The 113507-nt window shown below is 63.3% G+C and carries 104 protein-coding genes, 5 tRNA genes and 1 riboswitch (2 of these 110 only partly in view); of the genes, 66 read left to right on the plus strand and 43 right to left on the minus strand.

Annotated features, from left to right (window positions below):
• The 6 genes from VWZ85_RS17085 to VWZ85_RS17110 all read left to right on the plus strand — a co-directional run.
• A protein-coding gene (locus VWZ85_RS17085) for a sarcosine oxidase subunit alpha family protein (RefSeq protein WP_416589261.1) crosses the window boundary here: on the plus strand, window positions 1–1334 show its 3' portion. The gene continues 1588 nt to the left of window position 1, outside the view; the window shows 1334 of its 2922 coding nt (coding positions 1589–2922); its start codon lies beyond the left edge, outside the window; its stop codon occupies window positions 1332–1334.
• A complete protein-coding gene (locus tag VWZ85_RS17090) occupies window positions 1327–1872 on the plus strand; it encodes a sarcosine oxidase subunit gamma (RefSeq protein WP_416589262.1) in 546 nt (181 codons plus the stop codon). Before VWZ85_RS17085 ends, VWZ85_RS17090 begins: the two co-directional genes overlap by 8 nt.
• Window positions 1873–1909: 37 nt before the next feature.
• A complete protein-coding gene (locus VWZ85_RS17095) occupies window positions 1910–2248 on the plus strand; it encodes a hypothetical protein (RefSeq protein ID WP_416534801.1) in 339 nt (112 codons plus the stop codon).
• A gap of 1 nt (window position 2249) precedes the next feature.
• Window positions 2250–4475 (plus strand): DNA primase, encoded by a 2226-nt coding sequence (dnaG, locus tag VWZ85_RS17100; RefSeq protein ID WP_416539315.1) that lies wholly within the window; start codon window positions 2250–2252, stop codon window positions 4473–4475.
• Window positions 4476–4606: 131 nt separating this feature from the next.
• Window positions 4607–6595, plus strand: coding sequence for an RNA polymerase sigma factor RpoD (gene rpoD / locus VWZ85_RS17105; protein WP_340544973.1), 1989 nt, complete (start codon window positions 4607–4609; stop codon window positions 6593–6595).
• A gap of 227 nt (window positions 6596–6822) precedes the next feature.
• Entirely contained in the window at window positions 6823–7122 is a 300-nt protein-coding gene (locus VWZ85_RS17110) for a hypothetical protein (protein WP_416539316.1), read from the plus strand.
• Between the two features lie 115 nt (window positions 7123–7237).
• Here the strand turns inward: VWZ85_RS17110 and VWZ85_RS17115 are convergent, their stop codons facing one another.
• The gene (locus VWZ85_RS17115) at window positions 7238–7912 is read right to left on the minus strand and encodes an SDR family oxidoreductase (protein WP_416589264.1); all 675 of its coding nucleotides are present in this window, start codon (window positions 7910–7912) and stop codon (window positions 7238–7240) included.
• 246 nt (window positions 7913–8158) lie between these two features.
• Between VWZ85_RS17115 and VWZ85_RS17120 the strand changes: the two genes are divergently transcribed.
• From VWZ85_RS17120 to ribD, 5 genes are all read left to right on the plus strand, one after another.
• Window positions 8159–8569 carry a hypothetical protein gene (locus VWZ85_RS17120; protein WP_416539317.1) on the plus strand — a complete coding sequence of 137 codons (411 nt, stop codon included), beginning with the start codon at window positions 8159–8161 and terminating at the stop codon, window positions 8567–8569.
• Window positions 8570–8603: 34 nt separating this feature from the next.
• The gene (locus VWZ85_RS17125) at window positions 8604–9095 is read left to right on the plus strand and encodes a hypothetical protein (protein WP_416589265.1); all 492 of its coding nucleotides are present in this window, start codon (window positions 8604–8606) and stop codon (window positions 9093–9095) included.
• Window positions 9096–9129: 34 nt separating this feature from the next.
• Window positions 9130–9546 (plus strand): secondary thiamine-phosphate synthase enzyme YjbQ, encoded by a 417-nt coding sequence (locus VWZ85_RS17130; protein WP_416540467.1) that lies wholly within the window; start codon window positions 9130–9132, stop codon window positions 9544–9546.
• Between the two features lie 120 nt (window positions 9547–9666).
• Complete coding sequence (nrdR, locus tag VWZ85_RS17135; RefSeq protein ID WP_340544979.1) at window positions 9667–10134, plus strand: transcriptional regulator NrdR; 468 nt, start codon at window positions 9667–9669, stop codon at window positions 10132–10134.
• A 38-nt stretch (window positions 10135–10172) separates the two neighbouring features.
• Window positions 10173–11249, plus strand: coding sequence for a bifunctional diaminohydroxyphosphoribosylaminopyrimidine deaminase/5-amino-6-(5-phosphoribosylamino)uracil reductase RibD (gene ribD / locus VWZ85_RS17140; protein WP_416534818.1), 1077 nt, complete (start codon window positions 10173–10175; stop codon window positions 11247–11249).
• A 20-nt stretch (window positions 11250–11269) separates the two neighbouring features.
• Here the strand turns inward: ribD and VWZ85_RS17145 are convergent, their stop codons facing one another.
• The 3 genes from VWZ85_RS17145 to VWZ85_RS17155 form a co-directional block, all read right to left on the minus strand.
• Window positions 11270–13300: a capsular polysaccharide biosynthesis protein gene (locus tag VWZ85_RS17145; protein ID WP_416589267.1), complete on the minus strand. Its 2031-nt coding sequence runs from the start codon at window positions 13298–13300 to the stop codon at window positions 11270–11272.
• Between the two features lie 4 nt (window positions 13301–13304).
• Window positions 13305–14441: a polysaccharide biosynthesis/export family protein gene (locus VWZ85_RS17150; protein WP_340544981.1), complete on the minus strand. Its 1137-nt coding sequence runs from the start codon at window positions 14439–14441 to the stop codon at window positions 13305–13307.
• Window positions 14442–14537: 96 nt separating this feature from the next.
• Window positions 14538–15830: a capsule biosynthesis protein gene (locus tag VWZ85_RS17155; protein WP_416589268.1), complete on the minus strand. Its 1293-nt coding sequence runs from the start codon at window positions 15828–15830 to the stop codon at window positions 14538–14540.
• Window positions 15831–16084: 254 nt separating this feature from the next.
• Between VWZ85_RS17155 and VWZ85_RS17160 the strand changes: the two genes are divergently transcribed.
• From VWZ85_RS17160 to VWZ85_RS17185, 6 genes are all read left to right on the plus strand, one after another.
• Complete coding sequence (locus tag VWZ85_RS17160) at window positions 16085–16678, plus strand: riboflavin synthase (protein WP_340544983.1); 594 nt, start codon at window positions 16085–16087, stop codon at window positions 16676–16678.
• A gap of 427 nt (window positions 16679–17105) precedes the next feature.
• Window positions 17106–18227: a 3,4-dihydroxy-2-butanone-4-phosphate synthase gene (gene ribB / locus VWZ85_RS17165; protein ID WP_416534810.1), complete on the plus strand. Its 1122-nt coding sequence runs from the start codon at window positions 17106–17108 to the stop codon at window positions 18225–18227.
• Window position 18228: 1 nt separating this feature from the next.
• Entirely contained in the window at window positions 18229–18780 is a 552-nt protein-coding gene (locus VWZ85_RS17170) for a 6,7-dimethyl-8-ribityllumazine synthase (RefSeq protein WP_340544985.1), read from the plus strand.
• The gene (gene nusB, locus VWZ85_RS17175) at window positions 18777–19268 is read left to right on the plus strand and encodes a transcription antitermination factor NusB (RefSeq protein ID WP_416538353.1); all 492 of its coding nucleotides are present in this window, start codon (window positions 18777–18779) and stop codon (window positions 19266–19268) included. Before VWZ85_RS17170 ends, nusB begins: the two co-directional genes overlap by 4 nt.
• Before the next feature lie 237 nt (window positions 19269–19505).
• On the plus strand, window positions 19506–19835 hold the full coding sequence (locus tag VWZ85_RS17180) for a hypothetical protein (protein ID WP_416589386.1): 330 nt from the start codon (window positions 19506–19508) through the stop codon (window positions 19833–19835).
• A gap of 447 nt (window positions 19836–20282) precedes the next feature.
• Window positions 20283–20753 (plus strand): MmcB family DNA repair protein, encoded by a 471-nt coding sequence (locus tag VWZ85_RS17185; protein WP_416589269.1) that lies wholly within the window; start codon window positions 20283–20285, stop codon window positions 20751–20753.
• A 63-nt stretch (window positions 20754–20816) separates the two neighbouring features.
• On the opposite strand, the gene VWZ85_RS17190 is transcribed toward VWZ85_RS17185, so the two are convergent.
• Complete coding sequence (locus tag VWZ85_RS17190; RefSeq protein ID WP_340544989.1) at window positions 20817–21005, minus strand: DUF6324 family protein; 189 nt, start codon at window positions 21003–21005, stop codon at window positions 20817–20819.
• A gap of 204 nt (window positions 21006–21209) precedes the next feature.
• On the opposite strand from VWZ85_RS17190, the gene VWZ85_RS17195 reads away from it, so the two are divergent.
• Window positions 21210–21286, plus strand: a tRNA-His gene (locus tag VWZ85_RS17195).
• A gap of 116 nt (window positions 21287–21402) precedes the next feature.
• On the opposite strand, the gene VWZ85_RS17200 is transcribed toward VWZ85_RS17195, so the two are convergent.
• Entirely contained in the window at window positions 21403–21717 is a 315-nt protein-coding gene (locus VWZ85_RS17200) for a DUF6476 family protein (RefSeq protein WP_416538355.1), read from the minus strand.
• Between VWZ85_RS17200 and VWZ85_RS17205 the strand changes: the two genes are divergently transcribed.
• The 3 genes from VWZ85_RS17205 to VWZ85_RS17215 all read left to right on the plus strand — a co-directional run bounded on the left by VWZ85_RS17205 (window position 21716) and on the right by VWZ85_RS17215 (window position 26065).
• Entirely contained in the window at window positions 21716–22750 is a 1035-nt protein-coding gene (locus VWZ85_RS17205) for an RluA family pseudouridine synthase (protein WP_416538356.1), read from the plus strand. The two genes, VWZ85_RS17200 and VWZ85_RS17205, sit on opposite strands and share 2 nt — an antisense overlap.
• Window positions 22751–22970: 220 nt before the next feature.
• Window positions 22971–23867, plus strand: a complete 897-nt coding sequence (gene rpoH / locus VWZ85_RS17210) for an RNA polymerase sigma factor RpoH (protein WP_340544992.1) — start codon at window positions 22971–22973, stop codon at window positions 23865–23867.
• Between the two features lie 263 nt (window positions 23868–24130).
• Window positions 24131–26065 carry a methyl-accepting chemotaxis protein gene (locus VWZ85_RS17215; RefSeq protein ID WP_416556085.1) on the plus strand — a complete coding sequence of 645 codons (1935 nt, stop codon included), beginning with the start codon at window positions 24131–24133 and terminating at the stop codon, window positions 26063–26065.
• Between the two features lie 301 nt (window positions 26066–26366).
• On the opposite strand, the gene thiD is transcribed toward VWZ85_RS17215, so the two are convergent.
• The 7 genes from thiD to thiC are packed head-to-tail and all read right to left on the minus strand — an operon-like array spanning window position 26367 to window position 32470.
• On the minus strand, window positions 26367–27161 hold the full coding sequence (thiD, locus tag VWZ85_RS17220; protein WP_416589270.1) for a bifunctional hydroxymethylpyrimidine kinase/phosphomethylpyrimidine kinase: 795 nt from the start codon (window positions 27159–27161) through the stop codon (window positions 26367–26369).
• A complete protein-coding gene (locus VWZ85_RS17225; RefSeq protein ID WP_416589271.1) occupies window positions 27158–28147 on the minus strand; it encodes a ThiF family adenylyltransferase in 990 nt (329 codons plus the stop codon). The genes thiD and VWZ85_RS17225 overlap by 4 nt, the downstream gene beginning before the upstream one ends.
• Window positions 28123–28716, minus strand: coding sequence for a thiamine phosphate synthase (locus tag VWZ85_RS17230; RefSeq protein WP_416535514.1), 594 nt, complete (start codon window positions 28714–28716; stop codon window positions 28123–28125). Before VWZ85_RS17230 ends, VWZ85_RS17225 begins: the two co-directional genes overlap by 25 nt.
• Before the next feature lie 32 nt (window positions 28717–28748).
• Complete coding sequence (locus VWZ85_RS17235; protein WP_416535515.1) at window positions 28749–29516, minus strand: thiazole synthase; 768 nt, start codon at window positions 29514–29516, stop codon at window positions 28749–28751.
• Window positions 29517–29518: 2 nt separating this feature from the next.
• Window positions 29519–29716 carry a sulfur carrier protein ThiS gene (gene thiS, locus VWZ85_RS17240; protein WP_340544998.1) on the minus strand — a complete coding sequence of 66 codons (198 nt, stop codon included), beginning with the start codon at window positions 29714–29716 and terminating at the stop codon, window positions 29519–29521.
• Window positions 29685–30659, minus strand: coding sequence for an FAD-dependent oxidoreductase (locus tag VWZ85_RS17245; protein WP_416589272.1), 975 nt, complete (start codon window positions 30657–30659; stop codon window positions 29685–29687). The genes thiS and VWZ85_RS17245 overlap by 32 nt, the downstream gene beginning before the upstream one ends.
• Window positions 30656–32470: a phosphomethylpyrimidine synthase ThiC gene (gene thiC, locus VWZ85_RS17250; RefSeq protein WP_340545000.1), complete on the minus strand. Its 1815-nt coding sequence runs from the start codon at window positions 32468–32470 to the stop codon at window positions 30656–30658. The genes VWZ85_RS17245 and thiC overlap by 4 nt, the downstream gene beginning before the upstream one ends.
• Window positions 32471–32591: 121 nt before the next feature.
• Window positions 32592–32720, minus strand: a riboswitch (TPP riboswitch).
• A gap of 209 nt (window positions 32721–32929) precedes the next feature.
• Here thiC and bioB point away from each other — a divergent pair.
• The 7 genes from bioB (at window position 32930) to VWZ85_RS17285 (ending at window position 39090) form a co-directional block, all read left to right on the plus strand.
• Entirely contained in the window at window positions 32930–33907 is a 978-nt protein-coding gene (gene bioB / locus VWZ85_RS17255) for a biotin synthase BioB (protein WP_416589273.1), read from the plus strand.
• Window positions 33907–35046, plus strand: a complete 1140-nt coding sequence (locus VWZ85_RS17260; protein WP_416589274.1) for an 8-amino-7-oxononanoate synthase — start codon at window positions 33907–33909, stop codon at window positions 35044–35046. Before bioB ends, VWZ85_RS17260 begins: the two co-directional genes overlap by 1 nt.
• Window positions 35043–35762, plus strand: a complete 720-nt coding sequence (bioD, locus tag VWZ85_RS17265; protein ID WP_416589275.1) for a dethiobiotin synthase — start codon at window positions 35043–35045, stop codon at window positions 35760–35762. The genes VWZ85_RS17260 and bioD overlap by 4 nt, the downstream gene beginning before the upstream one ends.
• Entirely contained in the window at window positions 35759–37057 is a 1299-nt protein-coding gene (gene bioA / locus VWZ85_RS17270) for an adenosylmethionine--8-amino-7-oxononanoate transaminase (RefSeq protein WP_416589276.1), read from the plus strand. Before bioD ends, bioA begins: the two co-directional genes overlap by 4 nt.
• Before the next feature lie 3 nt (window positions 37058–37060).
• On the plus strand, window positions 37061–37681 hold the full coding sequence (locus VWZ85_RS17275) for a pimeloyl-ACP methyl esterase BioG family protein (protein WP_416589277.1): 621 nt from the start codon (window positions 37061–37063) through the stop codon (window positions 37679–37681).
• A complete protein-coding gene (locus tag VWZ85_RS17280; RefSeq protein ID WP_416589278.1) occupies window positions 37678–38466 on the plus strand; it encodes a methyltransferase in 789 nt (262 codons plus the stop codon). Before VWZ85_RS17275 ends, VWZ85_RS17280 begins: the two co-directional genes overlap by 4 nt.
• Window positions 38467–38562: 96 nt before the next feature.
• Window positions 38563–39090, plus strand: a complete 528-nt coding sequence (locus VWZ85_RS17285; protein ID WP_416538100.1) for a DUF2478 domain-containing protein — start codon at window positions 38563–38565, stop codon at window positions 39088–39090.
• 224 nt (window positions 39091–39314) lie between these two features.
• On the opposite strand, the gene VWZ85_RS17290 is transcribed toward VWZ85_RS17285, so the two are convergent.
• Window positions 39315–39398, minus strand: a tRNA-Tyr gene (locus VWZ85_RS17290).
• A 120-nt stretch (window positions 39399–39518) separates the two neighbouring features.
• Between VWZ85_RS17290 and rlmB the strand changes: the two genes are divergently transcribed.
• The 3 genes from rlmB to VWZ85_RS17305 all read left to right on the plus strand — a co-directional run bounded on the left by rlmB (window position 39519) and on the right by VWZ85_RS17305 (window position 41966).
• Entirely contained in the window at window positions 39519–40295 is a 777-nt protein-coding gene (rlmB, locus tag VWZ85_RS17295; RefSeq protein WP_416589279.1) for a 23S rRNA (guanosine(2251)-2'-O)-methyltransferase RlmB, read from the plus strand.
• Between the two features lie 218 nt (window positions 40296–40513).
• Entirely contained in the window at window positions 40514–41128 is a 615-nt protein-coding gene (locus VWZ85_RS17300) for a YHS domain-containing (seleno)protein (protein ID WP_416589280.1), read from the plus strand.
• 367 nt (window positions 41129–41495) lie between these two features.
• Window positions 41496–41966 (plus strand): CoA-binding protein, encoded by a 471-nt coding sequence (locus VWZ85_RS17305; protein WP_416535524.1) that lies wholly within the window; start codon window positions 41496–41498, stop codon window positions 41964–41966.
• A gap of 212 nt (window positions 41967–42178) precedes the next feature.
• Here the strand turns inward: VWZ85_RS17305 and VWZ85_RS17310 are convergent, their stop codons facing one another.
• From VWZ85_RS17310 to VWZ85_RS17320, 3 genes are read right to left on the minus strand one after another with little or no spacing between them, the layout of a single operon-like run.
• Complete coding sequence (locus VWZ85_RS17310; protein ID WP_416554641.1) at window positions 42179–42496, minus strand: phosphoribosyl-ATP diphosphatase; 318 nt, start codon at window positions 42494–42496, stop codon at window positions 42179–42181.
• Window positions 42493–43254 (minus strand): imidazole glycerol phosphate synthase subunit HisF, encoded by a 762-nt coding sequence (gene hisF, locus VWZ85_RS17315; RefSeq protein WP_340545012.1) that lies wholly within the window; start codon window positions 43252–43254, stop codon window positions 42493–42495. The genes VWZ85_RS17310 and hisF overlap by 4 nt, the downstream gene beginning before the upstream one ends.
• 35 nt (window positions 43255–43289) lie before the next feature.
• Window positions 43290–43772, minus strand: a complete 483-nt coding sequence (locus VWZ85_RS17320) for a DUF2867 domain-containing protein (RefSeq protein ID WP_416535526.1) — start codon at window positions 43770–43772, stop codon at window positions 43290–43292.
• Window positions 43773–44045: 273 nt separating this feature from the next.
• Between VWZ85_RS17320 and VWZ85_RS17325 the strand changes: the two genes are divergently transcribed.
• Window positions 44046–44492, plus strand: coding sequence for a DUF302 domain-containing protein (locus tag VWZ85_RS17325; RefSeq protein WP_416589281.1), 447 nt, complete (start codon window positions 44046–44048; stop codon window positions 44490–44492).
• Window positions 44493–44610: 118 nt separating this feature from the next.
• Here VWZ85_RS17325 and hisA read toward each other — a convergent pair whose 3' ends face one another.
• Window positions 44611–45333, minus strand: coding sequence for a 1-(5-phosphoribosyl)-5-[(5-phosphoribosylamino)methylideneamino]imidazole-4-carboxamide isomerase (hisA, locus tag VWZ85_RS17330; protein WP_340545015.1), 723 nt, complete (start codon window positions 45331–45333; stop codon window positions 44611–44613).
• 193 nt (window positions 45334–45526) lie between these two features.
• Between hisA and VWZ85_RS17335 the strand changes: the two genes are divergently transcribed.
• Window positions 45527–45913, plus strand: a complete 387-nt coding sequence (locus VWZ85_RS17335; protein WP_416589282.1) for a DUF2147 domain-containing protein — start codon at window positions 45527–45529, stop codon at window positions 45911–45913.
• Window positions 45914–45985: 72 nt separating this feature from the next.
• Here VWZ85_RS17335 and VWZ85_RS17340 read toward each other — a convergent pair whose 3' ends face one another.
• Window positions 45986–46237 (minus strand): WGR domain-containing protein, encoded by a 252-nt coding sequence (locus VWZ85_RS17340; protein WP_416536740.1) that lies wholly within the window; start codon window positions 46235–46237, stop codon window positions 45986–45988.
• Between the two features lie 171 nt (window positions 46238–46408).
• Window positions 46409–46945 (minus strand): peroxiredoxin-like family protein, encoded by a 537-nt coding sequence (locus VWZ85_RS17345; RefSeq protein WP_340545018.1) that lies wholly within the window; start codon window positions 46943–46945, stop codon window positions 46409–46411.
• A gap of 102 nt (window positions 46946–47047) precedes the next feature.
• On the opposite strand from VWZ85_RS17345, the gene VWZ85_RS17350 reads away from it, so the two are divergent.
• Window positions 47048–47779, plus strand: coding sequence for an AraC family transcriptional regulator (locus VWZ85_RS17350; protein WP_416536741.1), 732 nt, complete (start codon window positions 47048–47050; stop codon window positions 47777–47779).
• Between the two features lie 95 nt (window positions 47780–47874).
• Here the strand turns inward: VWZ85_RS17350 and hisH are convergent, their stop codons facing one another.
• Both hisH and hisB read right to left on the minus strand, forming a co-directional pair.
• Complete coding sequence (gene hisH, locus VWZ85_RS17355; protein WP_340545020.1) at window positions 47875–48513, minus strand: imidazole glycerol phosphate synthase subunit HisH; 639 nt, start codon at window positions 48511–48513, stop codon at window positions 47875–47877.
• The gene (hisB, locus tag VWZ85_RS17360) at window positions 48514–49101 is read right to left on the minus strand and encodes an imidazoleglycerol-phosphate dehydratase HisB (RefSeq protein ID WP_340545021.1); all 588 of its coding nucleotides are present in this window, start codon (window positions 49099–49101) and stop codon (window positions 48514–48516) included.
• A 203-nt stretch (window positions 49102–49304) separates the two neighbouring features.
• On the opposite strand from hisB, the gene VWZ85_RS17365 reads away from it, so the two are divergent.
• Window positions 49305–49544 (plus strand): Lrp/AsnC family transcriptional regulator, encoded by a 240-nt coding sequence (locus VWZ85_RS17365; protein WP_340545022.1) that lies wholly within the window; start codon window positions 49305–49307, stop codon window positions 49542–49544.
• Window positions 49545–50052: 508 nt separating this feature from the next.
• Here VWZ85_RS17365 and VWZ85_RS17370 read toward each other — a convergent pair.
• From VWZ85_RS17370 to VWZ85_RS17395, 6 genes are all read right to left on the minus strand, one after another.
• Window positions 50053–51405 carry an aminotransferase gene (locus tag VWZ85_RS17370; RefSeq protein WP_416543583.1) on the minus strand — a complete coding sequence of 451 codons (1353 nt, stop codon included), beginning with the start codon at window positions 51403–51405 and terminating at the stop codon, window positions 50053–50055.
• Window positions 51406–51606: 201 nt separating this feature from the next.
• A tRNA-Gly gene (locus tag VWZ85_RS17375) sits at window positions 51607–51681 on the minus strand.
• Between the two features lie 230 nt (window positions 51682–51911).
• Window positions 51912–51986, minus strand: a tRNA-Gly gene (locus tag VWZ85_RS17380).
• Window positions 51987–52053: 67 nt separating this feature from the next.
• Window positions 52054–52965: a NaeI family type II restriction endonuclease gene (locus tag VWZ85_RS17385; protein ID WP_416589283.1), complete on the minus strand. Its 912-nt coding sequence runs from the start codon at window positions 52963–52965 to the stop codon at window positions 52054–52056.
• Between the two features lie 102 nt (window positions 52966–53067).
• The gene (locus VWZ85_RS17390) at window positions 53068–54042 is read right to left on the minus strand and encodes a DNA cytosine methyltransferase (protein WP_416589284.1); all 975 of its coding nucleotides are present in this window, start codon (window positions 54040–54042) and stop codon (window positions 53068–53070) included.
• Between the two features lie 158 nt (window positions 54043–54200).
• Window positions 54201–54275, minus strand: a tRNA-Gly gene (locus tag VWZ85_RS17395).
• A gap of 233 nt (window positions 54276–54508) precedes the next feature.
• Between VWZ85_RS17395 and VWZ85_RS17400 the strand changes: the two genes are divergently transcribed.
• Complete coding sequence (locus VWZ85_RS17400; RefSeq protein WP_416536746.1) at window positions 54509–54715, plus strand: hypothetical protein; 207 nt, start codon at window positions 54509–54511, stop codon at window positions 54713–54715.
• A gap of 115 nt (window positions 54716–54830) precedes the next feature.
• Here VWZ85_RS17400 and VWZ85_RS17405 read toward each other — a convergent pair whose 3' ends face one another.
• The 3 genes from VWZ85_RS17405 to VWZ85_RS17415 all read right to left on the minus strand — a co-directional run bounded on the left by VWZ85_RS17405 (window position 54831) and on the right by VWZ85_RS17415 (window position 61986).
• Complete coding sequence (locus tag VWZ85_RS17405; RefSeq protein WP_416589285.1) at window positions 54831–58271, minus strand: pyruvate carboxylase; 3441 nt, start codon at window positions 58269–58271, stop codon at window positions 54831–54833.
• Window positions 58272–58397: 126 nt separating this feature from the next.
• Window positions 58398–59603 (minus strand): alpha-hydroxy acid oxidase, encoded by a 1206-nt coding sequence (locus VWZ85_RS17410; protein ID WP_416589286.1) that lies wholly within the window; start codon window positions 59601–59603, stop codon window positions 58398–58400.
• Window positions 59604–60189: 586 nt separating this feature from the next.
• On the minus strand, window positions 60190–61986 hold the full coding sequence (locus VWZ85_RS17415) for a diguanylate cyclase (protein ID WP_416589287.1): 1797 nt from the start codon (window positions 61984–61986) through the stop codon (window positions 60190–60192).
• A gap of 230 nt (window positions 61987–62216) precedes the next feature.
• On the opposite strand from VWZ85_RS17415, the gene VWZ85_RS17420 reads away from it, so the two are divergent.
• A complete protein-coding gene (locus VWZ85_RS17420) occupies window positions 62217–64577 on the plus strand; it encodes an ATP-dependent helicase (protein ID WP_340545030.1) in 2361 nt (786 codons plus the stop codon).
• A 335-nt stretch (window positions 64578–64912) separates the two neighbouring features.
• On the opposite strand, the gene VWZ85_RS17425 is transcribed toward VWZ85_RS17420, so the two are convergent.
• Window positions 64913–65131: a DUF1127 domain-containing protein gene (locus VWZ85_RS17425; protein ID WP_340545031.1), complete on the minus strand. Its 219-nt coding sequence runs from the start codon at window positions 65129–65131 to the stop codon at window positions 64913–64915.
• A gap of 328 nt (window positions 65132–65459) precedes the next feature.
• Here VWZ85_RS17425 and VWZ85_RS17430 point away from each other — a divergent pair, with 328 nt between their 5' ends.
• The 8 genes from VWZ85_RS17430 to mraY all read left to right on the plus strand — a co-directional run bounded on the left by VWZ85_RS17430 (window position 65460) and on the right by mraY (window position 74918).
• Window positions 65460–66530: an Mrp/NBP35 family ATP-binding protein gene (locus VWZ85_RS17430; RefSeq protein WP_416545350.1), complete on the plus strand. Its 1071-nt coding sequence runs from the start codon at window positions 65460–65462 to the stop codon at window positions 66528–66530.
• Window positions 66531–67229: 699 nt separating this feature from the next.
• Window positions 67230–67733, plus strand: a complete 504-nt coding sequence (gene mraZ / locus VWZ85_RS17435; protein WP_340545033.1) for a division/cell wall cluster transcriptional repressor MraZ — start codon at window positions 67230–67232, stop codon at window positions 67731–67733.
• Window positions 67734–67736: 3 nt separating this feature from the next.
• Window positions 67737–68741, plus strand: a complete 1005-nt coding sequence (gene rsmH / locus VWZ85_RS17440; RefSeq protein WP_416589288.1) for a 16S rRNA (cytosine(1402)-N(4))-methyltransferase RsmH — start codon at window positions 67737–67739, stop codon at window positions 68739–68741.
• On the plus strand, window positions 68741–69115 hold the full coding sequence (gene ftsL, locus VWZ85_RS17445) for a cell division protein FtsL (protein ID WP_014874069.1): 375 nt from the start codon (window positions 68741–68743) through the stop codon (window positions 69113–69115). The genes rsmH and ftsL overlap by 1 nt, the downstream gene beginning before the upstream one ends.
• A complete protein-coding gene (locus VWZ85_RS17450) occupies window positions 69112–70899 on the plus strand; it encodes a peptidoglycan D,D-transpeptidase FtsI family protein (RefSeq protein WP_416536753.1) in 1788 nt (595 codons plus the stop codon). Before ftsL ends, VWZ85_RS17450 begins: the two co-directional genes overlap by 4 nt.
• A 15-nt stretch (window positions 70900–70914) precedes the next feature.
• Window positions 70915–72399 carry a UDP-N-acetylmuramoyl-L-alanyl-D-glutamate--2,6-diaminopimelate ligase gene (locus VWZ85_RS17455; RefSeq protein WP_416536754.1) on the plus strand — a complete coding sequence of 495 codons (1485 nt, stop codon included), beginning with the start codon at window positions 70915–70917 and terminating at the stop codon, window positions 72397–72399.
• Complete coding sequence (locus VWZ85_RS17460; protein ID WP_416589289.1) at window positions 72396–73808, plus strand: UDP-N-acetylmuramoyl-tripeptide--D-alanyl-D-alanine ligase; 1413 nt, start codon at window positions 72396–72398, stop codon at window positions 73806–73808. The genes VWZ85_RS17455 and VWZ85_RS17460 overlap by 4 nt, the downstream gene beginning before the upstream one ends.
• Before the next feature lie 27 nt (window positions 73809–73835).
• Window positions 73836–74918 (plus strand): phospho-N-acetylmuramoyl-pentapeptide-transferase, encoded by a 1083-nt coding sequence (mraY, locus tag VWZ85_RS17465; protein ID WP_061048820.1) that lies wholly within the window; start codon window positions 73836–73838, stop codon window positions 74916–74918.
• Between the two features lie 331 nt (window positions 74919–75249).
• Here mraY and VWZ85_RS17470 read toward each other — a convergent pair whose 3' ends face one another.
• Window positions 75250–76164, minus strand: coding sequence for a glutaminase (locus VWZ85_RS17470; protein WP_416536756.1), 915 nt, complete (start codon window positions 76162–76164; stop codon window positions 75250–75252).
• A 129-nt stretch (window positions 76165–76293) separates the two neighbouring features.
• On the opposite strand from VWZ85_RS17470, the gene murD reads away from it, so the two are divergent.
• Window positions 76294–77724, plus strand: coding sequence for a UDP-N-acetylmuramoyl-L-alanine--D-glutamate ligase (gene murD, locus VWZ85_RS17475; protein WP_416589290.1), 1431 nt, complete (start codon window positions 76294–76296; stop codon window positions 77722–77724).
• Window positions 77724–78065: a thiamine-binding protein gene (locus tag VWZ85_RS17480; RefSeq protein ID WP_416589291.1), complete on the plus strand. Its 342-nt coding sequence runs from the start codon at window positions 77724–77726 to the stop codon at window positions 78063–78065. Before murD ends, VWZ85_RS17480 begins: the two co-directional genes overlap by 1 nt.
• A 56-nt stretch (window positions 78066–78121) precedes the next feature.
• Here VWZ85_RS17480 and VWZ85_RS17485 read toward each other — a convergent pair whose 3' ends face one another.
• Complete coding sequence (locus VWZ85_RS17485) at window positions 78122–79303, minus strand: NAD(P)/FAD-dependent oxidoreductase (RefSeq protein ID WP_416540437.1); 1182 nt, start codon at window positions 79301–79303, stop codon at window positions 78122–78124.
• A gap of 132 nt (window positions 79304–79435) precedes the next feature.
• On the opposite strand from VWZ85_RS17485, the gene ftsW reads away from it, so the two are divergent.
• The 16 genes from ftsW to VWZ85_RS17565 all read left to right on the plus strand — a co-directional run bounded on the left by ftsW (window position 79436) and on the right by VWZ85_RS17565 (window position 97319).
• On the plus strand, window positions 79436–80605 hold the full coding sequence (gene ftsW, locus VWZ85_RS17490; protein WP_416536759.1) for a putative lipid II flippase FtsW: 1170 nt from the start codon (window positions 79436–79438) through the stop codon (window positions 80603–80605).
• A gap of 84 nt (window positions 80606–80689) precedes the next feature.
• A complete protein-coding gene (locus VWZ85_RS17495; RefSeq protein ID WP_340545042.1) occupies window positions 80690–81787 on the plus strand; it encodes a UDP-N-acetylglucosamine--N-acetylmuramyl-(pentapeptide) pyrophosphoryl-undecaprenol N-acetylglucosamine transferase in 1098 nt (365 codons plus the stop codon).
• Window positions 81784–83181 (plus strand): UDP-N-acetylmuramate--L-alanine ligase, encoded by a 1398-nt coding sequence (murC, locus tag VWZ85_RS17500; protein ID WP_416589292.1) that lies wholly within the window; start codon window positions 81784–81786, stop codon window positions 83179–83181. The genes VWZ85_RS17495 and murC overlap by 4 nt, the downstream gene beginning before the upstream one ends.
• 58 nt (window positions 83182–83239) lie before the next feature.
• Entirely contained in the window at window positions 83240–83494 is a 255-nt protein-coding gene (locus tag VWZ85_RS17505) for a DUF2484 family protein (RefSeq protein ID WP_340545044.1), read from the plus strand.
• Window positions 83491–83742 carry a DUF2484 family protein gene (locus tag VWZ85_RS17510; RefSeq protein ID WP_340545045.1) on the plus strand — a complete coding sequence of 84 codons (252 nt, stop codon included), beginning with the start codon at window positions 83491–83493 and terminating at the stop codon, window positions 83740–83742. The genes VWZ85_RS17505 and VWZ85_RS17510 overlap by 4 nt, the downstream gene beginning before the upstream one ends.
• A 193-nt stretch (window positions 83743–83935) precedes the next feature.
• On the plus strand, window positions 83936–84859 hold the full coding sequence (gene murB, locus VWZ85_RS17515) for a UDP-N-acetylmuramate dehydrogenase (RefSeq protein ID WP_340545046.1): 924 nt from the start codon (window positions 83936–83938) through the stop codon (window positions 84857–84859).
• A 286-nt stretch (window positions 84860–85145) separates the two neighbouring features.
• A complete protein-coding gene (locus tag VWZ85_RS17520) occupies window positions 85146–86066 on the plus strand; it encodes a D-alanine--D-alanine ligase (protein WP_340545047.1) in 921 nt (306 codons plus the stop codon).
• A complete protein-coding gene (locus VWZ85_RS17525) occupies window positions 86054–86947 on the plus strand; it encodes a cell division protein FtsQ/DivIB (RefSeq protein ID WP_340545048.1) in 894 nt (297 codons plus the stop codon). Before VWZ85_RS17520 ends, VWZ85_RS17525 begins: the two co-directional genes overlap by 13 nt.
• Window position 86948: 1 nt before the next feature.
• Entirely contained in the window at window positions 86949–88283 is a 1335-nt protein-coding gene (ftsA, locus tag VWZ85_RS17530) for a cell division protein FtsA (RefSeq protein ID WP_014874087.1), read from the plus strand.
• A 438-nt stretch (window positions 88284–88721) separates the two neighbouring features.
• Window positions 88722–90479 (plus strand): cell division protein FtsZ, encoded by a 1758-nt coding sequence (gene ftsZ, locus VWZ85_RS17535; protein ID WP_416589293.1) that lies wholly within the window; start codon window positions 88722–88724, stop codon window positions 90477–90479.
• A 213-nt stretch (window positions 90480–90692) separates the two neighbouring features.
• Window positions 90693–91628, plus strand: a complete 936-nt coding sequence (gene lpxC / locus VWZ85_RS17540; protein WP_416536765.1) for a UDP-3-O-acyl-N-acetylglucosamine deacetylase — start codon at window positions 90693–90695, stop codon at window positions 91626–91628.
• A gap of 641 nt (window positions 91629–92269) precedes the next feature.
• A complete protein-coding gene (locus VWZ85_RS17545; RefSeq protein WP_340545051.1) occupies window positions 92270–93118 on the plus strand; it encodes an outer membrane protein assembly factor BamD in 849 nt (282 codons plus the stop codon).
• 28 nt (window positions 93119–93146) lie between these two features.
• Window positions 93147–94793, plus strand: coding sequence for a DNA repair protein RecN (recN, locus tag VWZ85_RS17550; protein WP_416589294.1), 1647 nt, complete (start codon window positions 93147–93149; stop codon window positions 94791–94793).
• 114 nt (window positions 94794–94907) lie between these two features.
• On the plus strand, window positions 94908–96599 hold the full coding sequence (locus tag VWZ85_RS17555) for a chloride channel protein (protein WP_340545053.1): 1692 nt from the start codon (window positions 94908–94910) through the stop codon (window positions 96597–96599).
• 216 nt (window positions 96600–96815) lie between these two features.
• Window positions 96816–97007, plus strand: coding sequence for a hypothetical protein (locus VWZ85_RS17560; RefSeq protein ID WP_340545054.1), 192 nt, complete (start codon window positions 96816–96818; stop codon window positions 97005–97007).
• A gap of 168 nt (window positions 97008–97175) precedes the next feature.
• Window positions 97176–97319: a hypothetical protein gene (locus VWZ85_RS17565; protein WP_416589295.1), complete on the plus strand. Its 144-nt coding sequence runs from the start codon at window positions 97176–97178 to the stop codon at window positions 97317–97319.
• Window positions 97320–97409: 90 nt separating this feature from the next.
• Here VWZ85_RS17565 and VWZ85_RS17570 read toward each other — a convergent pair whose 3' ends face one another.
• The 4 genes from VWZ85_RS17570 to cobS form a co-directional block, all read right to left on the minus strand.
• Window positions 97410–97751 (minus strand): DUF427 domain-containing protein, encoded by a 342-nt coding sequence (locus tag VWZ85_RS17570; protein WP_340545056.1) that lies wholly within the window; start codon window positions 97749–97751, stop codon window positions 97410–97412.
• Window positions 97752–97813: 62 nt separating this feature from the next.
• Complete coding sequence (locus tag VWZ85_RS17575; protein ID WP_416589296.1) at window positions 97814–99604, minus strand: aminopeptidase P family protein; 1791 nt, start codon at window positions 99602–99604, stop codon at window positions 97814–97816.
• A gap of 235 nt (window positions 99605–99839) precedes the next feature.
• On the minus strand, window positions 99840–101717 hold the full coding sequence (cobT, locus tag VWZ85_RS17580) for a cobaltochelatase subunit CobT (RefSeq protein WP_416589297.1): 1878 nt from the start codon (window positions 101715–101717) through the stop codon (window positions 99840–99842).
• Window positions 101718–101909: 192 nt separating this feature from the next.
• Window positions 101910–102896, minus strand: coding sequence for a cobaltochelatase subunit CobS (cobS, locus tag VWZ85_RS17585; protein ID WP_416536769.1), 987 nt, complete (start codon window positions 102894–102896; stop codon window positions 101910–101912).
• A gap of 428 nt (window positions 102897–103324) precedes the next feature.
• On the opposite strand from cobS, the gene VWZ85_RS17590 reads away from it, so the two are divergent.
• A complete protein-coding gene (locus VWZ85_RS17590; protein ID WP_416540430.1) occupies window positions 103325–105418 on the plus strand; it encodes a DEAD/DEAH box helicase in 2094 nt (697 codons plus the stop codon).
• Between the two features lie 224 nt (window positions 105419–105642).
• Here the strand turns inward: VWZ85_RS17590 and VWZ85_RS17595 are convergent, their stop codons facing one another.
• Window positions 105643–106266: a DnaJ domain-containing protein gene (locus VWZ85_RS17595; protein WP_340545061.1), complete on the minus strand. Its 624-nt coding sequence runs from the start codon at window positions 106264–106266 to the stop codon at window positions 105643–105645.
• 118 nt (window positions 106267–106384) lie between these two features.
• Between VWZ85_RS17595 and VWZ85_RS17600 the strand changes: the two genes are divergently transcribed.
• On the plus strand, window positions 106385–106639 hold the full coding sequence (locus VWZ85_RS17600) for a BolA family protein (protein ID WP_340545062.1): 255 nt from the start codon (window positions 106385–106387) through the stop codon (window positions 106637–106639).
• Window positions 106640–106712: 73 nt separating this feature from the next.
• On the opposite strand, the gene VWZ85_RS17605 is transcribed toward VWZ85_RS17600, so the two are convergent.
• Entirely contained in the window at window positions 106713–107384 is a 672-nt protein-coding gene (locus tag VWZ85_RS17605; RefSeq protein WP_416589298.1) for a DUF4177 domain-containing protein, read from the minus strand.
• Window positions 107385–107615: 231 nt separating this feature from the next.
• Complete coding sequence (gatB, locus tag VWZ85_RS17610; protein WP_416540427.1) at window positions 107616–109127, minus strand: Asp-tRNA(Asn)/Glu-tRNA(Gln) amidotransferase subunit GatB; 1512 nt, start codon at window positions 109125–109127, stop codon at window positions 107616–107618.
• Between the two features lie 287 nt (window positions 109128–109414).
• Between gatB and VWZ85_RS17615 the strand changes: the two genes are divergently transcribed.
• On the plus strand, window positions 109415–111808 hold the full coding sequence (locus tag VWZ85_RS17615) for a Tex family protein (RefSeq protein ID WP_416589299.1): 2394 nt from the start codon (window positions 109415–109417) through the stop codon (window positions 111806–111808).
• Between the two features lie 19 nt (window positions 111809–111827).
• Here VWZ85_RS17615 and VWZ85_RS17620 read toward each other — a convergent pair whose 3' ends face one another.
• On the minus strand, window positions 111828–113162 hold the full coding sequence (locus VWZ85_RS17620) for a hypothetical protein (protein ID WP_416589388.1): 1335 nt from the start codon (window positions 113160–113162) through the stop codon (window positions 111828–111830).
• A 177-nt stretch (window positions 113163–113339) separates the two neighbouring features.
• On the minus strand, window positions 113340–113507 hold the 3' end of the coding sequence (locus VWZ85_RS17625; RefSeq protein WP_416589300.1) for a hypothetical protein. It continues 309 nt past the right edge of the window; only the last 168 of its 477 coding nucleotides appear in the window; the start codon falls outside the window, past its right edge; its stop codon occupies window positions 113340–113342.

A 113507-nucleotide genomic window follows, 5' to 3' on the forward strand; every position in this document is an offset into this window, starting at 1 on the left:
CCGATCAGGGCAAGAGCTCCAATGTGGTGGCTCTGGCGGTGCTGGCCGAGGCCACGGGCCGCAGCATTCCCGAGACCGGCACCACCACCTTTCGCCCGCCTTATGTGCCGGTGCCGATCGGGGTGATGGGGGCAGGCGCGCAGGATCACGGCTTTGCGCCGCGTCGGCTGCTGACATCCCATGCGCTGGCCGAGGATATGGGCGCGCATATGATGGAGGTGGGGCTGTGGTATCGCGCCAGCTATTTTCCGAAACAGGGTGAAACCAGCTGGCGGCAATCCTGCGATCGCGAGGTCGGGTATGTGCGCAATGCGGTTGGGGTGGCGGATGTCTCCACCCTTGGCAAGATCGACATTCAGGGGCCGGATGCCGCCCGGTTGCTGGACTATGTCTATGCCAATGGGTTTGCCACGCTGCAACCCGGTCGGGTGCGCTATGGGCTGATGCTGCGCGAAGACGGGTTTGTCATGGATGACGGCACCACCGCCTGTCTGGCGCCAGACCACTATGTGATGACCACCACGACCGCAGCGGCCGGGCAGGTAATGGCGCATCTGGAATTCGTGAGCCAGGCGCTGCACCCGGAGTGGGACGTGCGGATTCATTCTGTGACCGAGCAGTGGGCGCAGTTTTCCATCGCAGGCCCGAAGGCGCGGAGGCTGTTGCAGGATCGCCTCGGCGCGGCATTTGTTAGCGAGGACTGGCCGTTCATGGCCTGTGGCGCAGTGGCGCTGGGAGAGGTCACGGCGCGGCTGTTCCGCATCTCTTTCTCGGGCGAGGAGGCCTATGAGCTGGCGGTTCCTGCGCGCTATGGCGAGAGCCTGTTTGGCGAATTGCTGCGCCGGGCCGAGGCGCTTGGCGGTGGGGCCTATGGGCTGGAGGCATTGAATGTGCTGCGCATTGAAAAAGGGTTTCTGACCCATGCCGAGATCAACGGCACCGCGACGCTGCATGATCTGGGGTTCGGTGGGATGCTCCGCTCCGGCAAACCCTGTGTCGGTCGCGCGATGGCCCTGCGCGAGGGGCTCGTCGACAAGGCGCGGATGCGGCTGGTCGGGATCAGACCGACCGGCGCGGTGCAGGAGCTGACCGCCGGGGCGCATCTGTTTGACCCGGAGGATCCGGTCGACCGGCCACATGATCAGGGTTATGTCACCTCGGTCTGCTATTCGCCGACCTTGGGGCATATGATTGGTCTGGCGCTGATAAAGGCCGGTCCAGACCGGATTGGCGATCCGATCCGCATGGTGGATCACACGGCAGGGCTGGACGTGCTCTGCGAGATTGTCGAGCCGGTGTTCTTTGATCCAGAGGGGGAGCGTGCGCGTGGTTAAGCTGATTGCAAAATCGCCCTGTGTGGGGCTGCTGCCTGTGCAGGTGGGGGATCTGTCGCTGAGGGAGGCGACGCTGGAGGAGATGACCACCCTTGCGCCCTATGCCGGTCAAGACGCCGCGCTCTCCGAAGTGCTGTCGGCCGCGCATGGGCTGCGCTGGCCGATGCCGAACCGAAGCAACAGCAAGGCCGGGGCGCGGATTATCTGGTTTGGCCGTGAGCTGGCGCTGCTGTCCGGCGTGCGGCCGGATCCTGCGCTGGCAGATCATGCCGCGCTGACCGATCAGAGCGATGGCTGGGCCGTGGTGCTACTGGAAGGTGCGCAGGGTGACGCGGTGCTGGCACGGCTCTGCCCGGTGGATTTGCGGCCCGCCGTGTTCAAACGCGGCCATACCGTCCGATGCGAGCTGAAGCACATGGCGGCCTCGGTCACCCGGCTCGGGCCAAAGAGCTTGCAGATCATGGTGTTCCGCTCCATGGCGGAGACACTTGTGGATGATCTGAAAACAGCGATGGAAGCTGTTGCGGCACGGGGGTAATCTCGGGGATCACCAACTGATTCCGGGAGCCAAGTGTATGATCCGTCTTGCCCTTGTCGCAGCTTTGCTGGCCGCACCAGCCTATGCTGCTGAAAAAAAAGAAGAAAGCTGCAAGTATCAAGGGCAGGTCATGGCGGCGGTGCAGCAGGCGCGGCTGGACCGTGTGAAACAGGCCGATGTTGCCCAGACGATTCTGGACAGTGATCCCGCCTGGCCCGAGCAGTACAGCAAAGCCATTCCGCAGCTGACCGCGCATATCTACAGTCTGCGCAAGCGCGATCTGCGCGACAATGACTTCGGCGCACTGCTGGAGCAGCAATGTCTGGCGAATTGGGATCAGATCCAGAAGATGCAGAAGCAGTTGCAGAGCAACTGAGATGTCGCTTCCCCCCGGTTTCCTTGATGAATTGCGCACTCGCGTCAGCCTCTCTCAGGTTGTCGGGCGCAAGGTCATGTGGGATCAGCGAAAATCGAATCAGGGCAAGGGCGACATGTGGGCGCCATGCCCCTTCCACCATGAAAAATCCGCCAGTTTCCATGTCGATGACCGCAAGGGGTTCTATTACTGCTTTGGCTGTCATGCCAAAGGGGATGCGCTGAAATTCGTGCAGGAGACCGAGAACGTCGGCTTCATGGAGGCGGTGCAGATCTTGGCGCAGGAGGCGGGGATGGAAATGCCCGCCCGCGACCCCAAGGCCCAGCAGAAGCAGGACCACCGGGCCCAGTTGGCCGAGGTGATGGAACAGGCGGTGCGGTTTTTCCGCCTTCAGCTCAACACGCGGTCGGGTGAGGCTGCGCGCAGCTATCTTGCGCGGCGCGGGCTGACGGGTCAGGCCCTGGAACGCTGGGAGATCGGTTTTGCCCCTGACGGCTGGCAGAACCTATGGGACGCGCTGCGCGGCAAGGGTGTGCCGGAAGAGCTGATCATGGGTGCGGGGCTGGCCAAACCCTCGAACAAAGGTGGCAAGCCCTATGACACCTTTCGCAACCGGATCATGTTTCCAATCCGCGATGCGCGCGGGCGGGCGATCGCCTTTGGCGGCCGAGCCATGGATCCGCGCGACAATGCAAAATATCTGAACTCGCCGGAGACCGCGCTGTTTGACAAGGGGCGCAGCCTTTACAATCACGGGCCTGCGCGCACCGCGTCGGGGAAATCCGGCCAGCTGCTGGTCGCCGAAGGCTACATGGATGTGATCGCCCTTGCAGAGGGCGGATTTGAGGCGGCGGTGGCGCCTCTGGGCACTGCGATCACCGAAAACCAGCTCCAGATGCTGTGGCGCATTGCGGATGAGCCGATCATCGCGCTGGACGGCGATACCGCTGGTCTGCGCGCGGCGATGCGGCTGATTGATCTGGCATTGCCCTTGCTTGAGGCGGGGAAATCCCTGCGGTTTGCGCTGATGCCCGAGGGCAAGGACCCCGATGACCTGATCCGAGCCGAAGGGCCGGAGGCGGTGCAGAGGGTGCTTGATCAGGCGATGCCGATGGTGCGGCTGCTGTGGCAGCGCGAAACGGAGGGCAAGGTTTTCGACAGTCCCGAGCGCAAGGCCGCGCTGGACAAGGCGCTGCGCGACAAGATCCGGCTGATCCGCGATCCCTCGATCCGCCGCCACTATGGCGAGGATCTGCAGGATCTGCGCTGGCAGCTGTTTCGCGGCGGCCGCCCGCGCGAAGCGACAGCGGCACCGGGGCTGGACGCCGGGTTCGATGCGCTGCCGGATCCGGGGTTTGATACCGGTTTTGATCCGGGGCCAAGCTTTGATCCGGGCTTTGGAGCTGCGGGCGATCCCGACTTTGGCGGCGATTATGGCGATTATGATAGCGGCTACGATCCGGGCTACGACAGTGGATTTGATCCCGGTTATGAGGCGCCGCCGCCGCCCGTCACCCCGGCTCAGGCGGGCAATCAGGGCAATTACAGCGCTGGAAAATTCCGCAAGGCTGGTGGTTTCCGCGATGGTGCCCGGATGCCCTGGCGCGGCAAGAACGCCCCACCACAGCCGCTGGAGACGACCCGTAATTCGCTGCTTGCTGGCGGCAGCGAGGAAGCGCTGGTGCGCGTCCGTGAGGCAGTGATACTGGCGACGGTGATCACCACACCGGCGGTGATTGCAAAATATGAGGTCAATCTGGAACGTATGGCCTGTGTCGGCTCGGATCACGCGCTGCTGCGCGATCTGGTGCTGCGTCATGGTGTCGATGCGCCTGAACGGCTGAAAGAGGAAATTGCACAGGCTGCCGGCAGCCATGCCCTTGAAAACCTCTTTGCGCTTCGCCATGTGGCAATCAGCCCCTGTCTGCGTCGTCCCGGCGATGTGGAAATCGCCAGCCTGACCCTGGCGGAGGAATTTGCCAAGCTTGAGGCAAGCCGGGGCCTGGATGCAGAGCTGGCCGAGGCGGAAGAGGATCTGGACGGGCTGGCTGATGAGGCTGTGACATGGCGGCTGGGACAGGCTGCCGAAGCGCGCAACAAAGCCGTGCGCAGTGAGAACGAAGACCGAGCGCAATATGATGTGGGGGAGAACGGAGCGCGTCTGAACCGTGAGGAACGCGACGCTTTCGGAGCCCTTTTGGAACGAATTGGCTACTCCAAGAAGTGACCGCTGCGCCGCAGTCAGGTCGTTTTGCTAAGGAAGAGCGAAAGAAAAACGGGTAAACCGGGTGACGAATCAGCGGATCGCGATAATGATTCGCGAAACCGAATCGCCCCAGCCCCGACGAGGAGCATTGAATGGCCGCCAAAGATACCGACGACCGCAAACCTGACGATCAGGAGCCCGAAATCTCTCTCGACATGAGCCAGGCTCAGGTCAAGAAGATGATCGCCGAAGCGCGCGAGAAGGGTTACATCACCTATGATCAGCTCAATCAGGTCCTGCCGCCGGATCAGGTAAGCTCGGAGCAGATCGAGGACGTGATGTCGATGCTCTCCGAAATGGGCATCAACATCATCGAAGATGAGGAAGCCGAAGAGGAAGAGCAGAAGGGCTCGACCGATCTGGTGACCACCGACAGCAACCGCGAAGTGGCGGTGGCTGGCGCGGCAGCTGAAAAGCTGGACCGCACCGACGATCCCGTCCGCATGTATCTGCGCGAAATGGGATCGGTCGAACTGCTGAGCCGCGAAGGCGAGATCGCCATCGCCAAGCGGATCGAAGCTGGCCGCAACACGATGATCGCCGGTCTCTGCGAGAGCCCGCTGACCTTTCAGGCGATCACCATCTGGCATGACGAACTTCTGTCCGAAGACATTCTGCTGCGCGATGTGATCGACCTTGAGGCGACGTTCGGCAACCAGCTGGACGAAGACGGTGAGGTTGGCGAGCCGGTGGTGGATACCTCTGTCGTTGCCGCGAGCAAACCTGTGGCGAAAGACACCGGTCCAGAGCTCGACGCTGACGGCAACCCGATTGCATCGGACGACGACGAGGACGAGGACGATCAGGCCAACATGTCCCTTGCCGCGATGGAAGCAGCGCTGAAGGACAAGGTGCTGACCACGCTGGAACAGATCTCCTCCGACTATGCACAGCTGAGCGAAATGCAGGACAGCCGAATTTCGGCCACCCTGAACGAAGATGGCTCTTTCAGCGCGCAGGATGAGCAGATCTATCAGTCTCTGCGGTCTGAAATTGTTCTGCTGGTCAACGAGTTGCACCTGCACAACAACCGGATCGAAGCGCTGATCGACCAGCTTTATGGCATCAACCGCCGTGTCATGCAGATCGACAGCTCGATGGTGAAACTGGCGGATCAGGCCCGTATCAACCGTCGCGAGTTCGTGGATGCCTACCGTGGCCGCGAGCTGGATCCGAACTGGCTGGCCGATATGGCGGAGAAGCCGGGACGGGGCTGGCAGATGTTTGTCGAACGTTCCACCGACAAGGTCGAAGAGCTGCGCGCCGATATGGCGCAGGTCGGTCAGTATGTCGGTCTCGACATCTCTGAATTCCGCCGCATCGTGCAGCAGGTCCAGAAGGGTGAGAAAGAAGCCCGTCAGGCGAAGAAGGAAATGGTTGAGGCCAACCTGCGTCTGGTGATCTCGATCGCCAAGAAATACACCAACCGCGGCCTGCAGTTCCTTGACCTCATTCAGGAAGGCAACATCGGCCTGATGAAGGCGGTGGATAAATTCGAATACCGCCGGGGTTACAAGTTCTCGACCTATGCGACCTGGTGGATCCGTCAGGCGATCACCCGCTCCATCGCGGATCAGGCCCGGACCATTCGTATTCCGGTCCATATGATCGAGACGATCAACAAGCTGGTCCGCACCGGCCGCCAGATGCTGCATGAAATCGGCCGCGAGCCGACGCCGGAAGAACTGGCCGAAAAGCTCCAGATGCCGCTGGAAAAGGTCCGCAAGGTGATGAAAATCGCCAAGGAGCCGATCTCTCTCGAAACCCCGATCGGGGACGAGGAAGACAGCCAGCTGGGCGATTTCATCGAGGACAAGAATGCCGTGCTGCCGCTCGACAGCGCCATTCAGGAAAACCTCAAGGAAACCACCACCCGCGTGCTGGCTTCGCTCACCCCGCGTGAGGAGCGGGTTCTGCGGATGCGTTTTGGCATCGGCATGAACACCGACCACACGCTGGAAGAGGTGGGCCAGCAGTTCAGCGTGACCCGCGAGCGGATCCGCCAGATCGAGGCCAAGGCGCTGCGCAAGCTCAAGCACCCGAGCCGGTCTCGCAAACTGCGCAGCTTCCTCGACCAGTAATGCGGCAGTTGATGTCCGAACAGAACAGGCGCCCCGGTGGGGCGCCTTTTTGCTGTGTGCCTTGCAGCAGGGGGCGGTTCGGCATGGATTTTGCGGGTCCAGCCCGTCGCAGCCCGGCCCGCCTGTCTGGGTGGCATTGTTAACCATTCCTAACAGTCAGCAATTGTTTTTGGGCCGCGAATACCTAAGTTACCAATATGTTAACTTTGCGAGATCGGAGGGGTCCAATGGCGCATCATTCGAATTTGAACGAGGCACTTAATGTGCTGGACGACAAGCTCCGCTCGCTCAGCGCGCTGACCAAGGCGAATGCCTTTCTTGTCGAAATCATGCGCAAAGATCGCGCCCTGCTTGAACAGATGGAAGCCCCTGCTGCCCGGGCGATGTTGATGGACCGCGCCTGCCAGTGCTTTGGTGAGGGCGCAGGAGATGCCGCAGATCCAGATGTTCTGGAGGTGCTGGCGACCGCCCTAACCGAAGGGCAAACAGCTGAAATCATTCCGTTTCCCACCGACCGACGTCATTGAGCGGGCCATAGGCACCGCCGCGTCACCGCGCCTGAGGTGACACATCCGGAAGGGGTGACCCTTCCGGATGTTTTTATGGGCGTTACTCCTCCGCAGTGCTGCGGCGCGTGCGGCCTCAGCCGGTCGGCATCAGGAAGACCTCCCGCACGGCATTGCGCGGGTCGGCCTCCAGCGCAAAGACAACGGCATCGGCCACGTCTTCGGGCTGGAGCTTGTCGGGCTTGGCTTCGTCGAAGAACGCGGTGTCCACCATCCCCGGCGCAACCACGGTACAGCGCCCGCCCCAGTCCTTCATCTCTTCGGCCAGATTGCCGCCATAGCCATGGACGAACCATTTTGAGGCGCCATAGATGGAGCCGGGGATATGCACCCGCCCTGCCGCCGAACCGGTCAGCACGATGTGTCCTTTCTGCGGTTTCAGATGCGGGATAGCGGCTTTTGCCGTGTAGAGCAGGGCCATGATGTTGATATGAACCATGTCATGCCATTCCGAGGGGTCGCCGTTTTCCGTCCCGTGATTGTTGAGACCGGTCCCGGCATTGGCAAAGGCTGCGTCGATCTGGCCGAAACTGTCGCGCAGATGCTGTAGGGCGGCGACCTGATCCTCGAATTTGGTGGCATCTCCCGGCAAGGCCAGGGCGCCGTCGCCCAGTTCCTCGGCGAGGCTGTTGAGCTTGTCTTCGGACCGGGCGAACAGGCCGACGTTCCAGCCTGCCTTATGGGCCGCACGCGCGGTTGCTGCGCCGATGCCGCTGGATGCGCCGGTGATGAACAGGGTTTTCTGAGCCATGGGAGGATCCTCTGTCTTGTGGTTGTTTGACCGCTCAACGCGGAGAGTGCCCGATTGGTTGCGCAGGTGATGGGCCCGTTTCGGCAGCGTTGAATGTGAACAGTTGTGACTGGCCGTGGTCGGCGGTATCTGGAATCCTGCCGGTGGCCCTCTATCTCTAACCTGTGGGCTTCGCGCAGATCGCAGGTCAGCTTGCGCGCGCATCCTCAGAGCCGCGGGCTGAATTACTCATCAAGGATAGGCATCATGCGACTATTTTCTGTGACTATTGCGGCGGCGCTTGCGCTGTCAGCCTGCGCCGAAGCAACCCCGACCGGCCATGTGACCGTCGATCAGGCGCGTGTCTTTGCTCTTCCTGACGGCAGTTTCGAAGTGGTCCCGCCGCAGGGCGCAGTGCGCTCGGCATTCTGGTGTGGCGCGGCGGACTACGCGCGCCGCGCGCTTGGTGCCGACTGGGGGCAGAGCATCTATGTCGTGCGCGGTATCGGCGAGGGCGTCGCCGTGAACCGTAAATCCACCGTGCATTTCAGCCTGAGCCCGGTTGCAAGTGATCGTCCCGACAGTTGGCTGAAACGGACAAATGCCTATCGCGTTGGTGACCGGCTCAGCGTTCAGGAGGCCGATCACCAGTGCACTACCGCCTTTGTTCGCTTTTGACCGGCGCCCTCATTCGCAATCGGCGAGGTTCATCATGACCGGCTTTCCCAGTTTCAAATCCCGCAGAGCGCGTCAGATCTCCAGGGGCCGTTGGGCTGGACCACGCCGGACGGCACTCGCCGTTTTGGGTGTTGGGCTTGGCCTTCTGGTCCTGGCGGTGCCGGCATCCGCCTTTCGTGCGATTAACCGGCTGGAGGTCGTGCCCGTGGGGGCGAGTCAGTTTGAGGTGATCGGACGGGCCGGGGCGCTGAAATCCGACTACTGGTGTGCCGCCGGAGACTATGTGCGCAAATCGCTCGGACTGCCCTGGCAGACAAAGATCTACGCCGTCGACGGCATCGGGGCCAGCAGCACCACCGGTGCACGTTCCGCCGTGCGGTTCACCTTGGATCCGGCCGCCGCCGGGGTGATGCCATTCACCGGCAACTGGACCGGTGATATCCTGACGCCCGGCTATGCGTTTCGTGCCAATGCGGCCTATGGCAAATGCGAAGACTGGATTTTCCCCTTTCGCAGCCGTAACTGATAGCCGGGCAGAAGTTTGGGCATCGAGGTGATCCATGCAGGCAGAGTTCACCGTCTCCACCCGCGGGCAGGGGCTGTATGAAATCACCGATCAGATCGTAGACTGGGTATCGCGCGCACACTGCGACGCCGGGCTGCTGACGCTTTTTGTGCGGCACACCTCCTGTTCGCTGCTGATCCAGGAAAACGCCGATCCGGAGGTGCAGGGCGATCTCCTCGCTTATCTGTCGCGTCTGGTGCCGCCCGCGTCCGATCCGTCGATGGCCTATCTGCGCCACACCTATGAGGGGCCAGACGATATGCCTGCCCATATCAAGGCGGCGATCCTGCCTGTCAGCCTGTCGATCCCGGTGACCGCCGGGCGGCCTGCCTTGGGCACCTGGCAGGGCATCTACCTGTTCGAGCATCGCGACGCAGCGCACAGCCGCAGGGTGATCGCGCATTTGGTTTAAGCCCCGGCATCTTGTGGTCTTAATTCACCTCTACCCAAACCCTAGAGGCTGCCATATAGTTGTGGATAAGGGCGCAGCGGCGTCCGGTTGACCGGCGGACTGGAACAGGGGGGACAGCTGATGCGCTGCCCGTTTTGCGGAAATATCGACACCCAAGTAAAGGACTCGCGCCCTGCTGAGGATCACGTTTCGATCCGGCGGCGGCGGTTCTGCCCGGCCTGTGGTGGCCGCTTCACCACCTATGAGCGGGTGCAGCTGCGTGACCTCGTGGTGATCAAGACCAATGGCAAACGTGAAGATTTCGACCGCGACAAGCTGGAGCGCTCGATCCGCATTTCCATGCAGAAACGCCCGATTGAACCGGAACGCATAGATCAGATGATCTCGGGCATCGTGCGGCGCTTGGAGAGCATGGGTGAGACCGATATCCCGTCCAAGAAGATCGGTGAAATCGTGATGGAGGCGCTGGCCCGTATAGATACCGTGGCCTACGTCCGCTTTGCCAGTGTTTACAAGAACTTTCAGGCGGCGGATGATTTTGAGGATTTCGTTCACGAGCTGCGCCCGCCGGAGGCGCCGGAAGAGTGAACGCCTCCGGACGGATGCGGGCTGGGGATACGCGCTATATGTTGCTGGCCCTGTCGCTGGGACGACGGGGGCAGGGGCAATGCTGGCCGAACCCGGCTGTCGGCTGTGTGATCGTGCGCAAAGGCCGCATTGTCGGCCGGGGCTGGACCCAGCCGGGGGGGCGCCCTCATGCGGAGACCGAGGCATTGCGCCAGGCCGGTGCACTGGCGCGCGGCGCTACCGCCTATGTCTCGCTGGAACCCTGTTCCCATACCGGTAAGACACCTCCCTGTGCTCAGGCCCTGATCGACGCTGGCGTGGCGCGGGTGGTGGCAGCCATGGAAGATAGTGATCCACGGGTTTCAGGCCACGGGTTTGCGATGCTGCGCGATGCCGGTATCGAGGTCACCACCGGGGTGTGCTCGGACGCGGCGGCGCGGGATCATGCCGGGTTTTTTCTGAAGACGGAACAAGGCCGCCCCTTTGTAACGCTGAAGCTTGCGAGCAGCTTTGATGGCCGTATTGCCACCGCTGCGGGCGAGAGCAAATGGATCACCGGACCCGAGGCCCGCCGTGCCGTCCACGCGATGCGGGCACGCCATGATGCGGTGATGGTGGGTGGTGGGACTGCCCGTGCGGATGACCCGTCACTGACCGTGCGGGATCTTGGGGTGAGCCGTCAGCCCGTGCGGGTGGTGATTTCGCGACATCTCGACCTGCCGCTGATGGGGCAGCTGGCACGCAGTGCACGCAATATCCCGGTCTGGATCTGCCATGGGACCGGCGCCGATGCTGAGCGCCTGCGCGCCTGGGAAGGGTTGGGCGCGCGGTTGCTGCCCTGCGCCGCAGAGGGTCAGCAGCTGGATGCGGCTGATGTCTTGCAGCAGCTGGGGCAGGCGGGTCTGACACGCGTCTTCTGCGAAGGCGGCAGCGCGCTTGCAGCCTCGCTTCTGGCGCAGGATTTGGTGGATGAGCTGATTGGCTTCACTGCCGGGCTGGCCATCGGGGGTGATGGTCTGTCCTCAATTGGCAGCATGGGCCTAAAGGGTTTGGCCGATGCGCCGCGCTTTGATCTGATCGACATGCGTCCCGTTGGGGCAGATATCCAGCACCGTTGGGCCCGTTCACTGGGCTAGGTCGCCCTAGTAGCGGCAGCCTAGCGCCAGAGATGCGCATAGGTGGAGAATAGCCCCTGAAGCTTTGCCAGGGTCCGGGTGGCGGTGCCCGGGGCAGGAATATCGCCCTTCGCCAGCCGCTCCACCACCAGTTCGACCTGACAGGGCAGGCCGCTGACCGGATCCACATAGCGCGGATAATCAATCAGGGCGGCATGGACCAACCCCATCAGGGAGGGGCGGGCCTGCCGTCGGGCAACGGGCACCGCGCCGAGATCCCGGGTCAGCCCCCAGCCCGCATAGAACGGCGCGCCAACCGTGGTCACCTTGACCCCACGCAGCAGCGCTTCAAAGCCCAGAAGCGAGGTCATCGTCCAGACCTCATGCACCATGTCAAGAAGCGCCATCGGGTCACTGTCGGGCACGACCACATCCGCCAGCCCCTCGGCGGCGATGCTGCCGTCGCGCAGCCCGGCCTCCACATCCGGGTGCGGCTTGTAGATCAGCACGGCGTCCGGGTTGGCCGCACGGGCCGCCCGCAGCAGGTCGGCATTGGTTGCGATTTTCTCACATCCCAGACGGACCGAGGCATCATCTGCCACCTGTCCGACCACGAGAATGCGGTGCCCCTCGGGCAGGTTTGGGACCGTTCCGCCGAGGTTGTATTTCGACAGGCTGTCCTGCACCAGCCGCCGGGTCAGGTTCTCGGCGCGCTGTTGCTGCTGGGCGGTCAGGGTCGCGCGGGCGGCGATCAGGTCTTCCAGGTCGCTGGGCTGATGCGGATCGTAGTAGATACCCTGCCGGTCGACGACCAGCGACAGTGGCGGCACCAGCGCCGCCCCCAGCCCGCGGGACCGCAGAAACCCGTCCTCGACACGATGGGCGCCCGGAGATTGCCCGGTCCCGGTGCGCCCGGCCCAGATCATCCAGTTGCGCCCGCTGGCGCGCGCGACCTTGGGGCTGTCGCTAAACCGCAGACGTCGGTAGCGGCCAAAGAACTGTTGCAGCGGCCGTCGTTTCCACAGCCGCATTCCTGAGGCGATCCAGCCTGCGCGATCCTGCTGCCAAGCGCTGGCTTCGGCCTCCAGCGCGTCGATCACCTCCTCCAGCTCGCAGAGCCGGTCGTGATAGGGGCTATACCAGGCCGGATAGAGGATCATCGCCGCCGCAAACAGCTGCGCGCGGGTCAGGCGGCGCTGGCGCCGGGTGATCGGGAATTCATCCTCGCTGAGGCCCCAGCCCGCGTAGAAGGGCTGACCAAAAACGCGGGGTTTGTGACCGCAGAGGATCGCCTCGAACCCCATCTGCGAAGACACGGTATAAACGGCGATGGCGCCCTCCAGCAGCGCCCAGGGCGAGACCGGCGCATCAAGGATCTCGACCCGTCTCTGCGCGTCTGCGGCGGTATAGTAACCGGGGCGATGGCCTGCGCGGTCCTCCGGATGGGATTTGATGATGATGCGGGCGCCGGGATGTTCGTCCTGCGCATAGTAAAGCATCTCCTGAAAGCGCGCGTGATCGGTTCCTTCATGAGGGGTGGATGCGCGGACGGAGGCGTCGCCGCGGGCCTGATCAATCACCAGAACATAACCCGGTTCCGGCACCGGCGCGTTTGGCGAATAGGCGTTGTATTTGCTCAGATGGGCGTCCTGTAGCCGGGCAATCGCGCGCCGGGCGCGGCGCATCAGCGCGCTGTCATCCAGCGGGTGCGTGGCCAGCAGCTGCTCCAGATCCGAGGGGGTGGCGGGATCGAAATGCAACCCTGACCGGTCGAGCAGCAAGCCCAGCGGCGGCTCTCCCTCACGGCCGGGATAGATCGAGCGCAGAAACGCGTCTTCGACCCGCAGCAGGCCACAGCCCTGTGCCGCCGCCACGGCCAGACCACGATGAGCGGTATCGGCATTGCCCCAGACCGCGACAAGATCCTCTGCCGTCGGCTTGCCCAGCCGCAGGTCATAGCCCGCCAGTGACAGGATGCGCCGCAGCCGCCGCTGGCGCAGGAAACCGGCGTTGAAATAGTAAAGCCGGGAGCGAATGCCCCCGGCCCTTGTCGTCGGGTCTGTTCCCGTCATGTCATCAGCCGCCGCTGGCCAAACTTTCGACGCTGGCGATTGGCGCCAGCGGGCTGGCCAGAAGCGAGATGGTCTTGGTCCACTGGGCGTAGGGTGCCTCGGTCACATAGAGCGTGTCGGCATCGCGGATCACGAAGTCGCGCGCCACGAACAACCCGTTGGGCTTGGTCAGGTTCAGCACGTAGACCAGCCGCTGCGCCCCGATCAGATCGTTGCGCCCGAGCACCTGATTGGCGATTTCCGCAGGCTCATTGCGCAAGACGAAGACGCCTGTCGGATCTGATGCGGTGGAGACCAGACCGCCGACCTGGGCGATGGCCTCAAGTGCGGACAGGTTCTGGCTTTCAAACGGGACACGCGCCTGCGCGCTGGTTGCGCCCAAAGCAGTAAAGGAGCGACTGTCCTCTTCCACCAGGATCTTGTCACCGCCGCGCAGGGCGATGTCCAGCTCGGGGTGTTTGAACAGATCCTGGAACCAGATGGTGCCGCGCTCCGCACCACGAATAACGGTGATCTGGGCGTTTTCCGGCTCAATCGCGACGCCGCCGGCGCGGGCCAGCATGGTGGCCAGCGTCCGTGTCGGACGTTCGATCGCGTAAACCCCCTGTCCTCCGACAGCCCCGGTCAGGCTGACAGTGGCGCCATCGCCTGCGAGGCGGCGGACCTGAACCTGCGGGTCGGGGGTCTGATCTTCGAGTTTCTTGGTGATGGTGCGGCGCAGCTGATCCGGCGTATTGCCTGAGGCGCGCAGCCGACCGGCATAGGGCACGAAGATAAAGCCGGCGCTGTCGACCTGCACCTCTTCCAGCACCGTGGCATTGGTGGCCTCTGCCGCCAAGAGCCCGTCATCGACGTTTTCCCAGACGGTGAGGCCCAGAACGTCACCGGGGCGGATCACGTCGGAGGTCAGCTGACCGGCGCTGCGGAAGCTTTCGGAAAAGCCAAGCGCCGGGACAACGGCGGTGGCGCGGGTCACGCGATCATTGACCGATACAATGAAGGCATCGCCTTCTTTTTGCACGGAACCGGCATAGATCTGACGCTTGTTCGGGCCGACCTGGGGCAGGCCGCAGGATGCTGCCAGCGTGACTGCGGCCAGAATCGCAACCGGGCGCGCCCATTGCAAGGGAACGGTTTTCACTGCTCGGTCTCCTCGACCTATTATTGTTCTGCCTCAAGTTTTAAGGCCAAGCTAGCGCAGTGTTTTGGAAAAATCCAGCCTTGGAGGTCTGGCTCGTCAGTTCACCACACGCAACTGTTGCCGCGGTGCCGCTGTCCCCTGGATCAGCGCCTGATAGGGGTCCTCCGGCGCCAGCATCATATCCACCACCTGCCGCAGCAGCTGGCGGCGGCCCTTGCGGGAATAGAAGCCACCGGGGAGCTGCGAGGTTTCCAGAAGATAGCGGCGATAATCCTTATAGGCGCGATTGTCCGGTCGTGCGGGCGCAGCAAAGAACTCCGGCAGGGGTTGGGTGGAGACAAATTCGGGCTTGTCGTAGACCGCCCTGCCAAACACCTTCAGCGGGATGCCGCGCCAGAGTACCTGCTGGCCGGCCGTTGAATTCACTGTGACCGCCGTGCGGGCCTCGTTCAGGAGGGCGGCGAGCTTGCCGCCACGCACGTAGTGGACGCGCTGTTCCAGCCCGTAGTGTTTTGCCAGCTGGCGCACTGCGCGCCGGATCGGAACACGGCCATCTTCCAGCGGATGCGCCTTGACCACCAGATGGTGATGGCGCGGCGCGCCCTCGGCAAAGCCCTGGAACACCTCGGTCAGGAAATCCGTGAGGCTGGCAAAGGGGGAATGCTCCTGAAAGGCGCTGTCATGTTCCAGTTGCAGCAGGGCCAGATGATAGGGAAAGCCGCCGTTGCGGATGCGCCGGGTCGCCAATCGGCGTTCCTGCGCCTGAATTGGCATCAGCAGCAGGCGGCGCAGATAGAGCTGAAATTCGCGGGTGACCGGCAGCGCCCGATGCGGGCGGAACTGGCGGTACCCCTGATTGAGCAGCATGACACAGCCGTGGTAAAGCGCGCCGTAGAAGACATGTTGCCGGGTATCGCCCCAATGTGAAGGGGGCAGCGGCGCCTCCATATCGGAGAGCGCAAGCGCTGCGGTCATTTGCTCCACGGGCATGTCCATCAGCCGCGAGTTGCCGTTGGAGCCGTCCCGCTCATAGGTGACCCAATAGGGGCGCAGATAGCCTTCCTCGAAGACATGTACGCGGATGCCGCGGCTCCGCGCGATGCTCACCGCTTTGGCGTGGATCGGGCGGGTATCGCCGTAGAGCACCAGATCGGTGATCTTCTTGTCGTCCAGCATCGTGTCCAGATGGGCGGGCCAATCCTGTGGGGCGCCGCGATAGGGCAGGTAGCTGGCCCGGTCGCGCCAGAACGCCTGATCGCCGGCGTTGAACCCCACCCGCCACACGTCTGAGCCCGCAGCCTGCAACATCTCTGCCAGGCTGGCAAAGAACGGGCCATGAGGCCCTTGCAGAAACAAAAAGCAGCGTTGTGGATGGTCGGTCTTGTGCATAATGGGCCGAATATATCCCGATTGTACAAACAATGGCTTAACCCCTAATCGGATTTAACCATCTTTCCGCGCAAGGGTAGGCTGGCGCGGCTGGGCGAGGCAAGCCCAGTGGCGGCCTGTTCTGCGCCACAGGGGGCCGGGCGCGCCTATCCGGCAACAGCGGGGCTTGCCGCGCGGCGGTCCAATGGCTACCAGAGAGGCGCCGGCCGACCAAGACGGCCATAACCGCATATGCAACCTGCAGGAGCCCGCCCATGTTCACAGGCATCGTCACCGATATCGGCATCATCACCGAGCTGGAGCAGCAGGGAGACCTGCGGGCGCGGATCAAGACCGGCTATGACACTGCAACCATCGACATCGGGGCCTCGATCGCCTCTGACGGTGTCTGCCTGACGGTGATCGCACTGGGGGAGGATTGGTATGATGTGCAGATCTCTGCCGAGACCGTGTCCAAGACCAATATCGGCGGCAACGGCTGGACTCTGGGCAAGCGCGTCAATCTGGAACGCGCGCTGAAGGTCGGTGATGAGCTGGGCGGCCATATCGTGTCGGGGCATGTCGATGGCGTGGCCGAGGTGGTGGATCTCCGCGATGAAGGGGACAGCACCCGCGTGACTCTGCGCGCGCCACAGGAGCTGGCGCGCTTTATCGCGCCAAAGGGATCGGTGGCGCTGAATGGCACCTCGCTGACTGTGAACGATGTCGACGGATGTGATTTCGGCATCAACTTCATCCCGCACACCAAGGAAGTGACGACCTGGGGAGATGTCGCGATTGGCGATGCGGTGAATCTTGAGATCGACACGCTGGCCCGTTACGTGGCCCGGCTGAACGAGCAGGGCTGAGCCTCTTTCACGCGCGCCCCCGTGCAATCTGGGGCTGTCTGCCTGGGGCGTCGCAAAAGGCTCCCGCCCCCGTTCCCCGGCATCGCGGATGCCGTCTCAGGCGTTGGGCGTGGCGCGCCGCAGGGGCGGCGCGCGTCAGCGATCTCCCGCGACGAGGGGAGCTGATCTTGCGGCGTAGTTTGACCTTTGTCGTGGCTGCGTCGTGCCTGTGCAAGGGGCCATCTGCCGCCGCAACCGCTGCCCCTGAAACAGCCTCTGACAGGGGAACGCGCCACCGCGACGCCGCGTCCGGAACATGGGCTGCCGCAAGCGGGGCTGGTATTTACGCTGCGGCTGGTCTATCCCGCTGGGGTATCCACGGCCTTGCTCGGGGTTGTGGAGGTCGCACTGACCATTGTCCACGACTGCCCACCGAAAGGTTGCCTGAATGAGCTTTGAAACACCGGGGCCGATTGAAGCCCAGTTGCGTGACGCAATCAGCCCTATTGAAGAGATCATCGAAGAGGCCCGTCAGGGGCGGATGTTCATCCTGGTCGATCACGAGGACCGCGAAAACGAGGGCGATCTGGTGATTGCCGCCGAATTTGCGGATGCTGCGGCGATCAACTTTATGGCGACTCACGGACGCGGTCTGATCTGTCTTCCGATGACGGCGGAGCGGGTCGATGCGCTGGGGCTGCCGATGATGGCGGTGAACAATTCTTCGCGCCATGAAACAGCTTTCACCGTGTCGATCGAAGCCCGCGAAGGTGTCTCGACCGGGATTTCCGCTGCCGACCGTGCACTGACCGTGGCGGCGGCCATTGACGAGAGCAACACGATGGCCGCGCTGGCGACACCGGGGCATGTGTTTCCGCTGCGGGCCAAACGCGGCGGTGTGCTGGTGCGCGCAGGCCATACCGAGGCGGCGGTTGATATCTCTCGTCTGGCTGGTCTGAACCCCTCGGGCGTGATCTGCGAGATCATGAATGAGGATGGCACCATGTCGCGGCTGCCGGAGCTGGTCGATTTTGCCCGGACGCACGGGCTTAAAATCGGCACCATCAGTGATCTGATTGCCTACCGCGCGCGCAACGACAATCTGGTGGTGGAGACCTCGCGCAAGACCGTCACGTCTGAAATCGGTGGCGATTGGGAACTGCGCCTGTTTACCGACCAGACCCACGGCATTGAACATGTGGTGATGACCAAGGGCGATATCACCACCCCTGAACCGGTCCTGACCCGCACCCATGCGCTGCATGAGGCAACGGATCTTCTGGGACTTGGTCCCAAACCGGGCCGGCAGCTGCCGCGCGCGATGGAACTGATCGCGGCCGAGGGGCGCGGCGTCGTCTGCCTGTTCCGCGAGCCGCGCAATTCGCTCTATGCGCAGGACGACGAAGGCCCGCGCACCATCAAGCAGACCGGGCTGGGCGCGCAGATCCTGTCCAAAATGGGTCTGCATGAGCTTGTATTGCTGACGGATTCGCCCTCGACCACCTATGTTGGACTAGACGCCTACGGCCTGAGCATCGTTGGCACCAAACCTCTTCTGAAGGACGCTTGATATGGCTGCACATGAAACTCACTATACGCTGGACCGTCCGACATTCGACAAACCGGTCAAGCTGCTGATCGTGGTCGCGCCTTATTACAAGGATATCGCCGACAATCTGGTGGCCGGCGCCCAGGCCGAGATCGAAGCCGTCGGCGGCACCTGCGAACTGATCGAAGTGCCGGGTGCGCTGGAGGTGCCGACCGCGATCGCGATTGCCGACCGCAGCTCTAACTTCGACGGCTACGTGGCTCTGGGCTGCGTGATCCGTGGCGAAACAACCCATTATGAAACCGTCTGCAACGACAGCAGCCGCGCGATTCAGTTGATGGGGCTACAGGGGCTGTGCATCGGCAATGGCATCCTGACGGTGGAAAACCGCAAGCAGGCGGAGGTCCGCGCCGATGTGAACGATCAGAACAAAGGTGGCGGTGCTGCGGCTGCGGCCTTGCATCTGATCGCGCTGACGCGTAAATGGGGCGCCCAAACCAAGGGAGTCGGCTTCAAAGCCCCTTCCGAGGCCATCAGACTGGCCGACTCAGACAATGGACCCACCACCGTATGACCACTTCGGAAAGCCAGGGCGCCGCTCGCAAGGGCAGCGACAAGCATAAAATGAAATCAGCGTCCCGGCTCTATGCCGTGCAGGCGCTGTTTCAGATGGAACATAGCAACCTGTCTTTCGACAAGGTCATCGTCGAATTTGAGGACCACCGTTTTGGGGCGGTCTACGAAGGCGATGAGATGGCAGAGGGCGATCCGAAAAGCTTTCGCAAGCTGATCGAGGGCGCAGTCAATAATCAGGCCAAGATCGACCAGATGACGGACCGCGCACTGGTGGCCAAATGGCCGATTGCACGGATCGACCCGACGCTGCGCGCCCTGTTCCGGGCCGCGGGTTCTGAGATGCTGGCAGGCAAGACACCGCCCAAGGTGGTGATCAATGAGTTCGTGGACATCGCGCGGGCCTTCTTTCCAGAGGGCAAGGAGCCGAAATTCGTGAATGCCGTTCTGGACCATATGGCGCGTGAGGCATGCCCCGAAGCCTTCTGACCAGGGCAATCTGACTGGGGCCTTCTGACCGGGGCTTGCGACAGGCGCCAGCTGCTGTGGCGCAATGAGGATCGAGAAGCGTGCCCGATGGGCGCGCTTTTTTCGTCTGCCGCCGGGCTGCCAGAACATTGCCGTAAAATGCTGGTCGACATGCGTCAAATCCCGCCGATCCGGCAATTGCCGCTGGACCATGTCGCAAAGAGTGCTACCGTTTTGGCCGAAGCAGGAGGGTATGCCATGCCAGAGCTGGTGAGTCTTTATATTCGCAACGTGGTGATCGGCTTTGCCATTGCCGCAGCCTTTGTCGGGCTGCTGTTGTGGTTCAACGTGATGAACCTCTGGCATCTGGTCAGCACATCGGACAGTGGCGTTCTGGCGGTTGCGATCCTGTGGTTCATGAACGGTATCGTTTTTGCCGGGGTGCAGTTCGGCTATGCGGTGATGTCGCTGGCGCAGAAAGAAGACACCCCGCGCGGCGGGATGCGGATCACCCCCGATATGCACTCTGAGATGGTCCCGGTGCGCGTTCCGGCCAAGAAAGCCTTTCGGCAGCTGCCGCGCCGCTGATCCGCAGATCTGGACGCAAAACGTCCAGATCAGCAAGCCCTCAGCCAGCCGTGCCCCTCAGGCGCGGCTTTTCTTTTGTCAGCCAGAACAGTGGTGGAATGCGGCGGGACCACCAGGCAACCGTGCGGTTATGATTCCCGAGGACCTGTATGTACAGGTGGGCGCCAGGTAAAAGGACCAGGGTCCAAACAGAGCCAGCTCCCTCGGAATTGCTTAAGGCCACTGGAATGCTACCTGTCACGAGAAGGGCAGAACCCGCCTCCGTTCTAACTAGGCGTCGGGGCAGGCAGAGACAAGGGGCGTCCGCCGTCTTTTCGACATGGCCCTCTCACCGTGGCGGATGTGGCATGGCCGCAGGCTGTCTTGATGCAATATCTGACCAGTGCGTTTGCAAGGTGCCTGCGCCATGGCCTTGTCATTTGTTCATGAATTGTTCACATTGACCCCATGATGCAAGATCTTGCCCCCGGTCAGCGCCTCGCGCGTGGTGTGGCCCGCCATATGGCGGCGCTTGGTTTTGTCACGGTCGAAGAATTCGTTCCCGCCCGTGGTCTGCGGGTCGATGTCATGGCGCTTGGCCCCAAGGGTGAGCTATGGGTGGTCGAGTGCAAATCCAGCCGCGCCGACTATCAGTCCGACAACAAATGGCGGGGCTATCTTGAATGGTGTGATCGCTATTTCTGGGCGGTGGATCTGGCGTTTCCGAATGAGCTGTTGCCTGACGACAGCGGTTTGATCATCGCCGATGACTATGACGCCGAGATCATCCGCATGGCGCCGGAACAGAAACTGCCCGCCGCCCGTCGCAAGAAACTGATTCAGAAATTCGCAATGGACGCCGCCAGCCGCCTGCATCGGCTGCGCGACCCGAGACCGGGCGCGGATGGGATATGGGACAGCGAGGCGCACGGCTCCTGATTGCTGGCGGCGCGTCGGTTGGCAGGGCGGGCGCGTCAGCCCGCCGCCGGGTGTTCGTGAGGCTCAGGTATCGAGGCTGCGCGCTGCCTGGGCTGCGGCCATGATTTCTTCGGCGATTTCATTGGCCTCATCCGGATCAAAATCCATCGGGATTTCGATCCCGTCGGCTTCGATGAAGATGCGGACCATGCCTGCGTCGGTGGGGCCGATCTGCATATTGGCTTCGATGTCGCGCTCGGTGTTGATGCTCATGCGGCACTCCTGTCATGGGGCTTGCGGTGACGGGTTCTGCTAGCCTGCTGCCACTGTAATGGCAAGCACTCGCGGCTTCCAGATGGACCTCGCGGGCGGGGCAGAAGATCGCAAGCGTGACGGCAAATCTCTTCACATTCGGGGTAAAAAACTTGCCGCTTGCCTCTTGCGCTCTCATCGCCCCTGTATTAAATCGCCCTCAGTGCCGCCTTAGCTCAGTTGGTTAGAGCGCCTGATTGTGGATCAGGAGGTCCCCCGTTCGAGCCGGGGAGGTGGTACCACCCTTCAGCTGATATTGATATGACCACATCGGACCGCCAGAGGCACGACGCCTGTTTTCATGTCGGTAATTCAGCGGCTTACCCTGTGTCAGCTTGCATGAACGAGCCGGTGAAGATCAGTCGCTGACCGGTTGGATCGCCACGCGTTGTTCGATTGCGCCGCTCAGATTGTTCAGGATCAGGATCTCATCCCCATCGGTGACCACAGCAATCCAGCCGTCGCCAAAGGTCACGGCGCGCGCGCTGACCCCCGCTGGCAGCGTCACCGTTTCGGGCAGCTTTGGACCTGACGCAGACAAACGGATGACAAGCAGGGTCAGAACCACTAAGAACCCGCAAATCATGATCACCGTCAATGTGGTCACCATCCGCCGCAGGAACACCAGCTGGGGCGGTTCACTTTGAATATCTGTCTCAGAAGGATGTGTCATGGCCCGCCGCCGGATCGAGTTTGTCATCGCGGAAAACCCGCCTAAACGGCTTGATAAAGCGGTTTCGCGTGATGTGCCAGAGGAAGCCACCCTGTCGCGCACCCGTCTGGCGCGGCTGATCGAGGCTGGGCAGCTGCAGGTCAATGGCACGGTCGTGACCGACCCCAAGGCCAAGATCGAGGAAGGTGCGCTGATCGAGATCACCGTGGAAGAGGCCGAGGACAGCCACATCGGCCCCGAGGATATCCCGCTTGAGGTGATCTATGAGGATGACGATCTGATCGTTGTCAACAAACCCGCAGGCATGGTTGTCCATCCCGCCCCCGGAACACCATCGGGCACGCTGGTCAACGCATTGCTGCACCATTGCGGCGATAACCTCTCCGGCGTTGGTGGCGTCAAACGCCCTGGCATCGTGCACCGCATCGACAAGGAGACCAGCGGGCTGCTGGTGGTCGCGAAATCCGATGTCGCCCATCAGGGTTTGGCCGCTCAATTCGAGAAACATACGGTCGAACGCTATTACCGCGCTATCTGTTATGGTGTGCCGGATGCCAATGATCCGCGCCTGCGCGGGGTAAAGGGGACGAGCTTTGAACCCGGCAATATCCTCAAACTGACCACACAGCTCGCGCGCCATAGAACCGACCGGCAGCGGCAGGCGGTGCTGTTCCAGGGCGGCCGCCATGCTGTCACCCGTGCCCGTATCGTCGACAGCTACGGCACGCCGCCGGTGGTGGCGCTGATCGAATGCTGGCTGGAAACCGGCCGTACCCATCAGATCCGGGTGCATATGGCCCATGCAGGCCATGGGCTGGTCGGCGATCCGGTCTATGGCGGCAAGCGCAAACTTGCCGCAAAATCGCTGCCCGAGGCCACTGCGGCGGCCATCCAGTCATTCCCGCGTCAGGCACTGCATGCTGCGGTTCTGGGCTTTGTCCATCCTGTCACCGGTGACGACATGCGATTTGAAGCGCCGGTACCAGAAGATATGACAGATCTGCTGCAAATGTTAGCAACGCCTGCGGAATAATCACGCCAGCGATCAGCGAGCTCCTGATTTATTGCAGAAAAACCAAGATCCCGCCGCGCGTTGCGGCGGGTCGATGGTCTGCAACTTGCTGTGAACTTCGTCACAGACCGCTTTTCTTATGATTCCTATAAGAGATAAACTTGGCAACTCTTGAACGGGGCTGTGCGTTAACCCATATGACGAGATGTTAAGTCCTTATACATTGGGAGGGACACAAAGAATGGCAAATTATGCAAATCTGCCCGCGCCGACACCCGAAGGCGGGCTGAACCGGTACCTTCAGGAAATCCGCAAGTTCCCGCTGTTGGAACCGGAAGAGGAATATATGCTGGCCAAGCGCTGGGTCGAAGAGCAGGATAGTGCCTCGGCCCATAAGATGGTGACATCGCACCTGCGTCTGGCGGCGAAAATTGCCATGGGCTATCGCGGCTATGGTCTGCCGCAGGCCGAGGTGATCTCCGAAGCCAATGTCGGTTTGATGCAGGCGGTCAAACGCTTTGATCCCGAAAAGGGCTTTCGCCTGGCGACCTATGCCATGTGGTGGATCCGCGCCTCGATCCAGGAATATATCCTGCGGTCCTGGTCGCTGGTGAAACTCGGCACCACCTCGGCGCAGAAGAAGCTGTTCTTCAATCTGCGCAAGGCCAAGGCCCGTATCGGCGCGCTGGAGGAGGGCGACCTGCACCCCGACACCGTCAAGAAGATAGCCACCGACCTCGGCGTGACCGAGACGGAGGTGATTTCGATGAACCGGCGGATGTCCGGCGGCGATGCCTCTCTCAATGCCACCGTCGGCAGCGAGGGCGAAGGCACGATGCAGTGGCAGGACTGGCTGGAGGATGAGGATGCTGATCAGGCCGGCGACTACGAGGCGCGCGATGAGCTTGAGGCCCGCCGCGAGCTGCTCGCCAATGCACTGGATGTGCTCAACGATCGCGAGAAGGATATTCTGACGCAGCGCCGGCTGGCCGATCAGGCGAAAACGCTGGAGGACCTCAGCACGCAATATGGCGTCAGCCGCGAGCGTATCCGCCAGATCGAGGTACGCGCCTTCGAGAAGCTTCAAAAGAAGATGCGCGAGCTGGCGTCCGAGAAGGGCATGTTGCCGGTGAGCTGACCCGTCCGGAGCGGCCCGCGAATCGCAGATTGAACGGCCCCCTTTGCGGGGCCGTTTTTCCTGTGCCGCGAGGGGCGCCACAGCGCCGCCGCGACCAGCTGCGGCCCGAGGCGGGCGAAGGTTTCCAAACTCCTAAGACAAGAGATTGAAATTCTATGCAATAATGGCGTGAAGCCTGCGATTTTGGGTCTTTGCCTAACGCTTTGTTAGGGGCGCCGGTCCTAGTGTTCGGGGATGTAATTCCTCAAAGGACCAAGTAACCGATGCCGTCCATATTCTTTCGTCTTCCCATCCGTATCTACGCTGTGGTGGCGATGGCACTCGCGCTCTCTGTGCTGCTGACCGTCCTGCTGCTGTCACGCGCAGTCGACAACGCCTATGCCATGCGCGACCGTGAGCTCAGCAATATCATCGATACCTCAATCAGCCTGCTTGCCGATCTTGAGGCGCGGGTACAGTCTGGTGAGCTGACAGCCGAGGAGGCGCGCGCTCAGGGCCGTGAGGTGATTGAGAAAATTCGCTTCGAAACCTCCGGCTACCTCTTTGCATTCGACAAGGAACTTATCGTGCGTGCGCACCCCATGGTGCCAGACTGGGTCGGCACTGACCGGTCCGGCTTCGAAGACGTGAAGGGTATCAAGGTGTTCCAGGAGCTGGGCAAGGTTGCCGCAGCTGATGGTGCCGGCTCGGTCCGCTATTGGTTCCAGAAACCGGGTCAGACCACTCCAGAGCAGAAAATCGGCTATGTGAAGGCCTTTGAACCCTGGGGCTGGGTCATTGGCACCGGCTCCTATGTCTCTGACATTCGGGCGGATCTTGCCCAGATGCGGACCGAAGCGATGGCCACCCTCGCGATCAGCCTGATTCTTCTGGTGATTGCCTCGACGGTCCTGCTGCGCAGTGTTACCGGCCCGATCAACGGTCTGAAGGCGCGGATGGCCACGATGGCCGACGGCGAGACGGCGACGGATGTACCCTATACTCGGGCGCGCAGCGAAATCGGCGAAATGGCCCGAACGCTGGAGGCATTCCGCGGGAAGCTGCAGGAGCAAGACGTGCTGAAAGGCCAGCAGCAGACCCGCGACGCCGAGCGGTCCGATGTTGTGTCGATCATCTCCAGCCGTCTCGCGGCACTGTCGCAGGGCGATCTGACCGTGCGTATCAACGAGACCCTGCCGGAGGATTACGCCCAGCTGCAGCGTGACTTCAACCGCACCGCGGAAACGCTGAGCGCCACTGTGACCCAGGTGATCGACACCGCCGAAAGCATCCGCAACGGCGCCAATGAGATCAGCCAGGCCTCCGACGACCTGTCCAACCGCACCGAAAGCCAGGCCGCCACGCTGGAGGAAACCGCCGCCGCCCTGGACGAGATGACGGCCAGCGTGAAATCCGCCGCCGAAGGTGCCCGCAGTGTCGAAAGCATCATGCAGGAAGCCAAACAGGAGGCCGAAACAAGTGGCACCGTGGTGCAGAGCGCCGTCTCCGCAATGACCGAGATCGAGCAGTCCTCGACCCATATTTCGCAGATCATCGGCGTGATTGACGACATCGCCTTCCAGACCAACCTTCTGGCGCTGAACGCCGGTGTCGAGGCCGCGCGGGCCGGCGAGGCGGGCAAGGGCTTTGCCGTGGTCGCCAGCGAGGTGCGCGCCCTGGCGCAGCGGTCCTCGGATGCGGCGATGGAGATCAAGACGCTGATCGGCGACAGCACCAAGCAGGTGGAGCGGGGCGTTGATCTGGTGGGCAAAACCGGCGACGCGCTGCAAAGCATCGTGGAGCGGGTCGGGCATATCTCGAAACTGGTTTCGGGCATCGCAACCGGTGCCAGCGAACAGTCGACCGGTCTGCATGAGATCAACACCGGCGTGACCCAGCTTGACCAGGTCACCCAGCAGAACGCCGCCATGGTCGAAGAGGCCACTGCCGCCGGGCATATGCTCAATGCCGATGCCACCAAGCTGGCCCAGCTGGTCGCCCATTTCCGGGTCGCGGCGGGGGGCAGACCGGCCTCGGAACCTGCCCGCAAGACCCCAGCAGCGGCCCCGGCGCCGCGGGTCACCAGAAATGACCCCAAACCGGCGGCGCCCAGTGCCCATGGCGATGACTGGGATCTGGAGGCGGTGAAACCGACCCCGGCCCCGGCGGTCGCCAGCACCAGTGGCAACGCGGCCAAGGATATCTGGCAGGATTTCTGACCCGGAAACGGGCCTTGAAAGCCAGAATTTCAACGACCGAGACAGAGACCGCGCCGGACCATCCCGGCGCGGTTTTTCCATGCCTGCGGTCTGGCTGACGCCTGCCGCGATGATGCCGCGATTCCCCAGTGCTCCAGTGCTCCAGTGCCATGATCCATCGGCCCTGGTGTCGCGCCGGATGCCGATCGTCGCGATCAACGGCCAATGTCAGTCTCAAAGCGCTCCAGAAATCTGCGGCTGGAAACCGACATCACAGCAGCGAGCACCGGGAAGAGGCGGCGGGGAACCGACCATGCGCCAATCAGGCTGGGATCTCTTTCAGCCATTCATGCACATAGTCGCCAGCCGCCCGGCAGGCTGTCTCGATCTGTTGCGCGGCCATCAGCTGGACTGCGATTGCGGTGGCCAGGGTGCAGCCGGTGCCGCGCTTGGTCTGTTTCAGTCTTGGCCGCGGGAAGGCGACATGGGTGGCGTCGCAGAAAAGATGGTCCACTGCCATCGCGTCGGTCCCATGTCCTCCTTTGATCAGAACCGCTCCGGCGCCCGCCTGGTGAAGCTGGCCCGCCTGCGCTGCCATGCCGAAGTGCTGCGGGTCAAAGCTGCTCCCGCCGCCCGGAACTGCGCCGTGCAAGCCTGGGCATAGCTGCGATGCTTCGTGCAAGTTGGGGGTGATCAGATCGGCGCGGGCCATTAACGGTGCCAGATCACCGGCGTGCATCAGCCGACCGCCTGAACTGCTGCGCAGAACCGGATCCAGCACAACCGGACAACTCGGCGGAAGCAACCGCGCCAGAGTTGCGGCAATTGCCTCGGCAGCTGCCGCGCTTCCGACCATGCCGATCTTTACCGCGCTGATCGGGCCGGTCTCAACAGCGGCCTGTATCTGACCCAGAATACCGTCAACCGGCGTCGGGTAGATCTCCTGCAAGGCCTGGTTGGTCTGCACGGTCACGGCTGTCACCACCGGTCGCAGGCTCAGCGATCGAGCCGCGAACTGCGGGATCATGCGGGCCATCGCCGTGGCGGCGGCGATATCACGGGTCAGCCCGGCGCCGCCGCTGCTGTCGGTGCCTGCGATGATCAGCAGCGCGCTCATTGCCGCCGCCCCGCTGCCAAGAGCGCCAGATCTCCGGCAAAGTCAGGCGCAAGCTCCGCCGCCTTGCGCCAGGCCCGCAGGCCACTATGACAGGCAAGCACAACCCGGCGGTCCGTCGGCAGATCGGCCGCCGTCAACCGATCCGGCAGGATGCGGACAGCGGTCGTCGTGGCCGGTTCAGCGGCCTCATCCTCCGGGCGCAATTCTATCACGTAATCGGCGGCGGTCACGCTGTTCATCCCGATAAAGGGCAGCGACCGCGCAGGCTCTGCAGCCGTGGCGAAATCAAACCCGCCCATCTGAAGCCCGGCAAAGTCGAGGCTGAACATCCGCCCCAGCGGGGTTGGCTGATGGCCCAGTAGCAACTTCAGGGCAAGCTGTGCCTGCAGGGCGCCAATCACCCCGACAACCGGCCCCATAATCCCGGCACTGGCGCAGGTGGCGCTCCTGTCGGGTGGGTCGGGGAAGACGGCGCGCAGCGAGGGGCCGCCCCCGCAAAAGACGCCGACATAACCCGATTGCGCCAGTGCCGACGCACTGATCAGCGGACGCCCCAGCGGCTGACAGCAATCCGAAAGCGTGTAGGACACCGCATAGCTGTCGGCAGCATCTATCACCAGATCGGCCGGGCCGACCGCAGCGGCGACATTGTCCGGTGTCAGGTCGCGTGCATGAGGGTGCAGTCGCAGCTCCGGCGCCATTGTGATCAGCCGCCTGCGCGCGGCCTCGACCTTGTAGCGGCCAACGTCTGCAAATGTATAGAGCGGCTGGCGTGGCAGGTTGGTTGCCTCAACCCGGTCCCCGTCCATCACCGTGATTTCGCCAATACCGGCACCGGCAAGATATTGCAGAACCGGACAGCCAAGCCCGCCGGCCCCGACAACAAGAATATGGGCGCTGGCCAGCCTCTGCTGTCCCTCGGCGCCCACCTCCGGCAAAGCGGTCTGGCGGTCAAAGCGGCTCATCTCGCGCAGGCCCGGATCCATTCCAGGGTCCGCGCCTCCGGGTTGGCGGCCTGCTGGATATCCGTCACCACGGCAGCGCTGTCTGCACCTGCGGCAAAGACCCCGGGCAGGCGTTCGGGCGTCAGCCCGCCAATGGCAACCAGCGGTGTGTCTCCCGCCATCGCTTTCCACCGGCGCACCCGGTCAAGCCCCTGTGGGGCCCATTTCATCTGTTTCAGCAGGGTTTCATAAACCGGACCAAGCGCCACATACTCAGGGCCATGGGCGAGGGCGCGCTCCAGCTCCGCTTCGTCATGGGTCGACAGGCCAAACCGCACGCCCTTGCGGCGCAGGGCCTCAAAATCGGCCGTGTCCATGTCTTCCTGCCCCAGGTGCACAAAGCTGCAGTTCAGATCCAGTGCGGCCTGCCAATAGTCATTGACCACCAGCTGCGCGCCATGCACGGCGCAGAAATCCCGCGCGCGGGCAATCTGGCGGCGGATCTCCGGCTCCGGCAGGTCCTTCAGCCGCAGCTGCACCAGTCGCACGCCATGCGGCACCAGCAGTTCCAATTGGCTGACATGACCAACGATCAGGTAAAAACGCTCCATTGTCGTCTCCGTGAATAAGGGGGGGGCGCAGCTCAGCTTAGCGCTGCGAGGCCAAGAACAGGGGTGGAGGGCACCGCCATATCGCGCCGCTCCATCGGGTCTGCGTGATATCCGGCGCGCCCGGCCTCAATCGCCAGCGCCATGGCGCGCGCCATTCCGGCAGGATCTCCGGCCTTGGCCACAGCGGTGTTCAGCAGCACGGCATCCATGCCCAGCTCCATCGCCTGCGTCGCATCCGACGGGCGGCCAATGCCCGCATCCACGATCAGCGGCACCTCAGGGAAATAGGCCCGCATCGCGCGCAGGCCATCCGGGTTGCGCAAGCCCTGACCGGATCCGATCGGCGCGCCCCAGGGCATCAGCACCTCACAGCCCGCCTCAAGGAGTTTCTCTCCGACCACCAGATCGTCGGTGGTGTAGGGAAAGACCTGAAACCCATCGTCGGACAGCGTACGCGCGGCCTCGACCAGCCCGAACACATCCGGTTGCAGCGTGTCGCAATGGCCGATCACTTCCAGCTTGATCCAGGGCGTGCCGAACAGTTCGCGCGCCATCTGGGCGGTGGTCACTGCTTCCTGCACGGAGTGGCAGCCTGCGGTGTTGGGCAGGATGCGGCAGCCGGTATCGCGCAGGCCGTCCCAGAATCCCGCGCCGGAGCCATCAGCGGTCTCGCGCCGCAGGGACACGGTGATGATTTCGCAGCCACTGGTTCTGATTGCCTCGCTCAGGACCACAGGCGAGGGGTATTGGGCGGTGCCCAGCAGCAGCCGCGAGGTGATCTCTTCTCCATAGATCTGCATCGTCATCCCCCCTGCATCGGGGCGAGCACTTCGATGCGGTCGCCCTCGTTCAGCTCGGTGTCAGCGCGTCGGGTGCGGGCCACAAAGGCGCCATTCAGCGCGGTGGCGACCGACGGGCTGATATAGCCCAGCTCACGCAGCGCAGCTTCCAGCGTCCGGGCGCTCACCTCATGCGCTTTGGCGTTCACGGTGATGTTCATCTGATGTCTCCGGTCTGAGGCGGTCCGCCACCTGCTGCGCCATCGCGGGCGCCAGCAGAAATCCGTGGCGGTACAGCCCGTTGAGGAATAGCGTCCCGCCGTCCTGATGAAGGCGGGGCAGATTGTCGGCAAAGGCGGGGCGCAGGCCTGCGCCGGTTTCCACCACGCTGGCCTCGGCAAATCCGGGATGCAGCGTGAAGGCAGCATTCAGCAGCTCGCTGAGCGAGCGCAGGGTGATCGCGCGCGCTGATGTGCTCTCGATCATCGTGCCGCCGATCATGAACAGCCCGTCGCCGCGTGGGACGAGGTACAGCGGTATTCTCGGGTGCAGCAGCCGCAGGGTGCGGGTGAACATGACCTCCGGGCAATGCAGTATCGCCATCTCTCCGCGCACTGGCCGCAGGCCCGTTAGCCGGTCGGCGGCGGCGATGCCCCGGCAGTCGATATCAACGCTTCCCGGCGCATCAGCCCCCAGACAGATCTCAACGCCAAGGGCAGAGACCGCAGCCGCCAGATCCCGGATCGCCTGTCGCGGGTCCAGATGTGCCTCCTGCTCAAAGAACAGCCCCTGCGCAAACCGCCCCGCCAGCGCCGGCTCCATCGTCGCGATCTCGGCCTCGTCCACGCCCCGATGCCCGGTGGTGCGGCGGGCAAAGCGGGTCAGCTCGGCCCGGTCGCGGGCAGGCGCTACCATCAGCGTGCCGCGCCTGTGGACGCTCGTGACCTTGGCCCACCAGTCGATGGCGCGGCCACCGAGGGTGATCACCGCCTCCTCGGCGCTTTCGCGTTCGCACCAGGGGGCGAGCATGCCGCCGGCATAGCGCGCGACACTGCCTGCACCGATCGCAGCCGCGCGTTCGTAGATCCGCACGGCGGCCCCGCGCTGCGCCAGCTCATAGGCGCAGGCGAGACCGGCGAGGCCTGCGCCTGCGATGGTGATCATTCCGCCGGTTCCGCAGCCTCAGGTGCAGGCACATATAGCTCGCCGCCCTCGCGGAACTTGGCCGCCATTGCCTCCATGCCTTCCTTCTGCGCTTCGGCGCGGATGTCGTGGCTGATCCGCATGGAGCAGAACTTCGGCCCGCACATGGAGCAGAAATGCGCCACCTTATGGGCCTGTTTCGGCAGAGTCTGGTCGTGGAATTCGCGCGCAGTATCCGGGTCCAGCGACAGGTTGAACTGATCCTCCCAGCGGAACTCAAACCGCGCGCGGGAGAGCGCATCATCGCGGCGCTGCGCCCCCGGCAGACCCTTGGCCAGATCGGCGGCATGGGCTGCGATCTTATAGGTGATCACGCCGGTTTTCACGTCGTCCCGGTCAGGCAGGCCCAGGTGCTCCTTCGGCGTCACGTAGCACAGCATCGCGCAGCCGAACCAGCCGATCATCGCCGCCCCGATGCCGCTGGTGATGTGGTCATAGCCCGGCGCGATGTCGGTCGTCAGCGGCCCAAGCGTATAGAACGGCGCCTCGTGGCAGCACTCCAGCTGCTTGTCCATGTTTTCCTTGATCTTGTGCATGGCGACATGGCCCGGACCCTCGATCATCACCTGGCAGTCCTTGGCCCAAGCGATCTTGGTGAGTTCCCCAAGGGTTTCCAGCTCGGCAAACTGCGCCTCGTCATTGGCATCGGCGATGGAGCCGGGGCGCAAGCCATCACCCAAGGAGAAGCTGACGTCATACTGGCGGCAGATGTCGCAGATCTCCTCGAAATGCTCATAGAGGAAGCTTTCCTTGTGGTGATGCAGGCACCACTTCGCCATGATTGAGCCGCCGCGCGAGACGATCCCCGTCACCCGGTTCACGGTCATCGGCACCATGTGCAGCCGCACGCCCGCATGAATGGTGAAGTAATCGACGCCCTGTTCCGCCTGCTCGATCAGCGTGTCGCGGAACACTTCCCAGGTCAGGTCCTCGGCGATGCCATTCACCTTCTCCAGCGCCTGGTAGATCGGCACGGTGCCGATCGGCACGGGGGAGTTACGCACGATCCATTCGCGGGTGTTGTGGATGTTGCGGCCCGTGGACAGGTCCATCACCGTGTCAGCACCCCAGCGGATCGCCCAGACCAGCTTGTCCACCTCTTCTTCCATCGAGGAGGTGACGGCAGAGGTGCCCATATTGGCGTTGATCTTCACCTTGAAATTGCGGCCGATGATCATCGGCTCGAGTTCGGGGTGGTTGATGTTGGCCGGGATGATGGCGCGACCGGCGGCGATTTCGGAGCGAACGAATTCCGGCGTCACGTAGTCGGGGATATTGGCGCCAAAGTCATTGCCGTCGCGTTTGCCATGGCAGGGCGACAGCTCGCGCAGCTGGTTTTCGCGGATCGCCACGAACTCCATCTCCGGCGTGATGATACCGGCGCGGGCATAGGCCAGCTGGGTCGGCGCGGCGCCGTCCTTGCCGCGCAGCGGGGCAGGCTTCACCGGGAACTCAGGCACCAGCCGGTCGCCCTCGACAAAACCGTTGTCCTCTGGCTTCACATCGCGGCCCTGATAGCTCTCGACGTCGCCGCGCGCGAGGGTCCACTGGCGGCGCAGGGCGGGCAGGCCCTGTCGGATATCGGTCAGCACGTCAGGGTCGGTGTAGGGGCCGGAGCTGTCATAGACCGGCAGCGGCGCCTCGCCCGCAGTTGGGTGGGTGGCGATCTCGCGCATCGGCACGCGGATGTCCTGATGGACCTCGCCTGCAACGTAGATCTTGCGCGATGCGGGCAGGCCACCTGTGGTGATCTTTGGGTTGGGGACGTTCATTATGGTGCTCCTCGAAGCCTAGACTCAGAAAAGACACCAGATGAGGCTTGGCTCGGGAAACAGAGGGCGCGCGGCCCTCTTGTTCGGTCAACGCAGGGTGGTCGGGGTGTATTTGTCCCGGCGCCGTGCATGCCTAGCTTCCTACGCCAGTATCAACTGGGTCAGGTTCAAAGGGTCGCGCCGCCGGTTTGGGTTGCCCCGCACCAAAACGCCTCTCAGTCCCCTTGGCGGGACTCCCCTGCGTGCCTTAGGGGTAGGTGAGATGCTGTCATCCCGTCAACCTGTAATTTTATAGATTATTTATATCTATAAATAACAATGCGCTAAATCCATGATGACTCCTCCGGTGGGGCAAATCGCTGCATCGCAGCTTTGCACTTGATCGTAACCCAGTAAGTTATCTATAAAACCGAAACGCCATCCGCGCATGGCCGACAGGTATAGAGAACAGGAGACAGCATGCTGGACGCTGCACCCATCCGCACCGACTGGACCCGCGAGGAAGCGGAAGCGATCTACAACAAGCCGTTCATGGATCTGCTGTTTGAGGCGCACAGCGTGCACCGGCAGTATTTCGACCCCAATCAGGTGCAGAAATCCAAGCTCCTGAGCATCAAGACCGGCGGCTGCGCCGAGGATTGTGCCTATTGCTCGCAGTCGGCGCGCAACGGCGCGCAGCTCTCGGCCTCCAAGCTGATCGAGGTGCAGCGAGTGATTGCCGAGGCCAGGAAAGCCAAGGAAGGCGGCGCGACGCGCTACTGCATGGGGGCCGCCTGGCGCTCGCCCAAGGACCGCGACATGGCCGCGCTTGAGGCGATGGTGCAGGGCGTCAAGGATCTGGGGATGGAAACCTGCATGACGCTCGGCATGCTGGACGAGGAGCAGGTGTTCCGCCTCAAGGACGCAGGTCTGGACTATTACAACCACAACATCGACACCTCGGAGCGGTATTACTCCGAGATCATCACCACCCGCACCTTTGCCGACCGGATCGACACCCTGAACCGGGTGCGCGAGGCGGGAATCAAGGTCTGCTCCGGCGGCATCGTCGGCATGGGCGAGCAGCAGCTGGACCGCATCGACATGATGCTGGCGCTGGCCACGCTCGAGGTGCATCCGGATTCAGTGCCGGTCAACATGCTGATCCCGATCGCCGACACGCCGCTCGCCAATGTCGAGAAGCTGGATCCGATCGAATTTGTCCGTTCCGTGGCGCTGGCCCGGATTTTGATGCCGAAATCCCATGTGCGCCTCTCCGCAGGCCGCACTGATATGTCGGACGAGATGCAGGCGATGTGCTTCTTTGCCGGGGCCAACTCGATCTTTGTGGGCGACACGCTGCTGACCGCGGACAACCCCGAAGAGGACAAGGACCAGCAGCTGTTCGATCGTCTGGGCATCACCGCCATGGCTGCGGGTTGCGACGGCAGCCGCTGATGGCGGGCGCCTTCCCGAGGCATGAGACATCGCTGGAAGCGCTGCGCACACGCGGACGCTACCGGCAACTGATGCCGCGGGACGGGCATGACTTTGCCTCCAACGACTACCTTGGGCTGGCAGGCAGCGATGTGCTGCGTGCCGCCGCCGCTGACGCACTGGCGCGCGGCGTGCCGGTGGGCGCGGGCGGTTCGCGCCTGTTGCGCGGCAATGACGCCGAACACCAGTTGCTGGAGACGGAGGCGGCCGCGTTTTTCGGAACCGAGGCCGCGCTGTTCATGGGCGGCGGCTTCAATGCCAATCAGGCGATCTTCTCCACGCTGCCGCAGCAGGGTGATCTGGTGCTTTATGACGCGCTGATCCATGCCAGCACCCACGACGGGATGCGGCTGGGCCGGGCAGAGACCCGCAGCTTTGCCCACAGCGATGCGGAGGACGCGGCACGGGTGCTGAAGGACTGGCGCGCTGAGGGCGGCACGGGGCAGGCCTGGATCGCGGTTGAGGCGGTCTATTCCATGGACGGCGACCTGGCGCCGCTCGGTGCGCTGATGGCGCTGGCGGATGCAGAGGGCGCCGTGCTGGTGGTGGATGAGGCGCATTCGACCGGCGTGTTCGGCGATCTGGGTCGCGGACTGGCACATGACATCGCCCACCGCTCCAACGTCCTTTCCTTGCACACCTGCGGGAAGGCGCTGGGCGCTTCCGGCGCGCTGATCTGCGGCCAGCGGGTTCTGATCGAAACGCTGATCAACAAAGCGCGCGGCTTCATCTTCGCAACCGCGCCGTCGCCCTTGAACGCGGCGCTGGTGCGGGCGGCCTTGCAGGAGCTTCAGCAGAACCCGGACCGCCGCGAACAGGCGTGGCAGGGGATTACTCATGCGCATGATGAGGCCAAACGCCAGTGCGGGCTGGAGGGTTTCCAGAGCCAAATTCTGCCGGTGGTGATTGGCGACGATAAGCGCACCATGGCGCTGGCCGCGAGGATGCAGGCCTGCGGCTATGACATCCGCGGCATCCGCCCGCCGACGGTGCCGCGCGGCACCTCGCGGCTGCGGCTGTCGATCACATTGAACACAGGGGCAGAGGTCATCACCCGGATGTTCGAAGACCTCGCCCGAGACATGGAGATTGCAGCATGAGCGCGCTGATCGTGACCGGAACCGATACCGGCATCGGCAAGACCATCTTTTCCGCCGGTCTGGTGCAGGCGCTCGGTGCCACCTACTGGAAACCGGTGCAATCCGGGCTGGAGGAGGAGACCGACAGCCAGATCGTCGCCCGCCTGTCGGGCCGCCCGGCGCTGCCGGAGGGATACCTGCTGCAACTGCCCGCCTCGCCGCATCTGTCGGCGGAGGCCGAGGGCGTGGAGATCGACCCGGATACGCTGCCGTTGCCCGAGGTGGATGGCGTGCTGGTGGCCGAGGGCGCGGGCGGGCTGATGGTGCCCTTGAACCGCAAGCTGCTGTACCTCGACCTGTTCGCCCGCTGGCACGCCCCGGTGATCCTCTGCGCCCGGACGCAGCTGGGGACCATCAACCACACGCTGCTGTCGCTGAGGGCGCTGCGCGATGCAGGCTGTCCGGTGGTCGGCGTGGCCTTCATAGGCGACGCGGAGCCGGCGGTGGAGGAAACCATCTGCCAGTTCGGCCAGGTGGCGCATTTGGGACGGCTGCCCTTCATGGAAGAGTTGAGGGCCACGCCCGAGCCTGGGCGGGTGCGAAGCGCCCTTCCGGGGGGAGGGTCGGGCGCGGCCCGGTCTATCGACCGGACAAGAACGGTGCTCGAAGATACCTTTGCCGAAAGCATCAACGTGGACCTGATCAAGGAGGCCTTGGACCAAGGAGAGATGGCATGAGTGCGGCAGACCTCACCCAGCTGGAATTCGACCAGCAGCACCTCTGGCACCCTTACACCAACGTGGCCAAGCCCGGCCCAACTTTTGTGGTGAAGGAAAGCGAGGGCATGTACATCACCCTGGACGACGGCACCCGGCTGATCGACGCCATGTCGTCCTGGTGGTGCATGATGCACGGCCACAGGAACCCGGCAATCACCAAGGCAATCCACGACCAGCTCGACACCCTGCCGCATGTGATGTTCGGCGGGCTGACCCATGACCCCGCCATCGACCTGGGCCGCAAGCTCTTGGAGATCGCGCCCGAAAGCCTGACGCGCATTTTTTACTGCGACAGCGGCTCGGTCTCGGTCGAGGTCGCGATGAAAATGGCGGTGCAGTACCAGCACGCCATCGGGCAGCCGGACCGCCAGCAGTTCGCCACCATCCGCTCCGGCTATCACGGCGATACCTGGAAGGCGATGAGCGTCTGCGACCCCGACACCGGGATGCACCACCTGTTCCAGGGCGCGCTGAGCGTGCAGCATTTCGTCTCACGCCCGCCGGTCCGCATCCATGAGGACTGGGTGGACGACCCGGCCCTAAACGGATTGGGTGAACTGCGCGATGTGCTGGAGGCCAACGCAGAAAGGATCGCCGCCTTCATCCTGGAACCTGTGGTGCAGGGTACTGGCGGTATGTATTTCTACCACCCGGAATATCTCAATCAGGCCCGTATCATCTGCGATGAGCTGGGTATCCTCCTGATCTTCGACGAAATCGCTACCGGCTTTGGTCGCACGGGGGAGCTGTTCGCTACCAATTTTTGCACAGTGGAGCCGGATATCATCTGCCTTGGCAAGGGGCTGACCGGCGGCCATATCTCCTTTGCCTGCACCATGACCAACGACCGTGTGGCGGAGGGCATCGGCGGCGGCAGTCCCGGTCTGTTCATGCACGGGCCGACCTACATGGGCAATCCGCTGGCTTGCGCCGCGGCTAAGGCCTCTCTGGATCTGCTGACCGGACAGGACTGGCGCGGCACCGTGGCGGCCATCGCTGAGCAGTTGCAGGCCGAACTGGCCCCGGCCCGCGATCTACCCAATGTGGCTGATGTGCGGGTCTTGGGCGCCATTGGTGTCATCGAGATGAAGCACCGCGTCTCGGCGGATGAGGCGCACGCGCGGGCGCATGAGATGGGCGTGTTCCTGCGCCCCTTCGGCACCAATATCTACACCATGCCGCCCTTCATCACTTCGGCAGATCAGCTGAGCGAAATCACCGCAGGCATGCTGCGGCTGGCGAGGGAACTCTAGGCGATGGAATTCCGCTGGCTCAAACAGAACGAGGCAGCCGAGGCCATTGTGGTCTTCGGCGGCTGGGCGATTGGGGCGGATGTTTTTGCGCATCTCACCGGCCCTGAGGATGTTCTGTTTGTCAGCGATTTCCGCAGCCTTGATGCCGATCTCCCCGATCTGTCTGGCTACGATCATGTCACGCTGCTGGCCTGGTCTTTCGGCGTTGCGGGTTATGCCCATTGGCAGCAGGGGCGCGGCGATCCCTTTGATCGCAAGGTCGCGGTCAACGGCACCCTTGCGCCTGTGGACGAGACGCGCGGCATCCCGCCGGAGGTGATGGCCAGGACCGCAGAGGGGCTGAGCGAGCAGAGCTTTGCCCAGTTCCTGCGCCGGACATTCAATGCGCCGCAGCCTCCCCATGAGATCGACATCGACGCCCGCCGGGCCGAGCTGCATGCGGTCGCGCAGCGCGGACCGGCGTCGGCTGTCGGCTTTGACCTGGTCTGGATCGCCGGGCGGGACCGGATCTTTCCGCCCGCAAATCAGCACCGGGCCTGGGCGGGCGTGGCGCTCAGGGAGCTGCCCACAGCCGCCCATGCGCCGTTTGATCACTTCGACAGCTGGCAGGCCCTGCTGTCATGAGGGATCTGGCCCCCCCAACCGTGGATGCCGCCCGCGTGGCCCGCGCCTTTCGCCGTGGGCTTGGGAGCTACCACGATGCTGCCAGCGCGCAGGCACAGATCGCGGCAGAGCTGTCGGCGCTCCTCGCTGCACATATCGGCACCTCCCCCGTCGCACATCTGTTTGAATTCGGGGCAGGGACCGGCCATCTGACCGATGCGCTGTTGCGGGATCTGTCGGTCCGCCATCTCACGCTCAACGACCTTGTGCCAGAGGCAGAGGCAGGCCTTCAGCCGGTTCTGGCAGCGCATGGGCAATCGGCGCTCTTCCTGCCGGGACGGATCGAAACCCTCGCGCTGCCCGAAAACCTGGACCTGATCGCGGCTGCCTCGGTTGTGCAGTGGATCGGCGACCTGCCTTCCCTCCTGCAAGGGTTTGAGACCGCGCTGCGCCCCGGTGGCTGGCTGGCGCTCTCTGGCTTTGGGCGCGCGCATTTCCACGAATTGGTCGCGCTGGGGTCCGGGGCGGCGGCGCCCAACTACATGGATCACCACGAATGGGCGCAGCATCTGCCGCCGGGGCTGCGACTGGTCGAGTTGCGGCAGGCTCCGATCACGCTCAGCTTTGAGACCCCGCGCGCCGTGCTGCGCCACCTGCGGGCAACGGGCGTGAATGGCCAGTCTCGGGGTGGCTGGACCCGCAGAAGGCTGCGCCAGTTCGAGGAGGACTATCGTCGCCGCTTTGGCCATCAGGGGGGCGTGCGGCTGACCTATGATCCGGTGCTGATGCTGGCACAGCGTGTCTGATGCCAAAGTCGTGTATCGCGCGGCAATCGGGCCTCTGGCTGTCATGTGCATTTGGGGTTAGCCTGCGGGCACGCAATTTCCTAGCAAGAGGCCACAATGCATCTGTCCTACGTGATGACCCAGGAACGCGGTGCCACCGATAAACTGCTCAGCGCCCTGGCGGAGCGGTTGCAGGCCGATGGGCTGCGGCTGGCTGGCATCGTCCAGACCAACACCGAATGCTACGACAGCCAGCTCTGTGACATGGATGTGCGCGTTCTGCCCGCGGGCGAAACCATCCGCATCTCGCAGTCTCTCGGCCCCGAGGCACGCGGCTGCCGCCTGAACCCCGAGGCGCTGGAGCGCGCGGTTGGACAGGTAACGGCAGCGCTGGGGCAGGACCCGGCGCCGCAGGTTCTGCTGGTCAATAAATTTGGCAAACACGAAGCTGACGGGCGCGGGATGCGCCCCGTTATCGGCGAAGCGCTGGCGCGCGGCGCGGTCGTGGTTTCAGGTGTGAACCGGATGAATGTGGAGGCGTTTCAGAGCTTTTCCGACGGGCTGGCACAGGAGGCCGAACCGGACCTTGAGGCGTTGGTAAGCTGGGTCCATTCCGCCGTCGCACAGGCCGAACAGGAGCGCTGAAGCCTTCGCGTCCAACCTCCAATTCGATGAGGCCGGCGCAGATTGCTGCGCCGGTTTTCTTCTGCCGCAGCCACGGATCATCAGCAGATGACATGGAAAGCGGCTCAGCGGCTGAGCGTCTTGATGTGCCGGAATAGTGATATGTATCAGAGGCTTGCGAGATGCGCCCATGGTCCGGGCGGCTGCCACCATCTTCTTGCTTACCGGTGCTGAAAGAGAGAAGATGGTGGGCGACCCTGGAATCGAACCAGGCGTGCGTCTCCGCGAGGGAGTTACAGTCCCCTGCCACACCTTGCGGCCTGTCGCCCACAATCAGTTGCGTGTTGCACCTGATGTGGAGGCGTGATTACAAGCAGGCCAAAGGGGCGTCAACAGGAAAATCGCCAGATTTTCACACGGGTCCGGATTTCTTTCTGCTGGAGAGCAAAATGTCTAAAAAACCCAAATGGGTCGTCGAAAAAGAGCAGTCCAAAAAGGCAGCCTCGGCGGAAACGGTATGGTTGTTTGGTCTGCATGCGGTGCGCGATGCGCTGCTCAATCCCAAGCGCGAAAAACTGCGTCTGATGGTGACCCAGAACGCCGAGGCGAAACTGGCCGATGCCATCGCCGAGTCGGGCATCGAAGCCGAGGTGATCGACCCGCGCAAGTTCAATCCGCCGATCGACAAACAATCCGTCCATCAGGGCGCGGCGATGGAGGTCAAGCCGTTGAACTGGGGCGGTCTGGCGGAAAACTGCATCGGTGCCGAACGCCCGCGTGTGGTGCTCCTGGACCGGGTCACTGATCCGCATAACGTCGGTGCCATCCTGCGCTCGGCCGAGGTGCTGGGCGCCAGCGCCGTGATCGGCACGCGGCATAACTCGGCACCGGAAACCGGCGCCCTTGCCAAAACCGCCAGCGGCGCGCTTGAGCGCCAGCCCTATCTGCGGATGCGCAATCTCGCCGATACCATCGTCGAGTTGCAGCGGATGGGGTTTCTGGTGCTCGGCCTTGATGGCGAGGCGGAAGAGACCATCGAAACCGTGCTTGAGGGGCGCAAGGGGGATCCGGTTGCCCTGGTGCTGGGGGCCGAAGGGCCGGGCCTGCGCCAGAAGACCAAGGAAACTGTGGATCATCTGGTGAAGATTGACGCGGCGGGCGGATTCGGATCGCTGAACGTCTCCAATGCCGCGGCGATTGCGCTTTATGCCTCCATTGCGCGCTAAGCCTTGCCTGCCTGTCGATGCCGCCAGCTGAACCGCTAGCGGCGGCCCAGCCCCGATCAGGGGTTGGGCGCATCTGTGCAAAGGTCACGGATCCATCACAAATGCGTATCCACCCTTTGCAGCGGCCTGCGCGCCGGGCAGACTTGGCCGGGTAAGAGCGACTGTTCTTGCTGCGCTTTAATTCCAACCCCAGTTTCCTGACAAGGACCTGCACGCCCGTGACGTTTTCGACTGCCATCATCTGCCGGAGCTGGCGCGCCTGCGCGCAGCCCGTGTTGGGTGCCTCGGCAGGACTGGTGGCTGGTTTGCTGGCCAGTTTGCTGGCCGGTCTGGTGGTCGGCGGGGCCGCGTCGCGAAGCGATGCCAAGGCGGGATCCAGGCTCGCCGCCCTGTGCCTGGGCGCGCTGATCACCCTGGCCGCAGCGACGCTGACAGCCGCGCCGGCACGGGCGGAGGTTGCACTGGTCTCCGCGCCGCGGGGGCTGGCGGTGGGCGGCCATGACGTGGTGGCGTTCTTTCAGGATGGCGCGGCAATCCCCGGTCAGCAAGACTATGCGATCCTGTGGCGCGGGGCGATCTGGCGCTTTGCCTCATCGCAGAATCAGGAAGAATTCGAACGCAATCCCAGAGCTTTTGCGCCACGATTTGGCGGCTATTGCGCCTATGCGCTGTCGCAGGGATATCTGGCGCCCGGCAATCCGACGCTCTGGGTGATTGCCGACGGGCGACTCTATCTCCTGAACAACCCCAGCGCATTGGCCGCCTGGGAGGCGGAGCGGCTGAGGTTGATCGCTGATGCCGAACAGCAGTGGCCAGCCGTCCTGCGCAAATGACCGCCCCGAACGCCTGCTTGTGCTATGGGCCTATGTGACTGGCCCCGCAGGAGAAATGTCACGAATTTGAGAGGATCCCTTTCAAAACGCGATGACCATCCCATATTATTAACAGACTGCGAATTGGAACCTTCGCAGATCTTTTTCACTGTCCCTCGTTCCATACCTCGCGCCCAGGTTTGTCCTGGGCGCTTTTTTATTGTCTGACCGGGCTTTATCTCTCGTTCTTGCACCAACAGGCTGGTCCGCCAGCGGGCGTCAGAGCCGTTGCAATTCATCTTGCACCTCGTGTCCCAGCCGATAGGCTCAGGCAGATCGAAGCGCGATGAGGGCGCTTTGATACAAGGCCAGAACAGCCGGGGGAGCGATGCCAGACTATTCCGATCGACATCTGAAGGACGTGCTCACACGGAGCAAGACCATTGCCGTGGTCGGGGTCTCCACGAACCCGGTGCGTCCCAGCTACTATGTGGCCCGCTATCTCGGGCTCAAGGGCTATCGCGTCCTGCCGGTGAATCCCGGTCATGCCGGCAAAACCCTGTTCGGCCAGACCATTCACGCCAGTCTACGGGACATCGACGAGCCGGTGCATATGGTCGACATCTTTCGCCGCTCAGAGGCGGTCCCACCCATTGTCGAGGAGGCGCTGGAGGTCTGCGAGGGGCTGCAGACGATCTGGATGCAGATCGGGGTCGAACATGCCGAAGCGGCTGAACGGGCAGAAGCGGCAGGCCTCACCGTGATCCAGAACCGATGTCCCAAGATCGAATATCAGCGCCTGTTTGGCGAGCTGCGCATGGGTGGGTTTGCCACCGGAATCATCTCGTCGAAACTGTGATGCCCGACCGCCGGGCAGGGCGCTCCCGCCCATTCCCGCCGCCCTGACGGGCGGCATACACGGTTGGGCCGGGCGCCGCTGCGCGGCGTAGACGATGTATTGGGATCCCTCGAAGGGCCTTAACGATTGTAAGGGGTCCTTGCGCGTCAAGGGCAAGCCGCGCGTGCCGCGCGGAGGCTGCGCCTCCCCTGATCCGCCGCATGGCCTGGATTTCAGCCCTTGGGGCGGGCGGCCTTCTCGGCGATGCCGCTCAGACCCTGACGCTCGGCCAGCACCTTTAGCACATCATCCAGCGCCACATCGCGGGCCGCCAGCATCACCAGAAAATGATACAGCACATCGGCGCCCTCGGAGGCAAGTCCGGCCGTGTTGTCCTTCACCGCCTCGATGATGGCCTCAATGGCTTCCTCGCCGAATTTCTCGGCGCATTTCTCTGGACCCTTGGCCAGCAGTTTGGCGGTCCAGCTGCTCTCCGGATCAGCCCCCTTGCGGGACAGAATGGTGGCTTCGAGATCGTGCAGCAGACTCATGTCAGCCTCATCGGGATACCGGCCTTGGCCATATGCTCTTTGGCCTCCTGGATGGTGTATTCGCCAAAGTGGAAGATCGACGCCGCCAGAACCGCGCTGGCGCCGCCTTCGGTGACGCCCTCGACCAGATGGTCGAGCGTGCCAACCCCGCCAGAGGCAATCACCGGCACGTCCACCGCATCCGAAATGGCGCGGGTGAGCGGCAGGTTGAAGCCGGATTTCGTGCCGTCGCGATCCATCGAGGTGAGCAGGATTTCCCCGGCGCCCTTGGCAACGACCAGCCGGGCAAAGTCCACCGCATCAATGCCGGTTTCGCGGCGCCCGCCATGGGTGAAGATCTCCCATTTGCCGGGGGCCACGGTCTTGGCGTCGATGGCGCAGACGATGCACTGGCTGCCAAACTGATCGGCCGCCTCGCGGATCACATCCGGGTTGGCCACGGCTGCGGAATTGAACGACACCTTATCGGCGCCTGCCAGCAGCAACGCGCGCACATCATCCTTTGTGCGCACCCCACCGCCCACGGTCAGCGGCACAAAACACTGCTCTGCGGTGCGTCGCACCATATCGAACATGGTGCCGCGATTTTCGTGGGTTGCATGAATGTCGAGAAAGCAGATTTCATCCGCGCCTGCCGCGTCATAGGCCTTGGCTGCCTCAACCGGGTCTCCGGCATCGCGCAGGCCGACAAAATTGACACCTTTGACCACGCGGCCGTCAGCCACGTCGAGACAGGGGATGATACGGGTCTTCAGCATGGCGATCCCTTTGCCGCTGGGGGTGCCTTGTGTCTTTACTGCGCGGGTGGTTGGGATGCAATCATCGGGCGGTGCCGCGCGATGCGGCGCATGCTGTCACGGATGATCAGGATGTGAAACGGCATCACCAGCGCCAGATAGATCCGTCCCAGCAGATTGTGACGATGCACCCAGGTGGCCATGTGAATCCGTCCTTCGTGCCGCAATACGGTGATACGGAAATCGAGATGAGCATCATCGGCGCCCAGGATCAGCTCGCGGCTGTCCTCGAATGTCACCGGAAAAATCGCGCCCTCGCCGCTGTCGCTCACCTCGGTCTTCAGTCCGAGCGGGCGGACCAAGGCATTGCGCAGCCGCAGGAGTGCGGCTGCCCAGCCCGGCATCGACAGGCCGATATCGGCGGCTTCACGCGGGGTGAGCGGACTGTCGACCGCATAGCCATCGACAAAATCACCGGGCGATACCATCTGCCACAAACGGGCGCTGTCTGGGAGGCGGGTCTTGCGGACGCGGGGCATGGGAGAACTTTCGTGTCTGTGATCGCAACCGGAGGCGCCGGTTGCGCTGTCGCCGCGCAATAGACGCCATTACGTGAGGAATGGAAAGCAGGCGCGGTGCCGCAGGCCGCGCGTGGCCCTGGGGTGTCGACCGCGGGTCTTGCCTGGCAGAGGGTGGGCCACAGAGGGGCGGTCAGGTCAGCGACACTCTGCCGATGCCTGAGATGTGAATTGCCTGTTTGCCCCGCTTGGCCTGTGCTGCTGGCATGTTGTCATTTTCTCGGAGCCATCGCCATGATCAAATCCCTCGCCCTTGCCGGAACTCTTGCTGCGCTCTCCGCGATCCCGGCCGCAGCCGAACTGATGACGGTTCCGAGCCCGAGTTCCGTGTCTGAGACCATGGATGCGCTACAGGCGGCGGTCGAAGGCGCCGGGGCCACGGTTTTTGCCCGGGTGGACCACGCTGCGGGTGCGGCAGCCGTGGATATGTCCCTCGCCGAGGCGCAACTCCTGATCTTTGGCAATCCCAAGCTGGGCACCCCCGCGATGCAGGCGGATATGCGGGCGGGGCTTTTCCTGCCGCTGAAGGTTCTGGTCCATGAGGATGCCGAGGGGCAGGTCTGGCTGACCTATGAAAACCCGGCAGAGATGCTGGCGGGTCTGGATATCGCGGCTGATGCCGATGTCATCGCCAAGATGCAGGGCGCGCTGGCAAAACTGACGGCGGCCGCCGCGCGCTGATCCGCTGCGGGGGCAGCTGGAGCCAACCGGGAGCGGGGGCCGGGGCGGGGGCGCTGCCCCCTCTGGGCCTTTGGCCCATTCACCCCCGAGATATTTTCGGCCAGAAGAAGACCAGGTCTCAGCCCTTCAGGATCTTCAGCGCCTGCGCGAGGTCGATGGCCCCATCGTAGAGGGCGCGGCCGGAAATCGCGCCATTGAGCGGCGCGCCGCAGGATTTCAGGGCCTGCAAATCGTCGAGCGAGGACACGCCGCCCGAGGCGATCACCGGGATGCTGACGGCATTGGCCAGATCTGCCGTTGCCTCGATATTCGGCCCCTTCATGGCGCCGTCGCGCAGAATATCGGTGTAGATGATCGCGGCAACACCTGCGTCTTCGAAGGATTTTGCCAGATCCGTAACCATCACATCGGTTTCCTCGGCCCAGCCTTTGGTCGCAACGCGGCCATTGCGCGCGTCAATGCCGACGGCAACCTTGCCCGGGAATGCACGTGCCGCCTCGCGGACCAGATCGGGATTTTCCACCGCCACGGTGCCAAGGATCACCCGCGCCAGCCCCTTGTCGATCCAGCGTTCGATGGTCGCCATATCGCGAATACCGCCGCCCAGCTGTGCGGGCACCTGGCACCGTTTCAGAATGTCCTCGACCGGGGCCGCATTGACCGGCTCGCCTGCAAAGGCACCGTTGAGATCGACCAGATGCAGCCATTCGCAGCCAGCGGCGACAAACTCCAGCGCCTGCGCTGCCGGATCGTCGTTGAAGACCGTTGTCTTGTCCATATCGCCATGCAGCAGGCGAACGGCTTGCCCGTCCTTGAGATCAATTGCGGGGTAGAGGATCATATCGCGTGCCCTTATCGGTACTGCCAGAACTGTCTGAGCCGGGGCCGCCGCCTCCGGTCGCCGGTGATCGGGGGCGGGCCTGCTCTGACGCCTCTTTTGCACAAGGCGGCCCGTGATTGCAACGCGACCCGAGGTCAAGCTTGCCTGAATTGCCTGTTGGCGGCCAGACTGGCTGCAAAAGGGAGGATGACACATGAAGAAACTGGCACTTGGCGTGACATTTGCACTGGGGCTGGCGGGCATGGCGGCGGCGGATCCGGTGCTGGGCACCTGGAAGACGCAGACGGATGACGGCTCTTTTGCGCATGTCACCATGGCGCCCTGCGGCGCGGCGGTCTGCGGCAAGATCAGCCGGACCTTCAATGCCGAGGGAGAGTATAAATCCCCCAATATCGGCAAGACATTGGTGATCGATATGGTGGCCAATGGCGACGGGTCTTATGCGGGCAAGGTCTGGCGGCCGTCGAACAACAAGATCTACATCGGCAAGATGAACCTATCGGGCGCATCGCTGGCTCTGCGGGGCTGTGTCGCGGGCGGGCTGATCTGCTCCAAACAGACCTGGAGCCGCGTGAAGTAAACAGCCGGATTGCTGTGAGTGATCGGACGGGCGGCGTGGACGGTATGTCTGCGCCGCCTTTTTTGTGCCCGTCTAGAACAGCCCCAGCTGAACCGGAATCGGGACAAAGCCGCGTTTGATCTGACGGTCGCGCTGCTGCGCCGCTGCGGCCAGCGCGATCTCCTGCGAGGCATAGTAGCTGCGCCGCTGCTGCCCTCCGGCCTCACCCAAGGGCCCGCTGGTCTGCTCGACACACCATTCGCCAAACAGGGTTCGGCTCAGATGCAGCACGCAATAGCGGTGCTGGCCTTCCTGGTGGTCGAATTTTTCAAGACGGATCTGCACCGGACGGTGACCTGCAAGCGACTGGGATATCTGGGTCTGCGGTGTATGCCCTTGTGCGGCACCGCTGTCCATCCATTCTTGCCCGGATTTCTGCCTGTCGACCTGAGGCAGGTGGCGATCCGGCCACAGCACGCCGTGGCCGACAGGCGCCGCGACCTGGCGCAGCCCGCGTCAGACGTCGCCGTCGTATTCGCCGCGCGCCGGATAGTCGTTGGCGATGGCGAAATCCAGCGCCGATACCAGCTCTGAAAAATGCGGCCGGACAAAGGGCATGGTCTGCACCGACCCATAGTAGAGCGTCTGCTCAGGGGTCACCATGAACAGGCCCGGTTCGGAGAACAGCGCCGGCTCCTCGATCCCGATTGATGTCTTCCCGCGTGAGGTCGACAGGTACAGGCCCCATTGGCGGGCGACATTCAAGGGCAGATCATAGCCAAACCGTAGGTTCTTCGCCTCGATCTTCTCGGCCATCGCGCGGGTGCGCTCTTCGCCGTCCGAACTGACCGCAATGCAGTTCACGCCACGGCTGGCGAAATCGGCCACCCGTTTTTCCAGTTCCTTGAGGTAGTTGGCACAGATCGGGCAGTGCAGTCCGCGATAAAAGCAGATCACGGTGCCGCGCTGGCTGTCTTCCCGCGACAGGTCAAACGGTCCATGGTCCAGCGTTGGCAGGGTCAGATCGGGCGTGGGTTGGCGTGGCATCAACATGTTGTCGCTCCTTGTTCGAAGTCAGCCCTGGGGGCTTGTCTCGAAGTATGACGCAGCATAGTGTCAGATAAATCCGAAAAACCTGACGGAAACACCGATACCATGGACCGCCTGACCACATTGATGGAGCGTTTCCAGCTCTCCGTTCGCGCTGCCGCACCGGGAGAGGCCAATCTTATAGCTCTGGCGGATGCGTCGGGGGAGCCGGTGCGGCTGCTCTACAGCAGTTGTGATGATGCCCCGGCGCAACCGCCCGACAGGGTGATGTGGGCGGCACGGGTGGATTGGTCAGGGCGCCGCAATCCGCTCATCGCCGCACTGCCAGGGCTGGTGGATTATGACATCGCCGACAAGCCGGAGGCCCGGGATCTGCTGCGGTTGATGCGGGACGAGGCTGATGCGCAGCGCTGCGGGGCGCAATCGGTGATCAACCGGCTGGGGGAGGTGCTGATGGTGCGGCTGCTGCGGCATCAGATCCGCGAGGGTGCTACGGAGCCGGGGCTGCTGGCAGGGCTGTCCGACCCGCGTCTCAGCCGGGCGATTGTGGCGATGCACGATCACCCCGGCCGCCTTTGGAGCAATGCCGATCTGGCCGAGGTCGCCGGCCTGTCGCTGTCCCGCTTTGCCGAGCTGTTCGGGGCCGCTGTCGGCGAAACCCCGATGGGGTACCTGCGCCGCTGGCGGTTGATTCTGGCGCATCAGGATCTCACGCGCGGCGACCGGGTGGAGGCGGTGGCCCGCCGCTATGCCTATGCCAGCCCCGAAGGCTTCAGCCGTGCCTTTCGCAAGGCCTATGGCGCGGCGCCGCTCTCGCTGCGCAGGGCAGCGGCCTGATCGCGCCCCGCCTGTCATCTTTCCATAAATACTCAAAAACAAAAGCCGCCTGTGCAGCAGGCGGCTTTTTCATATGCTGCGGGTCAACCGCAGCGTCACGGTCGCCAGGTCAGAAAATTCCCGATCATCCGCAGGCCGATATCCTGGCTTTTCTCCGGGTGAAACTGCATCCCCACCATGGTGTCGCGCCCGATGACGGCCGTGACATCGCCGCCATAGTCCACATGCGCCAGCCGTTCCGCCGGATCGGTGACGCGGAAATGATAGGAATGCACGAAATAGCAGTGATCGCCTGAGGAAATACCATCAAAAATCGCGTGGTCATGGTCGATCACCAGATTGTTCCAGCCCATATGCGGCACTTTCAGACTGTGGTCGCTGGGGGTGATCTTGACCACATCGCCCTCAACCCAGCCAAGGCCGGGCGTCTCGCGATACTCATGACCGGTGGTGGCCATCAGCTGCATGCCGACGCAGATGCCGAGGAAGGGGCGGCCGTTCTGCTCGACCGCCTCCACCATCGCTTCATAGATGCCGCGATGGCCGCGCAGTTCTTCTGCGCAGGCCGGAAAGGCGCCGTCGCCGGGCAGCACCAGCCGATCGGCCCGCGCCACCACATCCGCGTCAGAGGTCACGATCACCTCGCCGCCATTCACCTCCCGCGCCATGCGCTGAAAGGCTTTTTCGGCGGAGTGGAGATTGCCCGATTCATAGTCGATGATCGCGGTCAGCATTTACAGAGCGCCTTTGGTGGACGGGATCGCATCCGCCTTGCGCGGGTCGGTCTCAACGGCGGTGCGCAGCGCGCGCGCCACCGCCTTGAACGCGGCCTCGGCAATATGGTGGCTGTTGAACCCGTGCAGCTGGTCGATGTGCAGGGTGATGCCGCCATGGGTGCTCAAGGCTTGAAAGAACTCGCGCACCAGCTCGGTATCAAAGCTGCCGATCTTCTGGGTTGGCAGCTCAACGTTCCAGATCAGGAAGGGGCGTGCCGACAGATCCAGCGCACAGCGCACCTGGGCGTCATCCATCGGCAGGTGGCATTCGCCATAACGGTTGATGCCTTTCTTGTCGCCAAGTGCGGCAACCAGCGCCTGACCCAGTGCAATGCCGGTGTCCTCCACCGTGTGGTGGTCGTCGATGTGATAGTCACCCTTGGCGCGGATGGTCATGTCGATCAGCGAGTGGCGCGACAGCTGGTCCAGCATGTGATCAAAGAAACCGACGCCGGTCTGATTGTCATAGGCACCAGTGCCATCGAGGTTGATCTCGACACTGATCTCGGTTTCGGCGGTCTTGCGGGTGATCTGAGCGGTACGCATGGTCGGCATGTCCTTGATATCCTGCCGCTGCTTATAGGGGCAGGGCGGGGCCGCGCTCAAGCCTGCCGCGTCAATTGGCGCAAAACTGTTGCGCCAATTGTCTGCGGCCAGCCTCTCATGCCCGTCGCCGGGGATTGCCTCTGCTGCGCCCGCATGCCAGCTTGGCGCGCAAACCACGCATTCCCAAACAGTTGAGGGCCATTATGTCCACCTGCGTCTTTATCCAGATCCGCTGCAAACCCGGCACCACCTACAAAGTGGCCGAAGAGATTGCCCTGCGTGAAATCCACTCCGAGCTTTATTCCACCAGTGGCGATTATGATCTCCTGATGAAACTCTACATTCCCAGCGATCAGGATGTTGGCAAATACATCAACGATCAGCTGCTCGATATCGAGGGAATCGAACGCTCGCTGACAACGATGACGTTCAAGGTGTTCTGACCTGGGATCCGGCTCAAAGGCTCAGACAGGAAGCTCTGCGGCCCGCAGCCTGTCAGGCAGAACTTCACGCAGAGTTTCAGCCAGACTGTCCGGCGGCAGGGAGTGACGCGGTCCGTGCCGCCTCACGTCCCATGCCCCGGTTCCCCCGACCTACCGGATACAGTGGTCCCCGGACCCATTGGTCTCCGTATCCCACAGGTCCCTGACCATCAGGTTCCCCCCGAAACCATCCGACCACAGGGCCATGCGGGATCGCGAAATGCGCTGGTGCTGAAATGCAAGGTTTGGAACACCCTTGGGATAAGACAAACCTCGCAGTAATTTGTGATCCTTTCACGGGGAAAAACCGCAAGATTGTGACATTACCGGATATCGCACAGATCTCGCGGGTGTCGCTATCAGCCTGTTGTCTGGCGAGGCGGAGGTCTTGGGGGCGATAGAAAAGCAGCGCCTCAGCCGGGGCGCTGCTCTTGTCGGTCCGTCGTCGCACACTGGGGCGTCTGCGGCCTCAATGCGCCAGGTGACCGGCTGCTTTCAGCTCTTCGAAACTGGCGTCGATCGCGGTTTTCAGGCGTGCCAGCATGTCGTCCACCTCATCCTTCGTGATGATCAGCGGCGGGCAGAGCGCGACCGCATTCCCGGCCACGGCCCGCAGGATCAGACCATTGTCCTGACACAGCCTTTGCGCGGTGGCCCCGGCAAGACCCCTGTCAAAGCTTGCGCCGGTGGTCTTGTTCGACACCAGTTCCAGCGCCGCGATCAGCCCCTTGCCGCGCACTTCGCCCACCAGCGGATGATCGGTGAAGATCTCGCGCAGCTGCGCCTGCATGTAGCTGCCAACCTCGGCGGCGTGGTCGAACAGATTGTCGCGCTCGTAGATTTCGAGCGTCTTCAGCGCGGCGGCACAGGCGACCGGGTGCCCGGAGTAGGTATAGCCATGCCCAAACACGCCGACCTGATTGGTCTGATCCACCATCGCCTCATACATCCAGCCCGGAATGACCGAGGCCGAGATCGGGAAATAGGCCGAGGACAATTGCTTGGCAAAGGTCATCAGATCCGGCTTGATGCCCATGGTGGTGCAGCCGAAATCGGCGCCGGTGCGCCCAAAGCCACAGATCACCTCATCGGCCCAGACCAGAATGCCATATTTGCGCAGCAGCGCCTGTAGCCCCTCATAGTAGCCCTCCGGCGGCACGATCACGCCAGAGGCGCCGGTGATCGGCTCCACGATCATCGCCGCAATCGTGTCGGGATCTTCCGCCAGGATCTGGTCTTCGAGGTTCTGAAGGATGCGCTCGACAAACTGCGCCTCGGTCTCATTGCCCTTGCGGGCGGTGTAATAATGCGGCGAGTCGGCGCGCAGGATCGACAGCGCCTCCAGTGGGGCATCAAAATGCGCAAGATTCGCGGGCAGGGAGGTCAGCGAGCCGGCTGCAACCGTGACCCCGTGATAGCCGCGCTCGCGGGTGATGATCTTGCGCTTCTCCGGCTTGCCGATTGCGTTGAAGTAATAGCGCAGCATCTTGTAATGGGTGTCATTGGCGTCGGAGCCTGAGTTGCCAAAGAAGATATAGGCGTCCTCCACCGGCACCATCGCGGCCAGCTTCTTCGCCAGATCCTGGATCGGCTGATGGGTCTTGCCGCCAAAGGTGTGCGAAAATGGCAGCTTATGCAGCTGCTCGGTGATCGCATCCATCACTTCGGTATTGCTGTAGCCCAGCGATGTACACCAGAGCCCGGCCAGCCCTTCGATATATTTGTTGCCCTCGCTGTCGAACACATAGATGCCCTCGCCGCGCTCAAGGCAGAGCTGTTCGGTGGCGGTGAAATTGGTGGTGGGATAGATGACCGGGGCCATGGGCTGTTGTCCTCCTGAGCTGAAGCGCCAGACCTGCGGCGCATAGGCGATGGGGCTCTGGCCCCTTTGGCACAGCATTGGCGGGTTTTGAGAGTCGCGTCAAAGGAATTTGATCAAATGTTCGCGCAAGCGCATCGTGGCGCTGATCCGGGTGCGGAAACGCAAAAGGCCGCTCGCAAAGAGCGGCCTTTGCAGTCCAAATGGAGCGGGCGAGGCGATTCGAACGCCCGACCCTAACCTTGGCAAGGTTATGCTCTACCCCTGAGCTACGCCCGCGCTGCCATTTGGTGAGGCGGTGTTTAGGAAATTGCCGCAGCACCTGCAAGAGGAAAAATGACAGCTGCGTGAAGAAATTAATCGGACGCCCACCCGCACGTCAGCCCTGCGCGCAGATCCAGATCGCCGCAATCGTCATTGCCGTAAAGACACCTTAGATGGCCGGGTAACCCTGTGTTTTTGGTAGAAAAACAAAAAGCCGCTCAAAAGAGCGGCCTTTGTGATCCCGATGGAGCGGGCGAGGCGATTCGAACGCCCGACCCTAACCTTGGCAAGGTTATGCTCTACCCCTGAGCTACGCCCGCGCTGCCATCCGGTGAGGCGGTGAATAGGCAATTGCGCGCAGGGCTGCAACCGAAAAACAGCGGGTTTTCACCTCGGATCGAAAAAATCTTCGCGGATCGTGTGACCAGCGCTGGCGGCCAGCCGCGCCTGCGTCAGGTTGGAGAGCTGCGCCGATATGAACTCCGAGCCGCCGCAATGGGGCAGGTCAAGTGCGCGGATCAGCTGCGCATCCTTGCGCCCCTCGAGGATAACGATGCCCTCCCGCCCCAGCAGGTCCCGCGTGCCATGGCCGCCATCCGAGCGGATCCGCCGCATGAAATCCTTCTGCGCGGCCACCGCCTCGACGACGTCACGGGGAATCGGCTGACGCTGCACCTCCCGGAACAGCGTCGCCATCCGGGCATTGCCACTCTCCCCGGCAAAGATACGCGCCACCACCCGCTCCGGCAGCAGGCGCCAAAAATTGGCCGGATAGGGCTGATCACAGAGCAGCCAGAGAATATTGCCAAACCCCTCGGCCGAGATCGAGCGTTTGGCGTCCTTGTTCTGACCGGCGGTCAGATAGGCCTGCCGCGCGACGATCAGCCCGAGGTAACAGCGCGCCCGCGGCTCATCCGCCGCCACCAGGATACAGGGCTGGTCGACGGCTTCGGTCGGGATCATCCAATTGCTGCCCATGGTGTGTTTGATATCCACATCATGGCCGAGGATCACGGTATCCAGCCGCCCCTTTGGCAGGCGCAGCAGCGCCCGCAGCTCAATCTCGACGCGGGTGCCGATATAGGTCTTCTCGGTTTTTTCCAGATCCTCATAGGCGCGCCGCCCGGTCTTGGCGGTCAGGATCACATCGTCGATGCACGTGCGCAGCATCAGCGGAAAGTCGGCCGCCAGCTCCATCGGGCCGCCTGCGCGGCTGGTGATATCCTGTGCCAGCGCGCTGAGCAGCAGGTGATCGGCATGGCCGGGATGGATCCGGCTGGGCGGCAGTTTCTGTTTCATCGCAGAGCCTGTTCCCGGTTGCAGCCGTGGCTTGAGTATTTTGGGAAAGGTGACAGGGCAGGATGTGGCCCTACATCGCGCAGCGCTATCACGACGGCCCGATCAACGCCCGGTGGCAGGGCCGGTCACCACCTTCAGGCTGGGGCGTGCGATGGCCTGACGGATCTGCCGGGCCACGGCTTCGGCCACCGGCGGCGGAAAGGCATTGCCGACCTGGCGATAGGCGTTGGTCTTGGCCCCGGTGAAATGCCAGCTGTCGGGGAAGCCCTGAATGCGCGCCACCATCCGCACGGTGAGGCGCGGCATGTCGTTGTGAAAGGGATCCGGCGCCTCATAGGCGATGGTGCGCCCCTCGACGCCCAAGGCGGCCCAGGCGCGCCGCGCCCGGGTGGGGCCGAGGTCCGGCCCGCCATGTTTCTTGGAGCCGCCCACAATCGTTGGCGCAATCTCATCGGCCCTGGCGGCCCACTCCTCGGCCCCGCGCCAGCCGCGTTCCTTCATCAGGTCAAGCAGGGTCTCGCCCACGGTGCGGGGATTATGCGGCAGCGGCTCGGGCCAGTTGAACTGGCCGGAGAATTCCTTGCGCAGGGCGACGATGGCCACCCGCGGGCGCAGCTGCGGCACGCCGAAGTCGGAAGCATTCAGCAGGCGCCAGTCGGTCTCATAGCCCAGTTTGGCCAGCTGTTTCTTCAGCTTCTCGCGGTAGTCATGGAACACCGCATCCAGAAAGCCGCGCACATTCTCGATCATCACCGCGCGGGGGCGGGTGGCGGCGACGATTTCGATGGCATCGTCAAAGAGGTTGCGCTCGTCCTTCTCGCCCAGCTGTTTACCTGCCACCGAAAATGGTGGGCAGGGCAGCCCGCCGGCCAGCAGGTCAATGCCGCGATAGGCGTCGGCATCCGCCTTGAAGGCGCGCACATCCTCTTCCAGCACATTCCACTGGGGCCGGTTGTGGCGCAGGGTGGCGCAGCAATGTTTGTCGATTTCGACCAGCGCGGTGTGGTCAAAGCCGGCTTTCTCAAGCCCCAGTGCCTGGCCGCCTGCACCAGCGCAGAGTTCTACCGATGTGAGCATGCTGCCGTATCACCTGTTCTCATGCTGCCGTTGCAGCTGTTCGCGCTCTGTTCTTAGGCGCTGAAGTGATTCCGCGCAAGCCAGAGGCTATGTCGTATTTCACAAACGCGAAAGGCCACCGTTGCGTCTGCAAGCGGTGGCCTTTTCATGTGTCCAAATGGAGCGGGCGAGGCGATTCGAACGCCCGACCCTAACCTTGGCAAGGTTATGCTCTACCCCTGAGCTACGCCCGCGCTGCCATTCGGTGAAGCGGATTTAGTCATTCACAGGCAGGGCTGCAAGGGAAAAACGCAAAGCCGTCGGCAAAAAATGACCGTCACGGTGTTTTGAGCGACGGAAGCCGCCACGTGCGGCGTTTTACCCTTATGATGATGACATGAGCCTGGCCAAGACGACCTGATGTTTGCGAGCCAACGAGCCGGGCCAACCCGCGGAGATATCTGCGAAACCGAAAGGGAGCCCCGAGATGACACTGCTTAGCAAACCGCTGCGCGACCGGATGGGTAAATCCTTGGACGACAGGCTGGACACATTGCGCATCCTTGGCCTGACCGTCGCCATTGGTCTGGCGATCGGCGCCAAACTCACCACGGATGGGCAGGCTGGGGGTCTTCATACCGCCGAGGCCCCGGTGTTGATGCCACCACAGATCGAGACACAGGCGCTGATCTGACCACCGCGCATCTGGCAGACCGCGCCATCCGACGGAAAAAGGCGCCCCCGGAATGCGGGGACGCCTTCATATGATAGTCGCAGTGCCTGTCATCGGTGACAGGCGCGGGCTGTGATCACTCCAGCTCGATCAGCAGATCCTTGGCGTCGATCTGCCCGCCTGCCTGCACATGCAGGGCCTTCACCACCGCATCGCGCTCGGCATGAATGCCGGTTTCCATCTTCATCGCCTCGATGGTCAGCAGCAGGTCGCCCTCATGCACCGGCTGGCCAACCTGCACGGCAACGGTGGCCACGACACCGGGCATCGGCGCGCCGACATGGTTTGCATTGCCCTGCTCGGCCTTGGGCCGGGCCTGCGTCGTCGCCTTGACCAGACGGTTCGGCACGCGGATGACGCGGGGCTGGCCGTTCAGTTCGAAAAAGACTTTGACCTCGCCCTTGTCATCGGTATCGCCGATGGCCTGCAGGCGGATTTCCAGCGTCTTGCCGGGGTCGATTTCTGCGGTGATCTCCTCGCCCGGTTCCATCCCGTAAAAGAAGGTGCGGGTGGGCAGGCTGCGGACCGGACCATATTGGCGATGGCGGCCCATGTAGTCGAGGAACACCTTGGGATACATCAGGTAGCCGTTCAGATCCTCGTCATCGACGGCCTTGCCTTCCAGCTCCCGCGACAGCTCCGCACGGGTCGCTTCCAGATCGACCGGGTCCAGATGGGCGCCGGGGCGATCCAGATTGGGCGCGTCGCCTTTCAGCACCTTGGAGACGATCCCCTCAGGGAAGCCACCCGGAGGCTGGCCGAGGTTGCCGCGCATCATGTCGACAACCGAGTCCGGGAAGGCCACATCACTCTTCGGATCCTCGACGTCGTCGCGGCTCAGACCCTGGCTGACCATCATCAGTGCCATGTCGCCAACCACTTTGGACGAGGGCGTCACCTTCACGATATCGCCGAACATCTGGTTCACATCGGCATAGGTCTGGGCGACCTCATGCCAGCGATCCTCCAGCCCCAGGCTGCGCGCCTGTGCCTTCAGGTTGGTGAACTGGCCGCCGGGCATCTCGTGCAGATAGACCTCCGAGGCGGGCGCCTGCAACCCGGATTCAAAGGCGGCATATTGCATCCGCACCTGTTCCCAATAGTCCGAGATTTCGCGGATCTTGGCGATGTCCAGCCCGGTGTCGCGGTCGGTGTTGCGCAGCGCTTCGACGATTGAGCCGAGGCAGGGCTGCGAGGTGCCGCCACTGAAGGCGTCCATAGCCGCGTCCACCGCATCGACGCCGGCATCCGCTGCCGCCAGGATGGTGGCACCAGCCACACCCGAGGTGTCATGGGTGTGGAAATGGACCGGCAGGCCGACCTCTTCTTTCAGCGCCTTGACCAGCTGGCGGGCAGCGGCCGGCTTCAGCAGGCCCGCCATGTCCTTCAGACCCAGAATATGCGCGCCTGCCGCTTCCAGCTCCTTGGCCATGCCGACATAATACTTCAGGTCGTATTTGGCGCGCTTCGGATCCAGGATATCGCCGGTGTAGCAGATGGTGCCTTCGCAGATCTTGCCGCTTTCAACGACCGCATCCATGGCGACGCGCATGTTCTCGACCCAGTTCAGGCTGTCAAAGACGCGGAACACATCAACGCCGGTGGCCGCCTGTTTCACAAAGCTCTGCACCACATTGTCGGGATAGTTGGTATAGCCGACACCATTGGAGGCGCGCAGCAGCATCTGGGTCATCAGGTTTGGCATCCGCTCGCGCAGGTCGCGCAGGCGCTGCCAGGGGCATTCCTGAAGGAAGCGATAGGCCACGTCGAATGTCGCACCGCCCCAGCACTCGACCGAGAACAGCTGGCTCAGGTTCTGGGCATAGGCCGGGGCCACCTTGATCATGTCATGGCTGCGCATCCGGGTGGCCAGCAGCGACTGGTGGCCGTCGCGCATGGTGGTATCAGTCAGCAGCAGCTGACGCTGCGCCTTCATCCAGTCGGCCACGGCCTGCGCGCCCTTTTGCTCCAGCAGGTTGCGGGTGCCATAGGGCTGCGTCGCGGCATCGGCCTTTGGCGCGCGCGGCTCTTTCAGATCGGGATGAGGCGCCGGGCGACCTTCGGTTTCGGGATGCCCGTTCACCGAGATATCAGCGATATAGGTCAGCACCTTGGTGCCGCGGTCGCGGCGCTTGGCGAATTGGAACAGCTCCGGCGTCTCGTCGATGAATTTGGTGGTGTATTCATTCGACAGGAAGGTCGGGTGTTTCAGCAGGTTCTCGACAAAGGCGATATTGGTGCTGACACCGCGCACCCGGAATTCACGCAGCGCGCGGTCCATGCGGGCAATCGCCTTTTCCGGGGTGGGGGCCTTGGCCGTCACCTTGGTCAGTAGCGAATCATAGTAACGGGTGATCACGCCGCCCGCATAGGCGGTGCCGCCATCCAGACGGATGCCCATGCCCGTGGCCGAGCGGTAGGCGGTGATTCGACCGTAATCCGGGATGAAGTTGTTGAGCGGATCCTCGGTGGTCACCCGGGTCTGTAGCGCATGACCATTGAGCTGGATCTCGTCCTGCGATGCCTTGCCGGTGGCCTCGGCAATGGTCTTGCCCTCGGCGATCAGGATCTGCGCCTGCACGATGTCGATGCCGGTGACTTCCTCGGTCACCGTATGCTCCACCTGCACCCGCGGGTTTACCTCGATGAAGTAGAATTTGCCGTCGTTCATATCCATCAGGAATTCGACGGTGCCTGCGCATTCATAGTTCACATGCTGGCAGATCTTGCGGCCCAGATCGCAGATCTCGGTGCGCTGTTCCTCGGTCAGATAGGGGGCGGGCGCACGCTCGACCACTTTCTGGTTGCGGCGCTGGACCGAGCAGTCCCGCTCATAAAGGTGGTAGATTTGCCCATGTTTGTCGCCCAGGATCTGTACCTCGACGTGGCGGGCGCGGGTGATCATCTTTTCCAGATAGCCCTCGCCATTGCCAAAGGCCGCTTCCGCTTCGCGGCGGCCTTCCAGCACCTTTTCCTCAAGTTCGGATTCGCTGTGGATCGGGCGCATACCGCGACCGCCGCCGCCCCAGGAGGCTTTCAGCATCAAGGGATAGCCGACCTCAGCCGCTTCGGCGCGGATCGCATCCATGTCATCGCCCAGCACTTCGGTGGCGGGGATCACCGGCACGCCGGCCTCGATTGCGACGCGGCGGGCACTGGCCTTGTCGCCGAGCGCGCGCATGGTTTCCGCCTTCGGACCGATAAAGGTGATGCCGTTGCGGGCGCAGGCATCCACGAAATCCGGGTTCTCCGACAGCAGGCCGTAGCCGGGGTGGATCGCATCGGCGCCACTTTCCTTGGCCACGCGGATGATCTCGTCAATCGACAGATAGGCGGCCACCGGTCCCAGACCTTCGCCGATCCGATAGGCTTCATCCGCCTTGAACCGGTGCAGGCCCAGCTTGTCCTCTTCGGCATAGACGGCAACCGTCTTCTTGCCCATCTCATTGGCTGCCCGCATGACGCGGATGGCGATTTCGCCGCGGTTGGCGATCAGGATTTTCTTGAAGTCAGTCATGGCTTCCTCGGGGTCGTGCAGTTTGGCGGAGTGATAAGCGCAAATTAGGGTCCGGTATAGACGTAGTTCTGGGTATGGACAGCGTGATAGCGCTGACCTGAGGCCAGAATCCGGCAAAAAATACGATTACGGCGGAGATTTTAGGTCCGTATCGGTCCTAAATGTCGCAAATGGCGGCGCAATCGGCTGAAGTGGGAGCGGTTGCGGCAGCATCGTCAGGTCCTCCGCCCCCAGCTGGCCCATGTTTGCCAGCAGATCCAGGCGCAATAGATCGATCAGATGGTCCGGCCCCTGCGGGCCAAGCGCTGCCAGGGCAAAGTGGAACGCGCGGCCTAACATGACGTAGTCCGCCCCCAAGGCCAGGGCGCGCAGGATATCCAGACCACCTTCGATACCGCTGTCGAAAATCAGCGGCAGGGTGGTGGCCGCACGAATATCCGGCAGGGCCTCGATGGTGGCGCGGGCCGCATCGAACTGGCGCCCGGCATGGTTCGATACCCACAGCGCATCGACGCCAAGCGCCTCCAGCGGTGCGGCATCCTCGGCGCGCATCACCCCCTTGATGATCAGCGGCCCCTCCCAATGATCGCGCAGCCATTTCACATAGTCCCAATCGGGCGAGGTGCGCAGCAGATAGCCGACATGGGCCGTCGACGACAGGCTGCCGCTCTGGCCGGTCACATATTTATCCAGCGTCCGCATATGCGGCATCCCCCGGCGCGCCATGCCCATGGCCCAGGCCGGTCGCATCGCCACCTGTGCCAGCAACCGGGGCGTCAGCCGGGGGGGCTGCGTCAACCCGGAGCGCGTCTGCCGTTCCCGGCGCGAGGCCACGGGCACATCAACTGTCAGCACCAGACCGGCAAAGCCTGCGGATTTGGCGCGCTGCAGCATATCGCGGCGGATGGCGGGATCCTTCGGCGGGTAAAGCTGGAACCACGGCGCCGCCCCGAGGTCATCGGCCAGATCTTCGGGGGACTGGCTTGCCACGGTCGACAGGCAGTAGGGCAGGCCCTGCGCCGCGGCGCAGCGGGCCAGCTGGCGTTCCGCGTCGGGCCAGATCAGCCCCGACATGCCAACTGGCGCAATGCCAAACGGCAGCGGGCGCGACACGCCCAGAAACTCGGAGCTGAGCGAGGGCTGTTGCGGCCCATGCAGAATCGACGGGGCAAAGCCGATACAATCCAGCGCTTTGCGGTTGCGGGCGGTGGTCGCCTCTCGCCCGGTGCCGCTGTCCAGATACTCCCAAACGAAACGGGGCAGGCGCCGCCGGGCGCGCTGGCGAAGGTCACTGAGAGCGGGGTAACGCTGGTGCAGATCCATGCTGCGCATTTGTCGCTGCCTTGCAGCAAAAGTCTAGTGTGGAGTGCAGCATTGAAACATTTTTGTAACTATTTGGACCGCACCCGTTCCAGCTCCGGCGCTGTTGTCGTCGGTATGTGCCACCTGCTGCGCGCCCTTTTGGTGCCTTTCTCGCGGGTCGCTGCCATCCGTTACCACCCCGGTGCATTGTGCGGGCCTCTATTGCTTGCGAGCCTTCTGATCGGTGTCTCGTCGCGGCCCTGCGGGGATCACGCCGGGTCGTAGTGCCGCGCCATACCCAGAGCCAGGTCCATCGGGCGCGCGATGTGTCCGCCAATTGCAAAAGGGGGCAATCGCGCGCTGGTCGTTTGGCCAACGGCCGGCGTCGGGGCGTGTCATCCTGCTGGCTGGTCAATGACCGATCCGAAGGATCGCGCAGCGAGCGCGAAGCCCGTGTCGAAGGCGGTCTGCCCAAGCGCCCAGTTGCCCGGTCACGCCGTCAATCCAGCCGCCGCAACTGGGGCGCTGGCGCCGGGTGCATCGTTTGGTCGCTGTGACGGGGCTTTGGTCAATGCCCGTCGGCCCGGTTCCTGCTGCGGGGGCAGGGGTCTCCGGCCTACTCCGCAGCGATCGAGCTGCCCGAATCCGACGGCTTTGAGGGACCTGTCTGCGCGGCAGGGTTGCGTGGCGCCTGCTCTGCGGCGGAGGCGACACAGACCTGGTTGCGGCCTTTCGCTTTTGCATCGTAGAGCGCTTCGTCGGAGGCGCGCAGCAGGTCCTGTGGCATCGTGCCGTGGCGCGGGTAATGGGCCACGCCAAGCGAGATCGAAATCCCCGGCAGCGCCTTCTCGCCGTAGCGGACGACAATCGCCTCCACGGCCTGGCGCAGCAGCTCGGCCTTGGTCATCACATCCTGCTGGCTGACCCCGGGAAGGATCAGCGTGAATTCCTCTCCGCCCGGACGGCAGGCCACTTCATCCCCGTCACAGGCCTGTTCCAGCACCGAGCCGACCGCCCGCAGGACCATGTCACCGGCATCATGGCCGTGATTGTCATTGAACTTCTTGAAATGATCCACATCCACCGCAATCAGGCTCAGCGGTGTGCCGCTTTTCTGGCTGCTGGAGATGCTCTTGCGCAGGGTCTCCGTCATGTGGCGGCGGTTGAACAGACCGGTCAGCGGATCACGCACCGACTGATCATGCAGCTGGTCGCGCATCCGCACATTGGCGATCGCCATGGAGATCTGTTCGGCGCACATCTGGGCCAGTTTCTTGCTGCTGCGGAACTCTTCCGTGGCGTCGCTCAGCGCGCGCAGATGCATCAGGCCGACGGTCTCGCCATGGGCCAGAATCGGGAAACAGTAATAGGCGCGGCCGTCATGCGGCTCGGCATGTTCGCAGACAAAATCAATCTCGGAGGAGCCGAATTCATAGCTGCGGCCGCGACGCAGCCCCCAGCATTCTTCTGGGTGGATATGGTCCTTGTGACTGCCGCCATTCCAGCTGGCACAGCCGTCAAGCACATCGCGCGAGTTGGAGTAGACATAGACGCTGCCCTCGGCCGTCGGCAGGATATGGGTCATGAAACGGGCCACCATGTCGAACAGCTCGTCGAGCGAACGGCTGGATTGCAGCCATTCGTTCAGCTCGCCCAGCAGTTGCACTTCACGGGCCAGCCGCAGCTGTTCGTCCAGGATCTCGCGCTCGGTCTCGTTGCGCTGGCGCATCTGATTCATGCGGAATCGGTTCGATTTGAACACGACATAAACAGCAATCGTCATTGCCAGCAGCGCAATGGATGTCAGCACGATCAGCGACAGTCGCACCCGGTTGATGAAGATATTCCGCAGCTCGGTGATATCGGTATAGAAATCAATCGCACCGTCGAAATGCCCGTTATGAATAAGGGGCATGTATACCTGTGCGATCTCCCGCGTGACCTCGCTGTTGTAGTTGCCGGTTGCCAGGGTCAGCCCGTCGACGTCATAGGCGGGCAAGGCATCGTGCATATAGTAGACCTCACCTTTGGCGACCTTGGTGGTGAAAAAGACATTTGCCTCAAACTCGCCGATTTCATCGCTGCGCGAGGACCAGAAAATTTCGCCCGAGCTGGTCAGCAGGCGATAGCGGTAGACATCGGTTTCCTCGGTGAACAGCGCCAGCATATGGGCGTCATGCGGCTGGATGATGCCCTCCTCGAACGACTCCTCCGGGTTTGCCATATGCAGGATGATCCGCCGCTGCCAGAGTTCCGCCTGTTTGCGGATGTCGGCTTCCAGCATGTGATCGACGATGGGGGTTGGCACCGCAAAAACGGCCCAGACCGAGGCGGCCGCGGCCACAACCAGCACGAAAAGGAGTGACATGCTGCGGATTTTCTCCGCGACGCTGGTTTTGAGATCAGGTTTCATGGTGCCGTCTGCCGTCCGATTGAGAGTGCCCTCACGGCGCTATGGCCGCTGGTCCATGCTGGTCGGTTGAGTTTTCAATTGTGTTAATCGTTAACCTAAATTCCGGTGTCTTGGGGTTTAAACTACTGAAGATTTTCGGGATTTGCTCGGTTGATCTGTTGCTGATGTCTGCGGAACAGACTGTGAACGCCCTCTTTCCGCCGGGATTGAATCACGTTAATGTCCTGCCCATGAGCAGTTTTGACGATATCGACCCCTATGAGGGGATTTCGCTGTCCGCGCGGGCCATGGCGGCGCGGCCGATGCCCTATCTTGACGGGCTGAACCCCGCACAGCGCGCCGCAGTCGAATGTCTGGAAGGGCCCGTGCTGATGCTGGCAGGGGCCGGCACCGGCAAGACCAAGGCGCTGACTGCGCGGATTGTCCATCTGCTGACCACCGGCACGGCCAAACCAAACGAGATCCTTGCCGTGACCTTCACCAACAAGGCCGCGCGCGAGATGAAGGAGCGCGTCGCCGGAATGCTGGGGCAGGCGGTTGAGGGGATGCCCTGGCTCGGCACCTTCCACTCGATCTGCGTGAAACTGCTGCGCCGTCACGCCGAACTGGTCGGGCTGAAATCCAATTTCACCATTCTGGACACCGACGATCAGATCCGGCTGCTGAAACAGCTGATCAAGGCCGAAGGCATAGATGACAAACGCTGGCCTGCGCGGATGCTGGCGGGGGTGATCGACGATTGGAAAAACCGCGCGCTGACGCCTTCCCGGGTGCCGGTTGCGGATGCCAGCGCCTATAATCACCGTGGCGTGGACCTCTATGCGCAGTATCAGGTGCGGCTGAAGGATCTGAATGCGGTCGATTTCGGCGATCTTCTGCTGCACATGGTCACCATCTTTCAGGACAACCCGGATGTGCTGGAACAATACCAGCGCTGGTTCCGCTTTATCATGGTGGACGAATATCAGGATACCAACGTGGCCCAGTATCTCTGGCTGCGGCTTCTCGCGGGCGCGCATAAGAACATCTGCTGCGTTGGCGATGACGATCAGTCGATCTATGGTTGGCGCGGGGCCGAGGTGGGCAATATCCTGCGGTTTGAAAAGGATTTTCCCGGCGCCAATGTGGTCCGGCTGGAACAGAACTACCGCTCGACCGAACATATTCTCAGCGCCGCCTCCGGGGTGATCCGGGGCAACAGCGGACGTCTGGGCAAGGAACTCTGGACCGAGGCACGCGGCGGCGAGAAGGTGCGTCTGATCGGCCATTGGGACGGCGAGGAGGAGGCTCGCTGGATCGGCGAGGAGATCGAGGCGATGCAGCGCGGCACCCGTGGCCTTGCCCCCATCGACCTCAACAATATGGCGATTCTGGTGCGGGCCTCGCATCAGATGCGCGCCTTTGAAGACCGCTTTCTGACCATTGGTCTGCCGTATCGGGTCATCGGCGGGCCGCGCTTCTACGAGCGGCTCGAAATTCGCGATGCCATGGCCTATTTCCGGCTGGTGGTCAGCCCGGAGGACGATCTGGCGTTTGAGCGGATCGTCAATACCCCCAAACGTGGTCTTGGCGACAAGGCACAGCAGACCATCCAGACCATGGCGCGCAGCAATGGCGTCTCATTGGTCGAGGGCGCGCGGCTTGCGGTGGAGAGCGGCCAGATCAAGGGCAAGGGCGGCAATGCCCTGCGCCAGCTGGTCACCGATCTTTCCCGCTGGGGACGTCTGGCGGGCGACGCCGACATGACCCATATGGAGCTGGCCGAAACCATCCTCGACGAGAGCGGCTACACCACCATGTGGCAGACCGACAAGAACCCGGATTCGCCGGGCCGTCTGGAAAACCTCAAGGAACTGGTCAAGGCGCTGGAGGCGTTTGAAAACCTGCAGGGCTTCCTCGAACATGTCAGCCTGATCATGGACAATGACAAACAGGATGCGGCGCAGAAGGTCTCCATCATGACGCTGCACGCCGCCAAGGGGCTGGAATTTCCTGCCGTCTTCCTGCCGGGCTGGGAGGATGGTCTCTTTCCCTCGCAGCGCTCGATGGACGAAAGCGGCCTGAAGGGCCTCGAGGAAGAACGCCGTCTGGCCTATGTCGGTATCACACGGGCCGAGGACATCTGCACGATCTCCTTTGCCGGCAACCGCCGTGTCTTTGGTCAGTGGCAATCGCAGCTGCCCTCCCGTTTCATTGATGAGCTGCCCGAAGAACATGTCGAGGTGCTGACCCCGCCCGGTCTCTACGGCGGCGGCTACGGTGCGGCGGCCCCGGGCGGTTTCGGGGGCGTGCGCTCCACGATTGAGGATCGCATGGCCTCTGCCGATGGGTATAACTCGCCGGGCTGGAAACGCATGCAGTCCCGCGCCGGAGAGCGTGGCCTGTCCCAGCCCAAGGAAAGCAAGTCCAGCGTCATCGACCTCACCGCCACCTCCGCCTTCACTGCCGGTGAACGGGTGTTCCACCAGAAATTCGGCTATGGCGCGATCACCGCGATCGAGGGGGACAAGCTGGAAGTCGCATTCGAGAAGGCCGGCACGAAAAAGGTTGTCGCCCGTTTCGTCACCGCAGCAGAGGACGTGCCGTTCTGACCGCGCCGACTGCGGGTCTGATCCAGCACCGATAGATCCCCGCCATCGGCAGGCGGGCACCAGCTCGGGCGTCGGCAGTTTGCCGGCGCCTTTTTTGCGTCCTGTCATCAATGGGAGGCGCTGCCGAGCAGGCAATCAGGCACAAAAAAACGGCGGTGCCAGGGAGGAGGAGGGCACCGCCGTTCTGTACAACACCATACCATCAGGGAGGAGGAGGCATGGTGTATCAGGGTCCGGCTATGACGCCGGTATAGGGTGCGGTGACATCAGGGAGGAGGAGGATGTCACCGCGATAGCAGGCTCCCAAGGGAGGAGGAGAAGAGAGCCTGATCTCTTTATTTCGTGCCGTATGCGGCCTCATAGGCGACGCTGCGCAGCATGGAGCGGCTCAGCCCCAGGTCAGCCAGCTCGCGACCGGAGAGCGTCGACAGCTCATCCATGGTCTGGCGATACAGGCGGTAGCGTGCAATCTTGCCTTTCAGCTCGTCGAACATGGCGCGCGGGCTGAAGGCCAGAGCGCCTTTGCGGGTTGTGATATTGTCAACAGCGGCCATCGGTGTTGTCCTTAACGTCTATGAATGTCTGGCCGTTCCCGGCCTCTCTTGGCCTCATAAATATGATAATGCTGCACACGCACAATCCCTGAAAGAGGCATTTCTGCTATGCAGCAAACGCATGGGTTTCCTTGCGGAAACCGGGTTGATCTTGCCGAGGTATGCGCCAATCGGTGTGCTGATGCCTAAATTCGCGGCAGGCGGCAAACGGGCAGGCTACAGGCCGCGCGCAGATTGGGGCCGACCGGGAGCCTGTACAGGGTCCGATGCGGTCTTGGGCTTGTCGGCCGCAGGTCTTATATGGCGGGTAACCAACAGGAGACAGGCCATGACCCCCACCCAGGATGAGATTCGCGACGCCCTTGCGCGGCTGCAACTGCCCGATGGCGGAACGCTGGTCTCGCGCGACATGCTGCGCGCGCTGATGGTGGAGGGAGGCCGCGTCAGCTTCGTGATCGAGGCGCCCAGTCCGCAGATCGCCGCCCAGATGGAGCCGCTGCGCCGTGCTGCCGAGGCAACCGTTCTGGCGCTGCCGGGTGTGGAGAGCGTCTCCGCGGCGCTGACCGCCCACTCCGATACCGCCGCGCGGCCCGCGCCGACCCTGAAACTGGGCGGCCACCCCAAGCCGCAGCAGGGGCCGCTGAAACCCAGCGGGGTGAAACGCATTCTCGCCGTCGGATCGGGCAAGGGCGGCGTGGGTAAATCCACCGTCAGCGCCAATCTCGCCGTGGCGCTCACCCGGCAGGGGCGCAAGGTGGGCCTGCTCGACGCTGACATATATGGACCCAGCCAGCCGCGCATGATGGGGGCGAGCGGCCGCCCCGCCAGCCCTGACGGCAAGATCATCGAACCGCTGCACGCCCATGGTGTCACGCTGATGTCGATCGGCTTCATGGTTGACGAGGCCAAGGCGGTGGTCTGGCGCGGCCCGATGCTGATGGGCGCGCTTCAGCAGATGCTGGGGCAGGTGAACTGGGGGGAGCTTGACGTGCTGATCGTCGATCTGCCGCCCGGCACCGGCGATGTGCAGCTGACCTTGTGCACCAAGGCCGAGCTGTCCGGTGCCATCGTGGTCTCCACCCCGCAGGATGTGGCGCTGCTGGATGCGCGCAAGGCGATTGACATGTTCAACACCCTGAAAACGCCGGTGCTGGGCCTGATCGAAAACATGTCCTTCTTTGCCTGCCCGGATTGTGGCGGCGAACATCACATCTTTGGTCACGGAGGGGTTGCTGCCGAGGCTGAGCGCATCGGGGTGCCCTTGCTCGGGGCGCTGCCGATTGATCTTGAGACCCGGCTGGCCGGTGACAATGGCACTCCGATCGCTGCCGGTGACGGTCTGATGGCCGAGGCCTATGCAAAAATGGCCGAAGGTCTGATCCGCGGCGGCATGGCCTAGATCGCGAAGCTGAAACGCTCCCGGCGCTGCTGGGAAATCATGGGCCGCGTGGGAATTGATGGGCCATGTGGGAAATTATGGGCGGCGTCGAGAGATTTTGGCCCGCTTTCCCGAATCACTGTGCTGTTCTGGCGTGATTTTCAGACGATATCGCCTTGATCACGGGATTTGCCCCGGTTCAACTGCCACACGCACCCGTGAACGGAATGTGAACATTCTGATTCTCCAGACTCGCTCTCAAAATTTCTGGGAAATCATGGCACTTTTTCCAAACCAGATGTGACCCTACATATAGTGGCCTTTATGGTGGCTTAATCTACCACTGGGCGTATCTGCGATTCTTTCCCGTAGAATCGGCGCGTCGTTATCTAGATGTGCAGATGTGGTCCATAAAAAACAGTTGTCGCCCACGTATTCCCATAGTATCCCTAGTTCATCGAATGAGACGAAGAGCAGGGGCACCAAACGACCCCAACCAAGACTACTAAGAAGCAGGTTTCATACAGGCCTTCGCTTTCATCGAAAATAGAGAGATCCGGCGCGCGAGCGAGCAGACATCCCCCCAGGTGGCGCGCGCAGTCGGACACCCCGCAAGTCGGGACAAGGAGGCGGGTTGATCAGTGGCAGCAGATCAGCCCGCCCCTTTTGCTTCTGGGGATAGCTTCGGCACGAGGGACGCTGAAAAAAAGGGACGATAGATTGGGCCGTAGGTTCAGAGGTGAAAGCCACCACAAGGTGGATACAAAGGGGCGGGTCTCGATTCCGGCCTCCTTTCGCCGTGTTCTGGAAGCGGGTGACCCCAACTGGCAATCCGGCAGCAACCCCGAACTGGTCATCGTCTATGGTGATCACCGCCGCAATTTCCTTGAATGCTACACGATGGAGGCGATCGAGGAAGTCGACGCCAAAATCGACGCCTTGCCGCGCGGCTCGATGCCGCGCAAGATGTTGCAGCGCATGTTCCACGGTCAGTCCTTCCCGACCACCGTTGATGAAACCGGGCGGCTGGTGCTGCCCGCCAAGCTGCGCAACAAGATCAATCTGGAGGCCGAGGCGTTCTTCATCGCCGCCGGCGACACCTTCCAGATCTGGAAGCCTGAAACCTATGAAGAGGAAGAACTGGCAAAATCCGAGGAGTGGCTGGACGATCTGCCCGAGGACTTTGACCCGGCGGAATTCCTCGATGGCGCCGGAGGCGCTTGATCCATGACAACGGACCGCCCAACCTCAACCGGTCCTCACGTACCGGTCCTTCTGCGTCCGCTGCTGAAAGCCGTGGCGCCGGTTTCCGGGCGCTGGCTTGATGGCACCTTCGGGGCCGGGGGCTACAGCCGGGGCCTGTTGGAGGCGGGGGCCGATCACGTGATCGGCGTTGATCGCGATCCGCTGGCCTTTGAAATGGCTGAAAGCTGGATCGGCGACTATGCCGGTCGCCTGACCCTGCAACAGGGGGTGTTCTCCCGCATGGACGACTATGCGCAGGATCTCGACGGCGTCGTCCTCGATCTTGGCGTCTCCTCCATGCAGCTGGATCTGGCCGAACGCGGCTTTTCCTTTATGCGCGACGGGCCGCTGGATATGCGGATGTCGCAGGATGGCCCCTCTGCCGCCGATCTGGTCGCGGAACTGGACGAGGCGGCGCTGGCCGATATCCTGTTCCTCTTTGGCGAGGAACGCGCCAGCCGCCGTATTGCCCGCGCCATCGTGAAGGCCCGCACCGAGGCGCCGATCACCACGACACTCCAGCTCGCCGGAATCATCGAGAGCTGCCTGCCGCGCTCCAAACCCGGCCAGTCACATCCGGCAACCCGCAGTTTTCAGGGTCTGCGCATCGCGGTGAACGCCGAATATGAAGAGCTGTTCGAGGGGCTGCTGGCCGCCGAACGCGCGCTGAAACCCGGCGGCCTGCTGGCGGTTGTGACCTTCCATTCCATCGAAGATCGCATGGTCAAACGCTTCTTCCAGCATCGCGCGGGCAAAACCGGTCGCGCCAACCGCTACGCCCCCGAGGTCGAGGAAACGCCGTCGCAATTCACGCTGGTCACCCGCAAGGCCGTCGGGCCGGACGATCAGGAGCTGGCGGACAACCCGCGCTCCCGCTCCGCCCGGCTGCGCGTCGGTCGCCGCACCGGGGCCGCGCCGATTGCGATCAGCGCCAAGGATATTGGCATGCCGCAGCTGAAACAGGCGCAGGCAAGAGAGAAACGCTGATGAAGACCCTGCTTTATATCGCCACCTGTCTCGCCGTCTTTGGGCTGGCTTTCTGGGCCTACCGCGAGAATTACACCACCCAGCAGGTGCTGAAGGAAACCCGCAGCCTGCAACGCCAGATCGGCGCATCGCAGGTCCGGCTCAGCGTGCTGCGCGCCGAATGGGCCTATCTCAACCGTCCCGACCGGCTGCGCGAACTGGCGGAACTCAATTTTGATCGCCTCAGCCTGCTGCCGCTGCGCCCGGAACAGTTTGGCCGCGTGGATGAGGTCGCCTATCCGCCGCAGGAGGATGAGCTGCTGGATTTTACCAATGGGGTTGAGGTTTCCTCGCTTGGGGCCAATGGGCAGACCGCAACGGGGACACAGCCATGATCCGCACGCCGCTACGCCCGCTGGCGCGGATCCTGACCGCGCGCGCGCGGGGCGAGAACCCGGATGCCATAGAACGCGAAAACCTGCGCCAGCGCCACGCCGAGATGCAGGCCCATGCCCGCCAGCGCGCCGAGGGGCGGCTGCTGGTTCTGGGCATGTTCTTCCTCTGCGCCTTCACCGCGATTGGCGCCCGTATGGCAACGCTGGCCACCTCGGAGCCGGTCGAACCGGTCGCCAGCGCGCCGGGCAGCGCCATTGCCATGCAGCGCGCCGATATCGTCGACCGCAAGGGCCGCATTCTGGCAACCAACTTCGAGACCCATTCGCTCTATGCCCAGCCACCGCAGATGGTCGACCCGGACGGGGCGGCGCGGCGTCTGGTGGAGATTTTCCCCGATCTGGAGCTGGAACGCCTGCTGAAGGATTTTTCCGGCAAGCGTAAGTTCATCTGGATCAAGAAAAAAATCAGCCCCGAACAGAAACAGGCCGTCCATGACATCGGCGATCCGGGGCTGCTGTTTGGTCCGCGCGAAATGCGTCTTTACCCCAATGGCAGCCTGGCGGCCCATGTGCTGGGCGGCGCCGGTTTCGGCAAGGAAGGCGTCAGCGCTGCCGAGGTGATCGGTGTTGCCGGGGTCGAAAAACAGTTCGACGACTATCTGCGCGACCCGGCCAACGGCGGGCGGCCCTTGCAGCTCTCGCTGGATCTGACGGTGCAGGCGGCATCCGAACGGGTGCTTTTCGGCGGCATGAAGCTGATGAACGCCAAAGGCGCCACCTCGATCCTGATGGATGTTCACACCGGCGAGGTGATTTCGGTGGTGTCGCTGCCGGATTTCGATCCCAATGACCGCCCACGTCCGCCGACCTCCGGTTTCGATCCCTCCGACAGCCCGTTGTTCAACCGCGCGGTGCAGGGGGTCTATGAACTGGGCTCGACCTTCAAGATTTTCACCGCAGCTCAGGCCGTTGATCTGGGGCTGGTGAATTCCGAGACCATTATCGACACCTCCGGTCCAATGCGGATCGGGCGCTTTCCGATTGGCGAGTTCCACAACAAGAACTACGGCAAGCTGAGTGTCGCCGATATCATCGTCAACAGCTCCAACCGGGGCACCGGGCGCCTGGCGCTGCAAATCGGTGCCCAGCGGCAGCAGGATTTCCTGCGCGCCATGGGGATGTTTGATCCGACGCCGATCGAAATCGCCGAGGCCGCAGGCGGTAAGCCGCTCAAACCCAGCAAATGGGGCGAGCTGAGCACGGTGACGATTTCCTATGGGCACGGGCTGTCCACCAGCCCGATGCATCTGGCAGCCGGTTATGCGGCCATCGCCAATGGCGGCCAATATGTCAGCCCCACCATCCTGCGCCAGAAGGGGCCGCAGCTGGGCCACCGGGTGATGTCGGCTGAGGCGGCCCGTCAGGCCCGCGCCATGCTGCGCAAGGTGGTGACCAGCGGCACCGCTTCCTTTGGCGAGGTTCCGGGTTATCAGGTGGGCGGCAAGACCGGCACCGCCGATAAACCCAAACCACGCGGCGGCTATTACGAAAGCAAGGTCATCGCCACCTTCGCCGCGATGTTCCCGGCCCATGATCCGAAATATGTGCTGGTGGTGACGCTGGATGAACCCTCGGTCATCGCCCATGGCGAGGAGCGCCGCACCGCAGGCTGGACCGCTGTTCCCGTCGCTGGCGAAATGATCGGTCGGATCGCGCCGCTGCTTGGACTCAGACCGCAAGTTGAACCGGATGAGATGGCTGCTATAACCCTCACCTCAAACTGATCAGGTGGGGTTGCTATGGGCACCATTGAAAACCGTCCTCTTAGCCAGCTGGGGCTGACCGCTCGCGGCGGTGTCGATCCGACGATCCATGGCATTGCCGTGGACAGCCGCAAGGTGGTCGAAGGGGGGCTGTTTGCAGCCCTTCCGGGCAGTCAGGTGCATGGCGCCAAATTTGTGCCCGCCGCCCTCGGCAATGGGGCGGCTGCGATTCTCACCGATGCGGCAGGCGCGTCGATTGCGGCGGAGCTGCTGCGCGAGTCGACCGTGGCGCTGGTGGTGGTCGAAGACCCGCGTCAGGCGCTGGCCTATGCCTCGGCGCTGTGGTTCGGCGCACAGCCCGAAACCATGGTGGCAGTGACCGGCACCAATGGCAAAACCTCGGTGGCGAGCTTTGTACGCCAGATCTGGGTGGAGCTGGGCCATAAGGCGGTGAACCTCGGCACCACGGGGGTTGAGGGCGCCTGGAGCCATCCGCTCAACCACACCACCCCGGAGCCGGTTACCCTGCATGACGCGCTGGCAAAAGCGGCGGCCGCGGGGGTTACCCATGCCGCAATGGAGGCCTCCTCGCACGGGCTGGATCAGCGGCGTCTGGACGGTGTGCATCTGGCGGCGGCGGGGTTCACCAATTTCACCCAGGACCACCTCGATTACCACGAGACGTTTGAGGCATATTTCGCCGCCAAGGCGGGCCTGTTCCGCCGGGTGCTGCCCGATGATGGCGTGGCCGTCATCAACATGGACGACCCGCGCGGCGCCGAGATGCGGGCGGTCGCCGCTGCGCGCGGGCATGAGGTGATATCGGTCGGGCGCGGTCTCGGTGATCTGAGCCTTGTCGGTGCGCGTTATGACGCCTCGGGGCAGGACATGCGCTTTACCTGGCACGACCGGCCCTATCAGGCCCGGCTCAACCTTATTGGCGGCTTTCAGGCGGAGAATATCCTTTTGGCCTGCGGTCTGGTGATTGCAAGCGGCGAGGACCCGGATGCGGTCTTTGCGACGCTGCCGCATTTGCAGACCGTGCGCGGCCGGATGCAGCTGGCGGCCACGCGCGAAAATGGCGCGACGGTTTTTGTGGATTACGCTCACACGCCTGATGCCGTGGCCACCGCGATCAAGGCACTGCGCCCGCATGTGCTGGGTCGGCTGGTCGCCATTGTTGGTGCCGGTGGTGATCGCGATGCCGCCAAACGCCCGCTGATGGGGCAGGCGGCGCAGGACAATGCCGATCTGGTGATCGTGACCGATGACAACCCCCGCAGCGAGGACCCGGCCGTGATCCGCGCCGCCGTCAAGGGCGGCGCGCCGGATGCGATGGAAGTTGGCGACCGGGCCGAGGCGATCCTGCGCGGCGTTGATGCGCTGGGACCCGGCGATGCCCTGCTGATCTGCGGCAAGGGCCATGAAACCGGCCAGATCGTTGGCAGTGATGTTTTGCCCTTTGATGATGTGGAGCAGGCCAGCATGGCGGTCGCGGCTCTCGACGGGAGGTTGGTATGAGCCTTTGGACAGCTGAGGAGGCGGCAGCGGCCACCGGTGGTCAGGCGATTGGCGACTGGAGCGTGAATGGTATCTCCATCGACACCCGCAGCATTGCGGCGGGCGATCTCTTTGTGGCGCTGAAGGCGGCGCGGGATGGCCATGACTTCGTGGCGCAGGCGCTGGAGAAAGGCGCTGGTGCGGCGCTGGTCTCGCGCAGGCCCGAGGGCGTCGGTGAAGATGCGCCGCTGTTGCTGGTGGATGACGTGCAGGCCGGGCTGGAGGCTCTGGGCCGGGCAGGTCGTGCGCGCACGGATGCACGGGTGATCGCGGTCACCGGATCGGTCGGCAAGACCTCGACCAAGGAAATGCTGGCGCGGATGCTGTCCGATCAGGGGCGCACCCATGCGGCTGTTGCCAGCTATAACAACCATTGGGGCGTGCCGCTGACGCTGGCGCGGATGCCGCGGGACACCGAATTTGCCGTCATCGAGATCGGCATGAATCACCCCGGTGAAATCAGCCCGCTTGCCAAGCAGGCGCGTCCGCATGTGGCGATGGTCACCACCGTGGCGCCGGTGCATCTGGAGGCCTTTGACGGGATCGAGGGCATTGCCGCCGAGAAAGCCGCCATCATCGACGGGCTGGAGCCGGGCGGTGTTGCGGTGCTGAACGCCGATATTGCCGAGGCTCCGATCCTGCACTCCGTTGCCGAGGAGGCAGCGCGCCCTGCGCAGTGGTTTGGCACCGGTCAGGGGCCGATCGTTCCGGGCAATCGCCTGACCGGAACCGCCTCACGCGGGGATGAGACAGAGGCCGAGGTCACGCTGCCGGATGGGCAGCGATATCGCCTGAATATCCAGTCGCTTGGCGCCCATTTTGCGATGAACGCGCTTGGCGCGCTGGCCTGTCTGGCGGCGCTGGATCTGGATCTGGCCAAGGCCGTGCAAAGCCTGTCGCTCTGGTCGCCGGTCACCGGGCGCGGGGCGCGTGAAACCGTGACGCTTGGCGCGGGGCGGGGCGAGATCCTGCTGCTGGATGACAGTTACAACGCCAATCCGACCTCGGTCGCGGCGGCGCTGGCGGTGCTGGCCGCGACCCCCTGCGCGGGGCGGCGGATTGCCTATCTGGGCGATATGAAGGAGCTGGGACCGCAGGAGGCCGATCTGCACGCGGCCCTTGCCGATCTGCCCGCGATGGCGGATCTCGATGTGGTGCATTGCATCGGCCCGCTGATGGGGGCACTTCATGCGGCGTTGCCTGCGGACAAACGCGGTGGTCACTATGCCAGCAGCGGTGATGTGCAGGCGGAACTGGCGGGTCAGATCGCGGCGGGGGATGTGGTTCTGGCCAAGGGGTCGCTCAGCATGGCGCTGGCCAAGGTTGTTGACGGCATCCGCGAATTGGGCCATGGCGAGGCCACTTTCTGAACTTTGACGAACTGAGGACCGGCTGACATGCTCTATTGGTTAACCGCGCTGTCGGATGGGGGCGATCTTTTCAACCTCTTCCGCTACATCACCTTCCGCGCGGGCGGGGCGTTTCTGACGGCGCTTCTGTTTGGGTTTCTGTTTGGGCCACCGCTGATCAATGTGCTGCGCAAGAAGCAGGGCAAGGGTCAGCCGATCCGTGATGACGGCCCCGAAGGGCATCTGGCAAAGGCCGGCACGCCCACCATGGGCGGGCTGCTCATCGTCGGCGCGCTGGTGACGGCGACGCTGCTCTGGGCGCGCTGGGACAATCCCTTTGTCTGGCTGGTGCTGTTTGTGACGCTGTCCTTTGCGCTGATCGGTTTTGCCGATGATTATGCCAAGGTCTCCAAGCAGAACACCGCAGGCGTACCGGGCAAGCTGCGGCTGGCGCTTGGGATCACCATTGCGGTGATCGCCGCCCTCTGGGCCTCGGCCTATCATCCGGTGGAGTTGCAGAACCAGCTGGCGCTGCCGGTGTTCAAGGATACGCTGATCAACCTTGGTCTGTTCTACGTGCCGTTTTCGATCTGCGTGATCGTCGGCGCGGCCAATGCGGTGAACCTGACCGATGGGCTTGACGGGCTGGCGATTATGCCGGTGATGATCGCGACCTCGACCCTTGGGGTGATTGCCTATGCGGTGGGGCGTGTGGACTTTACCGAATATCTGGATGTGCATTACGTGCCCGGCACCGGGGAAATCCTGATCTTTGCCGCGGCGCTGTTTGGTGGCGGTCTGGGCTTCCTTTGGTACAATGCGCCGCCAGCGGCGGTGTTCATGGGCGATACCGGCTCGCTCGCCCTTGGCGGCGCCTTGGGCGCCATCGCGGTGGTCACCAAACACGAGCTGGTGCTGGCGATTGTCGGCGGGCTGTTCGTGGTGGAGGCGCTGTCGGTGATCATTCAGGTGCTCTATTTCAAGCGCACCGGCAAACGGGTCTTCCTGATGGCGCCGATCCATCACCACTATGAGAAAAAGGGCTGGGCGGAGCCGACCATCGTGATCCGCTTCTGGATCATCTCGCTGATCCTCGCGATGATTGGTCTGGCCACGCTGAAAGTGCGCTGAGCCACGCCGGATCGCCGCCGCGCAGGTCATCCTGCGGGGCGGTGTGCCGATCTGGTCTGATATCTGAAACCGCTCGGGGCTGAAAATGCTTCGGGCGGTTTTGCGTAAGAAGAAGGCGGCGCCGCCGGAGGGGCGGAGGGTGGATGACCTTTGCCAGGGGTCATCTCCGTCTGTCGGCCTGTGCGGATCCCCATACGCCCGGAGTCTTGACCTTGAAAGGGTCAGTTGGGCGGGGACGTTCTCCTGATCTTGGTGTTGCAACGGATGTGAGCATAGCGCTGCCGCCTGAACGGATGGTAAGCCCTGCGTGCGCCGGGCTGGCAACGGCGGCTCAGAACACCGACCAGTCCATCTCCCGCGCCAGCCGCTCCATCGCTTCGGTGCCCAGTTTCGAATTGCCGTTGCGGTCCAGCCCCGGCGACCAGACGGCGATGCTGGCCTTGCCCGGTACGCTGGCCAGAATACCACCGCCAACCCCGCTTTTGGCGGGCAGGCCGACGCGATAGGCGAACTCGCCCGAGCCATCGTAATGCCCGCAGGTCAGCATCAGCGCATTGAGCCGCCGCACCCGGTCCAGCGAGACCAGCCGCGGGCCGACACCGGCGCCGATCAGGAAACGGCCGGCACGGGCCAGCTGGGTTGTGGTCAGCTCGGTGGCGCAATGGTGGAAATAGGTGCCGAGCACCTTGTCCGGGTCGTTCTTGAGATTACCGCAGGAGGCAAGGAAATGGGCATGGGCGAAATTGCGGTGCCCATGGGCGGTTTCGGAGCGGGCAACCGCGCCATTGATGTGGATATCGTCATCCTCGGCGGCGGCGCGGATAAAGCCCAGGAATTCGGCCAGCGCATCGCGCGGTTCGCGGCCCGCCAGCACCTCATCCGTGGTGACAATGGCGCCTGCATTCACAAATGGATTGCGTGGCCGGCCGCGTTCATGTTCCAGCTGCACGATGGAGTTGAAGGCGGTGCCGGAGGGTTCGCGACCAACCCGCTGCCAGAGCTGATCGCCGGAGCGCCCGAGCGCAATCGCCAGCGTAAAAAGCTTGGTGATGCTCTGGGCCGAGAACCGCGTGGCGGCATCCCCGGCGCTGTAGATCTGGCCGTCGGCGGTGGCCACGGAGATGGCAAACTGGTGGGGATCGACTTGCCCCAGTTCGGGAATGTAGCTGGCCACCTCGCCCCGGTCGGGATCGTCGCGAAGATCGCGGTTGATGGCATCGAGGATCTGCTGCAATCGCGCGTCCATGGCTGTGGGGCCTCCCAATTTTTGGCCGACACTAGCCGGGTGTCGGCGGACTGGCAAACGCAACGGGACTGGTGTTGGTTCCCCTGATCGGGTAGCGATTCGAGCAAAGATCAAATGGGAGGGCAGGCGATGATCCCTGTGACCGGATTCGAAGGCGCAACTGTAGCGGTGCTGGGGCTTGGACGGTCTGGCCTTGCCACCGCGCGGGCCTTGCGTGCAGGCGGGGCAGAGCCGGTCTGCTGGGATGACAACCCCGGCGCGCGGGCGCGGGCCGAGGTCGAGGGGTTCCCCTGCCGGGATCTGCAAAAAGCCGGGGCTTTTGACGATGTTGCATCGCTGATCGTCTCGCCGGGTATTCCGCATCTCTACCCCAAACCCAACCCGGTGATCCGCGCAGCGCTGGTGGCGGGGGTGCCGGTGGACAATGATATCGGGTTGTTCTTCCGGTCCATCGCGACCCAGGGCTGGGAGCAATACGATCAGGCGCCGCGCATCGTGGCGGTTACTGGCTCCAACGGCAAATCCACCACGGTGGCGCTGCTCCACCATATTCTTCAGGAGGCCGGTCGCGAAAGCCAGCTGGCGGGCAATATCGGCCGCGGTGTGCTGGATATTGATCCGCCGGGCTCCGGGGGCGTGGTGGTGCTGGAGCTGTCGAGCTATCAGACCGATCTGGCGCGGGCGCTGACGCCGGATGTGGCGGTGTTCACCAACCTCAGCCCCGATCATCTGGACCGGCACGCGGGCATGGGCGGCTATTTCGCGGCCAAACGCCGGCTGTTTGCCGAAGGCGGCCCGGATCGTGCGATCATTGGCGTCGATGAGGATGAGGGGCTGTATCTGGCCGGTCAGCTCTCGGAGGCGGCCAGCGATGACCGGGTGATCCGCATTTCGGCCAGCCAGAAACTGACCGGACCGGGCTGGCAGGTCTTTGCCCGCAAAGGGTTCCTGAGCGAATACCGCAAGGGGCGGCAGGCGGCCTCGATTGATCTGCGTCAGATGCAGGGGCTGCCGGGCGCGCATAACCATCAGAATGCCTGTGCGGCCTATGCGGCAGCGCGGGCACTGGGGCTGGCCCCGCGCCTGATCGAGGAGGCGCTGGCCAGCTATCCGGGTCTGCCGCATCGCAGCCAGACCATCGCGACCCATCAGGGGGTGCGCTATGTGAATGACAGCAAGGCCACCAACCTTGACAGCGCGGCCAAGGCGCTGAGCGCGTTTGACAATATCCGCTGGATCTGTGGCGGGCTGGAGAAAGAGGGCGGCCTGGACGCTCTGCGCGGCCAGACCGGCAAAGTGCGCAAGGCCTATGTGATCGGTCGCGAGGCGGCAGGCTTTGCCATGCAGCTGGATGTGGAGGCCGAGGTCTGCATCACCATGGCGCAGGCGGTGGCCCGGGCCGCCGCTGAGGCGGAGGCGGGTGATACCATCCTTCTGGCCCCGGCGGCAGCGAGTTTCGACCAATATGACAACTTCGAGCAGCGCGGAGAGGATTTCATCGCCGAGGTGCAGAAGCGACAGGCGGAGGCCCCGGTGCAACCCGATGGGGAGGCAATCTGATGGCCGAGACGACAGCGCCGCAGAACACGGTGATGCTGGCCTTTCAGGTCATTCCCCGGCTGCGCGAGGGCAATAACTTCGAGGTTGTGGACCGCGCGATTGATGTGGTGAAGGCCTCAGGTCTGCCGTTTCAGGTGGGGGCGATGGAGACCACGATGCGTGGTGAGCTGGATCAGCTGCTGGGGATCGTGAAAGAGGCCGAACAGGCCTGTCTCGATGCCGGGGCGGTGGAGGTGATCACCAATATCAAGATCCATACCACCACGCCCGATGCGCATGACACCTTCTGCACCTATACGCGCGGCGTCACGCCGGCCAATAAGGTGTTTGTCGAGGAGTGATGCGAGGGGTGAACGGGGCGGCGTTTCGGGCTGGCCCGAGCGGAGACGCCCGAGGCTCAGCCCTTGGCGGCGATAGCGGTTCCGGCCGCGACGCCGGAGGCCCAGGCCCATTGGAAGTTATAGCCGCCCAGCCATCCGGTCACATCAACCGCTTCGCCAATCGCATAAAGCCCCGGAACCGTCTTGGCCTCCATGCTCTTTGACGACAGCGCATCGGTGTCGATGCCGCCCAGCGTCACCTCGGCGGTGCGATAGCCTTCGCTGCCCGAAGGGGTGAGCGTCCAGTTTTCCAGTTGGTCGCAGAGATCGCGCAAGGCGGCGTCGGACTGGTCGGCGAGCCGCCCCTTCAGGGCGAATTCAGGGGCCAGGAACTCCACCAGCCGTCCGGGCAGGTGACGGGCCAGTTCGGTGGTCAGATCCTTGCGCCCGGTTTCCTGACGCTGGCGGCGCAGGTGATCAAACAGCGGCGTTTCCGGGATCAGGTTGACGCGGATCTGCTCCCCCTCGCGCCAGTAGGACGACAGTTGCAGCACCGAGGGGCCGGAGAGGCCGCGATGGGTGAACAACAGCGCCTCGTCAAAACTGGTGCGCTCATTGGAAAGCCGTGCGGGCAGGGCGACGCCCGCAAGAGGTTTGAAGCGGTCTTCGGAGAAGGTGAACGGCACCAGTGCCGGGCGGGTTTCGGTCAGCGGCAGCTCAAACTGGCGCGCCAGATCATAGGCCAGACCGGTCGCGCCCATCTTCGGGATCGACTTGCCGCCCGTGGCAATCACCAGATTGCGCGCGGTCAGCACCTGCGGCTTGCCCTCTCGCTCCACCGCGACGCGAAACCCATCCGGGCTGCGGCTTACCGAGGTGACGGAGGTCTGCAACCAAAGCTCGGCCCCGGCGGCCTGCATCTCCTGCACCAGCATGGCGACGATCTGTTTGGCCGAGCCATCACAGAACAGCTGGCCCAGTGTCTTTTCATGCCAGGCGATGCCGTGGCGGTCCACCAGCTCGATGAAGTCCCACTGGGTGTAGCGCGCCATGGCGGATTTGCAGAAATGCGGGTTCTGCGACAGGTAGTTTTCGGGGCTGGCGTACATATTGGTGAAATTGCAGCGCCCGCCGCCGGAAATGCGGATTTTCTCGCCCGGCGCCTTTGCGTGATCAATCACCAGGGTGCCTGCGCCGGAGCGGGTTGCACACATCATGCCGGCCGCGCCGGCGCCAAGGATCAGGGTTTCATATGCCATGCCCGGCCATAGGCGCGGATAACTGCCAAAGGCAAGAGGAAGAGGGTGGCCTGAGGCAAAGTTTCCGGTTACTGTTTGCCTAACGATCCCGAAAACGGGACGGATGACGAGGCAGATAGTGGCGGTACTTCCATGACTGAAATGGTCTATGGCGCGCTCCCCGTACAGGCGGGCGAGCCGATTCTACCCAAATGGTGGCGGACGCTGGACAAATGGACGATGTCCTGCGTCCTGATGTTGTTTGTCATCGGGCTGCTCTTGGGGTTGGCCGCTTCGGTGCCGCTGGCCGAACGCAACGGGTTTGACAATTTCCACTATGTCGAGCGGCAGGCGATTTTTGGCATCACCGGGCTGGTGGCGATGCTGATCACCTCGATGATGTCGCCAACGCTGGTGCGGCGACTGGCGGTGATCGGGTTTATCTGCGCCTTTGTCGCGCTGGCGCTGCTGCCTGTGTTTGGCACCGATTTCGGCAAGGGCGCGACGCGCTGGTACAGCCTCGGCTTTGCCTCGTTGCAGCCGTCGGAGTTCCTGAAGCCCGGATTCATCGTGGTGGCGGCCTGGATGATCGCCGCGAGCCAGCAGATCAACGGCCCGCCGGGCACGCTGATGTCCTTTGGCCTGTGCCTGACGGTGGTGCTGATGCTGGTGATGCAGCCTGACTTTGGCCAGGCCTGTCTGGTGCTGTTCGGCTGGGGCGTGATGTATTTCGTGGCCGGTGCGCCGATGCTGCTGTTGGTGATCATGGCGGCGGTGGTCGTGATGGGCGGGGTTGTGGCCTATTCCAGCTCCGAGCATTTTGCCCGTCGCATCGACGGCTTCCTGAACCCTGAAATCGACCCGACCACCCAGATGGGCTATGCCACCAATGCCATCCGCGAAGGTGGGTTGTTCGGTGTCGGCGTTGGCGAGGGCGAGGTGAAATGGTCGCTGCCGGATGCCCATACCGATTTCATCATCGCAGTGGCGGCCGAGGAATACGGGCTGGTGCTGGTGGTGATCCTGATCCTGCTTTATTCGGCGGTGGTGGCCCGCACGCTGTTCCGGCTGATGCGGGAGCGCGACACGTTTATCCGGCTTGCCGGAACCGGTCTTGTCTGTACCTTTGGCGTGCAGGCGATGATCAACATGGGCGTTGCGGTGCGGCTCTTGCCGGCCAAGGGCATGACCCTGCCGTTTGTGAGCTACGGTGGCTCCTCGCTGATTGCCGGCGGGATCGCGGTGGGGATGTTGCTGGCGTTTTCGCGGTCGCGCCCGCAGGGGGAGATTGCAGATTTCCTGCGCGGACACGGGCGCGGCTGAGCCTGCCCGATTGAAGCGCACCCCTCGGTCTGCCCTGCGCGGTCGGGGGGGTGAGTGAGCAGAGACAGAAAGACCGAAAATACGATGGCGCAGAAATTGCTCTTGATGGCGGCGGGTGGCACCGGGGGGCATATGTTCCCCGCGCAGGCCCTGGCCGAGGCGATGCTGAGACGCGGCTGGCGGGTGAAACTGTCAACGGACGCGCGGGGCGCGCGGTACACCGGCGGCTATCCGCATACCACCGAGATTGCCGAGGTGCCCTCGGCCACCTTTGCCCGCGGCGGGCTGCTGGCCAAGGCGATGGTCGCGCCGAAGATCGCCGCAGGTGTCACAAGGATGGCGATGCAGATGCGGCGGGACCGGCCTGACGTGGTGGTCGGCTTTGGCGGCTATCCGTCGATCCCGGCACTGGGGGCTGCGACCCTGCTGAAGCTGCCGCGTATGATCCATGAACAGAACGGCGTGCTGGGCCGGGTCAATCAGCTGTTTGCTCCCCGTGTGGCCGGGGTGGCCTGTGGCGTCTGGCCCACGGCGCTGCCGGAGGGGGTTGATGGCGTCCATGTCGGTAACCCGGTGCGCGCTGCGGTGCTGGAGCGGGCTGGGGCCGGTTATATTCCGCCGGGTGACTATCCGATGTCGGTGCTGGTGATGGGCGGCAGCCAGGGCGCGCGGATTCTGTCGGATGTGGTGCCCGCAGCGATTGCCGCACTGCCAGAGGCGCTGCGCAGCCGGTTGCGGGTCTCGCATCAGGCGCGCGATGAAGATGGTGCGCGGGTTGCGCAATTCTACGCCGAACAGGGGATCGCGGCGGATGTGCAGCCGTTTTTCACCGATGTGCCCGCCCGCATGTCGGAGGCGCAGCTGGTGATCTCGCGCTCCGGTGCGTCGTCGGTTGCGGATATCTCGGTGATCGGCCGCCCGTCGATCCTGATCCCCTTTGCCGCGGCGGCTGGCGACCACCAGAGCGCCAATGCCCGTGGGCTGGTCGATGCCGGGGCGGCGATCCTGATCCCGGAAAGCGCTCTTGACGTTTCGGCGCTGACAGAGCAAATGAGCGCGGTTCTCAGCAATCCCGATGGTGCCAGCCAGATGGCACGGGCCGCCTTGCAAGTGGGTATTCCCGATGCGACCGAGCGGCTGGTGGGGCTTGTTGAACAGCTGTCCGAGGAAGGAATGACATGAACCCTGCGACCAAACTCCCCGGTGATGTGGGCCCGATCCATTTTGTTGGCATCGGCGGCATCGGCATGTCCGGCATCGCCGAAGTGCTGCTGAACCTTGGCTATGTGGTGCAGGGCTCGGATCTGAAAGCGTCAAAGATCACCAACCGGCTGGAAGAGCTGGGCGCGCGGATCTTTGTCGGGCAGGCGGCAGAAAATCTGGAAGATGCGGCGGTTGTGGTCATTTCCTCGGCGATCAAACCGGGCAATCCAGAGCTGGACGAGGCGCGCCTGCGTGGCCTGCCGGTGGTCCGCCGGGCCGAAATGCTGGCCGAGCTGATGCGGCTCAAATCCAACATCGCCATCGCAGGCACCCATGGCAAGACAACGACCACCACCATGATGGCGGAGCTGATGGTGGCCGGTCATTTCGACCCGACCATTGTCAATGGCGGCATCATTCACGCCTATGGGTCGAACGCGCGGATGGGCCAGGGCGAGTGGATGGTGGTTGAGGCCGACGAAAGCGACGGCACCTTTAACCGCCTGCCCGCAACCATTGCGATCGTCACCAATATCGACCCTGAGCATATGGAGCATTGGGGTGATTTCGACACGCTGCGCGACGGGTTTTACGACTTTGTCTCCAATATTCCCTTCTACGGCGTCGCGGTCTGCTGCACCGACCATCCCGAGGTGCAGGCGCTGGTTGGCCGGATCACCGACCGCCGGGTCGTGACCTATGGGTTCAACGCGCAGGCAGATGTGCGGGCAGTCAACCTGACCTACAAGGCGGGCGTGGCGCATTTTGATATTCATCTTCAGGCCGAGGATCACGTGATCGAGGGCTGCACCCTGCCGATGCCTGGGGATCACAATGTCTCCAACGCGCTGTCGGCAGTGGCCGTGGCGCGCCATCTGGGCATGAAAAGCAGTGAGATCCGCGAGGCGTTGGCGGCCTTTGGCGGCGTCAACCGCCGCTTTACCAAAGTGGGCGAAGTGGACGGTGTCACCATTATTGACGACTACGGCCACCACCCGGTCGAGATCACTGCCGTGCTGAAAGCGGCCCGGCAGGCCTGCGAGGGCCGGGTGATCGCGGTGCATCAGCCGCACCGTTATTCGCGCCTGTCCAGCCTGTTCGAGGATTTCTGCGCCTGTTTCAACGAGGCCGATGTGGTCGCCATCGCCGAGGTCTTTGCCGCGGGCGAAGACCCGATCGAGGGCGCCGGGCGCGACGATCTGGTGGCCGGTCTGATCCGTCATGGCCATCGCCATGCCCGCGCGCTGCTGGATGAACCCGATCTGGAGCGGCTGGTGCGTGAACAGGCCCGACCCGGCGATATGGTCGTCTGCCTTGGGGCGGGTACCATCAGCGCCTGGGCCAATGGTCTGCCCGAGCGGTTGCGGGGCTGAGGGTGGCTGGCGTGATCTCCTATCCGCGGGCGAGCGTCCCGGCGGTTGAGGCAGCGCCATGCTGAGCCTGCTGGCCTCTGTCCTGTGGGTGTTCATTGCCACCGGCGTGGCCGCCCTGCCGGTTCGCTGGCAGCGAGGGCCGGGGATTGCGCTGGTCGCTGTGGCGCCGGTGCTGATCTATTTCCTGGGGCGAGACCACGGCTGGTTTGCCGCTGCCTTTGGCTGTTTTGCGCTGGTGTCGATGTTCCGCCGTCCGCTGCTGCATGTGCTGTCGCGCCTGCGCCGGGCCTCCGGGCCGGAGGTTGGCGAATGACGCAGTCGCTGATCCTGGCCTGTCTCTGGGTGGTGGCCGCCAATGTGCTGGCGATGCTGCCAAGCCGGGACAATCACTGGTCGCGCGCCTATCTCCTGATTGCCTTTGGCATCCCGCTGCTGGGCTATGTCACCTATGAAAACGGTCCCTGGTGGGGGCTGGCGGCGCTGTTTGCGGGCATGTCGATGCTGCGCTGGCCGGTGATCTATCTGGGCCGCTGGCTGCGCAACCGCCTGAGCCGCAGCTGAACCCCGCCGATTTCCACGAATGAGCGCTCTGCCCTTTGCGCCGGGCTGCGGGCTGGGCCATTGTGTGCATGGGCAAAACCGGAGTACACGCAGGGCCGGTCCGGGCTGCTGAGTCTCGTCGTCGTTTGCCCGCTGGGTGCTGCGTCGGCTCGCTTGGCCGGGGTGGACGCCAAGACAGGCAGGGGCAGAGCATATGAACATCGACGGGCTGCGCGGCAAGCTTCATCCGAATCGCGATCTGGCAGGGTTGACCTGGCTGCGGGTTGGCGGACCGGCGGACTATCTGTTTCAGCCTGCCGATGTGGAGGATCTGGCGCATGTTCTGCGGTCTCTGGATCCATCGGTGCCGGTGTTCCCGATGGGGGTCGGCTCAAACCTGATCGTGCGTGATGGCGGGTTGCGGGCGCTGGTGATCCGGCTGGGGCGCGGGTTCAACGCGATTGAGGTCGAGGGCGACACGGTGACCGCTGGCGCTGCTGCGCTGGATGCCCATGTGGCCCGCAAGGCCGCGGATGCGGGGGTGGATCTGACATTTCTGCGCACCATTCCCGGTTCGATCGGTGGCGCGGTGCGGATGAATGCCGGTTGCTATGGCAGCTATGTCGCAGATGTCTTTCAGTCGGCAACGGTGGTGCTGCGCAGCGGTGAAGTGGTGAGGCTGAGCGGTGAGGACCTGAAATTCGCCTACCGCCAGAGCGACCTGCCGGAGGGGGCGGTGCTGGTGTCGGCGGTGTTGCGCGGCCCGATGGGCGATCCCGAAGCCCTGCATGCGCGCATGGAAGAGCAGCTGGCCAAACGCGATGCCACCCAGCCGACAAAGGACCGGTCAGCCGGGTCGACCTTTCGCAATCCGGCGGGGTTTTCATCGACCGGTCAGGCCGATGATGTCCATGATCTGAAGGCCTGGAAAGTGATTGATGATGCCGGAATGCGCGGCGCCCGGCGCGGCGGTGCCCAGATGAGCGAGAAGCATTCCAATTTCTTGATTAACACAGGTGGCGCATCTGCCGCAGATCTTGAGGGATTGGGCGAAGATGTCAGAAAAGAGGTTTACGCCAATTCTGGCATAACGCTAGAGTGGGAAATCATGCGGGTGGGGGATCCGCTTTCCAAATAGCCGATAAAGGCCATGTTTTTCAGAGGGTTATCTCTGATCAGCAGGTTGCTCCTGTGGGAATCGCAGCAGCTGGCGAACTGGAAAAGCGCGATCTTGGTAAAGGCACTGTTAACGGGCCGGTAACGTTTATGACGTTAATGTGGTGACAGCGAACCACAGTGGTCCGTCCGGTGCGGGGAATAGACCTCGCAAGACGAAAAAGCAGGCCTTGGCCTGCGCGAATTGGGGTCAATTTACGACCGCATAACAAGGGGCGAGAAGCCCCGGAACATTTGAGGCGCTTGTCGTGAGTAAGTCGAGCAGGACACTCCCGAAAGTGGCGGTATTGATGGGTGGCCCCTCGGCTGAACGCGAGGTGTCTTTGTCCACAGGGCGCGAATGCGCCACCGCGCTGCGGGACGAGGGATATCAGGTTACAGAACTGGACGCGGGTCCGGATCTCGCGGCGCGTTTGCAGGCGGATCGTCCTGACGTGGTGTTCAACGCCCTGCATGGCCGCTGGGGCGAGGATGGCTGCGTGCAGGGGCTGCTGGAATGGCTCGGCATCCCCTATACCCACTCCGGCGTGCTGGCCTCTGCCCTGGCGATGGACAAGCAGCGGGCCAAATCCATCTATCGCGCCGCAGGTCTGCCGGTTGTCGAGAGCGGCATCTATTCCAAGACCGAGGTGATGGCCGGCCATGTGATGGCGCCGCCCTATGTGGTGAAGCCGAATAACGAAGGCTCCAGCGTGGGGGTCTATCTGGTGAATGAAGTCGCCAACGGTCCGCCGCAGCTGTCGCAGGACATGCCAGATCAGGTGATGGTCGAGAGCTTTGCCCCAGGCCGCGAGCTGACCACCACCGTACTGGGCGACAGACCACTGACGGTGACCGATATCCTGACCGACGGCTGGTATGACTATGACGCCAAGTACAAACCCGGTGGCTCGCGTCATGTGCTGCCTGCGGATCTCCCGGAGGAGATCTTTGCGCTCTGTCTCGAATATGCAGTGAAGGCCCATGAGGCGCTGGGGTGCCGGGGCATCAGCCGCACCGATTTTCGTTGGGACGAAACGCGCGGCGCCGAGGGGCTGATCCTGCTGGAGACCAATACCCAGCCCGGAATGACGCCGACGTCGCTGACGCCGGAGCAGGCGGAACATGTGGGTATGACATTCGGGCAGCTCTGCGCCTGGCTGGTTGAGGATGCGACATGCCCTCGCTGATCACGCGGTTTCGCAAACCCCGCGAGGGGCGTTCCGATCCTGCCCCCTCCCGTCTGACCTATCGCATCCAGCGCTGGATGCTGACGCCGGGCATTCGCTTTGGTGTGCGTTTTGGCATTCCCTTCTGTCTGGTCTTTGTGGCCGGCACCGTGTTCATGGCGGATGAGGCGCGACGCGACCGGTTGCAGGTGATGATCAGCGATCTGCGGGCCTCGATCGAGGAGCGCCCCGAATTCATGGTCAATGTGATGGCCATCGACGGGGCGGGGCGCAGCGTGGCCGAAGATATTCGCGAAGTGGTGCCGATTGATTTTCCCATCAGCTCCTTCGATCTGGATCTGGCCCAGATCCGCGACGAAATCACCGGTCTGGATCCGGTGCGGACGGCGGATGTGCGGATCCGCCCGGGTGGGGTGCTTCAGGTCACGGTGGAAGAGCGCAAACCCGCAGTTGTCTGGCGCAGCCGCGAAGGTCTGGCGCTGCTGGATGCCAATGGCGTGCATGTGGCTGAGCTGGGCGCGCGCAATATGCACCCGGATCTGCCGCTGGTGGCCGGGCGCAATGCCGACGACGCCATTGAGGAGGCGCTGCGGCTGTTTGCGGTGGCCAAGCCGCTGGGACCGCGGATGCGTGGGCTGGTGCGGATTGGCGAACGGCGCTGGGATCTGGTGCTGGACCGTGGCCAGCGGATCATGCTGCCGGCCGAAAATCCGGTGCCCGCATTGGAGCGGGTGATTGCCGTCAGCGAAGTGCGCGACCTTCTGGAGCGTGATGTGGCGGTGGTGGATATGCGCCTGGCGGCGCGTCCAACCGTAAGAATGACCGAGAACGCCGTCGAGGACTGGTGGCGGATCCGACAGTTGAACGCAGGCGGGCTATGATATGACCGATCTCTACCAATCCCAAAGAGCCATGCGGCAGATGCGACGTCAGGCGATGCAGCGCGGTGTTGTGGCCATTCTGGATGTGGGCAGTTCCAAGATTGCCTGTCTGGTGCTGCGTTTCGACGGCACCGGGCGGCTGAGCGAGGATAATTCCATTGGGTCCCTGGCGGGGCAGTCGGGGTTCCGGGTGATCGGCGCGGCCACGACGCGCTCGCGCGGGGTGCAGTTCGGCGAGATCACCGCCATGCAGGAAACCGAACGTGCGATCCGCACGGCGGTTCAGGCCGCGCAGAAGATGGCCGAGGTGCGGGTGGATCACGTGATCGCCTGTTTTTCCGGGGCCAATCCGCGATCCTACGGGCTGGATGCGCAGGTGGATCTGGAAGGTCAGGTGGTGACCGAGAATGAAATCGCCCGCGTGCTGGCGGCCTGCGAGGTGCCGGAATATGGCGCCGGACGCGAGGTGCTGCATGCCCAGCCGGTGAACTTTGCGCTGGACAACCGGTCGGGTCTGAATGACCCGCGCGGACAGATGGGGCAGACCCTTGCGGCGGATATGCACATGCTGACGGTTGATGCGCTGACCGTGCAGAATCTGGTGCGCTGCATCCAGCGCTGTGATCTGGAGCTGGCGGGCATCGCGTCCTCGGCCTATGCGTCCGGGTTCGCGGCACTGGTTGAGGATGAGCAGGAGCTGGGGGCGGCCTGTATCGACATGGGCGGCGGCTCGACCTCGATTTCGGTCTTTATGAAGAAACATATGATCTATGCCGATGCGGTGCGTATGGGCGGTGATCACATCACCAGCGATATTTCGATGGGGCTGGGGGTGCCGACGGCCAACGCCGAGCGGATCAAGACCTTTCACGGTGGCGTCCATGCCACCGGCGCCGATGACCGCGAGATGATTGATATCCACGCCGATACCGGCGACTGGGAACATGACCGCCGCACTGTCAGCCGGGCCGAGCTGATCGGAATCATGCGTCCGCGTGTCGAAGAGATCCTTGAAGAGGTGCGCGCCCGTCTGGATGCCGCCGGGTTTGACAGCCTGCCAAGCCAGCAGATCGTGCTGACCGGAGGCTCCAGCCAGATCATGGGGCTGGACGGGCTGGCGAGCCGGGTTCTGGGGCAGCAGGTGCGCCTCGGCCGGCCTTTGCGGGTTCACGGCCTGCCGCAGTCGGCAACCGGTCCCGGCTTTGCCTCCGCCGTTGGTCTCAGCCTGTTTGCCGCCCATCCGCAGGATGAGTGGTGGGATTTTGAGATGCCGGTGGACCGCAACGCCAGCGGCACGCTGAAACGGGCGGTAAAATGGTTCCGCGACAACTGGTGAGGCCTCTGCCGGAGCAGGGGGTGCAGGCCCGCTCCGCGCCTTCGCAGTGCCGTCTTCATTAATCAAATGTTAACGAAAAACTTTGCTGGCAAGGCGGTTTCGCGGGTGACAGCGAAATCCTGCCGCGTTAATGTTCCGGTAACGACCGCATCATGCGGCGCATGTAGGCCGAGCAGTGGCCACCAGTATCAGTGACGAGATGTGCTTTCGAGGGCTTTGGTTTTCGGAGGCTGCCGTCATGTTGTGGTGTGTTGCTGGGCTTTCCACAGCATTTGCCAAAATCGGCGAAATGTCGCGAAATTAGACAATACTATGTCTATATTTTGTGGAAAATAGCGCTTTTTTGGATGACGCGACTCGTGCTGCGCGGTAGGATTGTCGCAAAGATGGACAGGAATAGGCCCTTGCGGGAGGGCTGATAACACAGGCGGAACGAGCATGACCTTGAACCTTTCGATGCCCGGCCAGGAAGAGCTGAAGCCCCGGATTACCGTGTTTGGCGTCGGCGGGGCAGGCGGCAATGCCGTCAACAACATGATCGACAAACAGCTGGACGGCGTGGATTTTGTCGTCGCCAATACCGACGCGCAGGCGCTGCAGCAAAGCGCCTCCAAAAGCCGCGTCCAGCTGGGCATCAAAGTCACCGAAGGTCTGGGCGCCGGCGCGCGCCCCTCGGTTGGGTCTGCTGCCGCTGAAGAAAGCATTGAACAGATCGTTGATCACCTCGCGGGCGCGCATATGTGCTTTATCACCGCAGGTATGGGTGGCGGCACCGGCACCGGGGCTGCGCCGATCATCGCGCAGGCCGCCCGTGAACTGGGTGTGCTGACCGTTGGTGTTGTCACCAAGCCGTTCCAGTTCGAAGGCAACAAGCGGATGCGTCAGGCCGAGGAGGGTGTCGAAGCCCTGCAAAAGGTCGTCGATACGCTGATCATCATTCCGAACCAGAATCTGTTCCGTCTGGCCAATGAAAAGACCACCTTCACCGAGGCGTTCTCGATGGCGGATGATGTCCTTTATCAGGGTGTCAAAGGCGTGACCGATCTGATGGTGCGTCCGGGTCTCATCAACCTCGACTTTGCGGACGTGCGCGCCGTGATGGACGAGATGGGCAAGGCGATGATGGGCACCGGCGAGGCCGAGGGCGAAGATCGCGCCGTGCAGGCCGCCGAGAAGGCCATCGCGAACCCGCTGCTGGACGAAATCAGCCTCAAGGGCGCGAAGGGTGTTCTGATCAACATCACCGGCGCACATGACCTGACCCTGTTTGAACTGGACGAAGCGGCCAACCGCATTCGCGAAGAGGTCGATCCCAACGCAAACATCATCGTCGGCTCGACCCTCGACACCGCGATGGAAGGCAAGATGCGGGTTTCCGTTGTGGCCACCGGTATTGATGCCGTGGATGTGCACTCCGACATTCCGGTGCCGCGCCGTCCGATGTCGGCACCGCTGAAGCAGACCGTCAGCGTCGAAGACAGCCGCAGCGCCGCGCCGCTGGAGCTGAGCACCCCGGTTGAGCAGCCCGCAGCTGCCGCCGAACCCGTGGCCGCCGCTCAGGAAGAGCCGTCGCTGTTTGCGGAATTCGACGATGGTCAGGCCGCCGCTGAAGGTCACTATGAAGAGGTGCTGGAGGACGCAGGCGAACAGCTGGGCGCCGACGGTCTGCCCGCACCGGCCTATCAGGGCACGCCCGCGCCGGAATTCCAGCCGCAGGCCGAAGTTGCGGCCCATCAGGCCGAGAGCTTTGTGGCACCAAAGGCGCCCGCACCCGGTACCCCGTCGCCCGAGGCGATCGTGCGGCTTCAGGCGGCTGCGCAGCGCGCCCAGCCTCAGCAGCCGATGCAGCAGACACAGATGCAGCAGCGCCCGTCGATCGACACGGTTCAGCCGCGGGCCCCGCAGCAGGTGCAGCAGCCCGCTGCAGCGGGTCACGAACAGCGCCGCTTTGGGCTCAATTCGCTGATCCATCGCATGACCGGCAGCGCCGCTGAAGGCCAGGCCGCCAAGCCGCAGCAACCGGCACGTCAGCAGCCGCCCATGCAGCAGGCCGCTACACAGCAGGCTCCGATGCACCAGCCCCAGGTTGCGCATCACGGCCAGCAGGCGGCACCCGCAGCGCAGCCGCAGCGGCAGGCGAACCCTGAGCAGGAACGCATCGAAATTCCCGCATTCCTGCGCCGTCAAGCCAACTGAGCTGATCACATATAAGTCAAAAAGGTCGCCATAGGGCGACCTTTTTTCGTTTTAAATCAGCGAGTTGGTGCCGGTTGGGCAGGGTTTTGCCGATCTGTTACAGGGATGTTTCATTCCGTTACAAAGATTGAGTTGAGCCTAACGAAGTGACACCTTACCTCTGTTCCGCAACAAGGGCCCAAGTACGGCCCACCCTTACGGAATGAGGCCATCGTGCAGAATACGCTTAAAGCATCAGTGACGTTTGACGGTGTGGGGCTCCACTCCGGCAAACCCGTTCGCATGATCCTGAAGCCTGCATCGGCTGGCCACGGCATCTGCTTCCGGCGCACTGACATCGCTTTGGGCAACACCATGGTGCCGGCGCTTTGGGACCGGGTCGAGCGGACGCCATTGTGCACACGGCTGGTCAATGCCTCCGGTGTTTCGGTTTCCACGGTGGAGCATATCATGGCCGCGCTGGCGGGCTGTGGCATCCACAATGTGATGATTGATATCGACGGCCCGGAAGTGCCGATCATGGATGGGTCTTCGGCGCATTTCGTGCGGGGCATCATGCAGACCGGTATTCAGCGCCTTGCGGCGCCGGTCACCGCCTATCAGATCCTGAAGCCGGTGAGTGTCAGCCATGACGGTGCGACCGCCACCCTGTTGCCGAGCAACCGCCTGACCATCGAGTTCCACATCGACTTTGCCGAGACGGCGATTGGCCGTCAGAGCAAGACGCTGGATCTGCGCAATGGTGCCTTTGCGCGTGAGCTTTGCGACAGCCGCACCTTCTGCCGTCGCGTTGACGTCGAAAGCATGCAGGCCAATGGTCTGGCGCTGGGGGGTGTCCCCGGCGAGAACGCGGTTGTGTTCGACGGCCCGCAGGTCGAGAGCGGCGCGGGTCTGCGCCACTCGGACGAGCCTGTGCGCCACAAGATGCTGGACGCGCTTGGTGATCTGTCGCTGGCGGGTGGCCCGGTCTTTGGCCACTATATCGGCGAGCGTGCCGGTCATTCGCTGACCAACACATTGCTGCGGGCGGTCTTTGCGACACCCGGCGCGGTGCGTCAGGTGAGCTGCGATGCGGCGATGACAGCGCGCCTGCCGGGGCAGGGGCTGGTCTGGGCGGAGATCCCGACCGATGCGCGCCGCGTTGCGTAACTGAATTGAGGCTATCGGGCGGGAACGTCGGCTGGGGGGCCTGACGTTCAACCTGGGTTCCCCCGGACAATCGGGGTGCACCCGGCGCCAACCGGACCGCGGGCTGCAACGACAGCACTCCGGTCACTCGCGAACTGATGATTGCAGCACAGACGCCGGGCGCAGACTGCACCACAGTTCGATCCAATACAGGCCTATGCGTTGGCGCAGCCCGACCGGGGCAGATTGCGCCGGGGGCACCGGGGGAGATCTTCGAGCCGTCCTTAGGTCGTGACCCTAGAGGGGCGGGGCGGTTCGAAGATCACACCGGCGGCTTCACGGCGCAGCGCGCCGCCTCACCGTGCCCCAAAGCGGCTTGCCGGGACTTGTCCAGATCCCGTTTGGTTCGGATCCTTGCAGCGCTCACCTCATATTGACCAATGTTTTCGGATGCGGCGAACCCCGGCGCGGCATGGGGTATCGGCTGGCGTGCGCCATGTTGTGGCGGGCCGGGGCTGCTTCGCACTCTTGACCCCGCCGCGCTTTCTCTGCCAAGTGGGCGGGAAATCGGTTAAAGACGTTTTGCGCGTCAATTGAATGTGCTAGACCGGGCAGAACCGGGGTTCACACCCGTAAGTAAATGACGGTGAGGTTAGGCGAACATGATGGGCATGGGGGCGGCAGCCAAAACCATCGGCGCGGTTCTACTCGTAGCTGCGCTTTCGGGATGTGGCGGAGACGGGGGCGCGGCCAAGAGTTCGCAGCCACTTGACGGGTTCACCCCGGAGCAGATCTACGAGCGCGGCGAATTCGAGATGGAGCGTAACCGGACCGAGGATGCGGCCTTTTACTTCTCCGAGATCGAACGTCTTTACCCCTATTCCTCCTGGGCGAAACAGGCCCTGATCATGCAGGCCTATGCCTATCATCTGGGGCGTGACTACGAGGACAGCCGCGCTGCCGCACAGCGCTATATCGACTTCTACCCGACCGAAGAAGACGCCGCTTATGCGCAGTATCTGCTGGCGCTGAGCTACTATGATCAGATCGACGAAGTGGGCCGCGATCAGGGCCTGACCTTTCAGGCGCTGCAATCGCTGCGCACCGTGATCGAGGTCTACCCGGACAGCGAATATGCGAGCTCGGCAATCCTGAAGTTCGATCTTGCCTTTGACCATCTGGCGGGCAAGGAGATGGAGATCGGCCGCTACTATCTGCGCAAGGGGCATTATACCTCGGCGGTGAACCGGTTCCGCGTTGTGGTCGAGGATTTCCAGACCACAACCCATACCGCAGAGGCGCTGCACCGTCTGGTCGAGGCCTATCTGTCGCTGGGGCTGGTGAATGAGGCGCAGACCGCCGGTGCCATTCTGGGCCATAACTATCAATCGACCGAATGGTATGAGGACAGCTTTAAGCTGCTGACAGACAACGGGCTGAAAATGCGCGATGTCGGCAACAACTGGCTGAGCCAGATCTACCGTCAGTCCATCAAGGGGGAGTGGCTGTAATTGCCACTTCCGCAATTGGGGCCGGGCCATGCTGCGCGCGCTTGATATTCGCGATATCCTGATCATCGACCATCTTGAGCTGAATTTTCAGCCGGGTCTCAATGTGCTGACCGGGGAGACCGGGGCCGGCAAGTCGATCCTGCTGGATTCGCTTGGTTTTGTGCTGGGCTGGCGGGGCCGGGCCGAACTGGTGCGCCAGGGCGCCAAACAGGGGGAGGTGCTGGCCGAGTTCGAGCTGTCGCCAGACCATCCGGCCCATGCGGTGCTGGCTGAGGCGGGGCTGCCCGGAGGCGATACGCTGCTGTTGCGCCGGGTGAACACCGCCGAGGGACGCAAGACCGCATGGGTCAATGACCGGCGCTGTTCGGGCGAGGTACTGCGGGCGCTGTCGGACACGCTGCTGGAATTGCATGGCCAGCATGATGACCGGGGCCTGCTGAACCCGCGCGGCCACCGCGCCATGCTGGATGAGTTTGCCGGTCTTGGCGATCTTCTGCGGACCGTCCGCGATCGCTGGGCCGCTGCCAGCCGCGCCCGAAAGAGCGTTGCCGAAACCCGCGCCGCGCTGGAGGCTATCCGCGCCGAAGAGGATTTCCTGCGCCATGCGGTGGCGGAGCTGGACGCGCTTGACCCGCAGCCCGGCGAGGATGCTGCACTGGATCAGCGCCGCCGCGAGATGCAGTCCGCCGAGCGGATCCGTGGCGATATCCAGCGCGCCCAGAGCATCCTGACCGATGGTGCCGAAACGTCACTGGGGGATGCGCAGCGCTGGCTGGAAGGGGTCTCTGCGCAGGCAGACTCGGCGCTGGATGCGCCGATTGCGGCGCTGTTGCGGGCGATGATCGAACTGGGTGAGGCGCAGGATGGCGTTGCCCGTGTGCTCGACGGGCTGGAGTTCAATCCCGGTGAGCTGGAAGAGAGCGAGGAGCGGCTGTTTGCCATCCGCGCGCTGGCCCGCAAACATGATGTTCTGCCTGATGATCTGGGCGGCTATGCTGAAACCCTGCGCGAGAAACTGGCGGCGGTGGACGCCGGGGATCAGGATCTCGCCGATCAGGAGGCCGCACTGGCCGAGGCCGAGGCGGCCTATGCGGGGGCGGCGGCGCAGCTGTCGGCGGCGCGGCGGGAGACGGCGGCGGCACTGGATGCGGCGGTGATGGCTGAGCTGGCCCCGCTCAAGATGGAACGCGCGGTGTTTGAAACACGGCTGACCGAGGCCGAGCCGGGACCGGAGGGCAAGGACGCGGTTGCCTTTACCGTGGCCACAAACCCCGGCGCGCCGGCGGGGCCGCTGAACAAGATCGCCTCGGGCGGTGAGCTGAGCCGCTTTTTGCTGGCGCTGAAGGTCTGCCTGCGCGGCGAGACCGGCAATCAGACGATGATCTTTGACGAGATCGACCGCGGCGTGGGCGGCGCGACGGCGGATGCGGTGGGGCGGCGGCTGAAGGCGCTGGCCGATGGCGGGCAGGTGCTGGTTGTGACCCATTCGCCGCAGGTGGCGGCCCAGGGCGCGCATCATTGGCGGGTGCAGAAGCAGGTTGTCGACGGGCAGACACTGTCGCAGGTGGTGCCGCTGGATGAGGACGAACGGGTCGATGAGCTGGCGCGTATGGTTTCAGGTGATACAATCACCTCGGAGGCCCGCGCTGCCGCCAGGGCGCTGCTGGTGGGCTGAGCTAAAACTGTTGCCCGGATCGTTCTAAGCTGTTGAGTTTTCACGATGGCTTAACCAACCTGCCGATAGTTTGCCGCGTAAACAGACAAGAACGACACCGGGACAATCGGGTTCATGCCACAGACCATACGCTCCGCCATTTCCGCCCAGCTGGCTCAGGGGGTTGCTGGCGTGCGGGATGTCTGGCGGGTGCTGCGCCACCGGGGGCCGAGCCAGTTTCAATTCTGGTTTATCGCCTTGCTGATCGGGATCGCCGCCGGGTTTGCGGCGCTGTTCTTCCGCAAGGGGATCACCGCCTTTCAGGCCTGGGTCTATGGCGCGGAGGATGTGAATTTCCTGCATAGTTTCGCACAGGACATGCCCTGGTACTGGCTGATGATCATTCCGACCCTTGGCGGGCTGGTGGTGGGGCTGATCCTGCACCGGTTTACGCCGGATGCCCGGGTGCGATCCGTTGCCGATGTGATCGAGGGGGCCGCGCTTGGCGATGGGCGGGTGGAAATTCGCGCCGGTCTGGCGTCTGCCTGTGCCTCTCTGATCACGCTCAGTACCGGCGGATCAACCGGTCGCGAGGGGCCGGTGGTGCATATGGCGGGGGTGATCTCGACCTGGGTCAGCAATCGCATTCAGGCCGATGGCATCACCGGGCGCGATCTCCTGGGCTGTGCGGTGGCGGCGGCGGTTTCTGCCAGCTTCAATGCGCCTATTGCCGGGGCGCTCTTTGCGCTGGAGGTGGTGCTGCGGCATTTCGCGGTCCATGCCTTTGCGCCCATTGTCATCGCCTCGGTGGCCGGAACCGTGATCAACCGGCTGGAATATGGCGATGTGACGGAGTTCGACCTGATCACGCCGGGGGCGCTGCAATTCTACGTCGAGCTGCCGGCCTTTCTGATGCTTGGGCTGATCTGCGGGATCGTGGCGGTGGTGCTGATGCGGTCGATCTTCTTTGCCGAGGAAATCGGCAATGCTGTGCAGACAAAGCTGGGTCTGCCGCGCTGGCTGCGTCCGGCGGCCTCTGGCCTGCTGCTGGGCGGGCTTGCGGTCTGGTTTCCCCATATCATTGGCGTTGGCTATGAAACCACGGTTCTGGCCCTCACGGGCGCGCTGGTGCTGCATCAGACCATTCTCTTTGCCATGGTCAAAACCGCGGCCGTGGCGATCACCATGGGCGGGCGCATGGGGGGCGGGGTGTTCTCGCCGTCGCTGATGGTCGGGGCGCTGACCGGGCTCGCCTTTGGGCTGATTGCGACCGCTGTGCTGCCGGATGTGTCGGGGACGCATACGCTCTATGCTTTTGCCGGGATGGGCGCGGTGGCGGCGGCGGTGCTTGGCGCGCCGATTTCCACGACGCTGATCGTGTTCGAGCTGACCGGCGACTGGCAGATCGGCCTGGCGGTGATGGTGGCGGTGTCGATGTCGACGGCGCTGGCGTCGCGGATTGTCGACCGGTCGTTCTTTCTCACCCAGCTGGAGCGGCGCAATATTCATTGCGCGGCGGGGCCACAGGCCTATCTGCTGTCGATGCTGCGCGCCGGAGCGGTGATGCGGCCACTGGGCGATCCGCGCTGCGCCAGCGCGGAGGACTGCGCCGCGCTGATTGACCAGGGGCTGTCGGTCCGCGCCTCTGCCTCGCTGGAGGCCGCGATGCCGATCTTCGACCGGGCCGATCTCAGCTATCTGCCGGTACTGGCGGAAGGGGAGGGCGGCGATAATCCGCCGAATCTCATCGGGGCCCTTTACCACATTGATTCGCTGAAAGCCTACACCCGTGCGCTGGCTGCGGCGGCTGCGGAGGAGCATAGTTGAGGATTGAAAACTACGGCGGCTCATCGTCAATTTGCGACATTTCCCATAAAGCCGTCGCTTAAAGACAAGTTTACCCGCAAAAGACGATCCCAAATATGTGATATTTCTGAAACGGGTGTTCGCTTTTTTCCAGAAGAAATTTTAACCTTTATCGGCCCAGCGGCTTAAATATGGTTAACATAAGGATAATGGTGATCATTCTTCGGAAGTGAAAACATGCAACACAAAACAATCAGCCCGACAGAGGCTGAAACAGTGGCGAAGGCAGTAGAGCAGGAAAATGAGCGGGCGTCTTATGAGGCCCTGATCGACTATGTCGTTCAAAGCGCACGGGATGCACAGATGTTCTGTACCGGTGAGGCCGTCGAGGCCGCGCGTCAGCATCTTTGTCAGACCATCCTGAACTAGGGGGACATGCGACATCCGTCGCGCCTGTTTGTTTCTTCGTCGGTATCTTATTTGGTCCTGGGGCAGGGTTCCGGGCGGGCTCTCTTTGGCCTGCAAAAACGGTAGCGAAATAACGATCAATATGATCGTTATACGTGCATCTTTCTAATTTCTGTATCGGGAGAATATGTGAAGTCCGAATTTTCCGACCGCGTCAGTGGCCGTTTTTCGGATCCGTTCGCGACCCATCAGATGGCGTTTTCCGACAATCGCGCGCCGCTGCGCCGGGGCCTGCGGGCGGTGGGTTGCCCGGTTCCCAGCGCGGTTTCCTGATGAGCGAAAGGCTGCTTATCCACGAATAAGGCGCCCCGAGACGGGGCGCCCTGACTGCATAAGAGCGTGTTTTTGCCGATCGGGGCGGGCCTAGATCCGCTCCACTTTCACGGTGTCACCGGTGACGAAGGCAAGGTGGTCCTTGATCTGCGCTACGGCCTCATTGGGGGTTTCGTAGCTCCAGACCGCGTTTTCGGTCACGGATGATTTGTTCACAATCGAGAAGTAGCTGGCATCGCCCTTGGCCGGGCAGTGGGTGGTCTTGTCGCTGCGGTCGAGGAAGGCTGTCGCGATGTCGCCACGGGGAAAATAGATGACGGGCGCCAGATCGCCCTCGCTCAGCTCAAGCGCGTTGCTGCTCTCGCCCAGCACGGCACCACCGGAGCGCACCACCCAGGTGCCTTCTGCTTTGCGAATATGGATCTTTGTCATGGTCTTTTCCTTCACGTCGTTCGTCACGGATCAATGTCGTCTTCAGATGTAACACTGCGGTATCACAGCGGCGCCGTTGCGGCATCCAGCCAGCGTTGTGCCGGGTCTGTTACGTTGGGTCCTATCTTAGCGGCTACATCCGCATGATAGGCGTTCAGCCAGTCCCGCTCTGCCGTGGTGAGCAGGTCCACCACGATCAGGCGGCGGTCCAGCGGGGCGTAGGTCAGGGTGCGCCAGCACAGCATTTCGCGTTCGGCGTCGGCGCTGTCCAGCTCAGGCGCCGGTTCTACCACCAACAGGTTCTCAATGCGAATACCAAAAGCGCCTTCGCGGTAATATCCCGGTTCATTGGAGAGGATCATGCCGGGTTCCAGCGGTACGGTGCCGGCACGGCTGAGCCGCTGGGGGCCTTCATGTACGCTGAGGAAGGCGCCGACCCCGTGGCCAAGCCCGTGGTTGAAGTCCTGCCCGGCCAGCCAGAGCGGCATTCGTCCCACCGCCTCGATGTCGCGACCGGCAAGCCCCTTGGGCCAGCGCAGGCGGGACATGGCGATCATGCCCTGCAGAACGCGGGTATAGGCCTCGCGGGCTTCCTGCGGTGGGGTGCCGATGGCGAGGGTGCGGGTGATGTCGGTGGTGCCGTCCAGATATTGCCCGCCGCTGTCCAGCACCAGCAGATGCCCGTCCAGCAGCGCGGCATTGCTGTCCTCGCTGACCCGGTAGTGGATGATGGCGCCATTGGGGCCGGTGCCCGAAATGGTTTCAAAGCTGATGTCGCGCAGCTTCGGATCCTTGCGGCGGGTGGCTTCGAGATGTTTGACCACGTCGATTTCGGTGATGCTGCCGGGGGGCTGGGCGTCCAGCCAGGCGAGGGTTTCCACCACGGCGGCACCATCGCGCAGATGAGCGGCGGCGCTGCCTGCGATCTCGGCGGCGCATTTGCGGGCCTTGGGCAGGGCGCAGGGGTCACCGGCCGCAACCAGCGCATCGCCGAGCTGATCGGCGACGATCCGGGGCAGGGTCGTCAGATCGACGGTGACGGAGGCATCTTTGGCCTGTGCCAGCTCAGCCACGGCTGATAGGAAGGTCTGCGGCGCATGAACGGCCACATCCGCGCCGAGGTGATCCCTGACACCCGTCAGCTTCTCTTCCGCCATGAACAGATCGACCCGCGCGTCGGCGTGCAGGATGGCAAACCCGTGGGCGACCGGGTTGTGGGCGATATCGCTGCCGCGGATGTTCAGGAGCCACATGATGCTATCTGGCAGGGTGATCACGGCGGCGCTATGTCCGGCGTCGCGCAGCTCTTGGGCCAGAGAGGCGGTCTTTTCGGAGGCGGATGTACCTGCATAGCTGAGCGGATGGGCGATGACGGGCTGCATCGGCGGGGTGGGCTGATCCTGCCAGATGCGATCCACCAGATTATCGACCTGCACGAATTCAAACCCGTGCAGATCGAGCCCCTGCATCTGGCTGGCCGAATGCAGCCAGGGGTCATAGCCGATGCGCCCCCCGGTCGGCAGCTGCTCCTTCAGCCAATCGGCCAGCTGTACCTCGGGCCAGTGCACCGGGGTAAAGACCTCCGCGACCTGCTGTTTTACCTGCGTGCGGTAACGCCCGTCGATAAACACCCCGCCCACATCGCGCAGCACGGCACAGAAGCCCGCAGAGCCGGTAAAGCCGGTGAGCCAGGCCAGACGTTCATCGCCGGGGGCGACATATTCGCCCTGATGGGCATCGCTGCGCGGCACCAGAAAGCCGTCGAGCCCCTCGCGCTGCAATTCGGTGCGCAAAGCCTTGAGGCGGGGCGGGCCCTGTTCCGGGCGGGCTGTCACGTCGAAGGTCTGGAACATCGGCTCCCTCCATCTGTTTCGGGTGGTCCGCGACGGTTGGTCAGGGCGCAGCGGCCGGCCCTTCTGGGCGGGTGTTGCGCAACGTCGGCAGGAACAAGGAAATGGCGCGGCAGTCACGGCGCGCTCTGTCGCGAACACTTGTTCCAAATCCGGCGACGTCCCGCAACCCCTGTAACACAAAGCCCCGCACCGAAGCGGCGCGGGGCTTTGATTCAGAGCGGCGCGGCTGGCGTGCTCAGCTCGCGCGTTTGATGCCCATCACCCGGGCGCGGGCGCGCGGGTCACTGTCAAAGAGAGCGGCCAGCTGCTCGGTCATGGCGCCTGCCAGCTGTTCAACATCGGTGATGGTCACGGCGCGATCGTAATAGCGGGTGACGTCATGGCCGATGCCGATGGCCAGCAGTTCAACCTGTTTGCGCCGCTCGACCATCGCGATGACATCACGCAGGTGTTTTTCCAGATAGTTGGCCGGGTTCACCGACAGCGTGCTGTCATCCACCGGCGCGCCATCGGAGATCACCATTAGGATCTTGCGGGCTTCCTGACGGGCGACCATGCGGCGGTGCGCCCATTCCAGCGCCTCGCCGTCGATATTCTCCTTCAGGAGGCCCTCTTTCATCATCAGGCCAAGATTGTCGCGGGTCCGGCGCATCGGCGCATCGGCGGCTTTGTAGATGATGTGGCGCAGGTCGTTCAGACGGCCGGGGAGCTGTGGGCGACCGTCGTTGAGCCAGGCCTCACGCGCGAGCCCGCCTTTCCACGCGCGGGTGGTAAAGCCGAGGATTTCGACCTTCACGTTGCAGCGCTCCAGAGTGCGGGCCAGAACGTCGGCGCAGATCGCGGCGATGGAGATTGGCCGACCGCGCATGGAACCGGAGTTGTCCAAGAGGAGCGTCACCACGGTGTCGCGGAATTCGGTGTCTTTCTCCCGTTTGAACGACAGCGGCGTGGTGGGGTTTGCCACCACGCGGGCCAGACGGCCGGCGTCCAGAATGCCCTCTTCGAGGTCGAACTCCCACGAGCGGTTCTGCTGCGCCTGAAGGCGGCGCTGCAATTTGTTGGCAAGCCGCGAGACGGCCCCTTTCAGCGGTTCCAGCTGCTGGTCCAGATAGGCGCGCAGCCGTTCCAGCTCCGCCGGTTCGGCGAGATCCTCGGCGGCGATTTCCTCGTCATGGGCATCATCGAAGACCTTATAGTCGGGATCGGCCTCCGACACGGCGGGCGGCGGTGGCGGGTCCAGCGGAGCCTCGCCATCGGGCATTTCGGTATCTTCAGCCAGCTCTTCATCGGCCATCTCGTCCATCGAGACCTGCGCCTGGCTTTCGTCCTGCTGCTGCTCCTGGGCCTGTTCGGGGTTGGCGTCGGCCTCTTCCTCTTCGGAGTCGTCCTGACCGCTGCTGTCGGGGTCCTGCTGCTCCTCGGCGTCGTCTTCGGCGTCGCTGTCCTGTTCGTCGTCAAGCTGATCCGGGTCGTCGCCCAGCTGGTCGCCATAGCCCAGATCGGTGATCACCTGCCGCGCGAATTTGGCGAATGCGGCCTGATCCTCGATGGTGTCACCGAGATTGGCCAGCGTGTCGCCGGCCTGCTGCTCAATGAAACCGCGCCACAGTTCCATGACGTTGGCCGCCGCATCGGGCATCGGGCGGCCGGTGGCCAGATGGCGGATCAGATAGCCGGCGGATACCGCCAGCGGCGCCTCGGTTGCGGATTTGATCTGGTCGTAACCCCTGCGCAGGGCTTCGTTCTGGATCTTCACGTCGATATTGGAGGCGGTGCCGGGCATGTGCCGCGCGCCCATCGCCTCGCAGCGGGCGGATTCCAGCGCCTCGTAGAGATCAAGCGCCATGTCGCCGGGCGGGGCATAGCGGGCATGGGTGGCGGGGTCGTGGAATTTGTGGCGCAACGCCAGCGCATCGGCGGTGCCACGGGCCAGCAGCACCTCTTCGCGGGTCATCCGTCGGGAGACCTGAGGCAGCCGCATATTGTCGCCGGACAGACCGGCAGGGTCGACCGAGTAGGAGACGTTCAGCTCGGAATCATTGGCCATGACCTTGGTGGCTTCGGCCAGCGCCTTCTTGAACGGATCGGCGGGGTTGTCGTTGGGCTTGTTCATGGTCGCACCTAGTCCCTTGTGAGCATCCCCCCTCGTGTCGGAAAAGTCCAGTGGCACTGCTGCGGATAGGGCAGCGCCGGTCCCGGCGGGGTGAGAGGCGAAGCGCCCGCCCGTTTTGCCGGAGGCAAACCTTCGGTCTGGCGGGGGCAGTTCGGGCGCTGCCCGGCCTTGCGGCCGGGCGGCACATTGCTGTTAGCCCAGCGAAACGCTCGCGGCGCTTTCCGGCAGCTCTTCGTCAAAGCAGCGCTGGTAGAACTCGGCCACGGTCTGGCGCTCCAGCTCGTCGCATTTGTTCAGGAACGACAGGCGGAAGGCATAGCCCACATCGCGGAAAATCTCGGCGTTCTGCGCCCAGTTGATCACCGTCCGCGGCGACATCACGGTGGAGAGATCGCCGTTCATGAAGGCGGTCCGGGTGAGATCGGCGACGGTGACCATCTGGCTGATGGTCTTGCGGCCCTTCTCGGTGTTGTAATGCGGCGCCTTGGACAGGACGATGGCGCTTTCGGCGTCGTGGCTGAGGTAGTTCAGCGTGGCCACCAGCGACCAGCGGTCCATCTGGGCCTGGTTGATCTGCTGGGTGCCGTGATAGAGGCCAGTGGTATCGCCCAGACCAACGGTGTTGGCGGTGGCAAACAGGCGGAAGAACGGGTTCGGGGTGATGATCTCGTTCTGATCGAGGAGCGTCAGCTTGCCGTCATGCTCCAGAACGCGCTGGATCACGAACATCACGTCAGCGCGGCCCGCGTCATATTCGTCGAACACGATGGCAACCGGGTTGCGCAGCGCCCAGGGCAGGATGCCTTCGTGGAATTCAGTGACCTGCTTGCCGTCGCGCAGCTTGATCGCGTCCTTGCCAATGAGGTCGATCCGGGAGATGTGGCTGTCGAGGTTCACCCGGACGGAGGGCCAGTTCAGGCGCGCGGCGACCTGTTCGATATGGGTCGATTTACCGGTGCCGTGGTAGCCCTGGATCATCACGCGGCGATTGTGGCTGAAGCCTGCCAGAATGGCCAATGTGGTCTCGGGATCGAATTTATAGGTCGGATCCAGAGCCGGTACCCGGTCGGAGCCGTCGGCGAAGCCCTTGACGGTCATATCCGTATCAATTCCGAACACATCGCGCACCGAAAGGGTTTCGGTGGGTTTCGCGTTCATATCCAGCATACCGTCGGTCATCGCAATCGATCCTTATCCTCATCCGCGCAGCGTCCGTCGGCTGGCGGCAATCCGGTGGATTGGTGCCTGATCTTGTCTGCAATCGCAAGGGGCCAAGGCCGGGTTTGACCAGCTGTCGTGACGTTTGGTCTCAATCTGGCACTAAGGCCGCGCCTGGCCGGGCCAGTTGCGCGCGTGTCGGGGGGGGCATTCCGGCCCGCGCCCCTGTGTTCTGCCGGTGGCAGGGTGTGGCGGCAAACGCATAGCGGGGTTGCGTCTGCTGGTGGCTTCTGGTGCCGGATGAGCCAAATGAACCCTGTACAAAAGGGGGCAAAGCCGATATCAGCGCGCACTTGGATGATGCCATCCGCGTTCCTGCGCAGTCGGGGACATTCCCGATATTCGGCGTGCCCTTTGGCGGCGCGCCCCGCAGCAAGCGAAATGAAATCTTGAAAACAGCACTCGAACAAGCGCTTCAGGCGCGCGGCTACGAGCATTTGACACCCGTTCAACAGGCCGTCACCGCGCCCGAGCTGGATCAGTCCGACCTTCTGGTGTCGGCGCAGACCGGTTCCGGCAAAACCGTAGGCTTCGGCCTGGCGATGGCCCCTACATTGCTGGGTGAGGCCGAGAAACTGGACCGGGCCGAGCTGCCGCTGGCGCTGGTTATCGCGCCGACGCGCGAACTGGCGTTGCAGGTGAAACGCGAACTGGGCTGGCTCTATGCCGAGGCCGGTGCGCAGGTCGTCTCCACCGTGGGCGGTATGGACATGCGCGACGAACGCCGCGCGCTGGAGCGTGGCGCGCATATCGTCGTGGCCACCCCCGGTCGTCTGCGCGATCACATCATGCGCGGCTCGATCAACCTGTCGCAGGTACGCGCCGTGGTGCTGGACGAAGCAGACGAGATGCTGGATCTGGGCTTCCGCGAGGATCTGGAGTTCATTCTGGGCGAATCCCCGGAAGACCGCCGCACCCTGATGTTCTCGGCAACTGTGCCGACTGGTATCGCGCGTCTGGCGGAGACCTATCTCAAGGATCACCAGCGGATCAAAACCGTGGCTGAAGCCTCGCAGCACGCGGATATCGAATACCAGATGCTGGCTGTGGCGCAGCGCGACGTCGAAAACGCCGTTATCAACGTGCTGCGCTTCCACGAGTCGCCCAATGCGATCGTGTTCTGCAACACCCGTGCGGTGGTGAACCGGATGACCACGCGGCTGAGCAATCGCGGATTTTCCGTGGTTGCCCTGTCGGGCGAGCTGTCCCAGGCGGAGCGGAGCAACGCGTTGCAATCCCTGCGCGACGGGCGGGCGCGGGTTTGCGTGGCCACCGATGTGGCGGCGCGCGGGATCGACCTGCCGAAGCTGGATCTGGTGATTCATGCGGATCTGCCGTCCAGCCACGAAACCCTGTTGCACCGCTCGGGCCGTACCGGCCGTGCCGGGCGCCAGGGTGTGTCCGCGCTGATCGTGCCCCCAAAGGCCAAGGGCAAGGCCCTGCGCCTGCTGCGTGCCGCCAAGATCACCGCAGAAACCAGCCCGGCCCCCAGTGCCGATGATGTGCGCGCCCGCGACTTTGAACGTCTCTTGGGTGACAAGGCCTGGAGCGAGCCGGTCAGCGAAAATGAGACCGCCCCGGTGGCGGAACTGGTCGAGCGTTTCTCTCCCGAGCAGCTGGCCGCCGCCTATCTGCGCCTGTTCCACGACCGCCACAGCGCGCCGGAAGAGCTGAGCGATCCGCAGATGGACAAGCGCGAGCGGGAAGAGCGGGCGCCCTTTGGCCCCTCCGTCTGGTTTGCGGTCAGTGGTGGTCGCAAGGCCGGTGCAGAGCCGCGCCGCCTGCTGCCGATGCTGTGCAATGCCGGCAATCTGACCAAAGACGACATCGGCGCGATCCGCATTCAGTTCGACCAGAGCTATGTCGAGGTGCGCGAAAGCAGTGCCGATGCGTTCTGGGGTGCGGTCAAACATGGTGAGCTGGAAGAGGGCGCCACGGTAACGCGTCTGGACAAGGCGCCAGATCTGCCGAAATCGCCGCGCCCGCAGAACCGGGACCGCGATGGTTTCCGCGATGACAAGCGTGGCCCCCGTGGCCAGGATCGTGGTGAGCGCAAGCCCTACGGCGACAAACCCAGCTATGACAAGCCGCGCGGTGACAAACCCCGGGGCGACAAGCCTGCCTATGGTGACAAGCCTGCCTATGGTGACAAGCCACGGAGCAGCAAGCCCTATGGCGACAAACCCCGTGGCGACAAGCCCAGCTATGGCGACAAGCCGCGCTTTGACAAACCAAAGCGTACTGGCGAAGGCGGCAAGGCCACGGTGACTGCGCGCGGCCCGTCGGATCGTGCCGCAAGCCCCTCAAAACCCGCCAAACCGGCGGTTCCGGGCAAGCCCAAGGGCGATTGGTCCAATCCGGGGAAATCGGGCCGCAAGGGCGCACCGCCACCAAAGGGCAAGCCGACCAGCAAGAAGAACAAGGCCCGGGCAGCAGTTGCCAAAACAGGCGGAGCGGCGCGGCCGCAGCGCAAGGGCAGCTAACATCCGAGCCTGTCAGCAAGACAGAAAGCCACGGCACCGATCTGCCGTGGCTTTTTCATTTAGGGACAAATCTCTGCCCCGCGACTTTCCGTAGCTGTCGCGTGGCGGGCGTCTGAACGCTGCAAGCTTCTGGCGTTGCAAAACCCAGAGGTTACACAAAGAAAAAGCGCCGCTTGCGCGACGCTCTGGTTTTCTGTCTGGCTGGTTCGGGGCGCAACTACCGCTTATTTGAAACTGCGGCTGTCCTTGATCTGGTCCCAGGCCCAGACCACCTCTTGCAGCTGTTCTTCCTGGCTGCGGTCGCCACCGTTCATGTCGGGGTGCAGCACCTTGATCAGCTTCTTATAGGCTTTGCGGATGTCTGCCTTGCTCCAGTCGTCCTTGGCCTCAAGCACTTCCAGCGCGCGGCGTTCGGTCGGGGGCAGGCGGCGCCCGGCCTGGGCTGAGCGACCCGGATTCCGGGTGGCGTTCTGGCCCAGCACCTGATGCGGGTCCTCGATGCCCAGCCGCGCCCAGGCGCGCGCCTCGGGGTCACCCATCGGTTTGGTCTGGCGTTCCCAGACCTTGTCCTTGGATTGCTGGGCGTTCAATTCGGCCTCGGTGGTGCCTTCAAAGAAGTTCCACTTGGTATTGTATTCGCGCACGTGCTCCTGGCAGAACCAGTAGTAATCATCCAGCACATCCGGTGCCTTGGGCGCGCGGAATTTGCCGGGTTCATCGCAGCCATCCTTGTCGCAGATGCGCTGCGAGGTCTCGGACGCGCCGGTGGCGGCCCGCCGGCCGCGGGGGTTCTTTTTCTTCGCTGACCGGATGGACATATCGAAACCAAAGGGATCTGACTTGGTCATGGGGCGCACCTTCTAGACGCAACTGTTCGACTCGGAGGCAGCAGTTTAGTCTAAGGGGCGGCAGATTGAAGGGGGCTGGGAAAATTAATACGGGGATTTTTATGCAGGACACGCCAGAATGAGCATCCGTGAAGAGATCGAGACGCGTCTGCGCGACGCATTTGCACCACGCGCATTGCGGGTTGAGGATGAGAGCGACCAGCACGTCGGCCACGCCGGTCACGACGGGCGTGGCGAAAGCCATTTCAACGTATATATCCGGGCCGATGGCTTTGCCGAGATGTCCCGCGTGGCGCAGCATCGCGCCGTGCATAAGGCGCTGGGCGATATCGTGCCGCGCATCCACGCGCTGGCGCTGGATATCGGGGTCTAGGGCCAAAGTCAGGCAAAGCCCCGCCGATGTGCCACAATGGCAACGCTGGCGGGGAATTGCATCCGGGGGCTGGTCAGCTGTTTGCCGGATCCTCGGAGGATTTTTCCGATCTGGTCAGTTTTGGTTCTGCTTTTGGCGCGGGTTTGGCGGCGCCATCTTTCGGGGTGGCGGCAAGGCTGGCGCGGGCTTTCAGGGCGGCGGTCAGGCCGGACACCGGGCTCAGCTCCTCGACGCCGTCATCGGCGACCATAGAGCGGGCGCCCCGGCCCGGAACGGCAATGGCGCCTGCCGGGGCCTCTGGGTCGCCGGCGATGGCGATGGGTGGCGCGACAGCGCTGGTGGTGGCCGGGCCAAGCGTCGGGACTGCTGGTGTCGCCTCCGCGGGGGGCGCTGTGGCAGCTGCCGCTGTGCTGTGATCCGCCGCTTGGGCGGGGGTCTGCGCTGCGAGCTGCGCGGTGATCTGGGCGGCCAGCTGAGCCACGGCCTGAGCCTGCAACTGCTCGGCGGCGGCTGGCAGCGCACGGCGGAAGATCAGCACGTTGCGCCAGTTCGTCGTCGAGCCGGTCAGCCCGCTGCGCTCTTCGGATGGCAGCAGCTCCGCGCGCTGATATTCCCAGCCCTCTGCCGCCATGTCGTTCAGCAGGATATCAATGGAATTGGCAAAGCGGGCTTCGGCGGTTTTGACGCCCTTGGCCTTGGTGCCCTTGGCGGGGGCGGGGACAACTTTGTATTCAAAAGCTTGCATAAACGTCTCCTGTGTCGGCGGCAGGTTTAGCGCAAGCGTGCGGGGGGTCAAGCGTCCGCGTTCCCCATGGGCGGGGACCTGTCGGGCGGCAGTATACTCCAATTGCCGCTGCGGCTTCCAGATCATCGCGTTCGGGTTGGGGGGTGGCAGCGCCTTTCACACGACAAAGGGCGCCACCGGGGCGCCCTTGCGTGGTTCTTATCTGAGGGCGTTGCGTGCCCGGTGGCCGGATCAGCCGCCCAGTTTCTGCGCCACCAGTTTGTTCACGGCGGCCGGATTCGCCTTTCCGCCGGTGGCCTTCATCACCTGGCCGACAAACCAGCCTGCCAGTTTCGGGTTCACCTTGGCCTTCTCCACCTGCGCGGGGTTGGCGGCGATGATCTCGTCCAGCGCGGCTTCGATGGCGCCGGTATCTGTCACCTGCTTCATGCCGCGCTCTTCGACGATCTGAGCGGGGTCGCCGCCTTCGGTATAGACGATCTCAAAGAGGTCCTTGGCGATCTTGCCGGAGATCGCGTCGGAGGCGATCAGGTCGATGATGCCGCCCAGCTGGGCAGGTGAGACCGGGGAGTCGGTAATCGTGTGGTCTTCTTTCTTCAGGCGGCCGAACAGCTCGTTGATGACCCAGTTTGCAGCCAGCTTGCCGCTGCGGCCCTTGGCGGTTTCCTCGAAGAAGGCCGCCGATTCCACATCCGCGGTCAGTACCGAGGCGTCATAGTCGCTGAGGCCGAAGTCTTTGATGAAACGTGCCTTTTTCTCGTCCGGCAGTTCCGGCAGGTTTGCCTTGATCTCATCCACCCAGGCCTGTTCGATTTCCAGCGGCAAGAGGTCGGGATCGGGGAAATAGCGGTAGTCATGCGCCTCTTCCTTGGAGCGCATGGAGCGGGTTTCGCCCTTGTCCGGATCGTACAGGCGGGTTTCCTGCATGATCTCGCCACCTGCCTCGATGATGGCGATCTGGCGACGGGCTTCGACCTCGATCGCCTGCTGGATGAAGCGCATCGAGTTCATGTTCTTGATCTCGCAGCGGGTGCCGAGGTGGGAGAAGTCCTGGGTTTCCTGATACTTCTCGTACTGGCCCGGCAGGCAGACGGAGACGTTGACGTCGGCGCGCAGGTTGCCGTTCTGCATATTGCCGTCGCAGGTGCCGAGATACTGCATGATCTGGCGCAGCTTGGCGATATAGGCGGCGGCTTCTTCCGGGCCGCGAATGTCGGGGCGCGAGACGATCTCCATCAGGCAGACGCCGGTCCGGTTCAGGTCGACAAAGGACATGTTGGGATCCATGTCGTGGATCGACTTGCCCGCGTCCTGCTCCATGTGGATCCGCTCCACACGCACGTTGCGCGCGGTGCCGTCGCCCAGTTCCACCAGCACTTCGCCTTCGCCCACGATCGGGTGGTAAAGCTGGGAAATCTGGTAGCCCTGCGGCAGGTCGGGGTAGAAGTAGTTCTTGCGGTCAAAAGCCGACCACAGGTTGATATCGGCCTTCAGGCCCAGACCGGTGCGCACCGCCTGTTCAATGCAGTATTCGTTGATCACCGGCAGCATGCCGGGCATCGCCGCGTCCACAAAGGCCACGTTGGAGTTCGGCTCGGCGCCGAATTTGGTGGAGGCGCCGGAGAACAGCTTTGCATTGGAGCTGACCTGAGCATGCACCTCCATACCGATGACCAGTTCCCAGTCATGCTTGGCGCCCGCGATCACCTTGGGCTTGGGGAGTTCATATGTCAGGTCGAGCATGGTTTTCCGCCGTATCCGAATGTCCGATGTTGGCAAGCGTTCTAGGCCCCCGCGCGGGCAGGGGCAAGGGGGCATTGAGGGGCAGACGGGTACATTGATTTGCCCTTTTGCATGGGCCGCAGGTCCGGGAAGCGCCCGTCCCGCGCCCATGGGCGGGCGCTTCACGCCCACCCTCGGGACGGACTCTGCCCTCCGCAATGGTTCGCTCGGGGCTGATTCAGCCTCTTGGCGAGACGTTCCGGCAGGGCTAGTACTGGCAGCCCGAGCAGAAATTTCAGGAGGCCGCCTTGGACACATCCGCCCGCATCAGCCAGACCATTGCTACGGAAATCGGCGCCGCCACCAAACAGGTGAGTGCCGCCGTTGCGCTGCTGGATGAAGGCGCCACAGTGCCCTTTGTCGCGCGCTACCGGAAGGAGGCCACGGGCGGGCTGGATGACACCCAGCTGCGCACGCTGGCGGAGCGTCTGGACTATCTGCGTGAGCTGGAAAAGCGCCGCGCCGCCATCCTTGACTCGATCAAGGGGCAGGACAAGCTGACTGATGATCTGGCCGCCTCGATTGCCAAGGCGGAGACCAAGGCGCAGCTGGAGGATATCTATCTGCCCTACAAGCCCAAGCGGCGCACCAAGGCGATGATCGCCAAGGAGAACGGGCTGGAGCCGCTGGCGGATGCCATTCTGGCCGACCGCAGCACCGACCCGGAGGCACTGGCCGAAGGCTATGTTACCGAGGCGGTCGTGACGGTGAAGGACGCGCTGAACGGCGCGCGGGATATCCTGACCGAGCGGCTGACGGAGAATGCAACCCTTTTGGGCAGGCTGCGGGAGTTCCTGCAGAAGGAGGCGGTGCTCACCGCCAAGGTGGTCGAGGGCAAGGAGCAGGAGGGGGCGAAATTCTCCGACTATTTCGCGCATTCCGAACGCTGGGCGGATGTGCCCTCGCATCGGGCGCTGGCGATGCTGCGCGGCTCCAACGAGGGCGTGCTGACGCTGGACGTCGGGCCGGAGCCGGAGGAAGGCGTGGCGCGCGCCGAGGCGATGGTGGCGGCGGTGCTGGGCGCGGGCGGCAACGGGCCGGGAGATGTCTGGCTGCGCAAGGTCGCGGGCTGGTGCTGGCGGGTGAAGCTGTCGCTCTCGATGATGCTGGAGCTGATGGGCGATCTGCGCGGCCGGGCGCAGGAGGATGCGATTCAGGTTTTTGCCCGCAATCTGAAGGATCTGTTGTTTGCCGCGCCAGCCGGTGCGCGGCCGACTCTCGGGCTGGATCCGGGCATTCGCACCGGCGTCAAGGCGGCGGTGGTTGACGCAACCGGAAAACTGGTGGCCACCGAGACGTTGTACCCGTTCCAGCCGAAGAACGATCTGCGCGGGGCGCAGGTGTCGATTGTGAAGCTGATTGCCGAACATGGCGTTGAGCTGATCGCCATTGGCAACGGGACCGCCAGCCGCGAGACCGAGCGGATGGTGGCGGAGGTGCTGCAACACCTGCCGGCCAAGGTGAAGGCGCCGACCAAGGTGGTGGTGTCTGAGGCTGGTGCCTCGGTCTATTCCGCCTCTGAGCTGGCGGCGCGGGAGTTCCCGGATCTGGATGTCTCCTTGCGCGGTGCGGTCTCGATTGCCCGCCGCCTCCAGGATCCGCTGGCGGAACTGGTGAAGATCGAGCCCAAGAGCATCGGCGTTGGCCAGTACCAGCATGATGTGGACCAGCACAAACTCTCGAAATCGCTGGAAGCGGTGATCGAGGATGTGGTGAACGCCGTTGGGGTAGACCTCAACATGGCGTCGGCGCCGCTGCTGAGCCATGTCTCGGGGCTTGGTCCCGGCCTGGCGGAGGCGATTGTGGCGCATCGTGACATGAACGGCGCGTTCAACTCGCGCAAGCAGCTGCTGAAGGTCGCGCGGCTTGGCCCCAAGGCATTTGAGCAATGCGCGGGATTCCTGCGGATCCGCGATGGCAAGGAGCCGCTGGATGCGTCCTCAGTTCACCCCGAAAGCTATGATGTGGCGCGCAAGATCGTGGTGGCCTGCGGCCGTGATATCCGCCAGATCATGGGCGATGGTGCGGCGCTTAAATCCTTGCGGGCAGAGGATTTTGTGGGCGGCGACGTGGGCCTGCCGACGGTTCGGGATATCTTTGCGGAACTGGAGAAACCGGGCCGTGACCCGCGCCCGTCTTTTGTGACGGCGTCCTTCAAGGATGGGGTGGAGACGATCACCGACCTGAAACCCGGCATGGTGCTGGAAGGCACGGTCACCAATGTCGCGGGTTTTGGCGCCTTTGTAGACATTGGGGTGCATCAGGATGGGCTGGTGCACGTGAGCCAGCTGGCCGACCGCTTCGTGAAAGACCCGCATGAGGTGGTGAAGACAGGACAGGTGGTCAAGGTCACTGTCACCGAGGTGGATGTGCCGCGCAAGCGCATCGCCCTCACCATGAAGAAGGACGGCGGTGCCTCAGCCAAAGAGGAGCGCAATGCTCGCGGCCCGGCCAAGGGCGCAGCTCCGCAGCGTGGTGGCAAGCCCGGTGGGCATTCGGGCGGCGGCAAGCGCCAGATGTCCACTGGCCCAAAGGGTGGTCAGGGCAGGGGGCAGGGTTCAGGTCAAGGCTCTGGGCAAAGCTCTGGCCAAACCACAGGCGCGCTGGGTGCGGCCCTGTTGGATGCGTTCAAGAAAACCTGAGCGATGCTGCGCGGCCCACCTAATCAGGCGAGACGCGCAGCCCTTTGGCGGAAAACTCCACCCGCTGGCCGGCCTCGATTTCGCTGCGAAACAGGCCGGCGATGAAGCGCAGCGCGTCCCGGCGGCCATGGTCGGCAAACCGGCGCGGTGAGGCGATGCGCAGGTTGTTGTCGAACCGCTGCGCGGCGTGGGCCCAGATCAGCGGATGAATTTCGCGCAGGTGGTCGCGGATCAGCCAATCCGCCGCCCCGGCGATCTCGCCGCGCTGCCCGGTGGTGGTCGTTGCGGTCTCTTCGACATAACGCAGCGCCACCGCGCAGTAAGAGGCCAGCAGGTTGATCATTTCCTGATCCGGTCGGCGTGAGACTATATCGCGCAAGCCATCCATGAAGAAGTCGATGTCGACGCGGGCACAGGCTTCCGGGTCCAAGGCGATGGCGTCGAAATAGACCCAGGCGTAGCCGCCGTCGCCCCAGATCTCTTGTGTACGGGCGGCAGTGCGGCGCGCTTCGAGGTCGAGGGCATCATAGCTGCCGAACCAACGCGGCAGCATATGGGTGCCGAGACTGCGCATGTGGCGGTGATTGTCGGGGTCCAGGTCGATGAGTGCGGCGAAATCATCCGCCACCTGCGTCGCGCTAGCGGATCGTTGCCCGGCGAGCAGCGCGGTTTTCGCTGCGGCAATAAACGGGCTGTCGAGGGCAATACCATCCAGCGGATGCAGCAAGGCGGCTGCCCTGTCGAAATGGGCGGCGCAGCGCTGGCCATTGGCCACGGTGATTGACAGGACATCGGAATAGCCGCGCCAGATCCAGGCCACATCAATATGGGCGAGGGCCACCAGAGTGCGCAGATAGGGATCGTCGCGGTGTTCCACGCACATCGTCTCCAGCCCCATGACGCCTTCGATCATCTTGCGCCGGTCTCCGGCGTGGCCAAGGCTGAGCGCATGTTCGACGGCATTGACCACATCGCTGCGCGCGCCATGGGCAAGAAGCTCGGCAACGGGCAGGCCATGCGGCGTATTCTGGCGGGCCTTGTCGGCTTTTGCGATCTCTGCGGAGAGGTCGGTCCAGCGGTCCTGACGGGCCAGAAACTGTCCCTTGTCCTGAAGCGTTGCGCAGTCGCTTTCGCCCTGATCCGGCTCGCAGACCGGCACGATGAGCTGCTGCGGCGGGTGATCCGGGCGGTCTGCGGCGCGGCGGGGGGCGGTTGCCTGATCCTGCCTGCTGCGGACGGCAGCGCAGGGGGGCGCCGCTGTGTTTTGCGTGAGGGTCTCCCGGCCTTCACCGGGTAGCAGAGTTGAAAATACCTGTCTGATAAGGTCGCGCGCTGGGGTGTTTTTGTTGAGCATATCCATGTCCGCGTGCTGGCAGCTGAAATCACTGCAATCAGACTGGCCGTTCTTTGGGGCGCAATCATGGCGGGCGCGCGCCATTGCGATGGACGATTGGGATATTCCAGTGGCAGGTTAACGGGGGTTAAGATTTGCCTGTGTGGCGGCGGGGCGTCGTTTTGGGGAGGTCCGCGCTCAATAGATGCGGAAGTGATGCCGCCTGACGGGCAGGCCTGCTGCGGTGAGGGCCTGTTCAAGGATCTGATGCGGTGGCAGGCAATCGGGGGGAATGCGCAACCGCTTGCCCGCCTCGGTATGAATGGTGGCGCGGTGAGAAAAGTCCCAGCGCCGGTCGAGCGTGAC

This window comes from Phaeobacter sp. JH20_29 (assembly GCF_048056175.1).
GTDB classification, from domain to species: Bacteria; Pseudomonadota; Alphaproteobacteria; order Rhodobacterales; family Rhodobacteraceae; genus Phaeobacter; species Phaeobacter bryozoorum.

Coding starts and splice junctions, on each gene's coding strand:
- VWZ85_RS17095 (WP_416534801.1), top strand. CDS start 1,910: ATGATCCGTCTTGCCCTTGTCGCAGCTTTGCTGGCCGCACCAGCCTAT.
- dnaG (WP_416539315.1), top strand. CDS start 2,250: ATGTCGCTTCCCCCCGGTTTCCTTGATGAATTGCGCACTCGCGTCAGC.
- rpoD (WP_340544973.1), top strand. CDS start 4,607: ATGGCCGCCAAAGATACCGACGACCGCAAACCTGACGATCAGGAGCCC.
- VWZ85_RS17110 (WP_416539316.1), top strand. CDS start 6,823: ATGGCGCATCATTCGAATTTGAACGAGGCACTTAATGTGCTGGACGAC.
- VWZ85_RS17115 (WP_416589264.1), bottom strand. CDS start 7,912: ATGGCTCAGAAAACCCTGTTCATCACCGGCGCATCCAGCGGCATCGGC.
- VWZ85_RS17120 (WP_416539317.1), top strand. CDS start 8,159: ATGCGACTATTTTCTGTGACTATTGCGGCGGCGCTTGCGCTGTCAGCC.
- VWZ85_RS17125 (WP_416589265.1), top strand. CDS start 8,604: ATGACCGGCTTTCCCAGTTTCAAATCCCGCAGAGCGCGTCAGATCTCC.
- VWZ85_RS17130 (WP_416540467.1), top strand. CDS start 9,130: ATGCAGGCAGAGTTCACCGTCTCCACCCGCGGGCAGGGGCTGTATGAA.
- nrdR (WP_340544979.1), top strand. CDS start 9,667: ATGCGCTGCCCGTTTTGCGGAAATATCGACACCCAAGTAAAGGACTCG.
- ribD (WP_416534818.1), top strand. CDS start 10,173: ATGTTGCTGGCCCTGTCGCTGGGACGACGGGGGCAGGGGCAATGCTGG.
- VWZ85_RS17145 (WP_416589267.1), bottom strand. CDS start 13,300: ATGACGGGAACAGACCCGACGACAAGGGCCGGGGGCATTCGCTCCCGG.
- VWZ85_RS17155 (WP_416589268.1), bottom strand. CDS start 15,830: ATGCACAAGACCGACCATCCACAACGCTGCTTTTTGTTTCTGCAAGGG.
- VWZ85_RS17160 (WP_340544983.1), top strand. CDS start 16,085: ATGTTCACAGGCATCGTCACCGATATCGGCATCATCACCGAGCTGGAG.
- ribB (WP_416534810.1), top strand. CDS start 17,106: ATGAGCTTTGAAACACCGGGGCCGATTGAAGCCCAGTTGCGTGACGCA.
- VWZ85_RS17170 (WP_340544985.1), top strand. CDS start 18,229: ATGGCTGCACATGAAACTCACTATACGCTGGACCGTCCGACATTCGAC.
- nusB (WP_416538353.1), top strand. CDS start 18,777: ATGACCACTTCGGAAAGCCAGGGCGCCGCTCGCAAGGGCAGCGACAAG.
- VWZ85_RS17180 (WP_416589386.1), top strand. CDS start 19,506: ATGCCAGAGCTGGTGAGTCTTTATATTCGCAACGTGGTGATCGGCTTT.
- VWZ85_RS17185 (WP_416589269.1), top strand. CDS start 20,283: ATGATGCAAGATCTTGCCCCCGGTCAGCGCCTCGCGCGTGGTGTGGCC.
- VWZ85_RS17190 (WP_340544989.1), bottom strand. CDS start 21,005: ATGAGCATCAACACCGAGCGCGACATCGAAGCCAATATGCAGATCGGC.
- VWZ85_RS17205 (WP_416538356.1), top strand. CDS start 21,716: ATGGCCCGCCGCCGGATCGAGTTTGTCATCGCGGAAAACCCGCCTAAA.
- VWZ85_RS17200 (WP_416538355.1), bottom strand. CDS start 21,717: ATGACACATCCTTCTGAGACAGATATTCAAAGTGAACCGCCCCAGCTG.
- rpoH (WP_340544992.1), top strand. CDS start 22,971: ATGGCAAATTATGCAAATCTGCCCGCGCCGACACCCGAAGGCGGGCTG.
- VWZ85_RS17215 (WP_416556085.1), top strand. CDS start 24,131: ATGCCGTCCATATTCTTTCGTCTTCCCATCCGTATCTACGCTGTGGTG.
- thiD (WP_416589270.1), bottom strand. CDS start 27,161: ATGAGCGCGCTGCTGATCATCGCAGGCACCGACAGCAGCGGCGGCGCC.
- VWZ85_RS17225 (WP_416589271.1), bottom strand. CDS start 28,147: ATGGATCCGGGCCTGCGCGAGATGAGCCGCTTTGACCGCCAGACCGCT.
- VWZ85_RS17230 (WP_416535514.1), bottom strand. CDS start 28,716: ATGGAGCGTTTTTACCTGATCGTTGGTCATGTCAGCCAATTGGAACTG.
- VWZ85_RS17235 (WP_416535515.1), bottom strand. CDS start 29,516: ATGCAGATCTATGGAGAAGAGATCACCTCGCGGCTGCTGCTGGGCACC.
- thiS (WP_340544998.1), bottom strand. CDS start 29,716: ATGAACATCACCGTGAACGCCAAAGCGCATGAGGTGAGCGCCCGGACG.
- VWZ85_RS17245 (WP_416589272.1), bottom strand. CDS start 30,659: ATGATCACCATCGCAGGCGCAGGCCTCGCCGGTCTCGCCTGCGCCTAT.
- thiC (WP_340545000.1), bottom strand. CDS start 32,470: ATGAACGTCCCCAACCCAAAGATCACCACAGGTGGCCTGCCCGCATCG.
- bioB (WP_416589273.1), top strand. CDS start 32,930: ATGCTGGACGCTGCACCCATCCGCACCGACTGGACCCGCGAGGAAGCG.
- VWZ85_RS17260 (WP_416589274.1), top strand. CDS start 33,907: ATGGCGGGCGCCTTCCCGAGGCATGAGACATCGCTGGAAGCGCTGCGC.
- bioD (WP_416589275.1), top strand. CDS start 35,043: ATGAGCGCGCTGATCGTGACCGGAACCGATACCGGCATCGGCAAGACC.
- bioA (WP_416589276.1), top strand. CDS start 35,759: ATGAGTGCGGCAGACCTCACCCAGCTGGAATTCGACCAGCAGCACCTC.
- VWZ85_RS17275 (WP_416589277.1), top strand. CDS start 37,061: ATGGAATTCCGCTGGCTCAAACAGAACGAGGCAGCCGAGGCCATTGTG.
- VWZ85_RS17280 (WP_416589278.1), top strand. CDS start 37,678: ATGAGGGATCTGGCCCCCCCAACCGTGGATGCCGCCCGCGTGGCCCGC.
- VWZ85_RS17285 (WP_416538100.1), top strand. CDS start 38,563: ATGCATCTGTCCTACGTGATGACCCAGGAACGCGGTGCCACCGATAAA.
- rlmB (WP_416589279.1), top strand. CDS start 39,519: ATGTCTAAAAAACCCAAATGGGTCGTCGAAAAAGAGCAGTCCAAAAAG.
- VWZ85_RS17305 (WP_416535524.1), top strand. CDS start 41,496: ATGCCAGACTATTCCGATCGACATCTGAAGGACGTGCTCACACGGAGC.
- VWZ85_RS17310 (WP_416554641.1), bottom strand. CDS start 42,496: ATGAGTCTGCTGCACGATCTCGAAGCCACCATTCTGTCCCGCAAGGGG.
- hisF (WP_340545012.1), bottom strand. CDS start 43,254: ATGCTGAAGACCCGTATCATCCCCTGTCTCGACGTGGCTGACGGCCGC.
- VWZ85_RS17320 (WP_416535526.1), bottom strand. CDS start 43,772: ATGCCCCGCGTCCGCAAGACCCGCCTCCCAGACAGCGCCCGTTTGTGG.
- VWZ85_RS17325 (WP_416589281.1), top strand. CDS start 44,046: ATGATCAAATCCCTCGCCCTTGCCGGAACTCTTGCTGCGCTCTCCGCG.
- hisA (WP_340545015.1), bottom strand. CDS start 45,333: ATGATCCTCTACCCCGCAATTGATCTCAAGGACGGGCAAGCCGTTCGC.
- VWZ85_RS17335 (WP_416589282.1), top strand. CDS start 45,527: ATGAAGAAACTGGCACTTGGCGTGACATTTGCACTGGGGCTGGCGGGC.
- VWZ85_RS17345 (WP_340545018.1), bottom strand. CDS start 46,945: ATGTTGATGCCACGCCAACCCACGCCCGATCTGACCCTGCCAACGCTG.
- VWZ85_RS17350 (WP_416536741.1), top strand. CDS start 47,048: ATGGACCGCCTGACCACATTGATGGAGCGTTTCCAGCTCTCCGTTCGC.
- hisH (WP_340545020.1), bottom strand. CDS start 48,513: ATGCTGACCGCGATCATCGACTATGAATCGGGCAATCTCCACTCCGCC.
- hisB (WP_340545021.1), bottom strand. CDS start 49,101: ATGCGTACCGCTCAGATCACCCGCAAGACCGCCGAAACCGAGATCAGT.
- VWZ85_RS17365 (WP_340545022.1), top strand. CDS start 49,305: ATGTCCACCTGCGTCTTTATCCAGATCCGCTGCAAACCCGGCACCACC.
- VWZ85_RS17370 (WP_416543583.1), bottom strand. CDS start 51,405: ATGGCCCCGGTCATCTATCCCACCACCAATTTCACCGCCACCGAACAG.
- VWZ85_RS17385 (WP_416589283.1), bottom strand. CDS start 52,965: ATGAAACAGAAACTGCCGCCCAGCCGGATCCATCCCGGCCATGCCGAT.
- VWZ85_RS17390 (WP_416589284.1), bottom strand. CDS start 54,042: ATGCTCACATCGGTAGAACTCTGCGCTGGTGCAGGCGGCCAGGCACTG.
- VWZ85_RS17400 (WP_416536746.1), top strand. CDS start 54,509: ATGACACTGCTTAGCAAACCGCTGCGCGACCGGATGGGTAAATCCTTG.
- VWZ85_RS17405 (WP_416589285.1), bottom strand. CDS start 58,271: ATGACTGACTTCAAGAAAATCCTGATCGCCAACCGCGGCGAAATCGCC.
- VWZ85_RS17410 (WP_416589286.1), bottom strand. CDS start 59,603: ATGCGCAGCATGGATCTGCACCAGCGTTACCCCGCTCTCAGTGACCTT.
- VWZ85_RS17415 (WP_416589287.1), bottom strand. CDS start 61,986: ATGAAACCTGATCTCAAAACCAGCGTCGCGGAGAAAATCCGCAGCATG.
- VWZ85_RS17420 (WP_340545030.1), top strand. CDS start 62,217: ATGAGCAGTTTTGACGATATCGACCCCTATGAGGGGATTTCGCTGTCC.
- VWZ85_RS17425 (WP_340545031.1), bottom strand. CDS start 65,131: ATGGCCGCTGTTGACAATATCACAACCCGCAAAGGCGCTCTGGCCTTC.
- VWZ85_RS17430 (WP_416545350.1), top strand. CDS start 65,460: ATGACCCCCACCCAGGATGAGATTCGCGACGCCCTTGCGCGGCTGCAA.
- rsmH (WP_416589288.1), top strand. CDS start 67,737: ATGACAACGGACCGCCCAACCTCAACCGGTCCTCACGTACCGGTCCTT.
- ftsL (WP_014874069.1), top strand. CDS start 68,741: ATGAAGACCCTGCTTTATATCGCCACCTGTCTCGCCGTCTTTGGGCTG.
- VWZ85_RS17450 (WP_416536753.1), top strand. CDS start 69,112: ATGATCCGCACGCCGCTACGCCCGCTGGCGCGGATCCTGACCGCGCGC.
- VWZ85_RS17455 (WP_416536754.1), top strand. CDS start 70,915: ATGGGCACCATTGAAAACCGTCCTCTTAGCCAGCTGGGGCTGACCGCT.
- VWZ85_RS17460 (WP_416589289.1), top strand. CDS start 72,396: ATGAGCCTTTGGACAGCTGAGGAGGCGGCAGCGGCCACCGGTGGTCAG.
- mraY (WP_061048820.1), top strand. CDS start 73,836: ATGCTCTATTGGTTAACCGCGCTGTCGGATGGGGGCGATCTTTTCAAC.
- VWZ85_RS17470 (WP_416536756.1), bottom strand. CDS start 76,164: ATGGACGCGCGATTGCAGCAGATCCTCGATGCCATCAACCGCGATCTT.
- murD (WP_416589290.1), top strand. CDS start 76,294: ATGATCCCTGTGACCGGATTCGAAGGCGCAACTGTAGCGGTGCTGGGG.
- VWZ85_RS17480 (WP_416589291.1), top strand. CDS start 77,724: ATGGCCGAGACGACAGCGCCGCAGAACACGGTGATGCTGGCCTTTCAG.
- VWZ85_RS17485 (WP_416540437.1), bottom strand. CDS start 79,303: ATGGCATATGAAACCCTGATCCTTGGCGCCGGCGCGGCCGGCATGATG.
- ftsW (WP_416536759.1), top strand. CDS start 79,436: ATGACTGAAATGGTCTATGGCGCGCTCCCCGTACAGGCGGGCGAGCCG.
- VWZ85_RS17495 (WP_340545042.1), top strand. CDS start 80,690: ATGGCGCAGAAATTGCTCTTGATGGCGGCGGGTGGCACCGGGGGGCAT.
- murC (WP_416589292.1), top strand. CDS start 81,784: ATGAACCCTGCGACCAAACTCCCCGGTGATGTGGGCCCGATCCATTTT.
- VWZ85_RS17505 (WP_340545044.1), top strand. CDS start 83,240: ATGCTGAGCCTGCTGGCCTCTGTCCTGTGGGTGTTCATTGCCACCGGC.
- VWZ85_RS17510 (WP_340545045.1), top strand. CDS start 83,491: ATGACGCAGTCGCTGATCCTGGCCTGTCTCTGGGTGGTGGCCGCCAAT.
- murB (WP_340545046.1), top strand. CDS start 83,936: ATGAACATCGACGGGCTGCGCGGCAAGCTTCATCCGAATCGCGATCTG.
- VWZ85_RS17525 (WP_340545048.1), top strand. CDS start 86,054: ATGCCCTCGCTGATCACGCGGTTTCGCAAACCCCGCGAGGGGCGTTCC.
- ftsA (WP_014874087.1), top strand. CDS start 86,949: ATGACCGATCTCTACCAATCCCAAAGAGCCATGCGGCAGATGCGACGT.
- ftsZ (WP_416589293.1), top strand. CDS start 88,722: ATGACCTTGAACCTTTCGATGCCCGGCCAGGAAGAGCTGAAGCCCCGG.
- VWZ85_RS17545 (WP_340545051.1), top strand. CDS start 92,270: ATGATGGGCATGGGGGCGGCAGCCAAAACCATCGGCGCGGTTCTACTC.
- recN (WP_416589294.1), top strand. CDS start 93,147: ATGCTGCGCGCGCTTGATATTCGCGATATCCTGATCATCGACCATCTT.
- VWZ85_RS17555 (WP_340545053.1), top strand. CDS start 94,908: ATGCCACAGACCATACGCTCCGCCATTTCCGCCCAGCTGGCTCAGGGG.
- VWZ85_RS17560 (WP_340545054.1), top strand. CDS start 96,816: ATGCAACACAAAACAATCAGCCCGACAGAGGCTGAAACAGTGGCGAAG.
- VWZ85_RS17570 (WP_340545056.1), bottom strand. CDS start 97,751: ATGACAAAGATCCATATTCGCAAAGCAGAAGGCACCTGGGTGGTGCGC.
- VWZ85_RS17575 (WP_416589296.1), bottom strand. CDS start 99,604: ATGTTCCAGACCTTCGACGTGACAGCCCGCCCGGAACAGGGCCCGCCC.
- cobT (WP_416589297.1), bottom strand. CDS start 101,717: ATGAACAAGCCCAACGACAACCCCGCCGATCCGTTCAAGAAGGCGCTG.
- cobS (WP_416536769.1), bottom strand. CDS start 102,896: ATGACCGACGGTATGCTGGATATGAACGCGAAACCCACCGAAACCCTT.
- VWZ85_RS17595 (WP_340545061.1), bottom strand. CDS start 106,266: ATGACCAAGTCAGATCCCTTTGGTTTCGATATGTCCATCCGGTCAGCG.
- VWZ85_RS17600 (WP_340545062.1), top strand. CDS start 106,385: ATGAGCATCCGTGAAGAGATCGAGACGCGTCTGCGCGACGCATTTGCA.
- VWZ85_RS17605 (WP_416589298.1), bottom strand. CDS start 107,384: ATGCAAGCTTTTGAATACAAAGTTGTCCCCGCCCCCGCCAAGGGCACC.
- gatB (WP_416540427.1), bottom strand. CDS start 109,127: ATGCTCGACCTGACATATGAACTCCCCAAGCCCAAGGTGATCGCGGGC.
- VWZ85_RS17620 (WP_416589388.1), bottom strand. CDS start 113,162: ATGCTCAACAAAAACACCCCAGCGCGCGACCTTATCAGACAGGTATTT.